At 67.0% G+C, this 114,153-nt stretch carries 106 protein-coding genes (1 of these 106 only partly in view); 43 read left to right on the top strand and 63 right to left on the bottom strand.

Annotated features, from left to right (window positions below):
• The 4 genes from KCI33_RS07535 to KCI33_RS07520 form a co-directional block, all read right to left on the bottom strand.
• On the bottom strand, positions 1-850 hold the 5' portion of the coding sequence (locus KCI33_RS07535) for a F0F1 ATP synthase subunit gamma (RefSeq protein WP_212524157.1). It extends 20 nt beyond the left edge of the window; the window shows 850 of its 870 coding nt (coding positions 1-850); its start codon is at positions 848-850; its stop codon lies off the left edge, out of view.
• A gap of 21 nt (positions 851-871) precedes the next feature.
• Entirely contained in the window at positions 872-2,410 is a 1,539-nt protein-coding gene (gene atpA, locus KCI33_RS07530) for a F0F1 ATP synthase subunit alpha (RefSeq protein ID WP_212524156.1), read from the bottom strand.
• The gene (locus tag KCI33_RS07525; RefSeq protein ID WP_212524235.1) at positions 2,411-2,977 is read right to left on the bottom strand and encodes a F0F1 ATP synthase subunit delta; all 567 of its coding nucleotides are present in this window, start codon (positions 2,975-2,977) and stop codon (positions 2,411-2,413) included. It abuts the gene before it with no gap.
• A 285-nt stretch (positions 2,978-3,262) separates the two neighbouring features.
• Positions 3,263-4,009, bottom strand: coding sequence for a methyltransferase domain-containing protein (locus tag KCI33_RS07520; protein ID WP_212524155.1), 747 nt, complete (start codon positions 4,007-4,009; stop codon positions 3,263-3,265).
• Positions 4,010-4,072: 63 nt separating this feature from the next.
• Here KCI33_RS07520 and gloB point away from each other — a divergent pair, with 63 nt between their 5' ends.
• The 3 genes from gloB (at position 4,073) to KCI33_RS07505 (ending at position 8,301) form a co-directional block, all read left to right on the top strand.
• Positions 4,073-4,840 carry a hydroxyacylglutathione hydrolase gene (gene gloB, locus KCI33_RS07515; RefSeq protein WP_212524154.1) on the top strand — a complete coding sequence of 256 codons (768 nt, stop codon included), beginning with the start codon at positions 4,073-4,075 and terminating at the stop codon, positions 4,838-4,840.
• Between the two features lie 168 nt (positions 4,841-5,008).
• Positions 5,009-7,342, top strand: coding sequence for an ATP-dependent Clp protease ATP-binding subunit ClpA (clpA, locus tag KCI33_RS07510; protein WP_212524153.1), 2,334 nt, complete (start codon positions 5,009-5,011; stop codon positions 7,340-7,342).
• A 59-nt stretch (positions 7,343-7,401) separates the two neighbouring features.
• Complete coding sequence (locus KCI33_RS07505; RefSeq protein ID WP_249138963.1) at positions 7,402-8,301, top strand: M23 family metallopeptidase; 900 nt, start codon at positions 7,402-7,404, stop codon at positions 8,299-8,301.
• Here KCI33_RS07505 and KCI33_RS07500 read toward each other — a convergent pair whose 3' ends face one another.
• The 3 genes from KCI33_RS07500 to KCI33_RS07490 form a co-directional block, all read right to left on the bottom strand.
• Positions 8,302-10,248 carry a peptidoglycan -binding protein gene (locus KCI33_RS07500; protein ID WP_212524152.1) on the bottom strand — a complete coding sequence of 649 codons (1,947 nt, stop codon included), beginning with the start codon at positions 10,246-10,248 and terminating at the stop codon, positions 8,302-8,304. It lies immediately after the preceding gene.
• A 4-nt stretch (positions 10,249-10,252) separates the two neighbouring features.
• Positions 10,253-11,440 carry a biopolymer transporter ExbB gene (locus KCI33_RS07495; protein ID WP_212524151.1) on the bottom strand — a complete coding sequence of 396 codons (1,188 nt, stop codon included), beginning with the start codon at positions 11,438-11,440 and terminating at the stop codon, positions 10,253-10,255.
• A gap of 96 nt (positions 11,441-11,536) precedes the next feature.
• Entirely contained in the window at positions 11,537-12,076 is a 540-nt protein-coding gene (locus KCI33_RS07490) for a gamma-glutamylcyclotransferase (protein ID WP_212524150.1), read from the bottom strand.
• 64 nt (positions 12,077-12,140) lie between these two features.
• On the opposite strand from KCI33_RS07490, the gene KCI33_RS07485 reads away from it, so the two are divergent.
• Positions 12,141-13,139 (top strand): DUF2125 domain-containing protein, encoded by a 999-nt coding sequence (locus tag KCI33_RS07485; protein WP_212524149.1) that lies wholly within the window; start codon positions 12,141-12,143, stop codon positions 13,137-13,139.
• On the opposite strand, the gene KCI33_RS07480 is transcribed toward KCI33_RS07485, so the two are convergent.
• The 8 genes from KCI33_RS07480 to KCI33_RS07445 form a co-directional block, all read right to left on the bottom strand.
• Entirely contained in the window at positions 13,136-14,134 is a 999-nt protein-coding gene (locus KCI33_RS07480) for an extensin family protein (protein ID WP_349252189.1), read from the bottom strand. The genes KCI33_RS07485 and KCI33_RS07480 overlap by 4 nt on opposite strands.
• Positions 14,131-15,051 (bottom strand): prephenate/arogenate dehydrogenase family protein, encoded by a 921-nt coding sequence (locus tag KCI33_RS07475; RefSeq protein ID WP_212524148.1) that lies wholly within the window; start codon positions 15,049-15,051, stop codon positions 14,131-14,133. The genes KCI33_RS07480 and KCI33_RS07475 overlap by 4 nt, the downstream gene beginning before the upstream one ends.
• A complete protein-coding gene (gene hisC, locus KCI33_RS07470; protein WP_212524147.1) occupies positions 15,048-16,133 on the bottom strand; it encodes a histidinol-phosphate transaminase in 1,086 nt (361 codons plus the stop codon). The genes KCI33_RS07475 and hisC overlap by 4 nt, the downstream gene beginning before the upstream one ends.
• A gap of 145 nt (positions 16,134-16,278) precedes the next feature.
• Positions 16,279-16,815 carry a TIGR00645 family protein gene (locus KCI33_RS07465; RefSeq protein ID WP_212524146.1) on the bottom strand — a complete coding sequence of 179 codons (537 nt, stop codon included), beginning with the start codon at positions 16,813-16,815 and terminating at the stop codon, positions 16,279-16,281.
• A gap of 71 nt (positions 16,816-16,886) precedes the next feature.
• A complete protein-coding gene (locus KCI33_RS07460) occupies positions 16,887-17,507 on the bottom strand; it encodes a DUF6064 family protein (protein WP_212524145.1) in 621 nt (206 codons plus the stop codon).
• Between the two features lie 87 nt (positions 17,508-17,594).
• Positions 17,595-18,215 carry a 30S ribosomal protein S4 gene (gene rpsD / locus KCI33_RS07455; RefSeq protein ID WP_212524144.1) on the bottom strand — a complete coding sequence of 207 codons (621 nt, stop codon included), beginning with the start codon at positions 18,213-18,215 and terminating at the stop codon, positions 17,595-17,597.
• A gap of 165 nt (positions 18,216-18,380) precedes the next feature.
• Positions 18,381-19,466, bottom strand: a complete 1,086-nt coding sequence (locus KCI33_RS07450; protein ID WP_212524143.1) for a Hint domain-containing protein — start codon at positions 19,464-19,466, stop codon at positions 18,381-18,383.
• 108 nt (positions 19,467-19,574) lie between these two features.
• Positions 19,575-20,483 (bottom strand): lipid A-modifier LpxR family protein, encoded by a 909-nt coding sequence (locus KCI33_RS07445; RefSeq protein ID WP_212524142.1) that lies wholly within the window; start codon positions 20,481-20,483, stop codon positions 19,575-19,577.
• 539 nt (positions 20,484-21,022) lie between these two features.
• Between KCI33_RS07445 and KCI33_RS07440 the strand changes: the two genes are divergently transcribed.
• Positions 21,023-21,988 (top strand): aminotransferase, encoded by a 966-nt coding sequence (locus KCI33_RS07440; protein WP_249138962.1) that lies wholly within the window; start codon positions 21,023-21,025, stop codon positions 21,986-21,988.
• Positions 21,985-22,899 carry a carbohydrate kinase family protein gene (locus KCI33_RS07435; protein ID WP_212524140.1) on the top strand — a complete coding sequence of 305 codons (915 nt, stop codon included), beginning with the start codon at positions 21,985-21,987 and terminating at the stop codon, positions 22,897-22,899. Before KCI33_RS07440 ends, KCI33_RS07435 begins: the two co-directional genes overlap by 4 nt.
• A 28-nt stretch (positions 22,900-22,927) precedes the next feature.
• Here the strand turns inward: KCI33_RS07435 and KCI33_RS07430 are convergent, their stop codons facing one another.
• The 12 genes from KCI33_RS07430 to KCI33_RS07375 form a co-directional block, all read right to left on the bottom strand.
• Complete coding sequence (locus KCI33_RS07430; RefSeq protein WP_212524139.1) at positions 22,928-24,094, bottom strand: aminotransferase class V-fold PLP-dependent enzyme; 1,167 nt, start codon at positions 24,092-24,094, stop codon at positions 22,928-22,930.
• Between the two features lie 20 nt (positions 24,095-24,114).
• Positions 24,115-24,261, bottom strand: coding sequence for a hypothetical protein (locus tag KCI33_RS07425; protein ID WP_212524138.1), 147 nt, complete (start codon positions 24,259-24,261; stop codon positions 24,115-24,117).
• Entirely contained in the window at positions 24,258-25,028 is a 771-nt protein-coding gene (locus tag KCI33_RS07420; protein WP_212524137.1) for an SDR family oxidoreductase, read from the bottom strand. The genes KCI33_RS07425 and KCI33_RS07420 overlap by 4 nt, the downstream gene beginning before the upstream one ends.
• Positions 25,025-26,026, bottom strand: a complete 1,002-nt coding sequence (locus KCI33_RS07415) for an ABC transporter permease (RefSeq protein WP_212524136.1) — start codon at positions 26,024-26,026, stop codon at positions 25,025-25,027. Before KCI33_RS07415 ends, KCI33_RS07420 begins: the two co-directional genes overlap by 4 nt.
• Before the next feature lie 63 nt (positions 26,027-26,089).
• Positions 26,090-27,130: a sugar ABC transporter substrate-binding protein gene (locus KCI33_RS07410; protein ID WP_212524135.1), complete on the bottom strand. Its 1,041-nt coding sequence runs from the start codon at positions 27,128-27,130 to the stop codon at positions 26,090-26,092.
• Between the two features lie 30 nt (positions 27,131-27,160).
• Positions 27,161-27,943 (bottom strand): ATP-binding cassette domain-containing protein, encoded by a 783-nt coding sequence (locus KCI33_RS07405; protein WP_212524134.1) that lies wholly within the window; start codon positions 27,941-27,943, stop codon positions 27,161-27,163.
• A gap of 15 nt (positions 27,944-27,958) precedes the next feature.
• Complete coding sequence (locus tag KCI33_RS07400) at positions 27,959-29,122, bottom strand: ROK family transcriptional regulator (protein WP_212524133.1); 1,164 nt, start codon at positions 29,120-29,122, stop codon at positions 27,959-27,961.
• A gap of 308 nt (positions 29,123-29,430) precedes the next feature.
• The gene (locus tag KCI33_RS07395; protein ID WP_212524132.1) at positions 29,431-30,291 is read right to left on the bottom strand and encodes an SMP-30/gluconolactonase/LRE family protein; all 861 of its coding nucleotides are present in this window, start codon (positions 30,289-30,291) and stop codon (positions 29,431-29,433) included.
• 86 nt (positions 30,292-30,377) lie between these two features.
• On the bottom strand, positions 30,378-31,313 hold the full coding sequence (locus KCI33_RS07390) for a Gfo/Idh/MocA family oxidoreductase (protein WP_212524131.1): 936 nt from the start codon (positions 31,311-31,313) through the stop codon (positions 30,378-30,380).
• Entirely contained in the window at positions 31,310-31,669 is a 360-nt protein-coding gene (locus KCI33_RS07385; protein ID WP_212524130.1) for a hypothetical protein, read from the bottom strand. Before KCI33_RS07385 ends, KCI33_RS07390 begins: the two co-directional genes overlap by 4 nt.
• 67 nt (positions 31,670-31,736) lie before the next feature.
• The gene (locus tag KCI33_RS07380) at positions 31,737-33,452 is read right to left on the bottom strand and encodes a thiamine pyrophosphate-binding protein (protein ID WP_212524129.1); all 1,716 of its coding nucleotides are present in this window, start codon (positions 33,450-33,452) and stop codon (positions 31,737-31,739) included.
• Positions 33,449-34,120: a cupin domain-containing protein gene (locus tag KCI33_RS07375; RefSeq protein ID WP_212524128.1), complete on the bottom strand. Its 672-nt coding sequence runs from the start codon at positions 34,118-34,120 to the stop codon at positions 33,449-33,451. Before KCI33_RS07375 ends, KCI33_RS07380 begins: the two co-directional genes overlap by 4 nt.
• A 262-nt stretch (positions 34,121-34,382) precedes the next feature.
• Here KCI33_RS07375 and KCI33_RS07370 point away from each other — a divergent pair, with 262 nt between their 5' ends.
• Entirely contained in the window at positions 34,383-35,102 is a 720-nt protein-coding gene (locus KCI33_RS07370; RefSeq protein WP_212524127.1) for an FCD domain-containing protein, read from the top strand.
• A gap of 41 nt (positions 35,103-35,143) precedes the next feature.
• Here KCI33_RS07370 and KCI33_RS07365 read toward each other — a convergent pair whose 3' ends face one another.
• From KCI33_RS07365 to KCI33_RS07280, 18 genes are all read right to left on the bottom strand, one after another.
• Entirely contained in the window at positions 35,144-36,034 is an 891-nt protein-coding gene (locus tag KCI33_RS07365) for an ABC transporter permease (protein WP_249138961.1), read from the bottom strand.
• Positions 36,031-36,984, bottom strand: a complete 954-nt coding sequence (locus tag KCI33_RS07360) for an ABC transporter permease (protein WP_212524126.1) — start codon at positions 36,982-36,984, stop codon at positions 36,031-36,033. The genes KCI33_RS07365 and KCI33_RS07360 overlap by 4 nt, the downstream gene beginning before the upstream one ends.
• 122 nt (positions 36,985-37,106) lie before the next feature.
• Complete coding sequence (locus tag KCI33_RS07355; protein WP_212524125.1) at positions 37,107-38,702, bottom strand: ABC transporter substrate-binding protein; 1,596 nt, start codon at positions 38,700-38,702, stop codon at positions 37,107-37,109.
• A 141-nt stretch (positions 38,703-38,843) separates the two neighbouring features.
• On the bottom strand, positions 38,844-39,602 hold the full coding sequence (locus KCI33_RS07350) for a creatininase family protein (protein ID WP_212524124.1): 759 nt from the start codon (positions 39,600-39,602) through the stop codon (positions 38,844-38,846).
• 25 nt (positions 39,603-39,627) lie between these two features.
• Complete coding sequence (locus KCI33_RS07345) at positions 39,628-40,086, bottom strand: RidA family protein (protein ID WP_212524123.1); 459 nt, start codon at positions 40,084-40,086, stop codon at positions 39,628-39,630.
• The gene (locus KCI33_RS07340; RefSeq protein WP_212524122.1) at positions 40,079-41,032 is read right to left on the bottom strand and encodes an NAD(P)-dependent oxidoreductase; all 954 of its coding nucleotides are present in this window, start codon (positions 41,030-41,032) and stop codon (positions 40,079-40,081) included. The genes KCI33_RS07345 and KCI33_RS07340 overlap by 8 nt, the downstream gene beginning before the upstream one ends.
• Positions 41,029-42,072: an oligopeptide/dipeptide ABC transporter ATP-binding protein gene (locus KCI33_RS07335; protein WP_282960717.1), complete on the bottom strand. Its 1,044-nt coding sequence runs from the start codon at positions 42,070-42,072 to the stop codon at positions 41,029-41,031. Before KCI33_RS07335 ends, KCI33_RS07340 begins: the two co-directional genes overlap by 4 nt.
• Positions 42,069-43,118 carry an ABC transporter ATP-binding protein gene (locus KCI33_RS07330; RefSeq protein ID WP_212524121.1) on the bottom strand — a complete coding sequence of 350 codons (1,050 nt, stop codon included), beginning with the start codon at positions 43,116-43,118 and terminating at the stop codon, positions 42,069-42,071. Before KCI33_RS07330 ends, KCI33_RS07335 begins: the two co-directional genes overlap by 4 nt.
• Positions 43,115-44,173 carry a mandelate racemase/muconate lactonizing enzyme family protein gene (locus tag KCI33_RS07325; protein ID WP_212524120.1) on the bottom strand — a complete coding sequence of 353 codons (1,059 nt, stop codon included), beginning with the start codon at positions 44,171-44,173 and terminating at the stop codon, positions 43,115-43,117. The genes KCI33_RS07330 and KCI33_RS07325 overlap by 4 nt, the downstream gene beginning before the upstream one ends.
• A gap of 197 nt (positions 44,174-44,370) precedes the next feature.
• Positions 44,371-45,570 (bottom strand): CoA transferase, encoded by a 1,200-nt coding sequence (locus KCI33_RS07320; RefSeq protein WP_212524119.1) that lies wholly within the window; start codon positions 45,568-45,570, stop codon positions 44,371-44,373.
• Positions 45,571-45,940: 370 nt separating this feature from the next.
• On the bottom strand, positions 45,941-47,269 hold the full coding sequence (locus KCI33_RS07315; RefSeq protein WP_212524118.1) for an amidohydrolase: 1,329 nt from the start codon (positions 47,267-47,269) through the stop codon (positions 45,941-45,943).
• Positions 47,236-48,750 carry an aldehyde dehydrogenase family protein gene (locus tag KCI33_RS07310; RefSeq protein ID WP_212524117.1) on the bottom strand — a complete coding sequence of 505 codons (1,515 nt, stop codon included), beginning with the start codon at positions 48,748-48,750 and terminating at the stop codon, positions 47,236-47,238. Before KCI33_RS07310 ends, KCI33_RS07315 begins: the two co-directional genes overlap by 34 nt.
• Before the next feature lie 46 nt (positions 48,751-48,796).
• The gene (locus KCI33_RS07305; protein WP_212524116.1) at positions 48,797-49,981 is read right to left on the bottom strand and encodes an iron-containing alcohol dehydrogenase family protein; all 1,185 of its coding nucleotides are present in this window, start codon (positions 49,979-49,981) and stop codon (positions 48,797-48,799) included.
• 59 nt (positions 49,982-50,040) lie between these two features.
• Positions 50,041-51,015, bottom strand: a complete 975-nt coding sequence (locus KCI33_RS07300; protein WP_212524115.1) for a sugar ABC transporter substrate-binding protein — start codon at positions 51,013-51,015, stop codon at positions 50,041-50,043.
• 64 nt (positions 51,016-51,079) lie between these two features.
• On the bottom strand, positions 51,080-52,075 hold the full coding sequence (locus tag KCI33_RS07295) for an ABC transporter permease (RefSeq protein WP_212524114.1): 996 nt from the start codon (positions 52,073-52,075) through the stop codon (positions 51,080-51,082).
• 4 nt (positions 52,076-52,079) lie between these two features.
• A complete protein-coding gene (locus tag KCI33_RS07290; RefSeq protein WP_212524113.1) occupies positions 52,080-53,603 on the bottom strand; it encodes a sugar ABC transporter ATP-binding protein in 1,524 nt (507 codons plus the stop codon).
• An 11-nt stretch (positions 53,604-53,614) separates the two neighbouring features.
• Entirely contained in the window at positions 53,615-54,403 is a 789-nt protein-coding gene (locus KCI33_RS07285; protein WP_212524112.1) for an FCD domain-containing protein, read from the bottom strand.
• A gap of 766 nt (positions 54,404-55,169) precedes the next feature.
• Entirely contained in the window at positions 55,170-57,470 is a 2,301-nt protein-coding gene (locus KCI33_RS07280; RefSeq protein ID WP_212524111.1) for an adenosylcobalamin-dependent ribonucleoside-diphosphate reductase, read from the bottom strand.
• Positions 57,471-57,580: 110 nt separating this feature from the next.
• Here KCI33_RS07280 and KCI33_RS07275 point away from each other — a divergent pair, with 110 nt between their 5' ends.
• A complete protein-coding gene (locus KCI33_RS07275; RefSeq protein WP_212524110.1) occupies positions 57,581-58,015 on the top strand; it encodes a DUF1489 domain-containing protein in 435 nt (144 codons plus the stop codon).
• Between the two features lie 166 nt (positions 58,016-58,181).
• On the opposite strand, the gene KCI33_RS07270 is transcribed toward KCI33_RS07275, so the two are convergent.
• The 5 genes from KCI33_RS07270 to KCI33_RS07250 form a co-directional block, all read right to left on the bottom strand.
• Positions 58,182-59,141, bottom strand: a complete 960-nt coding sequence (locus tag KCI33_RS07270; protein ID WP_212524109.1) for a D-glycerate dehydrogenase — start codon at positions 59,139-59,141, stop codon at positions 58,182-58,184.
• Entirely contained in the window at positions 59,141-59,479 is a 339-nt protein-coding gene (locus tag KCI33_RS07265; protein WP_212524108.1) for a tRNA-binding protein, read from the bottom strand. The genes KCI33_RS07270 and KCI33_RS07265 overlap by 1 nt, the downstream gene beginning before the upstream one ends.
• The gene (gene proC, locus KCI33_RS07260) at positions 59,476-60,288 is read right to left on the bottom strand and encodes a pyrroline-5-carboxylate reductase (protein WP_212524107.1); all 813 of its coding nucleotides are present in this window, start codon (positions 60,286-60,288) and stop codon (positions 59,476-59,478) included. The genes KCI33_RS07265 and proC overlap by 4 nt, the downstream gene beginning before the upstream one ends.
• Positions 60,289-60,318: 30 nt before the next feature.
• On the bottom strand, positions 60,319-60,822 hold the full coding sequence (locus KCI33_RS07255) for a YbjN domain-containing protein (RefSeq protein WP_212524106.1): 504 nt from the start codon (positions 60,820-60,822) through the stop codon (positions 60,319-60,321).
• A gap of 283 nt (positions 60,823-61,105) precedes the next feature.
• On the bottom strand, positions 61,106-61,354 hold the full coding sequence (locus KCI33_RS07250; RefSeq protein ID WP_212524105.1) for an accessory factor UbiK family protein: 249 nt from the start codon (positions 61,352-61,354) through the stop codon (positions 61,106-61,108).
• Positions 61,355-61,450: 96 nt separating this feature from the next.
• On the opposite strand from KCI33_RS07250, the gene lgt reads away from it, so the two are divergent.
• The 4 genes from lgt (at position 61,451) to KCI33_RS07230 (ending at position 65,498) form a co-directional block, all read left to right on the top strand.
• Positions 61,451-62,338 carry a prolipoprotein diacylglyceryl transferase gene (gene lgt / locus KCI33_RS07245; protein ID WP_212524104.1) on the top strand — a complete coding sequence of 296 codons (888 nt, stop codon included), beginning with the start codon at positions 61,451-61,453 and terminating at the stop codon, positions 62,336-62,338.
• Entirely contained in the window at positions 62,335-63,399 is a 1,065-nt protein-coding gene (locus tag KCI33_RS07240) for an SAM-dependent methyltransferase (protein WP_212524103.1), read from the top strand. The genes lgt and KCI33_RS07240 overlap by 4 nt, the downstream gene beginning before the upstream one ends.
• Entirely contained in the window at positions 63,396-64,145 is a 750-nt protein-coding gene (pgeF, locus tag KCI33_RS07235; RefSeq protein ID WP_212524102.1) for a peptidoglycan editing factor PgeF, read from the top strand. The genes KCI33_RS07240 and pgeF overlap by 4 nt, the downstream gene beginning before the upstream one ends.
• A 663-nt stretch (positions 64,146-64,808) precedes the next feature.
• Positions 64,809-65,498 carry a Hint domain-containing protein gene (locus tag KCI33_RS07230; protein ID WP_212524101.1) on the top strand — a complete coding sequence of 230 codons (690 nt, stop codon included), beginning with the start codon at positions 64,809-64,811 and terminating at the stop codon, positions 65,496-65,498.
• Here KCI33_RS07230 and KCI33_RS07225 read toward each other — a convergent pair whose 3' ends face one another.
• Entirely contained in the window at positions 65,499-65,999 is a 501-nt protein-coding gene (locus KCI33_RS07225) for an Lrp/AsnC family transcriptional regulator (protein ID WP_212524100.1), read from the bottom strand.
• A 189-nt stretch (positions 66,000-66,188) separates the two neighbouring features.
• Between KCI33_RS07225 and trxB the strand changes: the two genes are divergently transcribed.
• Together trxB and KCI33_RS07215 are read left to right on the top strand one after the other, a co-directional pair.
• Entirely contained in the window at positions 66,189-67,133 is a 945-nt protein-coding gene (trxB, locus tag KCI33_RS07220) for a thioredoxin-disulfide reductase (protein WP_212524099.1), read from the top strand.
• Between the two features lie 150 nt (positions 67,134-67,283).
• On the top strand, positions 67,284-68,990 hold the full coding sequence (locus KCI33_RS07215) for a bifunctional sulfate adenylyltransferase/adenylylsulfate kinase (RefSeq protein ID WP_212524098.1): 1,707 nt from the start codon (positions 67,284-67,286) through the stop codon (positions 68,988-68,990).
• A 175-nt stretch (positions 68,991-69,165) separates the two neighbouring features.
• Here the strand turns inward: KCI33_RS07215 and KCI33_RS07210 are convergent, their stop codons facing one another.
• From KCI33_RS07210 to KCI33_RS07185, 6 genes are all read right to left on the bottom strand, one after another.
• A complete protein-coding gene (locus KCI33_RS07210) occupies positions 69,166-72,279 on the bottom strand; it encodes an efflux RND transporter permease subunit (RefSeq protein ID WP_212524097.1) in 3,114 nt (1,037 codons plus the stop codon).
• The gene (locus KCI33_RS07205; protein WP_212524096.1) at positions 72,276-73,583 is read right to left on the bottom strand and encodes a hypothetical protein; all 1,308 of its coding nucleotides are present in this window, start codon (positions 73,581-73,583) and stop codon (positions 72,276-72,278) included. Before KCI33_RS07205 ends, KCI33_RS07210 begins: the two co-directional genes overlap by 4 nt.
• The gene (locus KCI33_RS07200) at positions 73,580-74,197 is read right to left on the bottom strand and encodes a TetR/AcrR family transcriptional regulator (protein ID WP_212524095.1); all 618 of its coding nucleotides are present in this window, start codon (positions 74,195-74,197) and stop codon (positions 73,580-73,582) included. The genes KCI33_RS07205 and KCI33_RS07200 overlap by 4 nt, the downstream gene beginning before the upstream one ends.
• A gap of 277 nt (positions 74,198-74,474) precedes the next feature.
• Positions 74,475-75,374 carry a U32 family peptidase gene (locus KCI33_RS07195; RefSeq protein WP_212524094.1) on the bottom strand — a complete coding sequence of 300 codons (900 nt, stop codon included), beginning with the start codon at positions 75,372-75,374 and terminating at the stop codon, positions 74,475-74,477.
• Positions 75,375-75,378: 4 nt separating this feature from the next.
• On the bottom strand, positions 75,379-76,356 hold the full coding sequence (locus KCI33_RS07190) for a peptidase U32 family protein (protein ID WP_212524230.1): 978 nt from the start codon (positions 76,354-76,356) through the stop codon (positions 75,379-75,381).
• Complete coding sequence (locus tag KCI33_RS07185) at positions 76,356-76,850, bottom strand: SCP2 sterol-binding domain-containing protein (protein WP_212524093.1); 495 nt, start codon at positions 76,848-76,850, stop codon at positions 76,356-76,358. Before KCI33_RS07185 ends, KCI33_RS07190 begins: the two co-directional genes overlap by 1 nt.
• 154 nt (positions 76,851-77,004) lie before the next feature.
• Here KCI33_RS07185 and KCI33_RS07180 point away from each other — a divergent pair, with 154 nt between their 5' ends.
• The 3 genes from KCI33_RS07180 (at position 77,005) to KCI33_RS07170 (ending at position 79,961) form a co-directional block, all read left to right on the top strand.
• Positions 77,005-78,534, top strand: a complete 1,530-nt coding sequence (locus tag KCI33_RS07180) for a UbiD family decarboxylase (protein ID WP_212524092.1) — start codon at positions 77,005-77,007, stop codon at positions 78,532-78,534.
• Positions 78,531-79,106 (top strand): UbiX family flavin prenyltransferase, encoded by a 576-nt coding sequence (locus tag KCI33_RS07175; protein WP_212524091.1) that lies wholly within the window; start codon positions 78,531-78,533, stop codon positions 79,104-79,106. Before KCI33_RS07180 ends, KCI33_RS07175 begins: the two co-directional genes overlap by 4 nt.
• 147 nt (positions 79,107-79,253) lie before the next feature.
• Entirely contained in the window at positions 79,254-79,961 is a 708-nt protein-coding gene (locus KCI33_RS07170; RefSeq protein WP_212524090.1) for a Crp/Fnr family transcriptional regulator, read from the top strand.
• A gap of 138 nt (positions 79,962-80,099) precedes the next feature.
• Here KCI33_RS07170 and KCI33_RS07165 read toward each other — a convergent pair whose 3' ends face one another.
• From KCI33_RS07165 to KCI33_RS07155, 3 genes are all read right to left on the bottom strand, one after another.
• Complete coding sequence (locus tag KCI33_RS07165) at positions 80,100-82,016, bottom strand: TRAP transporter permease (protein ID WP_212524089.1); 1,917 nt, start codon at positions 82,014-82,016, stop codon at positions 80,100-80,102.
• Positions 82,017-82,090: 74 nt separating this feature from the next.
• Complete coding sequence (locus KCI33_RS07160) at positions 82,091-83,044, bottom strand: TAXI family TRAP transporter solute-binding subunit (RefSeq protein WP_212524088.1); 954 nt, start codon at positions 83,042-83,044, stop codon at positions 82,091-82,093.
• 102 nt (positions 83,045-83,146) lie between these two features.
• On the bottom strand, positions 83,147-84,019 hold the full coding sequence (locus KCI33_RS07155; RefSeq protein WP_249138960.1) for a fumarylacetoacetate hydrolase family protein: 873 nt from the start codon (positions 84,017-84,019) through the stop codon (positions 83,147-83,149).
• Positions 84,020-84,174: 155 nt separating this feature from the next.
• Between KCI33_RS07155 and KCI33_RS07150 the strand changes: the two genes are divergently transcribed.
• The 18 genes from KCI33_RS07150 to KCI33_RS07065 all read left to right on the top strand — a co-directional run bounded on the left by KCI33_RS07150 (position 84,175) and on the right by KCI33_RS07065 (position 102,222).
• Positions 84,175-84,849, top strand: coding sequence for an FCD domain-containing protein (locus KCI33_RS07150; protein WP_212524086.1), 675 nt, complete (start codon positions 84,175-84,177; stop codon positions 84,847-84,849).
• Positions 84,850-85,085: 236 nt separating this feature from the next.
• Positions 85,086-86,027: a LysR family transcriptional regulator gene (locus tag KCI33_RS07145; RefSeq protein ID WP_212524085.1), complete on the top strand. Its 942-nt coding sequence runs from the start codon at positions 85,086-85,088 to the stop codon at positions 86,025-86,027.
• A gap of 117 nt (positions 86,028-86,144) precedes the next feature.
• Complete coding sequence (locus tag KCI33_RS07140) at positions 86,145-87,176, top strand: C4-dicarboxylate TRAP transporter substrate-binding protein (RefSeq protein WP_212524084.1); 1,032 nt, start codon at positions 86,145-86,147, stop codon at positions 87,174-87,176.
• A gap of 70 nt (positions 87,177-87,246) precedes the next feature.
• Complete coding sequence (locus KCI33_RS07135; RefSeq protein WP_212524083.1) at positions 87,247-87,768, top strand: TRAP transporter small permease; 522 nt, start codon at positions 87,247-87,249, stop codon at positions 87,766-87,768.
• Positions 87,765-89,075 carry a TRAP transporter large permease gene (locus tag KCI33_RS07130; protein WP_212524082.1) on the top strand — a complete coding sequence of 437 codons (1,311 nt, stop codon included), beginning with the start codon at positions 87,765-87,767 and terminating at the stop codon, positions 89,073-89,075. The genes KCI33_RS07135 and KCI33_RS07130 overlap by 4 nt, the downstream gene beginning before the upstream one ends.
• On the top strand, positions 89,072-89,743 hold the full coding sequence (locus tag KCI33_RS07125; RefSeq protein WP_212524081.1) for a glutathione S-transferase N-terminal domain-containing protein: 672 nt from the start codon (positions 89,072-89,074) through the stop codon (positions 89,741-89,743). Before KCI33_RS07130 ends, KCI33_RS07125 begins: the two co-directional genes overlap by 4 nt.
• Positions 89,736-90,299, top strand: a complete 564-nt coding sequence (locus tag KCI33_RS07120; protein WP_212524080.1) for a carboxymuconolactone decarboxylase family protein — start codon at positions 89,736-89,738, stop codon at positions 90,297-90,299. The genes KCI33_RS07125 and KCI33_RS07120 overlap by 8 nt, the downstream gene beginning before the upstream one ends.
• Positions 90,296-91,174: an amidohydrolase family protein gene (locus tag KCI33_RS07115; protein WP_212524079.1), complete on the top strand. Its 879-nt coding sequence runs from the start codon at positions 90,296-90,298 to the stop codon at positions 91,172-91,174. Before KCI33_RS07120 ends, KCI33_RS07115 begins: the two co-directional genes overlap by 4 nt.
• The gene (locus tag KCI33_RS07110) at positions 91,174-91,974 is read left to right on the top strand and encodes an SDR family NAD(P)-dependent oxidoreductase (protein WP_212524078.1); all 801 of its coding nucleotides are present in this window, start codon (positions 91,174-91,176) and stop codon (positions 91,972-91,974) included. Before KCI33_RS07115 ends, KCI33_RS07110 begins: the two co-directional genes overlap by 1 nt.
• A gap of 10 nt (positions 91,975-91,984) precedes the next feature.
• Positions 91,985-93,148, top strand: a complete 1,164-nt coding sequence (locus tag KCI33_RS07105; protein ID WP_212524077.1) for a CoA transferase — start codon at positions 91,985-91,987, stop codon at positions 93,146-93,148.
• A 159-nt stretch (positions 93,149-93,307) separates the two neighbouring features.
• Entirely contained in the window at positions 93,308-95,509 is a 2,202-nt protein-coding gene (locus KCI33_RS07100) for a NosR/NirI family protein (protein ID WP_249138959.1), read from the top strand.
• Positions 95,510-95,513: 4 nt separating this feature from the next.
• A complete protein-coding gene (gene nosZ, locus KCI33_RS07095) occupies positions 95,514-97,415 on the top strand; it encodes a TAT-dependent nitrous-oxide reductase (RefSeq protein ID WP_212524076.1) in 1,902 nt (633 codons plus the stop codon).
• A gap of 16 nt (positions 97,416-97,431) precedes the next feature.
• Positions 97,432-98,688: a nitrous oxide reductase family maturation protein NosD gene (locus KCI33_RS07090; RefSeq protein WP_212524075.1), complete on the top strand. Its 1,257-nt coding sequence runs from the start codon at positions 97,432-97,434 to the stop codon at positions 98,686-98,688.
• Complete coding sequence (locus KCI33_RS07085) at positions 98,685-99,596, top strand: ABC transporter ATP-binding protein (protein ID WP_212524074.1); 912 nt, start codon at positions 98,685-98,687, stop codon at positions 99,594-99,596. Before KCI33_RS07090 ends, KCI33_RS07085 begins: the two co-directional genes overlap by 4 nt.
• Positions 99,596-100,420: an ABC transporter permease subunit gene (locus KCI33_RS07080; protein ID WP_212524073.1), complete on the top strand. Its 825-nt coding sequence runs from the start codon at positions 99,596-99,598 to the stop codon at positions 100,418-100,420. Before KCI33_RS07085 ends, KCI33_RS07080 begins: the two co-directional genes overlap by 1 nt.
• Positions 100,417-100,947 carry a nitrous oxide reductase accessory protein NosL gene (locus KCI33_RS07075; RefSeq protein WP_212524072.1) on the top strand — a complete coding sequence of 177 codons (531 nt, stop codon included), beginning with the start codon at positions 100,417-100,419 and terminating at the stop codon, positions 100,945-100,947. Before KCI33_RS07080 ends, KCI33_RS07075 begins: the two co-directional genes overlap by 4 nt.
• A complete protein-coding gene (locus tag KCI33_RS07070; RefSeq protein ID WP_212524071.1) occupies positions 100,947-101,858 on the top strand; it encodes an FAD:protein FMN transferase in 912 nt (303 codons plus the stop codon). The genes KCI33_RS07075 and KCI33_RS07070 overlap by 1 nt, the downstream gene beginning before the upstream one ends.
• Positions 101,859-101,997: 139 nt before the next feature.
• Positions 101,998-102,222 carry a DUF1858 domain-containing protein gene (locus KCI33_RS07065; RefSeq protein WP_212524070.1) on the top strand — a complete coding sequence of 75 codons (225 nt, stop codon included), beginning with the start codon at positions 101,998-102,000 and terminating at the stop codon, positions 102,220-102,222.
• Here KCI33_RS07065 and KCI33_RS07060 read toward each other — a convergent pair.
• Complete coding sequence (locus KCI33_RS07060) at positions 102,219-102,914, bottom strand: Crp/Fnr family transcriptional regulator (protein WP_212524069.1); 696 nt, start codon at positions 102,912-102,914, stop codon at positions 102,219-102,221. The genes KCI33_RS07065 and KCI33_RS07060 overlap by 4 nt on opposite strands.
• Positions 102,915-103,016: 102 nt before the next feature.
• Here KCI33_RS07060 and KCI33_RS07055 point away from each other — a divergent pair, with 102 nt between their 5' ends.
• Both KCI33_RS07055 and KCI33_RS07050 read left to right on the top strand, forming a co-directional pair.
• Positions 103,017-103,448 carry a pseudoazurin gene (locus tag KCI33_RS07055; protein WP_212524068.1) on the top strand — a complete coding sequence of 144 codons (432 nt, stop codon included), beginning with the start codon at positions 103,017-103,019 and terminating at the stop codon, positions 103,446-103,448.
• A gap of 88 nt (positions 103,449-103,536) precedes the next feature.
• Complete coding sequence (locus KCI33_RS07050; RefSeq protein ID WP_212524067.1) at positions 103,537-104,739, top strand: NnrS family protein; 1,203 nt, start codon at positions 103,537-103,539, stop codon at positions 104,737-104,739.
• Positions 104,740-104,835: 96 nt separating this feature from the next.
• Here KCI33_RS07050 and KCI33_RS07045 read toward each other — a convergent pair whose 3' ends face one another.
• Positions 104,836-105,492 (bottom strand): GntR family transcriptional regulator, encoded by a 657-nt coding sequence (locus KCI33_RS07045; RefSeq protein ID WP_212524066.1) that lies wholly within the window; start codon positions 105,490-105,492, stop codon positions 104,836-104,838.
• Positions 105,493-105,660: 168 nt separating this feature from the next.
• Here KCI33_RS07045 and dctP point away from each other — a divergent pair, with 168 nt between their 5' ends.
• The 5 genes from dctP (at position 105,661) to KCI33_RS07020 (ending at position 111,334) form a co-directional block, all read left to right on the top strand.
• Positions 105,661-106,614, top strand: a complete 954-nt coding sequence (gene dctP, locus KCI33_RS07040; protein ID WP_249138968.1) for a TRAP transporter substrate-binding protein DctP — start codon at positions 105,661-105,663, stop codon at positions 106,612-106,614.
• 73 nt (positions 106,615-106,687) lie between these two features.
• Entirely contained in the window at positions 106,688-107,239 is a 552-nt protein-coding gene (locus KCI33_RS07035) for a TRAP transporter small permease (protein ID WP_212524064.1), read from the top strand.
• Complete coding sequence (locus KCI33_RS07030) at positions 107,239-108,555, top strand: TRAP transporter large permease (RefSeq protein ID WP_212524063.1); 1,317 nt, start codon at positions 107,239-107,241, stop codon at positions 108,553-108,555. The genes KCI33_RS07035 and KCI33_RS07030 overlap by 1 nt, the downstream gene beginning before the upstream one ends.
• A complete protein-coding gene (locus tag KCI33_RS07025; protein ID WP_212524062.1) occupies positions 108,552-109,799 on the top strand; it encodes a malonyl-CoA decarboxylase in 1,248 nt (415 codons plus the stop codon). The genes KCI33_RS07030 and KCI33_RS07025 overlap by 4 nt, the downstream gene beginning before the upstream one ends.
• An 11-nt stretch (positions 109,800-109,810) precedes the next feature.
• Positions 109,811-111,334: a malonyl-CoA synthase gene (locus KCI33_RS07020; RefSeq protein ID WP_212524061.1), complete on the top strand. Its 1,524-nt coding sequence runs from the start codon at positions 109,811-109,813 to the stop codon at positions 111,332-111,334.
• 129 nt (positions 111,335-111,463) lie between these two features.
• Here the strand turns inward: KCI33_RS07020 and KCI33_RS07015 are convergent, their stop codons facing one another.
• The gene (locus tag KCI33_RS07015) at positions 111,464-112,576 is read right to left on the bottom strand and encodes a mandelate racemase/muconate lactonizing enzyme family protein (protein ID WP_212524060.1); all 1,113 of its coding nucleotides are present in this window, start codon (positions 112,574-112,576) and stop codon (positions 111,464-111,466) included.
• A gap of 312 nt (positions 112,577-112,888) precedes the next feature.
• Between KCI33_RS07015 and gap the strand changes: the two genes are divergently transcribed.
• Entirely contained in the window at positions 112,889-113,920 is a 1,032-nt protein-coding gene (gene gap, locus KCI33_RS07010) for a type I glyceraldehyde-3-phosphate dehydrogenase (RefSeq protein WP_212524059.1), read from the top strand.
• Positions 113,921-114,153 lie beyond the last annotated feature (233 nt).

Genomic DNA, 114,153 nt, shown 5'->3' with positions numbered 1-114,153 from the left:
AAATGATTTCGATAAGCTCGTTGGTGATGACAGCCTGACGCGAGCGGTTGAACTCGATGGTCAGCTTGTCGATCATGTCGCCGGCGTTGCGCGTGGCGTTGTCCATCGCGCTCATCCGGGCACCTTGTTCCGAGGCTCCGTTTTCCAGCAGGGCGGTGAAGATCTGCGTGGCCAGGCCGCGCGGCAGCAGGTCTTCCAGGATGCCTTCCTCCGACGGTTCGTAGTCGTAGAGGGTGCTCTCCGTCTCGGTCTCCTCGAAGGTGGCCGGGATGATCTGCCGTGCGGTCGGGACCTGGCTGATCACCGACTGGAACGTGTTGTAGAAGATCGTCGCCACGTCGAACTCGCCGGCGTCGAACCGGGTGAGAACGTCCTTGGCGATGTCCTGCGCGTTGGCGTAGCCGACGCGCTTGACGTCGCTGAGGTCGACGTGACCCACGAACAGGTCGGCGTGATCGCGCTTCAGCTGCTCGCGCCCCTTCTTGCCGACGGTCAGGATCTTGACCGTCTTGCCGGCCGCCTGCAGCTCGGCAATCCTGACCCGCGCGAGCTTGGCGATCGACGAGTTGAAGCCGCCGCAGAGGCCACGCTCGGCGGTCATGACGACCAGCAGGTGGGTCTGGTCGGCACCAGTGCCGGCCAGCAGTTTCGGTGCGCTGTCGGACCCTTTGACCGAGGCAGCAAGACCGCTCATCACGGCGTTCATGCGCTCGGCATAGGGGCGACCCGCCTCGGCAGCGTCCTGGGCGCGGCGGAGCTTAGCCGCCGCGACCATCTGCATGGCTTTCGTGATCTTGCGAGTGCTCTTGACACTCTCGATCCGATTTTTGAGGTCCTTAAGGCTTGGCATCTATCCAGTCCTTACCCGCCCTCAGGCGAAGTCTTTCGCGTAATCGTCGAGCGCCGCTTTGATCTTGTCTTCCAGCTCGCCCTTCACCTTACGGTCGTTGTTGGTGATGTCGTCCAGCAGGTCCGCGTTCTTCTGGCGAAGATGCGCGATCAGGCCCTGCTCGAAGCGGCCGACTTCCCTGACCGGAACGTTGTCGAGGTAGCCGTGGGTGCCGGCGTAGATCACGCAGACGATCTCGGCGTTGGTCAGCGGCGAGTATTGCGGCTGCTTCATCAGCTCGGTCAGGCGCGCGCCGCGGTTCAGCAGCTTCTGGGTCGCGGCATCGAGGTCCGAACCGAACTGGGCGAAGGCCGCCATCTCGCGGTACTGCGCCAGTTCCAGTTTCACCGGGCCGGCGACCGACTTCATCGCGTTGGTCTGGGCCGACGAACCCACGCGCGACACCGACAGACCGGTGTTCACGGCCGGGCGGATGCCCTGGTAGAACAGCTCGGTTTCCAGGAAGATCTGGCCGTCGGTGATCGAGATCACGTTGGTCGGGATGAAGGCCGACACGTCGCCGCCCTGGGTTTCGATGATCGGCAGAGCGGTCAGCGAGCCTGCGCCGTGCTCCTCGTTCAGCTTCGCCGAACGCTCCAGCAGGCGGGAGTGCAGGTAGAAAACGTCGCCCGGATAGGCTTCACGCCCCGGCGGGCGGCGCAGCAGCAGCGACATCTGGCGATAGGCCACGGCCTGCTTGGACAGGTCATCGTAGATGATCAGCGCGTGGCGGCCGTTGTCGCGGAAATATTCGGCCATCGCGGTCGCGGCGTAGGGCGCCAGGAACTGCATCGGCGCGGGGTCCGAAGCGGTGGCAGCCACGATGATCGAGTAGTCGATCGCGCCCGACTCTTCCAGCTTCTTCACCAGCTGCGCCACGGTCGAGCGCTTCTGGCCGACGGCGACGTAGATGCAGTAGAGCTTCTTGCTCTCGTCATCGCCGGCAGCGTCGTTGTAGGATTTCTGGTTCAGGATGGCGTCCAGCGCCACGGCGGTCTTGCCGGTCTGGCGGTCGCCGATGATCAGCTCGCGCTGGCCGCGGCCGATCGGGATCATGGCATCGACCGATTTCAGGCCGGTGGCCATCGGCTCGTGCACCGATTTGCGCGGGATGATGCCCGGCGCCTTGACGTCGGCGATGCGGCGCTCGGTGGTTTCGATCGGGCCCTTGCCGTCGATCGGGTTGCCCAGACCGTCGACCACGCGACCCAGCAGGGCGTCGCCGGCGGGCACGTCCACGATCGCTTTGGTGCGCTTGACGGTGTCGCCTTCCTTGATGTCCCGGTCCGAACCGAAGATCACGACACCCACGTTGTCGGTTTCCAGGTTCAGCGCCATCCCGCGGATGCCGCCGGGGAATTCGACCATTTCGCCGGCCTGGATGTTGTCGAGGCCGTGCACACGGGCGATACCGTCACCGACGGACAGCACGCGGCCCACCTCTGCAACTTCGGCCTCCTGACCGAAATTCTTGATCTGCTCCTTGAGGATCGCAGAGATCTCAGCTGCTTGGATACCCATTTATCCGACCTCTTTCATGGTGTTCTGGAGTGCGGCGAGCTTGGAGCGGATCGAACTGTCGATCATCTTCGAGCCCACTTTGACGATAAGACCGCCGATGAGGGATTCATCGACGGCCGCATTGATCTTGACGTCTTTGCCGATCGACGCCTTGAGGGCGACGGCCAGTTTGGTCTGCTGCGCCTGGGTCAGGGCCTTGGCGGCGGTCACCTCGGCGGTCACCTCGCCCTTCTCCTCGGCGATCAGGGCGCGCAGGGTCGCCACCAGCTGCGGCAGCACGAACAGGCGGCGCTTGCCGGCCATCAGGCCCAGCGCGCTGGCCACGATGCCCGACAGGCCCATCTTGGGCGCCAGCGCGGCAATCGCCTGCGCCTGGTCCTCGCGGCGGTAGACCGGCGACGAGATCAGGTCGCGGAACGCATCGCTATCGGCCAGCGCAGCCGCAAGCGTGTCGAGGTCGGCCTCGAGCGCGGGGAGTTGTTTACCTTCCTTGGCCAGTTCGAAGACGGCCGTGGCATAGCGCGCAGCAATGCCTGTTGAGATCGAAGCTGGTTCGGACACGTCCACCCTTCCGATGTCTGTAGCCCCCCAATGCCGCGGCTGCGGCGGGGGCAGTTCAAGCCACGCGCCCGAAACGGGCACGCCTCTGAAATCGGCGTGGGTGTAGCAGAGCAATCCCCACCTCGCAACAGCCAACGACACGAATGCGTGACCCTGCCGGCGCAAAGGTGGCACCGGCACGGCGCGGATGGCGCTAACAGCCGCGCCTGCGGCCTTTTGAAGCGCCCGCCGCGCCCGCCTCTTCGTCCGGGCGCGGCGGCGCGGGCGGGATTCGCCGCCCCTTCGGGGCGCTCAGACCGGCTCGACGGTGGATCCGGGCACGCCCTCCAGAACCCGCAGCGGACGGCGCACCACCTCTTCCAGCCCGGGGCCGGCCGGGCGGTAGACCCGCTTGGACGCCTCCACCATGATCACGCCCCCCGCGTAATAGGAGCTGACCCGGCGCCCGGCCCTCTCCAGCACGGTCGCGGTCTTCAGCCAGAACCGCTTGTGGCTGGGCGGCGCGAACAGCGCGGCGCGGTGATGTTCGGGCTGGAATCCGTGGCGCTTGAGCTGCGCCTCGAGCTGGCCCAGCGAATAGGGTCGGCCGAATCCGAAGGGCGTCGCATCGCGCCGCGCCCACAGCCCCGCGCGGTTGGGCACGATGAACAGGGCCCGCCCGCCCGGCCCCAGCACCCGCGACGCCTCCTCCAGAACGGCGGAGGGGTGTTCGCTGGTCTCCAGCCCGTGCATCAGCACCAGCTTGTCGATCAGCCCGGTGGGCAGCGGCCAGCGGGTCTCTTCGCTCAGCACCGAGACGTTATCCATGCCGGCGGGCCAGGGCATCACCCCCTGCTGGCCCGGCATCAGGGCGATCACCCGGCGCGCATCGGCCAGGAAGGGCCGCAGCAACGGCACCGCGAATCCGAATCCCGCCACGCTCTGCCCCTTGGCCTCGGGCCAGAATTCCAGCACCTGGTCGCGGATCGCGCGCTGCGCCACCCGGCCCAGATTGGTCCGGTAGTAGAAGTTTCTCAGGTCCAGCACGTCCAGGTGCATTGCGGCGCGCTCCGCGATCAGCAAGAGTCGCGGCTCAGGATAGCCGCTCGGAGACAAAACACCATGCCCCTCGAAATCGTCACCCTGCCCTGCCTCAGTGACAATTACGCCTATCTGCTGCACGACGCCGTCAGCGGCGCGACCGCCGTGGTCGATGTGCCCGAGGCCGCCCCGATCCAGGCCGCGCTGAGCGGCCGCGGCTGGCGGCTGACCGACATCCTGATCACGCACCATCACTGGGACCATGTGGACGGAGTGGAGGATCTGCGCGCGGCCACCGGCGCCCGCGTCGTGGGGGCCGCCGCCGACGCCCACCGCCTGCCGCCCCTGGACCTTGCGGTCGCGGACGGGGACGCGGTGCGGGTGGGCGGCGAATCCGGGACCGTGATCGACGTCTCGGGCCATTCGGTCGGCCATGTTGCCTATCACTTCCCCGACAGCCGCGCCGTCTTCACCGCGGACAGCCTGATGGCGCTGGGCTGCGGCCGGCTGTTCGAGGGCACGCCCGAGATGATGTGGCGAAGCCTGTCGAGGCTCGCCGCCCTGCCCGCCGATACGCTGGTCTATTCGGGCCATGAATACACCGCCTCCAACGCGAAATTCGCGCGCACCATTGAACCGGACAACGCGGCGCTTATCTCTCGTTGCGACGCGATCGCCGCGGCCCGGGAAAAAGGGGCCCCGACCGTTCCGGCGCTGCTGTCCGAGGAACTGGCCACCAACCCCTTCCTGCGCGCCAACCTGCCCGAGGTGAAAGCCGCATTGGGCATGGCCCACGCATCCGATGCCGAGGTCTTTGCCGAAATCCGCAAGCGCAAGGACCATTTCTGACCCGGGGCTGCGCCCGGGAGATCCGCCCGGCCCAGGCCGCGAAGACGGGTTTGAACAAAAAAAACTTGAAGCCGGGCGCAGAACACCGAACTCTTGTATTATGAGGCCACGGTTGAGGACGGGCCCGCGAACACCCCCCTCGGCCCCTGAAGGAAAGGAGCACGCAACGTGCCTTCGTTTTCGAACACTCTCGAGCAAGCCATCCACGCCGCCCTCGCGCTGGCCAATGCCCGCCGCCATGAACTGGCGACGCTGGAGCATCTGCTGCTGGCGCTGATCGACGAGCCCGACGCCGCCAAGGTGATGCAGGCCTGCTCCGTCGATCTCGAGGATCTGCGCCGGACGCTGGTCGAGTTCATCGATGACGAACTCTCCACCCTCGTCACCGATGTCGAGGGCTCCGAGGCGGTGCCGACCGCGGCCTTCCAGCGCGTGATCCAGCGCGCCGCGATCCATGTCCAGAGCTCGGGCCGGACCGAGGTGACCGGGGCCAACGTGCTGGTCGCCATCTTCGCCGAGCGGGAATCGAACGCGGCCTATTTCCTGCAGGAGCAGGACATGACCCGCTACGACGCGGTGAATTTCATCGCCCATGGCGTGGCCAAGAACCCCTCCTTCGGCGAATCGCGCCCGATCACCGGCGCCTCCGACTACGAGGAGGAGCACCAGTCGACCGAGGCCGCCCCCGAAGAGGGCGGGAACAAGGAATCGGCGCTGGCGAAATATTGCGTCGACCTCAACGCCAAGGCCCGCAGCGGCGATGTCGACCCGCTGATCGGCCGCGAGCACGAGGTCGAGCGCTGCATCCAGGTGCTGTGCCGCCGGCGCAAGAACAACCCGCTTCTGGTGGGCGATCCCGGCGTCGGCAAGACCGCCATCGCCGAGGGGCTGGCGCGCAAGATCGTGCAGGGCGAGACGCCCGAGGTCTTGGCGCATTCTACCATCTATTCGCTGGACATGGGGGCGCTGCTGGCCGGCACCCGCTACCGCGGCGATTTCGAGGAGCGGCTGAAGGCCGTGGTCTCGGAACTGGAGGAGCATCCCGACGCCATCCTCTTCATCGACGAGATCCACACCGTGATCGGCGCCGGTGCGACGAGCGGAGGGGCGATGGATGCCTCCAACCTGCTCAAGCCCGCGCTGCAGGGCGGCAAGCTGCGCTGCATGGGCTCCACCACCTACAAGGAGTTCCGCCAGCATTTCGAGAAGGACCGCGCGCTCAGCCGCCGGTTCCAGAAGATCGATGTGAGCGAGCCGTCGGTGGATGACTCGGTGAAGATCCTCAAGGGCCTGAAGCCCTATTTCGAGAAGCATCACGACGTCAAATACACCTCCGACGCCATCAGGACTGCGGTGGAACTGTCGGCGCGCTACATCCACGACCGCAAGCTGCCCGACAAGGCGATCGACGTGATCGACGAGGCCGGGGCCGCGCAGCATCTCGTGGCCGAATCCAAGCGCCGCAAGACCATCGGCGCCAAGGAGATCGAGGCCGTGGTGGCCAAGATCGCCCGCATCCCGCCGAAAAGCGTCTCCAAGGACGACGCCGCGGTGCTGAAGGATCTGGAGGCGTCGCTGAAGCGCGTGGTCTTCGGCCAGGACAAGGCGATCGAGGCGCTGGCCTCGGCGATCAAGCTGGCGCGCGCCGGCCTGCGCGAGCCGGAAAAGCCGATCGGCAACTACCTCTTCGCCGGCCCCACCGGCGTCGGCAAGACCGAGGTGGCCAAACAGCTGGCCTCGACGCTGGGGGTGGAACTGCTGCGCTTCGACATGTCGGAATACATGGAGAAGCACGCGGTCAGCCGCCTGATCGGCGCCCCCCCGGGCTATGTCGGCTTCGACCAGGGCGGGCTGCTGACCGATGGCGTGGATCAGCATCCGCATTGCGTGCTGCTGCTCGACGAGATCGAAAAGGCGCACCCGGACGTGTTCAACATCCTGTTGCAGGTGATGGACCATGGCAAGCTGACCGACCACAACGGCCGGCAGGTCGATTTCCGCAACGTGGTGGTGATCATGACCTCGAATGCGGGCGCGGCCGAACAGGCCAAGGCCGCCATCGGCTTCGGCCGCGACCGGCGCGAGGGCGAGGACACGGCGGCGATCGAGCGCACCTTCACGCCCGAGTTCCGCAACCGCCTGGATGCCGTCATCAGCTTCCAGCCGCTGCCCAAGGAGGTGATCCTGCAGGTGGTCGAGAAATTCGTCCTGCAGCTCGAGGCGCAGCTGATGGACCGCGGCGTGACCATCGAACTGACGAAGCCCGCCGCCGAATGGCTGGCCGACAAGGGCTACGACGACAAGATGGGCGCGCGCCCGCTGGGCCGCGTGATCCAGGAGCACATCAAGAAGCCCTTGGCCGAGGAACTGCTGTTCGGCAAGCTCGCCAAGGGCGGCGTGGTGAAGGTCGGCGTCAAGGATGGCGAGATCGACCTGCGCATCGAGGAACCGGGCAAGCGGCAGATCGCGTCGAAGAAGCCGCCGCTGCTGACCGCGGATTGATCCGGGCGCTGACAGCGCTCCTGCTCCTCGCGGCCCCGGCGGCCGCGGGGAGTTTCGTTTTGAATCCGCCCGCCGACTGCACGCTGGGCGAGAGCTGCTTCATCCAGAACCATGTCGACCGCGACCCCGGACCTGGGGCGGCGGATTTCACCTGCGGCGCGCTGACCTATGACGGGCACAAGGGCACCGATTTCGCCCTGCCCTCGCTGGCGGCGATGCGCGACGGCGTGAACGTTCTGGCCGCCGCGCCCGGCACGGTAAGCACCCTGCGCGACGGCATGCCCGACACCGGCCTGCAGACGCCCGGCCTCGACGGCCGCGAGTGCGGCAACGGCGTGGTGATCGACCACGGCGGCGGCTGGCAGACCCAGTATTGCCACATGAAACAGGGCTCGATCCGGGTCGAGACCGGGCAGCGCGTGGCCAAGGGCGCGGTGCTGGGCCAGATCGGGCTGAGCGGACAAACGGAATTTCCCCATGTCCATCTCGCGGTGCGCCGCGACGGCGCGGTGGTGGACCCCTTCGCGCCCGAACCCGGCCCCGTCACCTGCACCGAATCGACCCGGCCCGGCCTGTGGCAGCAGCCGGTTCCCTACCGGCCCGGCGCCATCCTGTCGCTGGGCTTCGCCGCCCGGCCGCCGGCCTTCGAGCTGGCCAAGGCCGGCCTGTCCTCGCCCGAGCGCCTTCCCGGCACCGCCCCCGCGCTGATCCTCTGGGCCCATGCCTTCGGCGGGCGAGCGGGCGATGTGCTGGCGCTGGAGATCGACGGGCCCGACGGTCGCACCGTCCTGGCCCATGACGCGGTGCTGGAGCGCGACCAGGCGCGCGTCTTCCGCTTCGCGGGCAGGCCGCTGCGCGCATCGGCCTGGCCCGAAGGCACCTATCGCGGCAAGGTCAGCCTGCGGCGCGGCGGCGAGACGCTCAGCCGCCGCGCCGTCACGCTGCGCGTGACGCGCTGATCAGCGCTCCGTCAGTTTCAGCTCGATCCGCCGGTTCAGGGCGCGGGCCTCGGGCGTGTCGGCGCTGTTCACGGGCCGGAATTCGCCGAAACCCGTGGCCGCCAGACGCCAGGGCGGGAAGCCAAGCTGATCGACCATGTAGCGCACCACCGACAGCGCCCGCGCCTGGCTCAGCTCCCAGTTGTCGGCATATTGCGCGCCCTCGATCAGCGGCACGTTGTCGGTATGGCCGTCCACCCGGATGATCCAGTCGATCCCGGCCGGGATCTCGCCGGCCACCTCCTGCAGGATGCCGGCGACCCGCGCGATCTGGGCGCGCCCACCCGGCGACAGGTCGGCCGAGCCCGGCTCGAACAGCACCTCCGAGGAGAACACGAAGCGGTCGCCGACCACCCGCACCCCCTCGCGTCCGGCCAGAACCTCGCGCATCCGGCCGAAGAATTCCGAGCGGTAGCTTTCCAGCCGCTTCGCCTCCGCGGTCAAACGCCTGGCCTCCTCCTCCAGCCGCTTGCGCTCGGCCTCCTCCAGATCGGCGCGGGCGCGCTGTTCGGCGGCGACCTGTGCCAGCGCCGCGTTCAGCCGGCCGCCCAGCGCCTCGATCTGAACCTGCGCGGCGGCGTCGCGCTCGGCCGCATCGTCGAGCAGCGCCTGCAGGCTGCCCAGCTGTGCGCGCAATGCCGCGATCTGCTGGTTGAGCAGCGTCACCTTGCGCGCGCTCTCGTTGGATTTCGCCTGTTCCTGCGCCAGTTTCTCCCGAGCCGTGGCCAGCAGCGCGGCGCGCTGCTCGGCCTCGGTCAGGCGCGCGGCGGCGGTGTCCTCGGCGGCCAGCTTCGCGGCCAGCGCCGCGGCGAGCCGGCGCTCGACCTCGGCCTTGTCGCCGGCCGCCGCGCGCAGCGCCTGCAGCTCGGCCTCGGCGCGGGCCAACGCCGCGCGGGCCTCCTCCAGCGTGTTCAGATCGGCGCGGGCGGCCGCGAGATCGGCCGACAGATCGGCACGCTCCGCCTGCGCCTGCGCGACGGTCTGTTCGAAATCGGCGCGCATCTTCTCCTGCGCCAACAGGGCGGCGGCAAGCTTGACGTCAAGATCCTCGCGCGCGGTCTCGGCCGCGGCCAGCAGGGTCAGGGTCTCCTCGGCGCGCTTGCGCTGTTCCTCCAGCGCCAGCGTCATCGCCGTCAGTTCGTCCTCGGCACCCTTGAGTTTCTCGCGCAACGCCTGCGCAGCCGCGGCCTCGGCCAGCCGTGCGGCCTCTTCCTCGGACAGCGCGGCCTCCAGCCCGGCGACCTGTTCGCCCAGTGCGGCGCGGGCCTCTCCGGCCGCGGCGTTGCGGGCGCGCAGATCGGCGATCAGCGCCTGCAGCGCCTCGCGCCGGGCGGCGGCCAGCCGCGCGGCCTCGGCCTGCGCGTCGACCTCGTCGCGAGTGGCGGCCAGCGCCAGTTCCAGCCGCTCCTGTTCCGACAGGAGCCGGGTGCGCTCGCCCTGCAACGCCTCCAGATCGGCAGCCAGCGCCGCGCGCTGTTCCCGCGCCGCGTCCCGCTGGGACAGCAGCGCGGCGACCTGCGCCTCGAAATCGGTGATTCGGGCGCGGGCGGAGGCCAGCTCATCCTCGCGCGCGGCCACCTGGCCGGTCAGCGTCGCGATCAGCGCGGCCTGCGCCTCGCTCTCCGCCGCCACGCGGGCCAGTTCGGAATCCAGCGCTCCCAGCTCGCCTTCGAGCCGCGCGCTCTTGCGCTGCGCCATGCCCAGCGCATCGGCCAGCGCCGACAGCTCGGCGTTCAGCTCATTGAGTTCGGTCTCCTGCCCGCTGATCGTCTCGCGCAGCATGAACTGCACGATCATGAAGATCGACAGAACGAACATCAGCACCAGCAGAAGCGCGGTCATCGCGTCGACGAAGCCAGGCCAGATCGAGGCCTGGAAGCGTTGCCCCGTGCGCCGCGTCAGGGCCATGGGCTCAGCTCCCCTGCCCGGTGTTGCGCTGGCGGATGGCGCGCGTCAGCGCCGCGAGGTCGCCGCGCAGGTCGGTCAGCGTCTCCTGCCGCCCGGCCGAGAGTTCTTCGAGGATGCGCAGAAGCTGCACGTCGATCGAGCGCAGGCGCATCCGGCTTTCGGCGTCCATATGCGCCCCGCCCTCCTCGGCGCGGCCTTCGAGTGCGGCGATCATACGCTCCTGCCCGTCGGCGATCTGGGCCAGCGCGCGGGCGGTGCCGCCGGCGGTCCGCGCGTCCTCCTCCAGCCGCTGCGACAGCCGGTCCATCGCCTGCGCCAGCCCCGCCAGCTGCGCGTCGGCCTCGGCGCGCCCGGTCTCGGAGCGGGCGACCATGCCCTGCAACGTGTCCATCTGTTGCGCCATCTGCTCCAGCACGCCGGCAAGCGCGCCGGTCTCGCCGCCCTCGCCCGCCTCCGCCGTGGCGAAGCCAAGCCGGGTGATGGTGGACAGCCATTCCTCCAACTCGCGGTAGAAACGGTTCTGCCCGTGGCCCGCGAACAGCTCCAGCAGCCCCACCACCAGCGAGCCGGCGAGCCCCAGCAGCGACGAGGAAAACGCCGTGCCCATCCCGCCGAGCTGCGCCTCGAGCCCGGTCATCAGGCGCGAGAACACCTCGACCCCGCCCTCGCCATCCTGCGGGGCGAGCGAGCGGATGGTCTCCACCACCGCGGGCACCGTGGTGGCAAGCCCGTAGAAGGTTCCCAGCAGGCCGAGGAAGATCAGCAGGTTGACGATGTAGCGCGTGATGTCGCGCGCCTCTTCGATCCGGGTCGCCACCGACTCGAGGATCGAGCGCGCCGAGGAGGTGGAAATCTTCATCCGTTTGCCGCGCGCGCGCAGCAGGGCGGCAAGCGGCGCCAGCAGGCGCGGGGCGCGGGTGATCTCGTGGCCGGGGCGGCCCTCGATGAACCCCTCGATCCAGCCGACCGAGGTCACAAGTTGGATCACCTGCAGGAAACAGGCCAGCACCCCGATCAGGAACACCAGCGCGATCACGCCGTTGAGATAGGGATTGGCCAGAAAGACCGGCGCCACGCGCGGAAAGGCCACATAGGCGCCGAAGGAAAACAGCCCCACCGCCACCAGCATCGTGAAGATCTGGCGCACCGGCTGGGAGAAATGCGGCTCGGCCTCGCGCTCGCTCATGTCCATGTGACGCGTCCTGCCCCTTTGGTTCTTGCCGGCAATCTAGGCCAAGGGCGGCACCCCCACAACACGCAATGCGGTGTCGCGGGCACGGCCATGCCGCTATGTGTTGATTTCCCGCACCCGCGTGGTGAGCCAGTTGAGCTCTGCATCCGCGATCCCCAGTTCGGCCAGATGTTGGGCGGTGTTGAAGAGATACTCTGTGTTCGGGCCGCGCCCGCCCACGGCGCGGGCGATGATCGCGGCCTGATCCTCAAGCGGCAGGCCGCCGCAATACTGGTCGTGCTCGGTGTCGATGACGAAGGTCAGCGCCCGCACCTCGGCCCCGCCCTGCAGCACGATCGCCTGCTCGGTCTCCAGATAGGCCGAGGAGATCAGCTCGCGTTCGCGCAGATAGGCGATGGTCGCCTGCTCCGCGCCGCTTTCGACGCGGAAGGCCAGCCCGTGACAGCAGGCCCCCTCGGCCGCGTCCAGCGCCAGCACCAGGCCCGGGTCCTCCGCCGTGCCGCGATGGTGGATCGAGCGCATGCAGAACGAGCGGTGCCAGCCGTCAAGCCGCGCGACGCGACGCTCGGCCACCGGGAAACCCGGGTTCCACATCAGCGATCCGTATCCGAAGACCCACAGCGGCTGGTCCGGCATGGTCTGGCCCTCCTGTCCGAGGCTCTATAAACACCGATCAGGGCCAAGGAAAAGGGGCGGAGCGATGCGCAGGCTTTTGGTGCTGGTTTTGACGGCGGCGGCGCTGTGGGCGGGGTGGTGGGTGATCGCCTCGCGCGGGTTGGAAACCACGCTGAGCGGCTGGTTCGAGGCGCGCCGCGCCGAGGGCTGGCAGGCCGATTACAGCGCGCTCGACGTGCGCGGCTTTCCCAACCGGCTGGACACCACCATCACCGATCTGGCGCTGGCCGACCCGGAGACCGGGCTGGCCTGGCACGCGCCGTTCTTCCAGATCCTGTCGCTCAGCTACAAGCCGAACCATGTGATCGCAGTCTGGCCCGACGAACAGCTCATTTCCACGCCGAAGGAAAAAATCACCGTCACCGCCGACAAGATGCAGGCCAGCGTGGTGTTCAAACCCGATACCGCGCTGGAGCTTGACCGCACCTCCTTCGTGCTGGAGGGATTCCGGCTGGCCTCGGACCGCGGCTGGTGGGCCGAGTTTCCCTCCGCGCGGCTGGCCAGCCGCGCCGTGCCCGCCCGGACGGACGTGCAGGAGATCGCCTTCGACGCCACCGAGATGCGCCCTTCGGCCGACCTGATCGCGCTTCTGGGCGATACCGGCCTGCCGGAGGTGTTCGAGGCACTGCGCATGGACGCGGAGTTCGGCTTCGACGCGCCCTGGGACCGGCGCGCGATCGAGCAGCGCCGGCCGCAGGTCACCACCGTCAAGCTGCGCATGTTCGAGGCCCATTGGGGCGAGCTGGAGTTGCAGGCCGCCGGCGATCTGACGGTCGATGCGCAGGGCCTCCCAGAGGGCAAGATCGGGCTGCGCGCCACCAACTGGCGCGAGATGCTGGAGATCGGCGTCGCCACCGGCGCCCTGCCGCGCGGCATGGCCGACACGCTGGCCAGCGCCTTCGAGGTGCTGGCCGGGCTGAAGGGGAACCGCAACACGCTGGATGTGGAACTGCGCTTTCACCGTGGCCGGGTCAGCCTCGGCCCGGTGCCGCTGGGCCCGGCGCCGCGCCTGAAGATCCGCTAGCGGCAATAGGGCCCGTTGCCGTAGCGGGCCGTGTCCAGGTGCAGGTGATCCTTGTGATACTGGTCCGAGTTGGGCCCCAGCACCGTGCCGAAGGGACCGCAGGCCGCGCGATGCATCTTTTTCAGCAACTGCTTCTGCACCGGGTCGCGCCAGCCCTTGAGCACCGTGACCGACACGCCGTTCTTCAGGTTCACCGCGGCGACATCCACCGCGCGCCCGCGCCCGTGTTCCGAAATCTTGGCGCCGGGCTGGCTGTTGCGGGTGCGGCACGAATAGCTGGCCACGACGCGCAGCGAGCCGACCCCGCCACCGAGCCGCCCGATGGCAGGCTTCACGCCGTCCCGCACCCAGGTCTTGAGCGCCTTCGCGGTCTCGCAATCCATCGTCGCGGGGCGGGTCAGCACCACGCCATCGACCGAGGACACGCGCACCGGCCGGTCGAGGCCGCAGCCCGCGACCTTGGCCGGGATCGGCGGCAGAACCTCGCCGCGGATCGCACCGTCACCGCAGATCTGCCCGGCCTTGCCCGTGCCGGTGATGGCCGAGGGCTGTGTGCGCACCCCCGCCGCGATGCGGATGAGACGCGCCTCCCCCCACTCCTCGGGGCGGGATTCGGGCCGGATCGAGCGGCCGACGGCGCTGGCCGAGGAAACCTCGATCACCTGTCCGGGCCGCACCGCGCGCAGCGGGCGCGGTCGCGGGCGGATCTGGGCGGCGTAATAGACAGGCACGGCGGCCGGACGCAGCGCGGGGGCCGGAACCGGCTCCGGCGCCGCGGGCGCGAGGGCGACGGGCGCCGCGACGGCGACGCCGCCGGGACGCGGCCGCGGCCGGACCGCGGCGCGGTAGAAGACCGGCACCGCGACCGGGCGCGGCACGAAGGCCGTCCCCGTCTCGGGGCGCGGCGAAGGGCGGGGCGAGCTGTCGGGCGCGGCCATGGCGACGCCCCCGGCCAGCGCCAGGGTCAGGACATATGCCAGGCCGCGGGCCCTCACCTGCGCTCCTTCACGCGGCCGAAATCGGGGGCCTCGGTGTCCTGCCCCGCCTCGATGATGCCGCGGCGGATGGCGCGGGTGCGGGTGAAATAGTCGTGCAGCATCTCGCCGTCGCCGGTGCGGATGGCGCGTTGCAGCGCGAAGAGCTCCTCGGTGAAGCGGCCCAGGATCTCCAGCGTGGCCTCCTTGTTGTTCAGGAATACATCGCGCCACATGGTCGGATCGCTCGCCGCGATCCGGGTGAAGTCGCGGAAACCGGCGGCGGAATACTTGATCACCTCGCTGTCGGTCACCCGGCCCAGGTCGTCGGCCACGCCCACCATCGTATAGGCGATCAGGTGCGGCGCGTGGCTGGTCACGGCCAGCACCAGGTCGTGGTGATCGGCGTCCATCTCCTCGACATTGGCGCCCATGCCCTCCCACAGCGCGCGCAGCCGGGCGGTGGCGGCGGGGTCCGTCCCCTCGACCGGGACCAGAAGGCACCAGCGGTTGTCGAACAGCTCGGCGAAACCGGCGCGGGGGCCGGAATGCTCGGTGCCGGCCAGCGGGTGCGCTGGAATGAAGTGCACGCCCTCGGGGATATGCGGCGCAACGGCGTCGATCACCGCGCGCTTGACCGAGCCCACGTCGGTCAGGGTCGCGCCCGGCTTGAGATGCGGGCTGATCTCCTCGGCCACGGCGCCCATCGCGCCCACCGGCACGGCCAGCACGACCAGATCGGCGCCCGCGACCGCCTCGGCGGCGGTCTCCACCACCCGGTCGCACAGCCCGATCTCGGCGGCGATCTTGCGGGTCTCGGCGCTGCGCGCGGTGCCCACGATCTCGCCGGCCAGCCCGGCACGGCGCATGGCATGGGCCATCGAGCCCGCGATCAGCCCCAGCCCGATCAGCGCCACCCGGTGGTAGATCACGCTCATGTCCGCTGCCCCTTGAACTCGCGCACCGCATGGGCGACGCGCCGGCAGGACGCCTCGTCGCCCACGGTGATCCGCAGGCAGTTGGGAAGCCCGTAGCCCGCCACCCGGCGCACGATGATGCCCTTGGATTTCAGCCAGTCGTCGCAGGACTCGGCCTCGGCCTGGCTGGCGAAGCGGGCGAGGATGAAATTCGCGCAGGACACGTCCGAGGGCACGCCGGCCTCGGCCAGCGCCTCGGACAGCCAGGCGCGCAGGCGGGTGTTTTCGGCGCGGCATTTCTCGGCATAGGCGGTATCGCGCACCGCGGCTTCGGCGGTTTCGAGCTGGGTCTGGCTGAGGTTGAACGGCCCGCGCACGCGGTTCAGCACGTCGATGACCTGCTGCGGGCCGTAGCCCCAGCCGATCCGCAACCCGCCCAGCCCGTAGAGCTTGGAAAAGGTCCGGGTCATCACGACATTCTCGCGCGCCTCGACCAGCGCGGCGCCGCCGTCGTAGCCCTCGACAAACTCGGCATAGGCGCCGTCGAGCACCAGGATCGCCTGCGGCGGAAGACCGTCGGCCAGCCGCGCCACTTCGTTGCCGCCGATCATGGTGCCGGTGGGGTTGGCAGGGTTGGCGATGAACACCAGCCTCGTGCGCTCGGTGCAGGCGGCGAGGATGGCGTCGACATCGACCACGCGCTCGCGCTCGGGCACCTCGACGGGCGTGGCGCCGGCGGCCAGCGCCGAGATGCGATACATGGAAAACCCGTGCTCGGTGTGGATCACCTCGTCGCCCGTGCCGGCGTAGGCCTGGCACAGGAAGGTGATGATCTCGTCCGAGCCGACGCCGCAGATTACCCGCGCCGGGTCCACACCGTGCACCTCACCGATCGCCGCGCGCAGGGCGGCGTGGTCGGTGGGCGGGTAGCGGTGCAGGCTGTGCACGGAGCGCGCGAAGGCTTCCTTCGCCTTGTCGGAGGGTCCGAAGGGGTTCTCGTTCGACGACAGCTTGACCACGTCGGACACGCCTTCGACATGGCTCTGCCCGCCCTGGTAGAGCTTGATCTCCATGATACCGGGCTGGGGCTGAATCTGAGACATGGGAAACCTCCTACTTGCCCGGATTTCTAGCGCCGGCGCGCGCGCAAGACCAGCGTGAAACCGCCGATGCCGGATCGAGCCGCCGCAGTGTTGCCGGGCCGCCCGGCCGGGGCGGTTCAGGGTGCGGCGGGCCCGCCGCCCGGACTCAGGACTTGCCCTTCTTGGCGCTCGCCACCAGCCAGTCCATGGCCGCCATCAGCACGCCCGAGCCGACGAAGGTCAGGTGGATCACCACCAGCCAGAACAGCGCGTCGCGGTTCACGGCGGCCTCGGACTTTCCGATCTCCATGAACTGCTTGAGCAGGTGGATGGCCGAGATCGCCACGATCGAGGCGATCAGCTTCATCTTCAGCCCCGAGAAATCCACCGTGCCCATCCACGAGGGTCGGTCGCCGCCATCGTCGATGTCCAGCTTGGAGACGAAATTCTCGTAGCCCGAGAACAGCACGATCAACAGCAGGTTGGCCGCCAGCGTCAGGTCGATCAGCGTCAGGATCACCAGGATCGCCTTGTCGCTGGTCATGGTCAGGACCTGGGGCACATAATAGGCCAGCTCGCGGCAGAACACGACGGTGAGCATGCCCAGCGACACCACCAGTCCAAGATACATCGGCGCCATAAGCCAGCGCGCGGCAAACAGCCCCTGTTCGAATTTCGTCTCGATCGCCGGTTTCCGGGCCATGGCTCAACTCTCCTTGCCTGTCGCCGGGGTGACATAGAAAACGCGGCGGCCCCGCGCAAGGCGGCAAAAGGTCAGGCGCGCCGCAGGCGAACCGCCGCCGCCAGGACCAGCGCCGCGATCAGGCCGAAATCCTGCGGCACCCCCAGCAGCACCGCCGCGGAGCCGCCGATGACGGCCCAGAGCATCGGGACCGCCGACAGCCAGGCCGCGCGCCGCCCCCGCGCCAGCATCAGCGCGCCCAGGGTGAAGATCACCGTCGGGCAGGGCGCCACGCCGAAAGCAGGCACCGCCGGATAGCGATGCCCCGCCAGGTAGCCCCAGAGTGGATAGACGACCATCGCAAAGACGATCAGGCCAAGGGCAACGCCGGTGCGCAGATCCCGCCCGACCCGCAGCGTCAGGTCCGGGAACAGCGCGGGCGCGGCGGCCAGCAGCGCCGCCTCGACCAGAAAGAGCACGGCGAAGCCATAGGCCACCGGGTTGATCTGCGAGAAGAAAAGCGCGTGATAGCCGATCCCGTTCACCGCCCAGAGCGCCGCGAGCAGCGCGAAGACAGGCCAGATCCGCCCGCGGCCGAAGAACAGCAGCCCCACGACCGCCACCCCGGCGGCGAAGGCCGCGATCTGAAGCGGCCAGATGGCGAGGTTGTAGCGGGCGAACAGGTCGAAGAATTCAGTCTCGGAAAATGGCATGGACGGCCCCTCCGAGACGGATCGGAACACGAAAAAACCCGCCGCGCAAGAGGCGGCGGGTTTCGGAATTCCGTGGTTCGGCGCAGATCAGTTCTGCGCGTAGAATTCGATGACCAGGTGCGGCTCCATGATCACCGGGTAGGGAACGTCGGCCAGGCTCGGGGTGCGCACGAAGGTGGCGGTCATCTTCGAGTGGTCGGCCTCGATGTAGTCCGGCACGTCGCGCTCGGCCAGTTGAACGGCCTCCAGCAGGACGGCCATCTGCTTGGACTTCTCGCGGACCTCGATCACGTCGCCCTCTTTCACGCGGTAGGAGGGGATGTTCACGCGCTGGCCGTTGACCAGCACATGGCCGTGGTTCACGAACTGGCGCGCGGCGAAAACGGTCGGCACGAACTTGGCGCGGTAGACAACGGCGTCCAGGCGGCGCTCCAGCAGGCCGATCAGGTTCTCACCGGTGTCGCCCTTCACACGCTCGGCTTCGGCGTAGATGCGGCGGAACTGCTTTTCGGTCAGGTCGCCGTAGTAGCCCTTCAGCTTCTGCTTGGCGCGCAGCTGGGTGCCGAAGTCCGACAGCTTGCCCTTGCGGCGCTGGCCGTGCTGGCCGGGGCCGTATTCGCGGCGGTTGACGGGGGATTTCGGACGGCCCCAGATGTTCTCGCCCATCCGGCGGTCGATTTTGTACTTGGCAGACGTGCGTTTGGTCACGGCTGATCTCCTTCAAAAAGTGCGACGCCCCGTCGGGCGCCAATGAAGGGCGTTGTCCTTTCCCTTGCGGGAGACAGGCATCCCCTTGCGGGGGCCACCAACACCAATGAAAACCCGGCCCTCTCGGACCGGGATTGCGGGCTTATACAGCCGGGGCGGGCAGAGTCAATGCCGCAGCCCCAATTCGTGCTGCAAAATCTCGGCCTCGGGCGCCGACAGGTTGCGGCGGGCGAAATCGCCATAGGCATGAGGGTCGTCCGCCAGCGCCGGCAGGCGGTTCAGCAGCCGCTCGCGCTGCGCCGGGCTGATGGTGTCCAGCGCGGTGTTGGCGGGGTGGAAGCTCTCGGCCTCCACGCCGTTGGCCCAGACCACCTGGTGACGCTCCAGCATGAGGTGGACATAGGTGACCTCGCGCAGGCCGTGATCGACCGCGATGGAGCGGCCGTTGACCAGGTCCTCGGCCGCGACCAGCACCTCGGGGGTCTGGAACAGCGCCTCGGCGGCGCGGCCGCGGATCAGCAGGCGGTGTTGCGGCGACACGATCAGGTCGCCGTCCGGAATGCCGAGCCCGAGCGCGTCGCCGCCCAGCGCGCCCGCGCGGATGCGGATCGGGCGCAGATGCGGCATCGCGTAAAGCCGCGCGCCGGTGATGCGCTTGCGGCCGGTCCACAGGATTTCCTGCACCCCGTCGTCCCTGGTCTGGATCAGGTCGCCCTCGCCCAGGTCCTCGACGGGGCGCGGCCCCTCGGGGGTGGCGATCCGCGTTCCGGCGGCGAAGCAGATCACCCCCGGCGCCAGGTCGGTGCTCAGGTTGACCGGCGGCGCCTCGGCGATCCGGCGCACCACCCACAGGTCGGTCCCGGCCGGGGGCACCGAATTGACGAACATCAGCAGCGGCGCATGGCCCGGACCCGTGCCGATCTCGGTGACGGTGTAGCTGTTCAGCCCGTCGGTGACGACGAAGCCGCGGTCGAGCAGCGGATCGTCCAGAGACGCCTCCGGCGTCTGCGCCGAATAGAGCGCGGCGCCCACCATCCGGCGCACCGATCTGGCCGCGCGCTTGCGCAGGTTTGCCACGCCCTCGGCACCGTCCAGAAGCAGCAGGTCCGGCGGGCCATCGACCCGCACCGCCTCGCCCGACCAGCGCCAGGTCGAACCGACGACCAGCGTCTCGACGGGTGCCCCGACGAGACCGTCCACTTCCGTATGTGCCCAAGGGATGACGAACGCGCCTCGAAAGCCCGTTTTCATGCCTCTAAGCCTGCCTCATTCGATTATGTTATTGGAAATACGTTACCACGCGCCCCGGAGCCGCGCAATTCGCCATCTCCGGCGGCCGGGATCGCGTCCTTGCGCGGATCAGAAGCTCAGGCGCAGCCGCAGCGTGCCGCTGACCTGGCCCTCGCGCTGTCCCCTGAACTCTTCGCCGTGCCAGGTCAGCCCGTAGAAGAGGCCGCCCCTCTCTCCCTCCCAATGAACGCCGGCGCGCAGCCGCGTGCGGCTGTCGCTCAGCGCATAGCCGTCCGAAGAGGGCAGGTAGAAACTGTCGGCCACCAGCGCCATGTCGCCGCCAAGCACCAGCGACGCCCCCGCCCCGTCCGAGCGCGTGGCGTGGTAGAGATGCCCGGTCGCGACATCGCGCAGCTTGAGGTTGGTCTGGCCGATCCGCCCGACGATCAGATCGCCCCCCACGCGCAGCAGGGTCTCGACCCCGGCCTGCGCCTCGACGAAGGGGCGTGCCTGCACCTGCGCGGACAGTTGCAGCGGATGCGCCGCCTGCGCCAGAAGCGTGGGGTAGACATGGTTGCCGATCTGCCCCTTCGCGGCGGCGGGCGCGGCGGCGTTCGCCCAATCGTGCACCGCGCGCTGAAAGGCGCTCAGGCCGGTCTGCGGGCCGGTGAGCACGATATCCCCGCCGAGCGAGAAATCGGTCCCGCCCCGGCGGAAATGGCTGTGCATCCCGAAGGACAGCGCGCCGACATAGCGCCGGTCGCCGGGCACCGGGGCGGTCAGGCTTTCGGGCGCGAGCAACTCGCTGCGCAGGCGGTATTCGCGGATCACGCCGGGGACGGCGGGCAGCGCCCCCTGCCAGCCCGGCCCCGTCACCACGCTGAGCGCGTAGGAGCCGCTGCGCCAGCGATCCTCGCCGTCGCCCAGGGCGTCGTTACTGAAGACCCGGCCATAGCCCAGTGTCCTGCGGTTTTCGGCCGCGGCCGGCGGCGCGATCATGAGCGCCGCCACGAGCGCCGCGCAGAGCGTCCTGATCATCCCTGCCCCCCCACTCAGTGCCACATGTGAAAACGACCTTTGGTCTGCAATCAAGCAGTTTCCGCCTGAGCAAGAGCCAACACTCAGGATGCATCACCGTCGCAGGCCGTTGCCCGTACTGCCATTTTGATCCGCGAAAGCCTGCAGCTCAAGCACCTGACAAACAGAGAAAAAGCCGCTCAGTGTGCGACTTTCGATCATGAGGGCACCCGCCCTGCTCATCGGGCGCCAGAACAGACGCAGAAGAAACGTAAACCTTCGCCGCGCCATCAGTTATCGCCACGACCCTTTGTGAAGCGGCCGATCCCACCTATCAAGAAAGCCCTTGAGAAGGGCTGTTTGGCAGGAAAATCACCGCAACAGCCAATGGATATTGCCGCCTCTCTGTGTCAAGGATTGTCGGGGAAAGGGGCTATTCGCCCAGCAACGCACCCCCCCCCCGGCGAGGTCGCCGTGACCCGGGGGCATCGGCAACAGGGACATCCATGGAAGATTCAAGTGTTTCGCCTCCTCCCGGGCTGGTTGCAATCAGGGCGGAAATGGCACGCCAGAATGCCGATGCGCTGGCGACAATGAGTGCGGGGTCGCAGGCGGCCGAACGGCTGGCCGCCTCCGTGCGGCGCAACGGCAAGGTCATTCTTCTCGGCATGGGAGCCTCGCACGCGGTGGGCCGCGCGGTGGAGCCGCTGTATCGCGACCTCGGCATCGAGGCGATTGCCATCCCCCTGTCTGAACAGCTTGGCCAGCCGCTGCCGCTCAAGGGGGCCACGGTCATTGTCACCTCGCAGTCGGGCGAAAGCGCAGAGGTGCTGCGCTGGGGACAGGAACACGCCCCCAAGCAGGACGTGTTCGGCCTGACGCTGGAGGCCGGCTCGCAGCTGGCGCAGATGATGCCCAGCCTGATCGGGGCCGGCGGCAGGGAACATGCCTTTGCCGCGACACGCAGCCTGACGATCACATTGGCGCAGCACACCTCCGTTCTTGCCCAGCTTGGCGCGGATATCGGGCCGGCGCGGGCGATGCTGGAAAGCCCGGCGCAGGTCGGGCTGAAGGCTGCCCTCGCCGCCATGGAACAGGTGCGCACCATCGTCACCTCCGGCCGGCGCCTTCAGGGCGTGGCAGAGGCCATCGCGCTGGGGCTGGTGGAGCTGTCTCGCCTGCCCTGTTTCTCGCTCGAAGGTGGGCAGTTGCGGCACGGCCCGATGGAAATGTTGGGCCCCGATGTCGGCGTGGCGATGTTCCGCGGCAATGACCCCACCGCGGAGCTGGTGGGCCGACTGGCGGCAGCCACCGCCGAGGCGGGCTCTCCGACCGTGGTCTTCGACGCCTCGGGCGCCGCGCCCGTTGCCGGGGCGGTCACCGTGGCGTTGCCGAAGGCGTCCGGGCTGGCCGCGCTGTTCGCCATGCTGCCCGTGGCACAGCGGTTCATGGTCGAATTCTCCGCCACGCGCGTCGAGAACGTCGGCACGCCGGTCCGCTCCCAGAAAGTCACCCGAATAGAATGAGCAGCCAGAAACCATTGGCCGTTGTGGGCAATGTCAACGTCGATCTGATCATGGGACCCGTCGCCCCCTGGCCCGATCCCGGGACCGAGGTGATCGTCGAACATGACGAGTTGCGCATCGGCGGATCCGCGGCCAATTCCGCCCTGGCCTGGCGGGCGATGAACGCGAATTTCCAGCTGGCGGCGAACACGGGGGCGGATCTTTACGGCAGCTGGATGCGCGAGGGCCTGATGCCGCATGCGGCCGGCTGGCCCGTGGCGCCGGTCAATTCAACGATCTCGGTCGGGATCACCCACCCCGACGGAGAGCGCAGCTTTTTCACGAACAGGGGGCATCTTGAGACTTTGAGCTGGCCGCAGGTGCGCGACATGCTGGACTGGCCGGGACTGGCGGGGGGCTGGCTGCTGCTGTGCGGCGCGTTTCTGACCGAATGCCTTGCGGCGGATTACGATGAGCTGTTCGCGCAGGCCCGCCGATATGACATCCGCGTGGCGCTTGACACCGGCTGGCCGCCTGCCGGCTGGAACGACGACAACATGACCCGGGCAAGACATTGGGCGGCGCAATCGGATTGCCTGCTAGCCAATGAACTGGAGGCCACGGAGTTGACCGGTCGCGCATGCTGCGACCAGGCGCTTGGCGCGCTGTTGAAACTGGTTCGGCCGGGCGGCATGGCGGTCGTCAAATGCGGCCCCGACGGCGCGCGGGCCATGCAGCAGGCGGGAAAAGCCCTGCATGTCGCGGCGCCACGGGTTGCGGTTGTCGATACGATCGGCGCCGGCGACATCTTCAACGCCGGGTTTCTTTTCGCATTGGCCTCCGGAAAGACCGTCGAGACAGCCTTGGCGATGGGCACGCAAAGCGCCTCCCGCGCGATTTCGAGCAGTCCCCGCACCTACGATTTCGGTTGAACCGGACCTGCGCTGTGCCGGCGCCGGATCACCCCTGCAGCGCCTCGATCAGGGTGGCGATCTCGGATTCGCGCAGACAGGTCGGGTTCACATACAACCGCTCCGGGGTCAGACCCTTGCGCGCCAGGTGGACCGGAACCGCGCGCGTCAGCAGGCGCTGGTTGAACCGCCGCGCGCTTTCGGGATCGGGAAAGCGGATTTCCACCATGGGCACCCGCCCGGTATCCTGCGCCCCTGTCACCGAAACCGCCCCGCCCTCGGGAGCGTCGATCGCTGCGCCGATCCTTTCGCAGACAGAAAGCCAGCGCGCGTGGCGCGCGGCATCCCCCTCGGCCAGGAAATGATCGAGAGCCACCAGCAGCCCGAGCACATCATGCTTGCCCACCTTGCAGCAGCGGCCAATGCCCTGCCGCGGCAACCCCCTGACCCGCGTGCGGTCGATGAAATCCGCAGGCGGCGCCCAGTCGGCAAAGTGCATGTCCATGTCCAGGCTTTGCAGGGCCGCCGACATGATCAGATCCGCGCGGCCAAACAGCAGGCCCGTGCCTGCCGGCCCCCCCAGCAGCTTGCCGCCGGAAAACACGACCAGATCCGCACCCGCCGCGGCAAACCGGCGGAGATTTTCCGCCGGCGGCAGTTCGGCCGCGGCATCGACAATCACCGGAATGCCGCGCGGGCGGGCGATGGCGACGACCTCCTGCAGGTGCGGCAGGGACTGCGGGCTGGCGACGTAGACGATTGCCGCGGTCTGCGGACCGATCGCCACCTCATATTCCCAAGGCTCGGCATCACGGATGCCCGACCCGGCCAGCGGCTCCGGCAGCCCGACCTCGACCAGCTTCGCCCCGGCTGCCCGCAGCGCGTGATCGTAGCCGTTGCGGTGGCCGCGCGACATGATGAACTCATCGGGACCGTCGGTTTGCGGCAGGCTGTTCATCCGGCCGACGTTCAGCCCCGCCATCACCGCCGCCGCCGACAGCAGCAGGCCCGCCGCTGCGCCCGAGGTGACCATCCCCGCCTCTGCCCCGGTGGCGGCGGCAATGGCCCGGCTGGCCACCGCCTGCACTCCGCACATGTCCAGCGACACCCGATCGGCCGCCGCCATCGCCTCCAGCACGCCCGGGGCCAGCGGGCCGGCGGACAGCCGGGTCAGCGTGCCGGCGGCATTGATCACTGTCGGAAGGTCAGAATACACGGGCGCGCTCCCACTTCGGTTCAGGTATTGCGGTGTGACGCTTCCCCCTGCCGGCGGCGCGGGTTGGCATCGACAATATCCGGATCTGCCGCGGGGATCGGCGTCTCCAGCCGGTCCTCGCCGACCGGCTTGATGCCGAAATATTCCGCAACGTCTTTCCGCGTCATTCGGGCATGATCCTGAAATCGCCACCCTCGGGCAAAAGCTGCCCCCCGTCCACGACAATCGTCGTGCCGGTGATATAGGCGGCCTCGTCGGACGCAAGGAAAAGGAAGGCGTTGGCCACATCCTCGGGCGTGCCGAGCCGGCCCAGCGGCACCGCCTCGGCCATGTCGCGGATGAAATCGGGGCTGCGGTGGGCCTTCATGCCTTCGGTCAGGATATTGCCCGGCTCGACGCCGTTCACCGTGATCCCGTAGCCGGCGAATTCCAGCGCCGCGGCGCGGATGAAACCGTTGATCCCGGCCTTGGACGCGGAATAGTGGCCATGGCCGGGGCTTGTGACATGCGGGCCGGTGATCGACGAGGTGAACAGCATGCGCCCCGAGCGCTGCTTCTTCATCTGCGGCAGGGCGGCGCGGGCGGCAAGGAAGCAGCCGCCGAGGTTGACCTTCATCACCCGGTCCCATTCTTCGGGCGAGGTCTGTTCGATCAGCGTCCAGGGATAAATGCCGGCGTTCTGAACCAGAATATCGAGCCGCCCGAAGCGTTCGATCGTCTCGGCGACGGCGCGTTCGGCATCCTCGGCGCGCGAAATGTCGGCGTGCAGATAAAGCCCGCCGATGTCCTCGGCCAGTTCCGCCCCGGCCGTCTCCTGCAGATCGGCGAGGGCAACGCTCGCCCCGGCCTGGGCGAAGCGCCGTGCAATGCCCCCGCCGATACCGCGGGCGCCCCCGATGATCAGGGCGACCTTATCCTTGAGGCGGTTCGTCATAGCAGTTTCTCTCTCAATCGAAGTTTCAATGTGTCCAGCAGAACGGCGGCCAGAACCAGACCGCCGAGGATCACCTGGGTGAAATGGGCAGGCAGGCCCATCAGGTTGATCGCCGTGTGGATGGAATAGAGCAGCAGCACCCCCGCGTAGACACCAGGCAGCTTGCCGATGCCACCCTTCAGGCTGACACCACCGATAACCACCGCCGCGAATGCATTGAACAGCATCCCGGTTCCGAGATTGGCTGTGGCGCCGGACGTGCGGATCGCCAGCAGCCACCCGGCGACACCCGCCAGCGCCCCGGCCAGAATGAAGCTCAGCCACAGGATGCGATCGCTGTTAATTCCGGCGCGGAACGTCGCCTCGCGGTTGCCGCCGACCAGCGTCACATAGCGGCCGAAGGGGGTCTTGGCCATCAGGACCGCGAAGATGATGAAACAGGCGACCGAGATCCATGCCAGCAACGGGACCCCGAGGATGCGCTCTATGCCGATCACCCGGATCGACGGCGCCAGGCTCTGCGCGGACCGGCCCCCGGAGATGGCGACCACCAGGCCGCGCGCCCAGATGAAGGTGGCCAGCGTGACGATAAAGGCGGTCATGCCGAGACGAACAACGAAAAAACCGTTGATGACCCCAATCACGGCCCCCACCAGGATCGCTAGCAGCAGGGATGCCGGCAGCATCAGCCATTCCGGGCTCATCGTCAGACCCATGCCGATACCGCTCTTGGCGAACAGCAGCCCGGTGACCATGGCGCTGAGGGCGGCGGTGGATTCGACCGACAGGTCCAGATGGCCGGCGATGATCACGATCGCCAGCCCGATCGCCATCACGCCGACGAATGTCGATTGTTCAAGAATATTGGCGAAGATCCCGAACTGGAAATACCCCGGGATTGTCACTGAGAAGACTGCCAGAACGACAATGAGCATCAACCAGACAAGGTTATCGAGAAGGAATTCGACGGTGCGCCTTGTGCCATCCGACATTTTCATCTTGTGTCCATTCCGTTTGGAACGCCGAACCGCAGAAGCGGTCCGGCGGGTTTTCATACTTGATTACTTGACGCTTTCGACGGTGGCGCTGGGGGCTTGAAGGTTGCCCCAGAAGGTCGTGTCGTCCACGTTATCGGCCGTGATCGCGGCACCGGGGATCTTGATGTTCGGCCCCCAATCCTCGATCGTCACTTCGGACTTGAGGCCCAGCACGTCATAGGTGGCCGGCTTGATTTCCTCGCCGTTCACGACCTTGTCGGCGAACATTGCCAGCGCGGCGGCCTGAGCATAGAGCGGCTGCTCGACCTCGACCTGCTCCCAGCCCTGGCGGATCAGATCCAGACCGACCGGCGCACCGTTCGAGGACACCAGCATGACGTCACCCGGCTTCTTGCCCGCGGCTTCCAGCGAGGCCACCGCGGCAACGGCAAGATGCGCCGCGTGCACGAAGATCAGGTCGATGTCGGGGTTGACCAGCATCTGGTCAGCCACGATGGAACCCGCGTTGGAGGCCTCCCACTGCATCGCCGGCTTGGTGATGATCTCGACATCGGGATAGGCGGCCATCAGCTCTTCGAAGCCCTTCTGGATGTCCAGCGTGTAGGGGTCGCCTGGGTCGCCGAGGACCTGCAACACCTTGCCGGAAACCGTGCCGTTCTTTTCCTTGAGCAAGCGCTGGATTTCGCCCGCGGCCACATGGCCGATCTCGACGGTTCCTGCGACCGAGGTGAAGTCGATCATCGTCGAGGTGATCTGACGGTCAAAGATCATGACCGGAACGCCGGCCTCGCGCGCCCGCTCGATCGAGGGGGTCAGGGCGTTGAAATCGACCGGCGCGATGACGATCGCATCGGGCTTGAGCAGGATCGTGTCGTTCATCTGGCCCTGCTGCACGTCGGTCTTGTTGTCGGCGTTCAGCGTCACGGTCTTGTAACCGACCTGGCCCATGAACATTTCGATCGCATTGACCGACTCCGTCTGGAATTCGTCCAGCAGGGTCGGCACCATGTAATAGATCGTGCCCTTTTCCTGGGCGAATGCCGCCGAGGCCAGCATCACGCTGGTCGCCGTGGCGGTCCGTATCAGCTTAAGCATTCTCTTCATCGGTTTTTCCTCTCCAGTTGGTGCCGGCTTCTAGTTGGATCCGCCCCTGTCTTTTCCGGCTCGTGACAAGGTTGCGCCGGTGATCAGGTCGATCACCTGGTCGGGATTTGTTTCGCTGGTCTTCAGGTCCCCCGCTACGGTGCCTTGCCGGATCACGACGATCCGGTCTGCGACCTGAAAGGCCTGCGCCATAATGTGCGTGATCACGACCACGCCGATGCCCCGGTCGGCCACCCTGCGGATCATCTCGAGGCCGCGGCGGGTCTGTTCGACGCCAAGGGCGGCGAAGGGTTCGTCCAGCAGCACCAGCTTGCCGCCCCAGTGGACAAAGCGGTTCAGCTCGATCGCCTGGCGCTGCCCGCCGGACAGATGTTCGACATTGGTCCTCAGCGAGGGGATCCGGGTTCCCGCGTCCGCCATCGCCTTGGCGACGACTTCCTCCATCTCGCGTTCCTGAAGGATCGGAACGCCGAGAACCCGGCGGGTGATCTCCCGGCCCATGAAGAAATTCGCGACCACATCGGCATTGGTGCAAAGCGACAGGTCCTGGTAGACCGTCTCGATCCCCGCGGCCTTGGCCTCGCTGGGGCTGGCAAAGTGGCGCTCCTGCCCCTCAAAGCTCATCTTGCCCGAGCTGGGCTGAAGGCCGCCGGAAATGATCTTTACCAGGGTAGATTTGCCCGCCCCGTTGTCCCCCAGAAGCGCCACCACCTCGCCACGCGAGATGTGCATGTCTATTCCGCGAAGCGCCTGAATGGCCCCGAAGTTTTTCGTCACGCCCTCCAGTTTCAACAGCGGCTGTTCTTCGCTCACGTCAGTGTCTCCCTGTTATTGTAGCCGGGCCAGAAGATCGGAGCCTTCGGCCCGCGCCTCTGCCTCGAGGCTGTTACCGCCGCCGGGCGAGAAAACCCGCGACACCGCGAGCGACGCGGCCCCGCGAAGCACAGCGTCCGGGGCGCACCGGGACAGAACGACCCTTGGCGTGCGCCTGTCGTTGCGCGTGGCCACCGAATTCGGCAGCTCCTTGCTGAGTTCCAGAATCTTTTCGCACAATTCCACCGGCGCCAGCCCGCCAAGCACGATCACTTCGGGGTCGAACAGGTTCTCGATCATCACGATGGCCGAGCGGAAGATCGGGGCCACCTCGCGCAGCCAGCCCTCCTCGCCGACCTCTTCGCGGCGCCGCTCATAGGCCTCGAGCGATAGGTATCTTTCCAGGCAGCCGCGGTTCCCGCAGGGGCACGGGTCGCCATCCGGCACCAGGGGAATATGGCCGATCTCGCCGGCATTGCCCCACGCCCCGCGCATGGGCTGGCCCTGGCAGACGGCGCATCCGCCAAGACCGACCCCCATGTAGAGGTAATAGAAGTTCTGGATCTCTTCGCCGATGCCGTAGAGGATCTCGCCCCGCGCGGCGGCGGCACTGTCCCATTCCACGAAGGCCGGATAATCCACCGCCGCGCTCAGGCTTTCGGAAACGTCGATACCCGACCAGCCCTCCAGGGTGGTCGGGCCGACAAAGCTCATCGAGTCGATGTCGAACGGTCCCGGCAATGCCAGACCGACGCCGATCATCCGGCTGGCGTCGATCTCGCTGGAAAGTTCGCCGACCATGCTGGCGATCCTGTCGAACGCGTCCTGCGGCGAGATCTGGTGCGCCGCGTAGGATTTCCGCGTCAGCACGTCACCGGACAGGTTCATGATACCAGCCTCGATGCCGCGCGGGGTGACATAGACGCCGCAGGCGAAGCCGCCATCGGGATTGATCTCCAGCAGGGGCGCCGGAAAGCCCCGCCCTTTCGGCACGCCGGGCAGGAGTTTGACAAACCCGCGGTCGCGCAGCTCGGAGGTGATCGTCGAAACGGTCTGGGCGGTCAGCCCCACACGACGCGCCACCTCGGCGCGGGAAATGGGGCCGTGGCGGCGGATCGTTTCAAGCACGATGCGCCGGTTGAATGGCCGAGCAAGCTCCTGGTTTGTCCCTTTGAGCATTGGCTTTTCCCTGTTGGAATCACGATAAGGTGCGGAATATTTTTTTGTCAAATGATTTGAATTATTAATCCGGGCGGCGCAAAACCCCCAGGAACCAACGCTTCGGGTTGATTTTCCTTGCGAAAAGGGTTGTTGCGCGGGTCAGATGCCACCCGCCTCGGAGCCTTCCCAGATCGGCCCCGGCGCGGATCTCCCGCTTCAAAAGCACCCGAAATCATCCGCCGCCCTGAACAGGGCATGGCCTGTCATCCCGCTTGCACGCGCCGGTTGCCGAAAGTCATCGGGAGGCGCGGTGCCGGTTTCGACGGCTAAAGGATCACGCGGTGTTCGGGCCTGCCGGTGGCAACGCCATGGAGGCAGAGTGTCTTGCCCGCGTCGGGATGCGCCTCCAGGGTGCCGGGCTTCATGTCCTCGGTCGCCGAAGTCAGATACAGGGTCGCCATGTCATCACCGCCGAAGGCGGGGCAGGTCAGGTTTGGCGCATTGGTCTGGAACTGCGCCCGCAGGCTGCCATCGGGCGCGTAGGCGCAGACCTTGCCGCTGCCCCAATGCGCGTTCCAGAACAGGCCGGCGCCGTCGATGACCGCACCGTCGGGGATCAATCCGCTGGCCAGCAGGTCCAGGTAAACCTCGGGGTCGCCCAGCGGCCAGCCATCACGTCCCAGCCGCTGGCGCATGACGCGGCGCGTGACGCTGTCGGCGAAAAAGGCGGTCTCTCCGTCGGGGGCGAAACAGATGGCGTTGGGAATGCTGATCCCGTCGAACAGCTTGCGCAGTTCGCCACGCCAATACCGATAGATCGCACCGGCCTTCCGCTCGGCCCGCTTGCTCATCGTGCCGATCCAGAACCCGCCCAGCGGATCGGCGCGCCCGTCGTTCGACCGGGTCAGGGGGTTGTCGGCCTCCAGCGCGACGAGCGGCTGGGACAGCCCCGTTCCGATATCGAATACCGACAAACTGCTTTCGGACGCGATCAATAGGCGGTCGTCATCCACCCAGCCGGCGGCGGACACATTTTCAGGAAAATCCCAATGCAGCTGCCGCTCTCCCTCGCGCGACAGCAGCCTTTTGCCCGTGATGTCGAACCAGAAGAGCTGCCCCCGCGCGGGGTGCCATAGCGGCCCCTCGCCCAAAGTGCAGCGACGATCGTCGAATACGGTTGCGTTCATTCGTTCCCACTCCGTTGGGCAGGCCCTGCGGCCTTCGGCGGAAAGTCCTCGGGCCGGGCCGTCCGCGGGCGACCGGCGCGCCACGTTCAATCTGAAAACGGCGCAGTCACCACCCGGCGCCCCAGCAGAAAGGCGTCAGCCACATGCATCAGCGGCCGGTCATCCATGTCCTGCCCGCCGGTGGCGAGCAACTCGGCAAACCGCGCGTAGACGCCGGCGTATTCGGCATCCGGCCCCTCGGAACGAACCGCGCCATCGATGGCCAGCCGCGCCCCGCCGTCCGACAGAACCAACGTGCCGGCATCGGTTTCGACCCGCACGTCCCAGACCGGGGTGCCCGCGTGACGCCAATCCAGTTCAACGCCGATCGCCGCCCCGCCGACCGATCGCATCTGCACCCGCGCCGCGATCGGGGTTTCGCAGCTTTCGGGGAAATGCAGCTCTGACGCGGCGACGAAAGCCGGCTCGGGCAGGATTTCCGTAAGCACCGACAAGGCGTTGATGCCCGGGTCAAAAACGCCAAGCCCCCCGGCCCGCCAAATCCATTTCTGGCCGGGGTGCCAATAGCGCACATCTTCCTTCCAGATGATCTCGGCCCCTGTGATCTTCCGATCCTTCAGCCAGTGCCGCGCCTCGGCGACCGCATGGGCAAAGCGCGAGTGCCACGTGGCGAAAATGACAAGCCCCCTATCCCGCGCCAGATCCGCGAGGGCCCGCACCTCTGCCACGCTCGCACCGGGGGATTTCTCCAGCAACACTTGCCGCCCCGCCTCCAGCGCCCTGCGCGCGAGGTCAAAGCGGCCCTGCGGCGGCGTGCAAAACGACAGGGCGCGGATGTCGGGCCGCGCGTCAAGCATCTCGTCCAGGGCCGCGAAATGTTCCACGCCGGCAATGCCCGCCGCGTTTGGATCCACCGTCGCCGCGAGTCGGAAATCGGCGCTGTCGGACAGCACCGGAACATGCTGATCCAAGGCAATCTTGCCAAGACCGACAATCGCGACCGGTCGTCTTTCCCCCGTCATGTCACACCGCCTTTCTGCCGCATCCGCTCGACGCCTTCCGCCCGGCCAATGCCGATGCATCCGCGCGCCGATGTTTCGGGCATTCCTGCACGCGGCGATCGCCTTTTCAACCGCAAGAGCGCAAAGCCGCCCTGGACTGCCCCCATCTTGACGCAGATCGCCACGGGGAACGATCCGCGCTTCTTGCGCGTGGTATTGCCGAAGCCGACGCAAGCGGAGGGCATGGCCGCGCATGTCCGCTCCACGTTCTTCGGGCGGCCCTCTGCCGGATCGCCGGGCAAGGACTGCATCGCGGCAATCCATTTGCCGTCGATGAGAGGGCACCCGTGCGGTTTGGCGATTGGCTCGTCGGGCACGATCCTGTCTCCGCTTTCAGATTTCGGAAAGTCGCTTCGCGCTCGACCAAGGATTGCCGCCCTTCGATCACAACGCCACGTTTTCCGCTTTGCGGCGCAAGGCGTTAGCGCGGATAGTGCTGAGCGTCGTTCGCGGAGAGATGCTTTCGGCCTCGATACGGCACTCGATGAGCGCCGGCCCCTCGGATCGCAGTGCGCGGTCAAGCGCGCCGGGAATGTCCTCGGTCCGTTCCAGAACCTCGGAGTGAAAGCCGTAGGCGCGCGCCAGCACCGCGAAATCGGGATTCACCAGATCGGTCGCATAGACATGTTCCGGATATTCGCGCTCCTGGTGCATGCGGATCGTGCCCAAGGTGCCATTGTTCACCACGATGATAAGGGGATCCAGCCGGTTCTGCATGATCGTGCCCAGCTCTTGCCCGTTCATCTGGAAACAGCCGTCCCCGGCAAAGCAAATGACCTGTCGCTCCGGTGCGGCGAGCTTGGCGGCGACGGCGGCGGGCACGCCATAGCCCATCGCCCCGCTGGTTGGGGCAAGCTGCGTGCGATAACGGCGGAACTGGCGATGCTTGTGAATCCACGCGGAATAGTTCCCGGCTCCGTTCGTGATGATCGCGTCTTCATCCAGCCGCTCTTGGAGCGCGGTCATCAGCACGCCCATGTCCAGCGCACCGGGCTGCTCTCGCGGTGGCAGAAGCGCCTCGTAGCTGGCGCGGGCCTGCGCGGTCCAGGCGGAGCGCGCGGCGCTATCGGGCAACCTGCGCTCCGCGAGAGCCTGCGCGAAAGCCGAGCTGTCGGCGACCACGGGAATATCGGGATAGTAGACGCGCCCAAGCTCCCCGCCGTCGGGATAGACATGCGCCAGCACTTGCGCGCTGCGGGGGGGCTTCGGTGCGGTGTAGCCCTGCGTGGTCATGTCGCCCAGCCGGGCGCCGATCACCAGCAGCATATCCGCCTCGCGCACCAGCGATACCACCTCGGGATTCGCCGCGATCCCAAGATCGCCCGCATAGGCGGGATTGGCATTGTCGAAATAATCCTGGCAACGCAGCGAAGTGACGACGGGCAGACCGGAGCGCTCAGCGAATTCTTCGAAGGCTTCCTTCGCCGCGTTGCTCCAGCCTGGCCCCCCGAGGATACAGAGCGGCCGTTCCGCGCGCGCCAGCGCCGCCTGCACGGCATCCACGTCCGCAGGCCCCGCCGCCGCCACGACCTTGCGCGCCGGCGGCAGATCCTCGACTTGGGCCAATTCCGTCAAGACGTCTTCCGGGAGCGCCAGCACCACGGGTCCGGGCCGGCCCGACTGCGCCAGGTGAAAGGCATGGCTCAGGTGCTCTGGGATGCGTTCGGCGCAATCCACTTCGGCCACCCATTTGGCGAAAGGCGCGAACATGTGCCGGAACTCGACCTCCTGGAAGGCCTCGCGTTCCCGGTGCCCCCGGGCGACCTGACCGATCAGCACGATCATCGGCGTTGAATCCTGAAAAGCGGTGTGAACGCCGATGCTGGCATTGCAGGCACCGGGGCCGCGTGTCACCACGCAGACACCCGGCCTGCCGGTCAGCTTGGCATATGCATCGGCCATGTAGGCGGCACCGCCCTCTTGCCTGCAGGAGATGAAGCGCAGCGCCTCCTTCCTGTTGTGAATGGCATCAAGCAGCGCGAGGAAGCTCTCGCCGGGCACGCCGAAGAGGGTCGTTGCGCCGTTGGCAATCAGCCCGTCAGCGAGAATTTCTCCACCCCGGCGAGGTTTTTTTGCGGCTGTCGTAACTTGTTGCGTCAAAGGACAATCCTCTCTTCATGGAAACGTTCGTAGGCGGCGGGCCGCGGGCGGCGGACCTCTCCGTCGTCCAGGAAGACGAAGGAGTCCTCCCCCAAGGCGTCTGCCGGCAAGACCAACAGGCGGACAAAGGCCGTGAGGCAGCCCTGGGCAGAGCGGCCGATCACCGCCTCTCCGGGCCCCTTCTCAAGCCAGGAATCCCCGGGGCGGAGTTCGCGAAGGTGATCGTCGATCTGTGCTTCCAGATGGCCCTCGATCAGCACCCGCAAACCGCTGCCGAGGTGCGTATGGCGCGGAGTCTCGACACCCGGTTTAAGGTCGACCCGTTCGAAGCGCAGCACGGCCTCATGCCCGGTTGCCGCACGCTCCCCGGGAAGAAGCGGCATGTCGTAGCGCATGAGTTCGGAAAGCCCGCTCGGCACGTCTGCACCGGCCGCGCCGGAAGCATCGACCTCCCACAGAAAATAGCGCCCGGCGGGATCGAGCGTGTCGATCCGGCAGGCGGCACGCCCCAGCGCCCGGCCCTCGCCCGCCTGTAACGTTTCAGCTGTGCCGTCGGCACAGGTCAATCTCACTGCGCCCCGCCAAGGATAGAGCGCCCGCCAAGAACCGGCGGTCAGGTCGACACGGCTCGAGTCTCCCTTGAAAAGTCGTGCGGTGCCTACCGGCATGGTCGTTCTCCCTTACAAGGACGCCGGGCGCGCCGAAGCGCGGGTCCGGCGGAAATGACTGCATCACGCTCCGCTATTGCAACCATTTGTAAACCAATGTAATTTTGGTCTTGATTGTATCTGAATATTGGAGCGACGTTGGTGCAACGCGATGCAGGGTTCCGAATGGTCGTTACGCTGTCTTGCTTGCGCAGGATGCAGCAGACGCTATGTTCCGCGGCATCCACGGTGCGGTCAGCGTCCCAACCTTCCGGAAGAGCGAATGCTTGCAGATAGTTCAAAACCATTAGGTCGCACCAATATTCGGCAGAAGGCGGCTGCGGACCGCGAGGCGATCTACACATCCATCGTGCAGGCAATTCGCAACGGCGATTTCGCGAAGGGCAGCAAGCTGCCAACCGAGCGCGAATTGTCCGAACAGTTTGGCGCGGCGCGCAATTCGGTGCGGCAGGCGCTTGACACGCTGGTGCGCGAGGGCACGGTGTCGCGGCAAGTGGGGCGCGGCACATTCGTGACCGGCGGCGCCGCGACCGACCGCCCCCCCACCTCGCTTGGCATGAACCTGTCGCTTCAGGAGATCCTCGAGGTGCGGGCGCTGCTGGAGCCGCAGATCGCGAATCTGGTGGTGGAACGCGCCGATGACAGCGATTTCGCAGCGATGGAACGTTGTCTCGATGGCATTCGCGACGCGCGCGACTGGTCCGAATACAAGGAATGGAAATACGAACTGCACCTGACCATGATGCGTGCAACGGGAAACCGCTTCCTGGTGCAGATTTTCGAGGCCATCATTCGTTCGCGGCGCGAAGACCAGTGGGGCCGCGCCGGCGACAACGGCATCATCCCCGATGATGTCCGTGCCGCCACCCTGCGCGCCAACGAACATATCGTCGAGGCGCTTCGCGCCGGGCGCACGGACGAAGCCAGCCAAGGCATCCGGCGGTATCTGAACGAGATCCTCGCCTCCGTTCACGGCATCTGAGGGCGGCGCGGGCGTCACCCTTGCCGCCGGCCAACCCATTTTCATCGGTTCATCCGTTTCTGAAGGCCGCGTCCGATCAGCGTGACGGACAGAGCCGACACCATGATGAACAGCCCCGGAAACAGCGATATCCATGGCGCGAAGAGGATGTAATCCTTGCCTTCCTCCAGGATCGCCCCCCAGTCGGGTGTGGGCGGCTGCACCCCGAGGCCGAGGAAACCCAATGCCGCCTGGATCTGAAGCACCAGCGGGAACAGGATCATGTATTGCAGCATGATCAGAGGCATCACGTTGCGCAGGATGTGCCGGAACAGAATGGCCCGCCCGGTCAAGCCCACGGACCGCGCCGCCTCCACATAGGTCCGCGACGTTTCGGTGATCGCGCCGGACCGCGCGATACGGAAGAACACGGGGATGTACACAATGGACAACGCCAGCACCAGGTTCGTGATGCTGGGGCCCAGCACCCCGCTGATGACGACGCCCAGAATGATCGGCGGGAAGGACAGCACCACATCGATGCCCCGCCCGCACACCATGTCAGTCAGCCGGCCCACAAAACCGGCGACCACACCCAGCAACCCGCCGAAAAAGGCGGAAATCAGCATCGCCCCCGCAACGATCGACAGCGTCACCCGCGTGCCATGGATCGAGCGCGAATAGATGTCGCGGCCCAGTTCGTCGGTGCCGAACCAATGTGCCGCGCTGGGAGGCTGCAGAGCGGCGGTGGTATCGATATCGGTCGGCGAAACGCTGGAATAAAGCCCCGGAAACAGTGCAATGGACAGAATTAGCACTGTCAGCGAGAGTCCCAGCGCAAAGGACGGCTCGCGCCGCATGAAGTTCAGGGTTCGCTTCAGGGCGCCGCGCGAGCGGCCCGCACCGGAGAGCTTCGGATCGGATTGCATCAGTTGAGGTGCCTCGGTGCTCATGCGTCCACCCTCACCCGGGGATCGATCACATGATAGAGCATGTCGACCAATAGATTCACGAGCAGCGCGCTGAACACGACCATCAGCAGCGCGCCTTGGACCACTGGGTAGTCGCGGGTCTCGATCGCGGTGATGAGCAGCCGTCCCAGCCCCGGCAGCGCGAAGAGCGACTCGATCACCACGACGCCGCCCAGGATCTGAATCAGGATCAGCCCCATAAAGGTGACCAGCGAAATCATGATGTTGCGAAGGATGTGCTTTGCGAAAACCACGCGCATCGGCAGGCCCTTCGCCAGCGCGGTGCGCACATAGTCCTCGGAGAAGGCGCCGACAACGCATTGTCGGGTAAACTGGCTGTAGGCCGCGGCCTGCAGCAGCCCCAGCGACAGCATCGGCAGAAGCAGCGTGGACAGGTTGTCCGACAAGTTCTGAAAGGGCGTGCGGTAGATGAGTGGCGGCGACCACGCGAAAAGGCTCGAGACCGCGATCAGAAGGATCAGGCCCAGCCAGAACACCGGCGCCGACAGCCCCAGGATGTTGAACGCCTGGATCGCGGTGTCGATGCGGCGCCCCTCGAAAAGCCCCGAAACAAGGCCCAGCGGCACCCCTATGATCGTGGCGAAGGCCAGCGTCATCAGCCCCAGTTGCAGGGTGACAGTGAATGCCTTGAACACGATCTCCATCACCGGCTGCCCGCGCACCCAGCTTTGGCCCAGATCGCCCCGCAGGACGCCGCCCAGCCAGTCCAGATACTGGACATACAGCGGTTCATTCAGGCCGAAGAACCGGCGCAACGCCTCCTCGGCCTGCGAGCCGCTGCCGCCCGACTGCCCCAGCATCTGCGCCACCACGTCGCCGGGCACGGCCCGCACGATCAGGAACACGGCGATGCTGGAAAGGATCGCGGTCAACAACGAGGCCGCAAGACGTTTTACGAGGTAGGATCCCATGCTTCACTTCCTGTTTCGGGTGCGTGGTCATGGTGCCGCGCCGCCCGGTGATCGGCCCCCACCGGCGCGGCGCGCCGGGAGGAGCCCTGTTCGTGCCGGGCCGCGGGTGCGGCCGGGCGGGGTCACTGTGCGAGTTGGGTCTTGGCCAGGCCGAAGTACCAGCCCGTCGGGTGCTGATACAGGTTCCGAACCCGCTCGTTTGCCACGGTCACGATGTCGGCGCTGAACAGCATGATCGTGGGCACCGTGCGGTCGAGGACCTTCTGGAACTCGGCATAGATCTTCTTGCGCTCCGCGGGGTCGCTGGTCTTGCGGCCCGCATCCAGCAGCGCCGAGGCCTCGTCGTTGTTCCAGTTCCGGAAGTCCGCGCCCTCGGGGCGCTTGTGGAAATGGCGGAAGAACAGCATGTTCGGATCCGGCAGAGTGGGCCAGTCGTTGAATGTCAGGCCCATGTTCTTGTTGCGGAAATTGTCGATCCAGACACCCAGGTCCACGCGCTTGATGTTCAACGTGATCCCGATTTCCGAAAGCTGCTCGCGCAGGGTCACGGCCGCCGGGTCCATCCAGTCGTACCCGGTGATCGTGGTGAGATCCATCTCGACGCCGTCGGCGTAGCCGGCCTCAGCCATCAGCGCCTTGGCGCGTTCGATATCACGGGTCTGGAATTCCAGCTCCTCCACCGGGACGCCCCAGCTTTCCTCCATGCCCGCCGGCACGGTGTGGATCACCTTGCCGTAGCCGCCCAAGGCCGCCTGCAAGATCTCTTCCTTGTCCACAGCCAGTGCGATAGCCTGGCGCACCCGGACGTCCTTGAGCGGCCCGTAGTTGGAATCCAGATCGAGCGGCTTCTGACCGAGCGAGGCCCAACGCTGAACGTTCAGGTGGTCGATGCCGGCGAGCTGCTCGGAGTCCTGCGGCCGGCCCAGCCTCGCGAAGTCGATCCGCTTGTTCTTGAGCGCGACCAGCAGCGCCGCGCTGTTGGGCATGTAGAGGAAGGTGATCCCGTCGAGATAGGGCAGGCCTTCCTGCCAGTAGTCTTCGAAAGCCGTCAGCTCTAGGAAACTGTTGGTTTCATAGGTCGCGATCTTGAACGGCCCGGTGCCGACGCTCTTCCGGTTCAGGGCCGCGCGCGCGCCTTCGTCGTCGAAGGTTCCAACCGGAACCACGGCGCCGTATTTGTTGCCCAGCGTCACCGGAAGCGAGGCGTTCGGCTGTTCCAGGTTGAAGACGACGGTATGGTCGTCGACGACATCGATGCTGGCCACGGTGTTCAGATCCCCGGCGCCGGGCGAACCGTTATCCGGGTTGCGCAGATAGTCATAGGAATACTTGACGTCCGCGGCGGTCATGTCCTGCCCGGTGTGGAACTTGACCCCTTCGCGCAGCGAGAAGGTGTAGCTCAGCCCGTCGTCCGAAACCTCGTAGCTTTTCGCCAGAAGCGGCACGGGGCCCGACAGCCCTTCGTAGAACAGGCCCTGGTAGATCAGGGTGGTGACCCGGATCCGGGCATCTGCGCCCTGGTGGAAGGGGTCCAGCGCGGGCGGTTCGACCAGCGAGCCAACGGTCAGCACGCCGCCGCGGATCTCCTGTTCGGGATCCGGCCCGTAGGGCTTTTCTTCCTGGGCAAAGGCGGCGGGTGTCATGGCCAGAGCAGTAACAGCTACCGCGGCGGCCCCCCCCAGCTTGCGCATGGTTGACAGTAGTCTATTGTTATACATGTTGAATTTCCCTGTTGCTCCCGAAATTTCTTGCGTTCACTCCACGATCGGGCCGAATGTTCGGGTGCTTTCGGCGCCTGCCGCTTTGGCTTGTCATCCCATGATCGCGAAGCGGTTCATTCCCTTTCCGATGTTTTCTCCTCAGCTTTCGATGAAGGTTTCGATGAATTCGATCGTGCGTTCGACGGCCGCCGCGACCAGGCGTTCGCCCATCTCCCTGCTGGCCAGCCGGGCATCGCCGAAGACGCCATTACCCGTCTGCTCATGAAACGGGACGGGGACGGTATGGAAGAACGGCTGGTTGTTGAACGCGTATTTCAGCGTGACCGGCTTCATGTCGCCCGGCTCGAGCGCGTGCTCCCGCACCATGTCGCCTTGAAGTGCCATCAGCACCGAGGTTTCCACCTCACAGGCATGGCCGAACCGTTCGGTCTGACCTGCCTCGCGCACCAGGTCGCTGGCCTGCTGGAACCAGAAGGCCACCGCCGCCTGCATGTCGAGATCGTAGCGGATCTTGGTCACCGCCACGTTGAGCACCGCGCTGTTGCCGTTGTGACCATTGACGAAGAGCACATGGTCAATGCCCTGGTGCTTGAGCGACTTGGCGATGTCGAAACACACCGCCGTGAAGGTCTCGGGCGAGAAGGACAGCGTGCCGGGAAAGCCCATGTGATGATAAGAGAGCCCCAGAGGCACCGGAGGCACGACCACCGCCTGCGGATGAATGCCGGCGGCGATCCGTTGGCAGAAGCGGTGCGCGATCACATAATCCGTGCCCATGGCCAGGTTGGGGCCGTGCTGTTCGGTTGCGCCGACGGGCACCAGCGCGATACGGATGTCCTCGCGCGCCTTTGCGAATTCCACCGAGGTCATCTCGGACAGTTCGTACCACTTGCTCATCTTTGCGTCCTTTCTGGGCAAAGGGTCAGGCCCGCACGGCCACGGTCATTTCGATTTCCACCGGGGCGTTGCGCGGCAGTTCGGCCACGCCGACCGCGGCGCGCGCGTGCCGGCCTGCGTCGCCCAGCGCCTCCACCAGCAGGTAGGAAGCCGCGTCCAGCACCTTCGGCTGCTGGTTGAAGCCGGGGGCGGAGGCCACATAGCCATTGACCTTGAGGATCTTCTCGATCCGGTCCGAGCCGCCGATCGCATCGACGAGGCAGGCCAGCCCCTGCAGGATGCAGACACGCGCGGCGTCCTGCGCTTCCTCCAGCGAGACCTCGGCGCCCACCTTGCCGAAGACGCGGACCTCGCCGTCCACCTTGGGCATCTGCCCGCTCACATAGGCGACGCCGTTGTGGACGGTCACCGGCACATACTGAAATGACGGCTTTGCCGGCTCCGGCAGTTCGAAGCCCATGGTCTTCAGCGTCTCTTCAAGCATCAGCTGCCCCTTCTCGTTCGATGAAATCCCGCACTGCGTCCTCAAGGCCGAAGCGCGGGTGAAAGCCGATCTCGGCCTCCAACAGGCCGGTGCTGATAAGCGGGTAGACGACGGGCGCAGGCCGGGCATGGAACGCCACCTCGAAACCCGGCACCGCCGCCTCTGCCGCGCGGGCGAGATCGGGATAACTGGTGGTGAAACCATTGATGTTCAGCCGTTCGGGCACCGCCCCGGGATGCGCGGCAATGACCACCAGCGCCTCGGCGCAATCAGGCACATACATCAGATCCACCGGGGTATCGGGCCCCGTCAGAACGTGCCGCCCACCGGACCGCGCGCCCCTAAGCATATCCATCAGCGCCACGGCCGCGCCGCGATACCAGAGCCCGGGTCCGAAAACGAGCGGCAGGCGAACCGCCACCGTCTCTAGCCCGTGCCGGTCGCGGTAATAGAGCGACAGCTGCTCGCCCATGGCCTTGGTGAGCCCGTAGACGCCCTGCGGGCGCGGCTCGGCGGTTTCCGTGATCGGCTGGTCCGGATAGTGCGCCGAGGGGCCATAAAGCGTGGTGGAAGAGGACCAAAGCACCCGCCCCACTCCGGCCTCAAGTGCCGCATCGAAGCTTCGGCGCAATCCATTGACGTTGATTTCAAAGGCTCGGTCCGCATCCAGTTCCCCGGACTTTGCAAGCCCGCCATCGCCGGCCGAGAAGGCCGCGAAATTGAGCGCCACCTCCGCGCCGCTGTCGGCCATGGCCGCCGCCATGGCCTCGACGTCCTCGACCGAACCGATGGTTTCCTCGATCTGGCCCCGGATGTCGGCCAGCATGTCATGCTCTGCCGCTGGCCCGAAGCAATGCACCTTCCACCCTGCCGCGAGGAAGGCGCGGACCGTATTCGAGCCGACGAAGCCCCGCGCGCCGATCACGATGGCCGTCTTGCCGCTCATGCCACGCGCCCCCGATCCAGGTCGTCGCGGATACAGGCGGAGAAATGGTCAGTTCCCACTTGGCGCAGTTCTGGCCGATCCTGTGCGCAATCTGGCAGCGCATGGGGGCAGCGCGTTCGGAAAACACACCCGGAAGGCGGGCAGGATGGGCTGGGGATTTCGCCCGTTAGAACTGTGCGCGCGGGTTTGGGCCTCCGACTGGGCACCGCCGAAAGCAGTGCGCGGGTGTAGGGATGGCTGGGGCGAGCGAAAAGTTCGGAGGCGGGCGCCGCCTCCATCACGCGGCCAAGATACATCACCAGCACCCGGTCGGCCACGACTTCGACGACCGAGAGATCGTGACTGATAAAAAGCGTGGCAAGCGACAATTCACGCCGCAATTCCTGCAGCAGCTGGATCACCTCGGCCTGGATTGAAACATCCAGCGCAGAGACCGGCTCGTCCGCCACAATGAATTTCGGTCCAGCCGCCAGCGCGCGGGCGATGGCGATCCGCTGGCGCTGCCCACCGGAGAAGGCCGCCGGGTAACGCTCGGCGTGATCGGGACTCATTCCAACGCGCGACAGAACGTAGGCGACACGGTCTTCGATCTCGGATTCCGGGCACACCTTGTGCAGGCGGATCACCTCGCGCAGACAGGCGCCGATCTTCATGCGTGGATTCAGGCTGGCATAAGGATCCTGGAAGATCATCTGCATCCGCGCGCGAAAGACACGCAGCTCCTCGGGGGACAGCGCGGCCACATCCGTGCCCTCGAACCGGATTTCACCTGCTGTAGGTTCAATCAAGCGCAGCAGAACCCGGCCCAGTGTCGATTTCCCCGAACCTGACTCCCCGACGACGCCCAGGCATTCGCCCGCGGCCAGAGACAGGTCGATCCCGTCGACTGCGCGCACATGCCCCGTGGTTCGCCCCAGAAGGCCGCGCCGGACGGGAAAATGCTTGACGATGCCGCGCGCCTCAAGCAGCGGGACGGGCGCGCCTTTCGGCGGTGTATTGGCTTCTGTTTCTGCGCTCATCCCAGTTGTTTCTGCGCTCATCCCAGTTCTCCCCAGCGGATGCAGCGCGTCATATGGCCCTGCCCGGTGTCTCGGAGCGAGATCTCCTGCGCGCGACAGGCCTCGGTCACATATCCGCAACGCGGATGGAACTTGCACCCGTCAGGCGGCGAAAGTGGATTGGCAATGCGGCCTGGAATGGGCTGGACGAAAACTTTCTGCGTGTCGGGATCGACCTGGGGCATGCAGGCCATCAGCGCGCGCGTATAAGGGTGGCGCGGGCGCTCCAGAACCTCGGCCACCTCGCCTTCCTCCACCACCTGGCCACAATACATCACGGCAACGCGGTCAGCGATCTCAGAAACGAGATTCAGGTCATGGGTGACGAAGATCATCGCCATATCCGTCTGGGCCTTGAGCGATTTCAACAGATCCATGATCTGTGCCTGAATCGTCACATCCAGAGCCGTGGTGGGCTCGTCCGCAATCAGCAGTCGCGGCGCGCAGGCCAGCGCCATGGCGATCATTACGCGCTGCCGCATCCCGCCGGAAAGCTGATGGGGAAACGCGGCCACCCGGGCCTCGGGCTCTGCGATTCCGACAAGTTCCAGCAATTCTATGGCACGACTTCGCGCGGCGCGGCGCGACAGGCGCTGATGCAGGCGCAGCCCCTCGGCAATCTGCTCGCCGACGGAAAACACGGGGTTGAGCGACGACATCGGATCCTGAAAGATCATCGAGATTTCGCTGCCGCGCAGGGCGCTCATTTCCTTCTCGGACAGGGTCAACAGATCCACCTGCCGGCCGTCCTTGCGGGTATAGAGTACCTTACCGCCCACGATACGCGCAGGCGCGCGCATCAGGATCCGCATGACGGTCAAACCCGTCACCGATTTTCCCGAGCCCGACTCCCCCACCACGGCCAGTGTCTCGCCGGGCGCGACACGCAGGCTGACACCGTTGACCGCCTTGGCGACCTGGTCCTCGCCCGCATCAAAATGCACTTTCAAGTCGCTGATCTCGAGAATGCTCTTTCCGAGACCGGCGGTCGCATCTTCGCGTTGATCCAGCAGCCCGACCTCCTTCATTGGGCGAAACGCGCGAGCGCGGCCTCATCCAGTTCGATCCCAAGACCCGGCCCTTCGGGCACCAGCACCTTGTTGCCCTTGCGAACGATCGGCGTTTTCAGCAGCTCGTCCCGCAACGGGTTCTCGCCCACGTCGTATTCCAGTAGCGAGGGTTTCGGGCAGTGGCCGGCATGGGGGTAGCCGCTGAGCGAGGCAACGAAATGGCACGCAGCCGCCAGCCCCACGGCCGAACCCCAGACATGCGGCGACAGACGCATATGCGACAGACGGGCGATATCGGCGATCCGCCGCCCCTGCCCCAGCCCGCCGCAGAGCGACAGGTCCGGCTGCAATATGTGCGCCCCGCGGATGTCGGCCAGCCGCTTGAAATCATGCGCCGTATAGAGAGCCTCTCCGGTGGCCACGGGGATCGGGGCGCGCCGGCACAGTTCGGCGTAGCCCTCGAAATCCAGCGGCGACAGCGGCTCCTCATACCAGCCGATGCGGTATTTCTCGATCCGGCGCATGCTCTCCAGCGCCACGTCGACGGTGTAGTTGGAATTGGTGTCCACCAGGAGCTCGACATCGTCGCCGAGCACCTCGCGCGCCTTCGTCACACGCCACTCGTCCGAGGCGGGCGACATACCGATCTTGATCTTGACCGAGGAAAAACCGCCCCCTGCGATCTGCGCCATTTGCGCTTCGAAATCCGCTTCGGGCGCCGCGGTAATGTAGCCGCCCGAGGCATAGATGGGCACCTCAAGTTCACGCGCGCCGCCGATCAGGTCGTATAACGGCACGCCCAACCGCTTCGCGGCCGCGTCCCGCGCGGCCACGTCGATCCCGGAGATCACCGACATCATCTGGTTCTGGATGCCGAAATGGTAGTGGCGCGAAAGCACCAGATCGACCGCGTGCTCAAAGGCGAAAACGCTGCAACCAATGAAATATGGGCGGATCAGATCAAGATACGCAGCACTGACGCCAGGCGGCCCCCACGCCTCGCCGAGCCCGACCGTCCCGTCGGCCAGTTCAACGAAGATGAGGCCTGTCTGCCGCGATGTCGCCAGACCCATGGACGCGCCGTAAGCGCGCCCCTCTGGCAGGTCGTGCTTCAAGCCGACGAGCCGGATTTCCCTTATTTCGCCCACTGTTCCTCCCAGCCCCAATGTCAGATCAAATCAGAACCATTACTAAACATTATATGGATAAATGTTTTGTATTTCCCATTCAAAGTCAACAATTAATAGCTGGCATTTCGCACTTTTCCCGTTCAGGCGCGGTCCTGTCCGCAAGCACTGAGCACTGCGGGAATCTCTGCTTCATCGTAGCCTAATTCGCGCAGAATTTCCTCCGAATGCTGACCGACCCGCGGCGGCACACGCTCCAGCCGTCCACCTCCATGAGCCAACTTGAACGCGTTCAGAGGCACCGTCAGCGAGCCGGTCTCAGGGTCATCGATCTCGGCAAAGACGTTGCGCGTTCGGAACTGCGGATCCTGAAAGGCCTCGGGCATCCGCCTCACCCGGGCGGCAGGCACATGATGGGACTGGAGATAGTCTTCCCACTCCTGCGCCGAGCGGGTCAGCATGATATCCGTCAGAAGCGCGACCTCATCATCGAAAGCCTCGTGGCGCGCCGCGTAGCTTTCGCGGATCATATCGGGCCGCTCCAGCGCCCGCCAAAGTCGCCGATATTGCTTCATGTTGCTCGCGCCCAGCATCACCAGCCCATCCTTTGTCTGGTAGGCATTGCAGGTCGCCTGGACAGTCAGGTTGCCCGAGGGCTCCGGCTCCACCCCGGCGCGGGTCAGTGCCGTCAGATCGAGGCTCATCAGAACCATCGCAACGTCCAGCATTGCGAGATCCACGCGCTGCCCTTTGCCGGTACGGTGACGCTGAAGAAGCGCCGCCGAGATCGCGAAAGCCCCCGTCGTGCCGGTGGCATAGTCGACAGCCGCGGGGCCGAACTTGATCGGGTGCACTTCCTTGGTGCCTGTCATCGCCATGAGCCCCGACGTCGCCTGGATCACATAATCATAGGCCGTCATTTCACCGCGCGGACCGTGCTGTCCAAAAGCCGACATGGAGACATGAATGAGCTGCGGGTTCGCCCGCGCCAGGGTCTCATCGTCAAGTCCCAGTGCGGCAAGAGCGCCGGGACGGTAGTTCTCAACCAGCACGTCGGCGCCTTCCACAAGCTTCAACAGAACCTCGCGCCCCTGGGCGGTGGCCAAGTCCAGCGCGATTGCGCGCTTATTGCCGCCTTGGGTCAGGAAGGCCGTGCCCATCCGCCTGCCATTGAGCGAAGGCTCCGGCCCCCATTCGCGGGCCATATCGGGATCGGATGGATTTTCGACCTTGATGACGTCCGCCCCCAGAACCGCAAGCTGATAGGTGGCAAAGGGGCCGGCGAGCACATGTGTCAGGTCAAGAACTCTGATACCGTCAAAAGGCTGAATGTTCTGCTGCAATACGGTCTCCTTCAGGATCTGGTGCCAGCCAGGGTCATTCCGAACCTCGACAGGACAACGTGAGACAATTTCCACACCAATTCGGAATTGGCGCGGAAATTGTCTTGCATGTCAACCCGAGCGCACCCTTGGACGCCGATCCTGGCCGCCGGTGGCCGGCAATGGAGCGCGCGCGCCGCTCTGTCTGTCTTTCCGGTCGCGCCAGCGCCCGGCGCAGCCGAGTGCGGACGATCATCACCGTCGTTGGCACCTCCGGAAATGTTCCTCCAACCGGGTGGCACGGTTTGATTGCTGGCCCATGAACGGCCTCGTTTCGATCGTGATAATGGTTTCTGGACATTGGACCGTGGAATGGGCGGGTGGGCGGTTGTTATTTCCTGGCTTCTCCGGACGTGATCGCGAGGGCCGAGGCAATAAGTGCTCCCAGCAGATGCACGCCCGGCGCAAGCGCGTCTTCGTCGAAATCGAAATGTGGGGTGTGGTGGCCGTCGGCAAGATCCGCTCCGAGCACGAAAATGGCGGCTCGCCCCCCGTCCGCCGTGACCGCATTGGCGAGAACGGTCGCGTCTTCGCTGGCGCCGAAGGGGTGGTCCTGCAGCGTATGCTCGTAGACCGAGGTGGCGCGGTTTATGCCCTCCGCCCAAGTCACCATCTCACCCGGGTTGCGCCAGGCTTCGGCGCTGCCCCGCAATTCCATCACGCTTCGCACCTCGTGCGCCTGCGCCGTGGCCTCGACCAGTCGCCTGCATCGGAGATCCAGATCCTCCAGCGCTTCGTTCGTCCCGGCGCGGATCTCGAATTCGAAACGCGCGAACTGCGGAACGATATTGAGTGCGGTCCCAGCCTCAAGCCGCCCGACATTGACCCGCACGCCGGCGATGCTGGACTGCGCCAGAGCGTGCAGCGCCGGAACCATCTGGCAGGCCGCGAGCAAGGCGTTGCGCCCAGCCTCGGGCTCTTTCCCGGCATGGGCAGGGCGGCCTTCCAGCGCGACTGCGTATTTCCTGGTCGCGAGGAACTCGTTGACGTCCAGCGCGACCGTGCCGGACGGAACGCCCAGCCCCAGGTGGACGGCAAGGAAAAGATCGACATCTTCCATCCACCCCGCATCGACAACAGCGCGCGCTCCCCTCCCGCCCTCTTCGGCAGGCTGGAAAAGCAGCTTCAACTTTCCTCGCCCGCTTTCGAGCAAAGGCCTGACAAGGCGGGCAGTGCCGAGGCCGAGCGCGATGTGCCCGTCATGGCCGCAGGCATGCATCACGCCTTCCGCCTCGGATGCCCAGCCTTCGGCTGCCGGTTTGTGATTTTCGTTCGCTTCCCTGATCGGCAATGCATCGATATCGACCCGCAGGCACACGGTCGGGCCCGGACGTCCGGTATCGAAGATCGCCAGGCAGCCGGTGTCGCCTTCGCCCGGGATCGCTGCGCTGCTCATGCCCAACCGCGCTGTGTCGCCCAGAAGGTCGCGCCCCGATATCGTCTCGTACCCCAGATCTGTCAGCTCGGCGACGATCCGGCGCGTGGTTTCCACTTCGCGCCAGCCAAGCTCCGGGTGGCGGTGGAAATGGCGGCGCAGATCGACCAGCCAGGGCCGCAGCGCTGCGGCCCCATCAGCGAGCTGCCGCCGAAGGCCGGCATCCATCTGTTCAAGGGGCGAGGGCGCGGTCATGCGGGGGCCGACGCCCAGGGACTCTGCCATGGTCCATCCTCGCTCCAGACGGTCTTGATGCGCATGTGCTGGCGGATCGCCTCCTCGCCCATTTCGAGGCCTAGGCCGCTCTGCTTGTACCCGCCATAGGGGGAACCGGGGTGAAGGCTGTGGGCGGTGTTCAGCCAGACGATACCGGTCTGCGCCCGGCGCGAAATCCTGCGGGCCCTGAAGATGTCGGAGGTCCAGGCCGTCGTCGCCAACCCGTATGGCGTGCCGTTGGCGATTGCGATCGCCTCATCCTCGTCCCGGAAGGTGCTGACGGTGACCAGCGGGCCGAAGATTTCCTCTTGTGCGACAGCGAGTTTCGGATCGACGTCGACATAGACGGTCGGCGCCAGGAAGAAACCGTGCCCCGGCAATTGCGGGCATGAGGTTGCCAGCGGCACCAGCCCGGCTTTTTCCGCTTCGGCCATGCGCGCCAGAACCTGCTCCCTGTGCCGCGACGAGATGGCGGGGCCCAGTTGCGTTTCCGGGTCGAGCGGGTCGCCAATCCGGATACGTTCGATCCGCGCGGAGACCAGTTTCAGGAAGTCGCCGGCGACACGTTCCTCGACCAGAAGCCGGGACCCCGCCGTGCAGGTCTGGCCCGCATTGTTGAACGCGGAAAAGACCAGCGCATCGGCGGCGCGTTCCAGGTCCGCATCGGCAAAGACCATGAAGCCGGTCTTGCCGCCAAGCTCCAGGGTCACGGATTTCAGCTCGGCGCCCGCCAATGCCCCGATGGTCCGGCCGACGGATGTCGAGCCGGTAAAGGTGATCTTGCCAATGTCGGGATGGCGGACCATGGCATCGCCCACCCGCGGGCCGGGCCCGTTCAGGACGTTCAGCAGACCCGCAGGCAACCCGGCCCGATGCGCGACCCAGGCCAGCATCAGAGCCGAGAGCGGGGAATCCTCCGCCGGTTTCAGGATCACCGCGTTGCCCGTGGCCAGAGCCGGCGCGATTTTTCCCGCGGCGTTGGTGAGCGGGTAGTTCCACGGCGTGATTGCCCCCACGATCCCGATCGGTTCGTACTCGATGGTGTTGCTGCGGCCCGGCTGCACCGGGATGAACGCACCGCGCAGCCGGTCCGTGGTCCCGGCAAAGAACTCGAACAGACGGGCGGCGCGCTCCGTGTCGCGCGCCACCGTATCCCTTATCGGCCGCCCCGCATCGAGCGTGTCGAGCGTGCCCAATGCCTTTGCATTCGCGCGGATGCCGTCTGCGATGCCCCGCAACACGCGCGCCCGGTCTTGCCCGTCGAGATCCCACCAGGCCCGCTGAGCGCGCTTTGCGGCCTCGACCGCGGCACCGATATCATCGGACGTGCTCGAGGCGACCGGAACGAGAGTTTCGCCGAGAGTCGGATCTACGCAGGCAAACTCTTCGCCCGGGGTGCCTTTTCTCCACTCTCCATTCACCCAGAGCGGAACCGTGCCGCTCACGTCCGCCGGAAAGGCGTCGCGCAGGAGGGCGAGGCGGTCAGTCAAGGGAAGAGGCATCTGTTGTCCTTCATCGTTATTGCGGTCCGCCGCGTTACCAAGCCGCGTCCAGCCAGCTGATGATCTCATCGGCTGTCGCCGGGCGCGGGTTCCAATAGGTCTGCGGGTCGCCCAGAACGTCTTCGGCGATCCTTGCGGACTGCCCGGGGGGCAGACCGATCTCCGACAGGCGCTTGGGGGTGCCGATCGCATCCGACACCGCCTCGACCGCAGCGACCAGGGCCTCGGCCGCAGCCTTGTCGTCCGGAGAGACCGATACGCCTGCGGCGCGGGCGGCTTCGGCCAGTTTGGGCCGGGCGGCCTCGAAGTTGAAACGGAGGCTTTGCAGGACCATCACCGAATTGGCCTCGCTGTGGGACAGGTTGTAGCGCCCGCCGAGGCTGTGACAGACCGAGTGGCCGATGCCGAGCCAGGAATTCGCATAGGTCAGGCCCGACATCGACGCCGCGTCGATGGCGGTCTGGACCCTGTCCAGCGCGGGCGGGCTGCCCGCGTCGGAAAATTCGGGCAGCACGGCCAGTAAGCTGCGTAGCGCTGCAAAGGCGAACGCATCGGTGATGGGCTGCGCGCCCTTCGAATAGCTGGCCTCAAGGCAATGGTGGATCGCGTTCATGCCGCTTGCCGCCAGGATGCGGGTCGGCGTGGAGGCGACCACCTCGGCGTCCAGGAACACGGCGGCCGGCGTGAGTTTGGGATGCACGAAGATCAGCTTTTCGCCGCGCTCGGTATCCGTGACCGCGCCGCCGGCAACGACGTCGGCGGCCGAAAACGTGCTGGGCATGGTCAGCACCGGCAGCGGCTCGATGTCGATCTCGATGCCGTGAAACGTGTCCGGCGGCTCGAACCGGCTGACAAATTCGACGATGTCGCGGCCGCTGGGCAGCATGACGGCAATCGCCTTGGCCATGTCGTGCACGATGCCGCCGCCGATGGCGATGATCGCCTCGGGCTTTTCGCGTTTCATGGTCTCGACCGCCATGCGAACCGATTGAACCGGCAGGTTGGATTCCACGCGGTCGATCACCGCCACGACGCGGCTTCCAAGCGTTTCCGTGAGTTCGCGCAGGAAGGGCGTCCTGGCGGCCAGGCTCGTGCTGCTGACGATCGCCACACGATTCACCTTCATCCTGTCGAGTTCGGCCGAAATCTCGGAACGGCAGCCCGGTCCGCTGACGATCGTCTTGGGAATGGCGGTGCCGTCGAAACGCCGCGTGGTCATCTTGCTCTCTCCTGCTGCGGAAGGGGCGGCGGCCGGCCCGGCCGCCGCCTGTATCGGTGTTATTTCCAGTCGGCCGGGACGCTCTGGCCGGACAGGTCGACAGCCTCGACCGTGGTCTTGGAAATCAGGCTGGCCTGGGTCAGGGTCTCCTTCGGAATCGACTGGCCCTCGCTGGCCTCAATGGCGCGCTGCACGGCAAGACGCGCCATCGTCACCGGCTGGCTGACGACGGTGGCCTCGATCCAGCCCTCCTCGATCAGGCGCTTGGTTTCCGGCTCCATATCCGTGGTCAGGACCATCACGTCGCCGGGTTTCTTGCCGGCCGCGCGCAGGGCCTGCACGGCGCCGATCGCGATCGGCCCGTTGAAGGCATAGACGACCTTGACGGTGGGCCGGGACTGCAGGAAGTCCTGCATCGTCGTCAGCGCCTCGGCAGACGAGGTCGAGGTGTATTTCTCGGCGACGACCTGCATCCCGGGGTATTTCGAGATGTAATCCTTGAAGCCGTCAACGCGGAACCGCGTCAGGTCCAGGCCGCTGGGGCCCGACAGCAGGACGACATCGCCCTTGCCGCCCAGCTTGTCCACGGCATAGGCGGCCAGCAGCTCGGTCATCACATAGGACGGCTCGCCGACAAAGCCCGTGATCTTGTCGGATTTGGTGGCGATGCCATCATTGATGACCGGAATCCCGGCGGCGATCGCCTTCTCCACCACCGGAACGGTGCCGTCCGAGCTGGAGGGGACCAGAACGATGCCAGACACCTTGCGCTGGATCACGTCCTCGATCTGGGACACCTGCTTTTGCAGGTTGCCGTAGCCGCCGGCGTCGTAGATCACCACGTCGTAGCCGCGCTTCTTGCCTTCGTCGATATAGCCGAAGGACTTCATCTTGAAATACGGGTCGCCGGCAGCGGGCAGCATGACAGCGATCTGCTTTTCCTGCGCGGCCGCGGTGGTCGCCGCTCCGGCTGTCGCAAGGGTTGCTGTCAGCGCCAGGCCAACCCCGCGCAATACGGTTCCAAGTCTCGCCATAGTTCTTCTCCTCTGTTGTATCCCGCCGTGGTTTTTCGTTGCGGGGCGGAATTCTTCTGTTCTGTCAGCTGCGGCGGCGGAACGAATTCACCCAAGCCGACAAGATAATGATTGCGCCGACGATCACCTGCTGGGTGAAGGTCGAAATGGTGAGCAGGTTGAGGCCGTTCACCATGAAGGCGATGACAAGGACGCCCAGCAGCGTGCGCAGCACGCCGCCGCGCCCCCCGAAGATGCTTGTGCCGCCGATGATGACGGCGCCGATCGACTGCAGCAGAAGTTCGCCCGATCCCAGCAGGGGCTGCCCGGAGATGACACGTCCACTGAGCATGAACCCCGCCACGGCCGCATAGGCGCCGCTGAACGCGAAAATGAAGATCTTGACCCGTCCCACGTCGATGCCGGACATGACGGCCACCTGCTCATTCCCGCCAATGGCGTAGATGTGGCGCCCGATCGGCGTGCGTGCGAGCACGAAATAGGCAAGACCCAGAAGAACGGCCGCGATCAGAATAGGCACGGGCACCGGGCCCACGAAACCGCCCCCGAACCAGAAGAAGATGTCCACATCCGGACGCGGCAGCCCGAAGATTGTCGAACCGTCGGACACCACCAATGCGAGGCCGGCGATGATGTAGAGCATCCCCAGGGTGACGATGAACGGCTGGATACGCGCCCGGCCGACCAGAAAGCCGTTCACCAGGCCCACCGCAATTCCGGAGCCGATCCCGAGCAGCGCCCCCGGCACGATGCCGTAATTCATCATGACCGTGGCCGTCACGACGCTCACCAGGCTGATGATCGACCCTTGAGACAGGTCAAGCCCGCCCATGAGCAGGGCAAAGGTCTGCCCGGCCGCCAGGATCAGCAGCGGTGCGCTCTGCACCAGGACGTTGGTGATATTCTGCGTTGTCAGGAAATACGGGCTCGCAATCGAATAGACGATGAACATCACGAGCAGCGCCAGACCCGGCCCCAGGACGGCGGCGTCTATGGTCGGGGTGCGCGGCGCCTTCCGCCCGGCTTCGGAGGGAGTCTTGGTGGAAACAGTGACGCTCATCGTTCTATCCGTGTGTTATCGCGTCCACGATCCGGCTTGCCGGAAGGTCCGCGTTTTCGAATTCAGCGACGATCCGGCCGGACCGCATGGCCAGGGTGCGATCCGCGACGGCAAGGACCTCTTCCAGATCGGAAGAAACCATCAGGACCCCCCGCCCCTCGGCGGCAAGCGCATCGATCAGTGCATAGATTTCGGCCTTGGCCCCGACATCGACGCCCTGCGTGGGCTCGTCGAAAAGGAACACGCGCGCATCGGTGGACAGCCATTTCGCCAATACGACCTTTTGCTGGTTACCCCCCGAAAGCGCGCCGGCATGGGTGCCGGCCGAAGGGGTCCGAATGGCGAGCCGGTCAATCAGCGCATCCGCATGGTCCGCAATCCGGCGCCGGTTCAGGCTGAGCCGTCCCATGAAGCGCCTCAGGATTGGAAGCGCGATGTTTTCGCCGATCGACATGATGACGGAGACGCCCTGGCCGCGCCGGTCCTCCGGGATCAGGGCGATGCCCGAGGAAATCGCGTCCTGCGGCTTCGAGATGGCGGCCGTCTTGCCGCCAATCCGGACCTCTCCGCGATGCGCCGGCCGCACTCCGAAAAGCGTTTCCAGAAGCTCCGTGCGCCCGGCGCCGACCAGCCCCGTCAACACCACCACTTCGCCGGGCCTCACGCAGAAGGAGAGTTCCTCGAATTCGCCGACGCGCGTGAGGCCCCGGACCTCGAGCAGAGGGGCGTCATCCCCGGCCTGCTGGCGGCCCTGGCGCTTCTGGTGGGTGGCCTGCCCGGCCTTGCCCGTGATGAGGGAGACGATCTTGCCGCGGTCGATGGCATCGGCCGGATAGGTTCCGGCAGAAACGCCGTCGCGCAGGACGGTTACGCGATCCACCAGCGGGGCGATCTCTTCAAGGCGATGGCTCACATAGACAATGCCCACGCCTTCGTCCGCCAGGCGCCGGACAACCTCGAACAGGCGCTCCGCCTCGGCATGGCTGAGCGAGGCAGTGGGTTCATCCAGGATCAGCACCTTGGCCTGGCCCCTCAACGCCTTGGCGATCTCGAGCTGTTGTCGCTTGCCGGTGCCCAGCTCAGAAACCAGCGCCGTCGGGGGGAAGGTTGCGCCGACCAACTCAAGCAGCCGTTCCGCCTCCCGGTGCTGGGCTGCCCGGTCTATGGTGTTGAATTTCCCAAGTTTCTCGTTTCCGAGAAAGATGTTCTCGGCGGCACTCAGGTCGGGGACGAGCGCGAAGTCCTGATAGATCACGCTGATCCCGGCCCGGATGGCCTCGGCCGTCGATGCAAAGGAAACTTTCTTCCCTTCGAGATAGATCTCCCCGCCATCCGGTTGATACAGGCTGGAAACGATCTTGATCAGCGTGGACTTGCCGGCCCCGTTCGCCCCAAGCAGGGCATGGACCTCGCCGCGCCGCACATCGAAATCGACGCCGTCGAGCGCAATCACGCCCGGGAATTCCTTTCGCAGCCCCCTGACGGACAGCACCGCGTCGCCGGGCCCGTCTCCGCAAGCGTGCGTCATCCCCCCGTCCGTCATCGCTTCAGGCTTCCCATCTGATCACCCGCCGTAGCGTTGAAGAACCGCTTTTCCACAACGGCTTCGAGATCGGTGAGGTGGCAGGAACACTGGCTCATGTGACGCGTCATCGCCTTGCGCACCCGCTCCGCGTCGCGCGCGCGGTAGGCGGCAAGAAGCTCGACATGAGCCTCCCGGTTTTCCCGGTCGATCTCCTGCTGGCGGACGAGATACATCTTCTTGACGGTGACCTGCTGCGCCAGGATCATGTTTATGAAGCGGCAGTTGAAGGAATAGAGCGAGTTCGACGACCGCCGCGCGATCACGTTGTGGAACTCAAGCTCGTTCAGACGCTGCATGCGCCTGGCCTCGGGGGTGTCCTCGACATTGTCACAGGCGTCGATCAGCTCCTGCATCCTGGCGAAATCTTCTTCCGTAAGATGCTCCACCGCGGTGACCGCCATTTCCGGCTCAACCTGCCGCCGCATGGCATAGATCTCGTCCGCCCCAAGGTCTTTGAAGTAGAAATAGTTGCCCAGCAGGTTGGCGGCGGTTTCATACGGGACCTCGACGACAACAGCCCCGCCCGCGCGGCCGGCCGAGACCCTGATGATCCCCTGCACTTCCAGCGCCTTCAGCGCCTCGCGGATGGTGCCCCGACTGACCCCGAAGAGGTCCACGAGGTCCTTCTCCTGCGGCAGCCGGTCGCCGGGACGCATCGATTCCGACATCAACCACCACTTCACGCGGTCAACGATTTGGTCCGAGAGTTTCTGGCGGGCGAGCCGCGGTGTGTTTGCCGGCATTAGAACCATCATTATTATTAATATTATCATGATAATTAACCGCTCGATTCCGTCAAGCATCTAAATTGCTGCGCCAACGGAAGGTGGCGCGACACGAAACGCGGCAATGTGACCTTCATGAATCCTCTTCCGCGGGGTCCCAGAATTGACGACGAGTTCAAGCCGAACGCCGGAATTGCAAGTACGCGCTGTTTTCGCCAACGCGACGGACGGCAGGTACGGCGAGCTACGCCGCATCCCTTCACCCCCGACGGCCCGAGAGGCGCTATAGTCCGGCAACTCGAGCCGCCGTGTCGCCATGCGCCTTCCTCTCAGTAAACAGAAGCGACGGGCCGCGGTAATTCGGCGCCCGTCATGAGACGCCGCTTCCAGGGCGCCGCACGGCAGCGGGCCGCGATCAGGAAAACGTCAGCCTGGGACCTGGGGTTACTGCTGTCACGCCCGGCGGAAGATCGTTTCACGAAACGCTCAAGGGCCGCGGGCGCCACGGTGTGGCAAGATGGCGAACCGGCCGCTGGCTGCGGCCCGGGTCCGGCCTGGAATATCTCTGTCCCGGCCGAAAGCAGTTGCGCCATCATCGCCAATGCAGCGTCTTCGCGCGCGGTCCGCCAGTGGCGGCGACACCGATCGACAGATCGGAGCAAGAAAAAAAATGCCACCGCGACCCGTGTCGCGATGGCACTCTTGTGCCGGTCACAGTTGCGGTCTGAACCGGTCAAACCGCAGGTTGATGCTGGCTTTCACGGCGTCGCGGGCCGCGCCGCGGTCAGCCGCATTTGGAATGGCCGCAGCTCATGCAGGTCATGCAGCCCTCGACCATCCGCATCTCATAGGCGCCGCAGGCCGGGCAGGCCGGGCCGCGCGGGCGCTCACCCACGGCCATCGCCTCGTATTGCGGGTCGGTCTTCAGGCCCATCCCCTCTCCGGGGATGAAGCCGATAGCGACCAGGTGGCGTTCGATCACGCCGCCGATCGCGGCCAGGATCGAGGGGATGTACTTGCCCTGCATCCACGCCCCGCCGCGCGGGTCGAACACGGCCTTCAGTTCCTCAACCACGAAGGACACGTCGCCGCCGCGCCGGAACACCGCGCTGATCATCCGGGTCAGCGCCACGGTCCAGGCGTAATGCTCCATGTTCTTGGAGTTGATGAACACCTCGAAGGGCCGGCGGTGGCCGTTCACCACCACATCGTTGATGGTGATGTAGATCGCGTGCTCGCTGTCGGGCCACCTGAGCTTGTAGGTGTTGCCCTCCAGCGCCTGCGGCCGGTCCAGCGGCTCCGAGATATAGACGACATCGGCGGGCGGCACCTGGCTGCCCTCGCCATGCGAGGTGGCGATATGCTGGGCCGAGGCATCGGCCTTCTTCTCCTCGCTGACGCTGAGCACCGAGCCCGTCACCTCGTTCGGGCGGTAGGTGGTGCAGCCCTTGCAGCCGGTCTCATAGGCCTGCAGGTAGACATCCTTGAAATCGTCGAAGCTGATGTCCTCGGGGCAGTTGATGGTCTTGGAGATCGAGGAATCCACCCATTTCTGCGCCGCCGCCTGCATGCGCACATGATCGAGCGGCGCCAGCGTCTGGGCATTGACGAAATAGTCCGGCAGCGGCGCGTCGCCGAATTTCTCGCGCCACAGGCGCACGGCGTAATCCACCACCTCCTCCTCGGTGCGCGAGCCGTCCTTCTGCAGCACCTTGCGGGTATAGCTGTAGGCGAAGACCGGCTCGATGCCGCTCGACACGTTGCCGGCGTAAAGCGAGATCGTGCCCGTCGGCGCGATCGAGGTCAGCAGCGCGTTGCGGATGCCGTGTTCGGCGATCGCCGCGCGCACGTCCTCGTCCATGGCCTGGAGCGCCCCGCTGGCCAGGTATTTCTCCTTGTCGAACAGCGGGAAGGCGCCCTTCTCCCGGGCCAGCTCCACCGAGGCCAGGTAAGCGGCGCGGGCGATCCGGTGCAGCCAGCGCTCGGTCTGGCGCGCCGCCTCGTCCGAGCCGTAGCGCAGCCCCACCATCAGCAGCGCGTCGGCCAGCCCGGTCACGCCCAGCCCGATCCGGCGCTTGTTCCGCGCCTCCTCCGCCTGCTGCGGCAGCGGGAATTTCGACGCGTCCACCACGTTGTCCATCATCCGCACTGCGGTGGCGACCAGATCGTCGAGCTCCGCCTCGTCGAGCTCGGCGATGCTCTCGAACGGGTTCTTCACCAGCCGCGCCATGTTGATCGAGCCCAGCAGGCAGGCGCCATAGGGCGGAAGCGGCTGCTCGCCGCAGGGGTTGGTGGCCGCGATGGTCTCGCAATAGGCGAGGTTGTTCATCTGGTTGATGCGGTCGATGAAGATCACGCCGGGCTCGGCGTAATCATAGGTGGCGCGCATGATCTTGTTCCACAGATCGCGGGCCTCGACCGTGTGGTAGACCTTGCCGTCAAAGACCAGATCCCAGCTCTTGCCGGCCTTGACCGCCTCCATGAAGGCGTCGGTCACCAGAACCGAGACGTTGAAATTGCGCAGCCGCGCCGGGTCGGACTTGGCCGAGATGAAGGATTCGATGTCGGGGTGATCGCAGCGCATGGTCGCCATCATCGCGCCCCGCCGGCTGCCCGCCGACATGATGGTGCGGCACATCGCGTCCCACACATCCATGAAGGAAAGCGGCCCCGAGGCATCCGCGGCCACGCCCTTCACATCCGCGCCCTTGGGGCGGATGGTGCTGAAATCATAGCCGATCCCGCCGCCCTTCTGCATGGTCAGCGCGGCCTCCTTCAGCATGTCGAAGATCCCGGCCAGGCTGTCAGGGATAGTGCCCATGACGAAACAGTTGAACAGCGTCACGTCGCGCTTGGTTCCCGCGCCGGCGGTGATGCGGCCCGCCGGCAGGAAGCGGAAATCCTCCAGCGCCGAGAAGAACTTGCCCTCCCAGGCCGCGGGGTCCTTCTCCACCGTGGCCAGTGCGCGGGCGATGCGCCGCCAGCTATCCTCGACCGTGACGTCCACAGGCGCGCCGTCAGCCTCCTTGAAGCGATACTTCATATCCCAGATTTGCTCGGCGATCGGGGCAGAGAAACGGCTCATGGCAGGGTCCTTGATGGTCTTGAGGAGGGTGGAGCAGGATAAGCGTTCGGCTTGAACTCGGCAAGAACTAGCATAGTCTTTCAAACCATCAACTATATAGGGTGGCTTCGGTGACAAAAGCGCAGATCAACCTGGTAAAGCTTTGTGTCGGCGCGGAAAAGGTCGAGGACCTGATCGAATGGCAGGACCACAGCCGCGCCACCTGGCCCGGCGGCCAGCCGCGCCATGTCACCCGGATGTGGCCCAAGCGCGGCGCGGAGCTGCTCAATGGCGGCTCGCTCTACTGGGTGTTCAAGGGCGCGATTCTGGCCCGCCAGAGGATCCTCGCGCTGGAGGAGGTCACCGGCGCCGACGGCATCGTCCGCTGCGGCATCGTGCTGGATCCCGAGGTCGTCCGCACCGAGGCGGTGCCGCGCCGCCCGTTCCAGGGCTGGCGCTATCTCAGACCCGAGGACAGCCCGCGCGACCTGCCCGCGACCCGGCAGTCCGAGGACGCGCTGCCCGCCGCGCTGTCCGCCGCGCTCGCAGAGATCGGCGTGCGCTAAGCGCCGGACAGGTCACCGCCATGAGTATTTTTCCCAAGAAGAAGCTGAGGGCGACACGGCCGCGAGACGCGCGTCTCGCTTTGCCGCAACCACTTGCGATAGGTCGCGGGCGGCCGCCCCTGCCGCTTTCTTCTCGGCAAAAATACTCAACGCGCGACGCCGGCGGTCAGTTGACCCCGTTGGGCAGGGGCGCGCCGCTCAGACAGGCCCGGATATTCTCCACCGCCATCAGCCCCATCGCCTCGCGCACCTCCAGCGCGGCGGTGCCCAGGTGCGGCAGGAGCGTGACGTTCTCCATCCCGCGCAGCGCCTGCGGCACCTGCGGCTCATGCTCGTAGACATCGAGCCCGGCGCCCGCGATCCGGCCCTCCCGCAGCGCAGCGATCAGAGCGGTCTCGTCGACCACGTCGCCGCGGGCGATGTTGACCAGATGCGCGTGTGGTCGCATCGCGGCGAGAACCTCGGCCCCGATCAGGTGGCGCGTGGCCGGCCCGCCGGGCACCGCCACGACCAGCACATCGGCCCAGGCCGCCAGATCGCCCAGCGCCGGAAGCTGGCGCGCGGGCACCCCGGCGTCGGCCACCGCCGAGCGGTTGCAGAACGCGACCTCCATGCCGAAGCCGAAATGCGCGCGCCGCGCGATAGCCTTGCCGATGCGCCCCATGCCCACCAGGCCCAGCCGCTTGCCGCTCATGTGCAGGCCCAGCATCTCGGTGGGGTACCAGCCCTGCCAGCGCCCCGCGCGCACCAGACGCTCGCCCTCGCCCGCGCGGCGGCAGGTCATCAGCATCAGCGTCAGCGCGATATCGGCGGTGGCATCGGTGACCGCGCCGGGGGTGTTGGTCACGGCGATTCCGGCGGCCCGGGCGGCCTCAGCATCGATATGGTTGTAGCCCGCCCCGAAATTGGCCAGCAGCCGGGCGCGCGGCTGCGGCACGGCGGCGAAGATCTCGGCGCGGAACATATCCCCCAGCGTGGGCAGGATCACATCGAAATCGCGCAGCGCCTGCACCATCTCCGCCTCGCTCATCGGGGCGGTGCTTTCGCGGGCGGTGACATCGGCCAGCGCGCGGGCTTCGGCCAGCACGCGCCCGGGCATGGGCCGGGTGATCAGCAGCCGCGCCATCAGAACATCCTCCCACCGACGGGCACGTCCTTGTCCGGGGTCAGCAGGACCACCTCGCCGTTCTCGTCCGGCAGGCCCAGCACCAGCACCTCGGATATGAACTTGCCGATCTGGCGGGGCGGGAAATTCACCACCGCCAGCACCTTCTTGCCCGGCAGCGCAGCCGGCGCGTAATGCGCGGTGATCTGGGCGGAGCTCTTCTTTTCCCCAATCTCCGGACCGAAATCGACCCAGAGCTTGATCGCGGGCTTGCGCGCCTCGGGATAGGGCTCGGCCTTCACGATCCGGCCCACGCGGATGTCCACCTTCAGGAACTCGTCAAAGCTGATCTCGCTCATGCGCCGAGCTCCCGGCTGCGCTCGGCGGCGGCCTTGACCGCGCGCCGCAGCAGCGCGGGGAAGCCGGTCTCCTCGTCCATCAGCACGTTCAGCGCGGCCGCCGTGGTGCCGCCCGGCGAGGTGACGTTGACGCGCAGTTGCGCGGGATCCTCGGCAGCGGTCTCGGCCAGCTGGCCCGCGCCGCCCACCGTGGCCTTGGCCAGTTTCATGGCCAGATCGGCGGGTAGCCCCTCGGCCTCACCCGCGGCGGCCAGCGTCTCGATCAGGTGGAAGACATAGGCCGGCCCGGAGCCGGAGACGGCGGTGACCGCGTCCATCTGGCCCTCGTCCTCCAGCCGCACGGTCTGGCCCACGGCCGACAGCAGGGCCTCGGCCAGCGCCATCTGGTCTTCGCCGACGCGGGAGTTGCCGATCAGCGCGGTGATGCCGCGGTTGACGGCCGCGGGCGTGTTGGGCATGGCGCGGATGATCGGGGTGGCGCCCCCCAGAACCTGCTCATAGGCACGGATCGGGGTGCCTGCGGCCACCGACAGGAAGAGGGTGGCGCCATTGCCCAGCGCGGCGAACTGCGGCAGCGCCTCGCCCATCATCTGCGGCTTGACCGCGACCAGGACGATCGCCGGCGCCTCGGGCAGCGTTTCGTTCAGGTGCACACCCTGCCCCTGCAGCCAGTCGGACGGCTTCGGATCCAGGACCCAGACCGAGGCAGGCGGCAGGCCCTGGCCCAGCCAGCCCGCCAGCATGGCCGACCCCATCTTGCCGCAGCCCAGCAGAACCAGCCCGCGGCGGGCGACATCGTTCATATCCATCGTGATCCCCCTGTTTGTCGGAGAGGGAGATTAGGCGCGCCCGTAAGCCTCTGCAATGGCGACCTGCATCGCCTGTTCGGGGCTCTGGTCGGCCCAGGTAACCAGCTGGAAGGCGGGGTAGAACCGCTCGGACGCGGCCACCGCCGAGGAGATCAGCCGGCTGACCTGCTCGGGCCCGGCCATCTGCCCGCCCGACAGCACCAGCCCGTAGCGCCAGACCATCAGCCGCTGCTCGTGCCAATAGGTGAAGGCCCCGGTCCAGCACATGTCGTTGGCGCGGTTCAGGGTCTCGTAGAGCTGCGGCAGCTTGTCCGCGGGCGGCTCCATCTCGAAGGTGCAGACCAGGCGCAGGGTCTCGTCATGGTCCGACCAGGCCAGGGTGATCGAATAGGTGCGCCACTGCCCCTCGACCGCCATCGCGATCTGGTCCTCGGCGACCCGGTCGAAATCCCATTCGTGATGCTCGGCGATATGCTCGACGAGATCGATGGGGTGCAGCTCTTCGCCCGGAAGAAAATCTTCGGAAAGTGACATGCCCGGCCTCTCTGGTTATAGCCCCAGCGGATTTGGCAGCAACTAGGGCTTGGTGCCTGCTCAAGGTCCGGCAGAGGTATCCGCCGCCCTCACGAAATATGGTGGGGGCAAAGGGACAGGCTGTAAAGCGGAATTTTGTGATAAAACGAGCGTCTGCCGCAATATCTTGTGGATAAACGCAAGCATTGGCGTGGGCGGCGCGGGGCGGCCCGCCCGGCCCGCGGACATGAAAAAACCGGCCCTGCCGGGCCGGTTCTTCGCGGCGCAGCGCCAGGCGCGGGGCCTATCTGCCGGCCGCTTCCTCCAGCGCCGCGATGCGCGCCTTCAGCGCCTCGTTCTCCTCGCGGGCCTTCTGCGCCATGGCGCGCACGGCGTCGAATTCCTCGCGGGTGACGAAGTCGCGATCGGCCAGCCAGCGGTCCATGAAGCCCTTCATCGCGGTCTCGGCCTCGTCCTTGGCGCCCTGCGCCACGCCCATGGCATTGGTCATGAGCTGCGACATGTCTTCGAAAAACTTGTTCCGGGTCTGCATTGGCCCCTCCGGCGTTTGCGTTTGCCCCTATATGGTCTGCAGGCGGGCGAAGCTCAATGGTTGACTTCGCCCGGGCGCAACCGGCAAGAGGCAGACATGCAGGCGGTCCTTCCCTTTCCCGACATCTCACCCGAGCTGTTCTCGGTCTCCCTCTTCGGCGCCGAGTTCGCGCTGCGCTGGTACGCGCTGGCCTATATCGCGGGGCTGCTGCTGGGCTGGCGGCTGGTGGTGCGGCTGGTGAAGACCGGGCGGCTGTGGCCCGAAGGCCGCGCTCCCATGCGCCCGGAGCAGGTCGAGGAGCTGCTGACCTGGGTGATCCTCGGCGTGATCCTGGGCGGGCGGCTTGGCTTCGTGCTGTTCTACAAGCCTCTCCATTACCTGCAGAACCCGCTGGAGATCCCGATGCTGTGGCAGGGCGGCATGTCGTTTCACGGCGGGCTGATCGGCGTGATGGTGGCGGCGATCCTGTTCTGCCGCAGGCACGGCATCGCGCTGTTGTCGGCCGCCGATGCGCTGGCGCTGGCCGCGCCGCCGGGGCTGTTCTTCGGCCGGATCGCGAATTTCATCAACGCCGAGCTCTGGGGTCGGCCGTCGGACGCGCCCTGGGCGGTGATCTTCCCCGGGGAGCTGGCGCAATACTGCCCGGGCTGGGATCAGGCGCCCTGCGCCCGCCACCCCTCTCAGCTCTACGAGGCGGGGCTTGAGGGGCTGGTTCTCGGCGCGGCGATCCTGTTCCTCGTCTACCGGCGCGGCTGGCTGACGCGGCCGGGGCGGACGGCGGGCGCGTTCTTCACCGGCTACGGGCTGGCGCGCTTCGCGGTGGAGTTCTTCCGCCAGCCCGACCTGCAGTTCGTCACCCTCGACAACCCGATGGGCTATGCCCTGCACTGGGGTGGCGCCGGCGTGAGCATGGGGCAAGTGCTGTCGCTGCCGATGATCGCGCTCGGGATCGCGTTCTTCCTGATCGCACGGCGGCGCGCATGACGCCGCTGGCCGAGATCCTCACCCAGCGCATCGCCAAGGCTGGCCCGATCTCGGTGGCCGAATACATGGCCGAATGCCTGCTGCACCCCGAGCACGGCTATTACGCCACGCGCGACCCGTTCGGGGCGGGCGGCGATTTCACCACCGCGCCCGAGATCAGCCAGATGTTCGGTGAGATCGCGGGCCTGTGGCTGGCGCAGGTGTGGCTGGATCAGGGGGCGCCGGCGCCCTTCACCCTGGCCGAGCCGGGGCCGGGGCGCGGCACGCTGATGGCCGACATCCTGCGCGCCACCCGCGCCGTGCCGGGATTTCGCGACGCCGCGCGGGTGCATCTGGTCGAGGCCAGCCCGACCCTGCGCGGCATCCAGCGCGAGACTCTGGCGGGCTGCGAGGCGACATGGTGCGGCTCCGTGGCCGAGCTGCCCGACCAGCCGCTGTTCCTGATCGCCAACGAATTCTTCGACGCCCTGCCCATCCGCCAGTTCCAGCGCGACGCCGGGGGCTGGCGCGAGCGGCAGGTGGCGGTGATCGGCGGCAGGCTCGCCTTCGGCCTGTCGGACCCCGCGCCGATCGCCGCGCTCGACGCCCGGCTGGCCGACACGAGGCCCGGCGATATCGTCGAGACCTGCCCGCAGGCCGCCCCGATCATCGCCGAGATCGCGGCGCGGATCGAGGCCCACGGCGGCGCCGCCCTGATCTTCGACTACGGCGGCTGGCATTCGCTGGGCGACACGTTTCAGGCGCTGCGCGGGCATGAGCCCGACGACCCGCTGGCCCATCCCGGCGCGGCCGACCTGACCGCGCATGTGGATTTCGAGGCGCTGGCCGCCGCCGCCCCCGGCCTGACCGCGCTGCCGCTGACCGGGCAGGGCATGTTCCTCGAACGGCTGGGAATCACCGCACGCGCGCAGGCGCTGGCCGCGAAACTGCGCGGGCCCGCGCTGGAGTCGCATATCGCCGCACATCGGCGCTTGACCCACCCCCAGGAAATGGGAACGCTCTTCAAGACCCTCGCACTGATGCCAATCAACGCCCCAACCCCGCCGGGATTCGCGCCATGACGCTTGAGATTCTGACCGCCGACATCCTGACCCCGTTGCGCCACGGGTTCTTCACCCGCAAGGGCGGTGCGTCCTCGGGGGTGTTCGCGGGGCTGAATTGCGGCCAGGGCTCGTCGGACCTGTCCGAGGTGGTGGCGATCAACCGCTCCCGCGTGGCGGGCGCCATGGGGGTGGAGCCGGAGGCGCTGGTCTCGGTCCGCCAGACCCATTCGGCGGATGTGGCGGTGGCGCCCTTCGACGACCGGCCCGAGGCCGACGCCATCGTCACCGCGACGCCGGGACTGGTGCTGACCATCCTGACCGCCGACTGCCAGCCGGTCCTCTTCGCCGACGTCGAGGCCGGCGTGATCGGCGCCGCCCATGCCGGCTGGCGCGGGGCGCTGGACGGGGTGCTGGAGGCCACGCTTGAGGCGATGGAGAGCCTCGGCGCGCAGCGCGAGAACACCGCCGCCGTGATCGGCCCCACCATCAGCCAGCGCGCCTATGAGGTCGGCCCGGAATTCCTCGACGCCTTCTTGGCCGAGGATCCCGCCTACAGCCGGTTCTTCGCCGGCGGCGAGGGCGACCGGATGCTGTTCGACCTGCCTGCCTTCGGCCTGCACCGGCTGCGCGAGGCCGGGATCGGGCAGGCGCAATGGACCCGCCACTGCACCTATTCCGACCCCGACAGGTTCTATTCCTACCGCCGCACCACCCATGCCGGCGAGGCGGATTACGGGCGGCTGATCTCGACCATCCGGCTGTGAGCGCCGCCACAATTTGACCCCGACAAGGCCGCAACAAGTCTCATTCACCGTCATTCCCCCGCCCTAATGCCGGGCCAGGCTGCGGGCAGCGGCCGGGCAAGGGCCGTGGGACCGGCAACATGCGATACGCCCCGCGCAGGCGCGCGCGCAGATCTGAGGAGCGACAAGAATGAAAACCAAACGCCGCTGGATGACCTGGATCGTGAAGGACAGCGCCGGGGCGACCGCGCGCCTGCCCTGGGCCCGCAAGACCCGCCGGCCCCGCAACGCCTGAGACGCCCTGCGGCGTCCGCCGCAGCGAACGAGACACCCCGCCCCCGGTGCCCTTCGGCGCCGGGGGTTTTGATTCGTGGCCCTGCCCCGAGGCCGCCCGCAATAGCGGGAGTGTCGGGAAACAATCCCGGGACACCTTCGGAATTGCGCCTTGTTTGAGGATCAATTGCGAAGTTTTTTTGACAAGCGGGCCGCGGTTGGGGCAATAGATGACCCTAGAAATGTCCCTCTGCACGTTTCGGTGGGGGCCGACGCAGATGTGACAGCCCCGAAAGGACTGTTTGCATGGTCATCCCCCATTCTTCCGCCGCTGGCCTCGCGGCGGATCCCCGGGCCAACTCGGCCCGCCATAAGACGACTGCTCGTTCAGAACGGCGGCCTCGGCAGGTGATGCCTCTCACCCGCAGATACGAGGTCGCCGGTTTGACACCCTCCGGCCAGATCGACAGCTTCACCCGCGTGGCGCCCGCCACGCCCGCCTTCGAGGATGCCTTCGCGGGCTTTGCCCGCGGCACCCTGATCCAGACCCCCCGGGGCCCGGTCGCGGTGGAGGATCTGGTGCCGGGGATACCGATCTCGGTCGATGGCGAGGACCTGCCGCTGCTGTGGGTCGGCTCGATGACGGTGTTTCCGAACCTGCCCGAGCAGCCGGAGGAAAACGGCCACCTGACCCGCATCACCGCCGATGCCTTCGGGCTGGGCCGCCCGATGCCCGACCTGCTGCTGGGCGCGCGGGCCCGGCTGATGTTCCGCCATTCCCGCTGCGAGGCCCTGCTGGGGCGGCGCTCGGCCTTTGCGCCGGCGCGCGCCTTCATCGACGGGATGAGCGCGATCCAGATCACGCCCGCCGCGCCCGTGGCCGTCTTTCACCTGGCGCTGGAACGCCAGGCGGTGCTGCGCGCCAACGGCGTCGAGGTGGAAAGCTTCCACCCCGGAACCTCGGCCGATCAGATGATGGGGCGCGAGGCGCTGGACCTGCTGCTCAGCCTGTTCCCGCACGCGCGCGGCCTGAGCGATTTCGGGCCCATGCCCTATCCGCGCCTGACCGCGTTCGAACTGGAAGGGATGCGCGCCGCCTGATCAGGCGCTGCGGCTGAGGCGCTCTTCCAGCACCTCGAAGGGCACGCCGGGCTGGTCCTTGGCGCAGCGGATCACCAGCGAGGTCTTGACGCTGGCCACGTTCTCGGCCGCGGTCAGTTGCTCGGTCAGAAATGACTGGAAGCTCGACAGGTCGGGGGCCACGCATTTCAGGATGAAATCGACCTCGCCGTTCAGCATGTGGCATTCGCGCACCAGCGGCCAGGCCCGGCAGCGCGCCTCGAAGGCCGACAGGTCGGCCTCGGCCTGGCTTTGCAGCCCGACCATGGCGAAGACCTGCACCTCGAAGCCCAGCGCGCGCGTATCGACATCGGCGTGATAGCCGCGGATATAGCCGGCCTCCTCCAGCGTCCGCACCCGGCGCAGGCAGGGCGGCGCGGAGATGCCCACGCGCTTGGCCAGTTCGACATTGGTCATGCGGCCGTCCGCCTGCAGTTCGGCCAGGATTTTGCGGTCGATGGGATCGAGTTTTGCCCCGGACATCACGGTTCTCCGATTTTTTTCGGATAATATGCAGCCCAGGCTCTGAGCGCAATTATATTTCACGCTTGCGCAATTTCGTTAAACGACATACGCGAAGCGCTTTGCCTGCCCGCCTGCGGCTCCGGGGCTCTTTCCCGGCGGCGGGGCTGCGGTTATATCAGGGACGACACAAATCTCCGAGGGACAGACATGGCTGAGACACGGCACACCAAACTGTTGATCATCGGCTCGGGCCCGGCGGGTTACACCGCCGCCGTCTACGGCGCGCGCGCGATGCTGGAGCCGGTGCTGATCCAGGGCATCCAGCCCGGCGGCCAGCTGACCATCACCACCGAGGTCGAGAACTGGCCAGGCGAGGTCGAGATCCAGGGGCCCGACCTGATGGTCAAGATGGAGGAACATGCCCGCGCCGTCGGCACCGAGATCATCGCCGACCAGATCACCTCGGTCGATCTGTCCAGGCGGCCCTTCGTGGCCCGGGGCGACAGCGGAACCACCTACACGGCGGATGCGCTGATCCTGGCCACCGGCGCGCAGGCGAAATGGCTGGGCCTGCCCTCGGAGGAGAAATTCAAGGGCTTCGGCGTATCGGCCTGCGCCACCTGCGACGGCTTCTTCTACCGCGGCCAGGAGGTCGTGGTGATCGGTGGCGGCAACACCGCCGTGGAAGAGGCGCTGTTCCTGACCAACTTCGCCTCCAAGGTCACGCTGATCCACCGCCGCGACTCGCTGCGCTCGGAGAAGATCCTGCAGGACCGGCTGTTCAAGAACCCCAAGGTCGAGGTGCTGTGGAACCACACCGTCGAGGAGGTCGTCGGCGACGAGGAGCCGCTGGGCGTGACCGGCGTGCGCGCGCGTCATGTGGAGACCGGCGAGATCACCGAGGTGCCCTGCACCGGCTTCTTCGTGGCGATCGGCCACGCGCCGGCGTCGGAACTGGTCAAGGACCAGCTGGAGACTCACATGGGCGGCTACGTCGTGACCCAGCCCGACAGCACGGCGACCTCGATCCCCGGCGTCTTCGCCGCGGGCGACCTTACCGACCACAAGTACCGCCAGGCGGTGACCTCGGCCGGAATGGGCTGCATGGCCGCGCTGGAAGCTGAACGCTTTTTGGCCGAAGAAGACGGATGATTTCCCATCGGGGGCCAAATCTGCGTCCTTTTCGCCGCATTTTCCCAAAGAAACTCAGGGGCGCTTGCCATTCTCCCCCTTTCGGCGTTAGGCCGCGCGCGAAACCGGGTTTGCCCGGCGACCTTGAACCAGAAAGCAGAGATTAAGCCGATGTCGATGCCGAACCACGCTCCGATCCCGGAGCTTTATGTTTCCCATGAAAGCGCTCTTAAGCTGAAAGTCGAGGCCGGCGACCTGCCGAGCTGGGACCTGACTCCGCGCCAGATTTGCGACCTTGAATTGCTGATGAACGGCGGTTTCAACCCGCTCAAGGGCTTCCTGACCGAAGAGGATTACAACGGCGTCGTCGAGAACATGCGCCTGGCCGACGGCTCGCTCTGGCCGATGCCGATCACGCTGGACGTGTCCGAGGACTTCGCCGAAAGCCTGACTCTGGGTCAGGACATCGCCCTGCGCGACCAGGAAGGCGTGATCCTCGCCATCCTCAGCGTGTCCGACCGCTGGACCCCGGACAAGTCGCGCGAGGCCGAAAGGGTGTTCGGCGCCGACGACATCGCGCATCCGGCGGTGAACTACCTGCACCACACCGCGGGCAAGGTCTATCTGGGCGGCCCGGTGACCGGCATCCAGCAGCCCGTGCATTACGATTTCCGCGGCCGCCGCGACACCCCGAACGAGCTGCGCGCGCTGTTCCGCAAGCTGGGCTGGCGCCGCGTCGTGGCCTTCCAGACGCGCAACCCGCTGCACCGTGCCCACCAGGAGCTGACCTTCCGCGCCGCCAAGGAGGCGCAGGCCAACCTGCTGATCCATCCGGTCGTGGGCATGACCAAGCCGGGCGATGTCGATCACTTCACCCGCGTGCGCTGCTACGAGGCGGTGCTGGACAAATACCCGGCCGCGACCACCTCGCTGAGCCTGCTCAACCTGGCCATGCGCATGGCTGGCCCGCGCGAGGCGGTCTGGCACGGCCTGATCCGCCGCAACCACGGCTGCACCCATTTCATCGTCGGCCGCGACCATGCCGGCCCCGGCAAGAACAGTGCGGGCGAGGATTTCTACGGCCCCTATGACGCGCAGGATCTGTTCCGCCAGCACCAGGACGAGATCGGCATCGAAATGGTCGACTTCAAGCACATGGTCTATGTGCAGGAGCGCGCCCAATACGAGCCCGCCGACGAGATCGAGGAAGGCGTGACCGTCCTGAACATCTCGGGCACCGAACTGCGCCGACGCCTGTCTGAGGGGCTGGAGATCCCCGAGTGGTTCTCCTTCCCCGAGGTGGTGAAGGAACTGCGCCGGACCAAGCCGCCGCGCGCCCAGCAGGGCTTCACCGTGTTCTTCACGGGCCTCTCCGGCTCGGGCAAATCGACCATCGCCAACGCGCTGATGGTCAAGCTGATGGAGATGGGCGGGCGCCCGGTGACGCTGCTCGACGGCGACGTGGTGCGCAAGCACCTGTCCAGCGAGCTTGGCTTCTCCAAGGAGCACCGCGACATCAACATCCGCCGCATCGGCTATGTCGCCTCCGAGATCACCAAGAACGGCGGCATCGCCATCTGCGCCCCGATCGCGCCCTACACCTCGACCCGGCGCGCCGTGCGCGAGATGGTCGAAGCCTACGGCGCCTTCTGCGAAGTGCATGTCGCCACCTCGCTGGAGGAATGCGAGCGCCGCGACCGCAAGGGGCTCTACAAGCTGGCCCGCGAAGGCAAGATCAAGGAATTCACCGGCATCTCCGACCCCTACGAGGCGCCGACCAATGCCGAGCTGGTCGTCGATACCGAGAACGTGGACGTGGACAACTGCGCCCACCAGGTGATCCTGAAGCTGGAGCAGATGGGCCTGATCGCAGGCTGATCGACCGTCCCGCGAAATCTCGACGCCCCGCCACACACGGCGGGGCGTTTCCTTTTCGGAAAGCATCCGGGGCGCCCGCGCGCCGAAGCCCGGCGTTCCGTCCCGCATTCCCGCGGCGCGGGGCAGGCGCGGCGCCTGAAACTGCGTCCGCCGGGGCACCGCGATCCGCCTGTGCTCAGGCCTGCCGCTCCGGCTCCGCGGCGCGCCCGGCCTGCGCCAGGCCGAGGTCGCCGAGGATCGCGTAGAAGGCAGGCAGGACCAGCAGGACCAGCACCGTCGCCGAGAACAGGCCGAACACCACCGAAATCACCAGCGGCTTCAGAGTTTGCGCCTGCGTGCTGGTTTCCAGCAGCAGGGGGACGAGGCCCATCATCGTCGTCGCGACCGAAACGAAGATCGGCCGGAAACGCTCGCGGCTGGCGCGGCCGGCCGCGCGCGCCAGATCCACGCCGTCTTCGGCGTGCTGCTTGATCACTCCGATCAGCAGGATCGCGTTGTTGACGACGATCCCGGCCAGCGAGGCCGCGCCCACCAGCGACGGCATCGAGATGTTGTAGCCCATGATCATGTGGCCCGACACCACGCCGATGAAGGCCAGAGGGATCGTGAGCATGACGATCACCGGCTCGACATAGCTGCGGAACTGGAAGGACAACACGACGTAGATCCCCACCAGGCCGATGAGAAAACCGCGCAGGATCGAGCCGACGGTCTCGGCCGAGTTGGCGTTCTGCCCGCCGATCTCGTAGCTCAGCCCGGGAATTTCGCGGGCGAGTTGCGGCAGGAACCCGGCCGCGATCTCCGAGACGATGGCGTCGGCGTTGCCAACGCGCCCATCGACATCGGCCTGCACCGTGAGGGTGCGCCGCCCGTCGACATGGGTGATGCGGCTCCAGCCCCGGGTCTCCTCGATTCGGGCCACCGTGGACAGCGGCACCCGGGCGCCATCGGGAAGGACGACGGTGAAATCCCGAAGATCGTCACGGGCGTCGCGGTCGGCTACGGGGTGTTCCAGTTCGATTTCGTGGGCGATGTCCCCTGTCTGAACCGTGGCCATCACGCTTCCCAGGAAGGCGGCGCCGAGTTGATCCGCGACATCCTGCGCCGTCAGCCCCAGACCTACAGCCCCTTCGGCGAGGCTGAGCCGCAATTCGGGGCCGCCAGGGCGCAGATCATGCGTGGTGTTGAAAATGCCGGCATAGGTTTCCAGTTCGGCGAGCAGCCGGTCGCCGGCCTGCCGCAACCTGTCCAGATCGGGCGCCGCCAGCCTGATTTCCACCGCAAGACCCTGCGGCCCGATCCCCGGTTCCGTCAGGGTGACGGCAATGGCCCCCGGCACGGCGCCGATCCCCTCGCGCCAGCGCGAAACGATCTCGTCCAGCGTGACCGTCCGCGTTTCGGCGCTCAACAGATCGGCGCTGACCGTGGCCACATGCGGCCCGGATTCGCCGGCCGTGGCGTTTGTGTTGAAACGGGTCTGCACGGTTCGGACCAACGCGCTGCCCGCTGGCTGCGCGGGCGTCAGATCCGCATTCACCCTCTGCAATGCGGCGGTCACGCGCTCGACCACATCGGCGGTCCGTTCAAGCGGCGTGCCCTGCGGCATCAGGATGCGCGCCTCCAGCACATCGCCGTCGATCTCGGGCATGGCCTCTCGCTTCAGATGGCCGGCGCGCACCAGGCCCACGGTCACAACAAGCGCCGCGAGCGTCAGTCCGGTCACGAGATAGCGCCAGCCAATCGCGAAATCTACCAGACTGCCCAGCCCCCTTTCCCGCAGCCAGTCGAAGCCCCGCTCGAACGCCGCGCGCATCCGCGACGGGGGCCGGGCAGCGGATTTCAGACCGTGGCCAAGGTGATGGGGCAACACCCAGAACGCCTCCATCAGGCTCGCGGCCAGCGCGGCGATCAACACCAGCGGGAGCACTTCGAGAACCGCGCCGAGCTCACCCGACAGGAACGACAGCGGACCGAAGACCGCGACCGTGGTGGCAAAGGAGGAGAGCACCCCGGGCAGGACGCGTTTGGTGCCTTCGATGGCCGCTTCCGTCCGCGAGGCGCCCTCATCGGCCGCCTGCGCGATCGCGTCGGAGATCACGATGGAGTCGTCCATCACGATCCCGATCGCCATCAGCAGCGCGACCAGTGTGATCATGTTGACCGACAGCCCCAGAACGGCCATGGCGACGAACGCGCCGAGAAAGGCTACGGGCAGCCCCATCGCCGCCCATATGGCGTAGCCCGGGCGAAAGAACAGGCTCATCACGGCGATCACGAGGACGAGGCCCATCAGCCCGTTCCGCACCAGCATCGCCAGCCGGTCGCGCACGATGCTGGTCATGTCCTGGACGATGTCCAGCCTCAGCGTGTCCGGCACCGCGGCGCGCTCCTGCTCAACGATCTCCGAAACCCTGTCGAAGACGGTCAGCGCGTCGGCGTCCAGCTGCTTGTCCACCCGCAGGAACACCGCCCGCTGACCGTCGAGAGAGGCGCGCTCCTCTTCGGGCGCATAGTGCTCCTCGATCTGCGCGATTTGTCCCAGGGTCAACTCCGCGCCATTGGGCTTCGACAGGATCGTGATCCCGGCGAGCCCGGCGATGGTGCGGCGTTCGTCGGCGAAGCGCAGGCTCAGGTCCTGGCCGCCGGTTTCCAGGCTACCCAGCGGACGGTCCACGCTCTGCGCGCGGATCAACCTGGAGAGCCCGGACGCGCTGAGCCCGTGCTGGGCAAGGGCCGCACGCGGCACGGTGATGCGGAACTGCCGTTCACCGAAGCCCGACAGCGTGACCCGCGCAACGCCGGGCAGGGCCGACAGGCGGTCCTGAAGTCCGGCGGCGTAGCGTTCCAGATGCGCGGGCGGCAGATCTCCGGCCACCGCGACCGAAGCCACCATATCCGTGCGGTGAAGCTCACGCACGATCGCCGGCTCGGCCGCGTCCGGGAAATCGTCGACCGCGGCGATCTCGGTTCGCAGGTCGTTGACGAACCGTTGGGGTGACCCCGCCGGCGCCATCGTCGCCACGGCACGCGCCACGTTGGCCTGGGCCGTGCAGGTCAGTTCCTCCAGCCCCTCGACCGCTTCCACCGCGTCCCAGATCCGCCGGCAGATGGCGTCCTCGACATCCTCCGCCGTGGCGCCGCGATACACCACCGCGATCTCGGCCTCGACCGGGCGGAAATCCGGAAAGGTCTCGCGCTTGAGCGTGGGCGCGGCCATCACGCCCGCAGCCAGCATCAGCACCAGCAGAAGATTCGCCGCCGTGGGATGCCGCGCGAACCAGGCGATCATCGACCCGTCTCCGCGGCGACGACGGGCATGCCCGGGATCGCCGGGACCAGGTCGTCCAGGATCACCTCCTCGCCCGGCGCGATGCCGTCCGACAGGATGGCGCGCCCGCCCTGGCGCCACGCGACCGAGACCTTGCGCAGTTCCAGCCGTCCGTCGCCGCCGCGCAGATAGACGGTGTCGCCCTGGTGCACGGCGCTGTCGGGCAGGCTGACCCGGGGGACGCCGCCAAGCGATCCCGTCAGGACAACCTCCACATACATGTTGGGCACCAGAGGCAGGCGGTCCGGCGGGGCGATCCCGGCATAGGGGGCGTCCACCGCCACGACCACCGGCACCGATCGCGCCTGCGGGTCAAGCGCGTTCTCCACCCTCAGCACCCGGCCCTGCCATCGTTGCGAGGGGTCCGAGACAAGGCGCAGTTCGGCGGAAATCCGGTCCAGCGCCTGGTGCAGCTCCGCCATGCCGGCAAGCCCCCCGGGCTTGGCCGCGCCGATCAGGAGCGGAAAGGAATCGATCGGCATTTGCGCGGTGATCTCGGCGCGGTCGATGCCATCGGCCGACACCAGCGGCTGACCGGTCGCGGCGAATTGATGGCGTTCGACATGCACCGTGCCGACCCGCAGGTCGAAAGGCGTCACGATCCGGGTCTTCTCGAGATCCCGGCGCGCGCGCGCAAGCGTGGCTTCCGTGCGGGCGATCTGGGCCTCGATGCGCTTTTCCCGGCTGGGCATCAGGGACAGCGTGTTCGACAATTCCTGAACCCCGCGGCGGACCTGCAGCGCGGCGCGTTCCTGTTCGTCCAGACGGGCTTGCGGGGCGGCGCCCTGTCCGACCAGGTCGCGGGTCCTCTCCAGATCACGCTCGGCCAGGGCAAGGCGATGGCCTTCGAGTTCGAGAATCCGGCCGGTGTTCGCCGCTTCCACCTCGATCTGTTCGGCCTCGGCGCGGAGGGCGGCGAGGTCGGCCTCGCCCTGTGCGATCGCCAGCGCGTAGGCCGTGGGGTCGAGCCTCAGGACCTCGGTGCCCTTGGCAAGCACGTTGCCGGTTTCGAGATCGGGGTGACGCCAGACGATCTCGCCGGCGACCTCCGCCACGGCCTCCCAGCGGTTCGCCGCGCGAACATCGCCATAGCCGCGCACCTCGGGCCGCACGGGCGCGAGGGCGGCGACGACGGTGCGGGCGACAAGCTGGCGTTCGTTCCGCTCCAGCCGGCCGGGCGGTTTCGCCGTCGAGATCAACCAGGCCGCCACGCCGATACCGACGGCAAGAGGCGGCAGGAGCCGCAGAACGCGCCAGCCACTCATGTGTCTTCTCCGTGATCGCGCCAGCCCAGAAGATGCAGTTGCAGCCGCACCAGGCGGTTGCCCTCTTCGACGAGGTCGAAGCCGCGGCCCGACAATGCCCAGCGCAGGACCGTTCCCTGCAGGAGCGGCATCAGGAGAAACACGCAATCCGCCGCGGCGGGGGCATTCGGAAGCTCTCCGCACCGCCGCGCGGCCTCGGTTTCCTCCAGCAGCCGCCCCCTGATCTCCGCCATGATGCGCATGTGAATCGGACGTATCGCGTCCTCGGCGGCAAACTTCCCGGTGGAGAAGATCAGAACCGGGATTGCCGGCGTTTCGGCGATCAGTTGCAGTTGCGCTTCGAGTATGCGTCGAATCCGGTCCGAGGGCGTGCTGCCGGTTTCCTGCGCCCTATCCCATACCTCGCGCGCGCGGCGCTCAATCTCCGACAGGACGGCTTCCCAGAGCTCGTTTTTCGTGGGGAAATATCTGAACAAGGCCGCTTGCGTGACACCCACGCGCTCGGCGACGAGGGCCGTGGACAGCCGCTCCACACCGACCTGGGACAAAAGATCGAGGGTCACCTCGATGATCTGAGCGCGGCGTTCCTCGGCTGACTTTCGGATGCGGGCCATGTGTTCGATTCTCTTGTTAGTAACTACTTACTAACATAATAATCCATTTTCACAATAGGACCCGCCCCGGGCCGCGCACAGGTGTTTCGAGGATGTCGTGAATGTGATTTCTTGCGGAGGCCTGCGACGGCGGGCAGCCTTGCGGGCATCGGACGCCGACCGCCTTCTGCCCGCCCATGACAACGAACAGCGCCGCGAACCGCAGGACGGCGTCGGCCCCAATCGCCGGCCGCGCCCCCTCACGGACCAAATATCCCCTTGGCCGCCGGGCAGGATCCTAGGCCCGGCCGCCACTCCAGTCCGCGCCGCAAGGACCGTTGAGAAAACCGTCGCTCAGGGCGCCGCCGGCGACCTCGGGCAGCAGCGCCGCAGAGAGGGCCTCCCCGTCCATCCCGCCCGCCACCCTGTCGCGGTAGAGCCTGCAAAGCCGCACGAAATCGCCGCTCTGCGGCGACAGGCGCAGGGCCGAGACCCCCGCCTCTGCCAGGGCTTCGACATGATGGGCCATGCTGGCGGTGCTGGCCGACAGGGTCTGCACGCCGTTGACGGCCAGGAAGGGCTGGCCGTCAAGGGTATCGACCGCCCGGCCGTCCGGGTCATCGCCGCAGGCGAACTGGCAATTGTCCTTGGTCCGGCCGTGCAGCCGCGCGTGATAGCACCGCCCCGAGATCGCCAGCGGCAACCGCCCATGCCCCCAGACCTCGATCGAGACGCCCAGATCGGCCGCCGCGCGGGCGAGAACGCGCACCGAGTCGAGCGGCAGTTCGGGCGGCAGGCAGATGCGCCGCGCGCCGCGCGCCGCCAGCCAGGCCAGCGTGCCCTCGTTGTAGACATTGACCAGCGGACCCACGGAGAATTCCACCCCCTCGGGCAGATGGGCCAGCGCGGTCAGGTCGTTGACCTCGACCTCCAGGCCCATCGCCAGAAGATCGGCGGTCATCCTGCGCTCGCGCTTCAGCGTAACCAGCGCGAGGCTGGTCAGCACGACCTCCTTGCCGGCGTCCGCCAGCACCTCGATCGCCTCGGGGAGGCGATCCTGGTAGAAAGGTAGCCGTTTCGAGCAGACCAGCTCGCCCAGCACCACCCTATCGACCGGCGCGCGCGCGAGACCGGCATAGAATTTGGCCCAGCGCGGGGCCTCCCAGAAGAATTGGTTGGGGCCGACGGTCAGTTCCATGCGCTCATCTCCAGGTCTTGCGATAGGCGCCGGTGGTGCCGGCCTGCCCCTCGGACAGGCGCGCCAGCATCCCTTCCGGCATCGGGCGGCCGGCGGCCAGCGCATCGACCGCGGCGCGGAAATTGCGCACCACCTGCGCCACATAGGCGCGCGAGCGTTGCCGCCCCTCGATCTTCAGCGCGGTCACGCCGGCCTTGGCCAGCTGCGGGATCAGCTGCTCGGCGTTCAGGCTCACCGGGTCCTCGAACACATGGCCGGTCGCGCCCTGCGAGGTGAAGCAGCCCTTGCACAGCGTCGGGTATGGGGCTGGCTCCCCCTTGCCCACCCGGTGGATGGTGTAGCCGCCCAGACGGGCGGCCAGTTCGCCGCCCTCCTCGGCGTAGTCCACATGGCTTGCCGGCGAACAGACCCCGTGCATGTTCGGCGAGAGCCCGGTGGCATAGGAGGACAGCGAACAGCGCCCCTCGGCCATGACGCAGAGCCCGCCGAAGACGAAGACCTCAGTCTCGACGTCAGTCTCGGCGTTGATCGCGGCGATCTCGGGAACACTCAGCACCCGCGGCAGGACCACGCGCTTCACGCCAAAGCTGTCGGCGTAGAAATTGATGACATCCGCGTTGGCGGCGGCGGCCTGCACCGACAGGTGGCGGCGCAGGCCCGGGTGATGCTCTGCGGCATGGGCCAGAAGGCCGGGATCGGCCAGGATCACCGCGTCGGCGCCGCTGGCTTCGGCATCGGCCACGGCGCGGTGCCACAGCGGCGCCGCGCCGGCGCGCGGATAGGTATTGATCGCGACCAGCACCTTCGCCCCCCGGGCATGGGCAAAGGCCACGCCCGCGGCCATCTCCTCGCGGCTGAAATTCAGCCCCGGAAAGTTGCGGGCGTTGGTTTCGTCGGCGAAGCCGCAATAGATGCTGTGCGCCCCGGCCTCGACCGCGGCGCGCAGGGCGGCGGGGGTGCCGGCCGGGCAGACGGTCTCCATCACCATGCCGGACCCTCCGCCACGCGGGTCAGGGCCACGCCGGTCCGCCGCTCAGCCAGCGCGATGGCCCGCCGCAGCGCCCCGGCCAGAACGGGGGGAAGCGCGGTCAGTTCCTCGGCCAGGTCCAGTTCGGCGTCGTCGATCGCGTTGCGCAGGGCCAGGGCGGCGGCGGTGTCGCCCTCGATGACCAGGTCGCGGGAAAAGAACAGCGCGTCGCCGTCATAGGCGCCATGAACGAGGCCCAGCAAGGCCGCCAGCGGGCCGGCGATGCGCACGTCGGCCCGCGGCGCCTGGCGGTGGGCGGTGACGCGCACCTGCCCGCCCCGCGGCTCCAGGCACAGAACCAGCGGCAGATCGGTCGGGTCGATCAGGAACCGCGCCCGGTCATGCGCGCCCAGACGGCGAAGCAGGCCCGGGTGCCGCGTCACCACCCGCCGCGCCAGCATCGAAAGCGCGGCGGAAAGCGGGGCCAGCGGCAACGGCCTGAGCATCATGCCGGCGGGCCTTGGAAAGATTGGGATGGTCTGCGACGCGGATGGCATGGCCTCTCCTGGGCGGCTGGGATCGACGCAGCTATAGCCCGGATGATTTTCGGGATACTTGACAATTGTCAATTTTCATCCGCGACAGCCTGCTATTCTTCGCGCCATGATCGCCGCGCAGACCACCACTCCCACCCAGCCCCGGTTTCCCGACCTGCGCGCATTCCTGACCTGGGCCGAGACATGCGGCGATCTGCGCGCCATCGCGGAACCTGTGGACATCCGCCACAGGATGACCGCGGTGCATGAAAGGGTCTTGCAGGCGGCGGGGCCGGTACTGCGCTTCGACCACCCCTTGGGGGCGGATGGCAAGCGCACCTCCATGCCGGTGCTGTGCAACCTCTTTGGCACGACCCGACGGGTGGCGGCCGGTCTTGGCCGCCACCCCGACCAATTGGACGAACTGGGCGCCTTTCTGGCTGCGCTGCGCAGCCCGCCGCCCCCCGAAGGGCTGCGCGATGCCTTGAGCCGCTGGCCGATGCTCAGGGCGGCGCTCATGACGCGCCCCAGGATCGGCGGCGCGGCGCCGGCGCAGCAGGAGGTGCTCGAGGGCGACGCGGTGGACCTGGGCATGCTGCCCGTGCAGACCCACTGGCCGGGCGATGCCGGACCGCTGATCACCTGGCCGGTGGTCCTGACCCGCCCGCATGGCAGCGCGCCGGAGGCGCTGGCGCTCTATAATGCCGGCATCTACCGCGCGCAGGTTCTGGACCGGACCCGGCTGATCCTGCGCTGGCTGGCGCATCGCGGCGGCGCCGCCCATCACCGCGGCTGGCAGAGGCACGGCGAGGCGATGCCTGTGGCCATCGCCCTGGGCGCCGACCCGGCCACGCTGCTCTCCGCCGCCCTGCCGTTGCCCGAAACCGTGTCGGAGTTGAGCTTCTCTGGCGTGTTGCGGGGCAGCCGGCCGCATCTGGTGCCCGCCCGCAGCGTGCCCATGCTGGTGCCCGCAAATGCCGAGATCGTGCTGGAGGGCTGGGTGTCTGCGCGCGAGACCGCCCCCGAGGGGCCGTTCGGCGATCACACCGGCTATTACAACGCCGCCGAGCCCTTTCCGGTGATGCAGGTCACCGCGATCACCCACCGGCGCGAGCCGCTCTACCTGTCCACCTACACCGGCCGCCCGCCGGACGAGCCGGCGATCATAGGCGAGGTGTTCAACCGCCTCGCCCTGCCGGTGATCCGCGCCCAGATCCCCGAGATCCGCGACCTGTGGCTGCCGCCGGCGGCCTGCTCCTACCGCATGGCGGTGGTCAGCATCGACAAGCGCTATCCCGGCCAGGCGCGACGGGTGATGATGGCGCTTTGGGGGATGCTGCCGCAGTTCAGCTACACCAAGCTGATCGTGGTCGTGGACGATGACATCGACCCGCACAGCTGGGACGATATCGCCTGGGCGCTGGCGACGCGCATGGACCCGGGCCGAGACGTCATGCTGCTGGAGCGCACGCCGATGGACTACCTCGACTTCGCCTCGCCCGAGCCCGGCCTCGCCGGCAAGATGGGGATCGACGCCACCACCAAGATCGGCGCCGAAACCAGCCGCGACTGGGGCGCGGTCATGCGCACCGATCCCAAGGACGCCGCCTTTGCCGCCGACCTCGTGGCGCGGCACCTGCCCGGGCTGTCGCGATGAGTGCGCCACGGGTGGTCCTGGGCGTCTCCGGCGCCTCGGGCGCGGCGCTGGCGCTGGCCGTGGCCGGGCAACTCGCCGCCATCGGCGCCGAGACCGATCTCGTCGTCAGCCCCGCCGCCGAGCGCACCCTGCCCGAGGAATGCGGCGCCGGCGCGCTGGCCCGGCTGACCGAGGCGGTTTCCCGCAGCCATCCCATCCGCGACATGGGCGCGCCCATTGCCTCGGGCTCCACCCCGGTGGCGGGCATGATCGTCGCGCCCTGCTCGATGCGCAGCCTCGCGGCGATCGCCCTCGGCCTCGACGACAACCTGCTGATCCGCGCGGCCGGGGTGCAGTTGAAGGAACGCCGCCCGCTGGTGCTGCTGACGCGCGAGGCGCCGCTGACGCTGGCGCATCTGCGCAACATGACGGCGGCGACCGAGATGGGCGCGATCGTGCTGCCGCCGGTGCCGGCCTTCTATCTTCGCCCCGACAGCCTGGATGCCGCGGTGGCGCAGATCGCGGCCCGCGCGGTGGACCTGCTGCGCCTTGCGCCCCCGGTCGCCCGGAGCTGGCAGCCGCGGGGGAACTGACCCCGGCCTTCGCGCCGGCTGAGGCGGCACGAGGCCGCCGCCGGACCAGTCCTTCCCCCTTGCACCCGCCACATATCTGCAACTACATGCAGGCTGAAAAGGCTGACCCCACGCCGCGGAAACAGCGAGGCGCTTCGGCGAGACGGCATGAAGAAGCATGAGCAACGGGAGGTCGCCAGAACCTCCCTCCTGCTGCGGAGCCTGCCGGACGATATTTCCGACGGCATGCTGGACGCGGCGCATCGGATGGAGGCCGGCCGCGGCGATACCCTGTTTCTTCAGGGCGAGCCCGCAAGCGCGATCCACATCGTTCTGGAGGGATGGGTCAAGCTGTACCGCATTTCGCCGAACGGCAGCGAGGCGGTGGTGAGCGTGTTCACCCGGGGCGAAAGTTTCGGCGAGGCCGCGGCCCTGCGCGCCCTTCCCTATCCGGTGTCGGCCGAGGCGGTGACGGATTGCCAACTGCTCCGGATCCCCGCCGGCGCGCTGGTTTCGGTCATGAAGGAACGCCCCGAGATCTGCCTGTCGATCCTCGGCTCGACCTTTCAGCACCTGCATTCGCTGGTCAATCAGCTCGAACAGATCAAGGGCCAGACCGGCGCGCAGCGGGTGGCGGAGTTCCTACTGGAGCTTTCCGATCGCAAGGCCGGCGGCTGCACCGTGACGCTGCCCTATGACAAGATGCTGATCGCGGGCCGCCTCGGCATGAAACCGGAAAGCCTGTCGCGCACCTTTTCCAAGCTCCGCGCCCTGGGCGTGAGGATCGCCGGGAACTGCGCCGTGATCGAGGATGTGGCGCGCCTGCGGGACTATACCGAAGAAGACCCCGCCGCGGCGTGGAACAAGGGGCCCTGACGCCCGCCGCGGCGCGGAAAGCGGACACCGGGCTTTTCTCAGGCGGTCTGTGGCCCGGCCGCCCGATGGCTCCGGGCGGACCGGGCGCGTTTCCGCGCCACTCCGCGCGACGCGCGGTCGACCCTGCGCCTCGCGCGTCTACCCCGCAAGATCCCGCCGCGCATTCCGCGTCATTGACACAAGTGCGACCGCGGCCACGCCGACGCCGATGCCCAGCAGATCCACCAGGAACGCGCTGGGGAACAGCAGCATCACGGCGGACACGCCGAACAGCGCGCGCACGAGTGCCGTCACGCGCCCACCCACCGGCGCGCTGCCCTGCAGGGCAATGGCCAGCAGGACGCTGCCGCAAGCGTAGAGGGTGCTCGCGTAGAGGATCTCGGTCCAGTGCCCCTGCAACAGGATCTCCGGAACATAGACGAAGGTGAACGGCATCAGGACGAGCGTGGCGCCGAATTTCAGCGCGGCGAACCCGGTCTTCATCGGTGGCGCGCCGGCGATCGCGGCGCCGGCGAAGGCCGACACGCAGACCGGCGGCGTGATGTTCGACAGGCAGGCGGCGTAGAACACCGCCAGGTGGGCGGCGACCGTCGGCACGCCCAGCTGGATCAGCGCCGGCGCCGCCACCACCGAAAGGATGATGTAGGAGCCGGTGGTCGACGAGCCCATGCCGATGACGATCGAGACCAGCGTGACCAGCACCAGCGCCAGGAAGAGATTTCCGCCGGAGAAGTCGATCAGCACCGCCGAGAACTTCAGGCCCAGTCCGGCCAGCACGATGCCGCCGATGATCACCCCGAGCGTGCCGATTGCGGCGCCGGCCGAGGTGTTGCTTTGGGCCCCTCCCACCAGGGCCTGGGCCACGTCGGACGGGCGCATGCGGGTGGCCTTTTGCCGCCAGGACAGCACAGCGGCGCTGACAGTGCCCCAGAAGGCGCAGAACTCGGCGGAATAGCCCCAGAACAGCAGGCCGATGACCACCACCAGCGGCATGAAGAAATGCCACCCCTGCGCGAGAACCTTGCGGAGGCTTGGAATCTCCTTCTCCGGCAGGCCCTTCAGGCCCAGACCGACCGCTTCGAGATCGACCATCGTCAGAAGGAACAGGAAGAAGATGAGCGCCGGGATCACGTTGATCAGGGCAATCGTGAGGTAGCTGGTCTCGGTCAGGGTGGCCAGGATGAACACGCCGGCGCCCATGACGGGGGGCATGAACTGGCCGCCGGTCGACGCGATCGCCTCGATCGCGCCGGCGTGGTGCGGGCGGAAGCCCGTGCGTTTCATCAGCGGGATGGTGAAAGATCCGGTGGTCACGACATTCGCCACCGACGAGCCGGAGATCGAGCCGAACAGCGCGGAGGTCAGCACCGCCACTTTCGCCGGGCCGCCCCGCCACTTGCCCGCGACCGCGGTACCCAGATCCATGAAGAAGGCGCCAGCGCCCGAGCGTTCGAGGAAGGCGCCGAAGATCATAAAGGGGAAGACGAAGGTCGCGAAGGTCGCGGTCACGACGCCGAACAGCGCCTCCTGCGTCGAATAGGTGAACTCGATGATGCGCTCGACGCTCATGCCGGGATGCGCCAGCTTCCCCGGAAGATGCTGGCCGAAATAGAGCTGGCACAGGAAGACGACGGCAAGGATCGAGATGATCGGCCCGAGCACGCGCCGGCTGGTCTCAAGCATCATGGCGATCGCGATGGCGCCCATCACCAGGTCGGCCTGGTTCGGCGAAGACACCCTGAAAATTGCATAGCTGACGTATTGATCGATCCAGTAGCCCATCGAAACCACGGTGAGGGCCACGAGCCCGAGGTCCACGATGCTGGGCCGGTCCTTGGGCGAGGCGCGGTGGGCCGGATAGAGCAGAAAGACCAGCACAGAGGTGAGCATCAGGTAGACGCCCCGGTTGCTCTGCGTGGAGACCAGTCCGAAGCCGGAGGTGTAGAGGTAGAACAGCGAAAACCCCATTGCGGTGAGGTTGAACGCAAGCGCCCAGATCCCCGAGAGGCTGCGCTTGGAGCTCTCAACGCGGAACAGCCACGCAAAATCGGCCATGCAATCTTCCTGTTGGTATGAGAGAGGGTGCCCCGGCCAGGCGGCCGGGGCGGAGGTCCGTCAGCGCGCCGGGTTTATTGCGGCCACTGCCCTTTTTCGCGGTAGTAGGCTTCCGCCCCCGGGTGCATGGGTGCGCCGAGCTTGAGGAAGTTCTCGATGTCGGGCTTCATCTGCGCCCAGGCCTTGTGCCCGGCCGCCAGCGCGTCCTGCTTGTCATAGGCGGCGGCGACCATCTTCTTCACGACGTCCTCGGCCACGCGCTCATGCGCGACCCAGTAGACGGTGGTGTAGGGCATATCCGTCGCCGGCACGCCCTTGTAGGTCGTCTCGGGCATCGTGCCGGTATGGTAGAACGGATAGGTCTCGGAGATCGCGCCGAGCTGCTCCGCCGAATAGGGCAGAACGCGGATGTCGCGCGTCTCCGCCAGTTCCGTGACCGCCGCGGCGGGCGAGGAGGACTGGCAGAAGGCGTCGATCTGCCCGTTGGCAAGCGCACGGCCCGCATCGGCGAAGGTCATCATCTGCGGCTCGATCTTGTCGATCAGGCCGACCGCCTTGAGGATGTTGGAGCAGTTGAACACGGTGCCCGATCCCGGCGGGCCCAGTGCCACCTTCTTGTCGGCGAGGTCGGACAGTTCCTCGATGCCGCTGTCGCCGAGGGTGACGAAATAGGTCGGCCCCTCATAGGCCATCGCCACGCCGCGCAGCATGGTGCCCTTGTCGCCGCCCGCGAACGGCCCCTCCGGCGTCTGCGACATGTAGACATGGCTGCCATAGACGATGCCCATGTCCAGCTCGCCCTTGATCAGGCGCTTGGCGTTCTCAGTGGAGCCGCCGGTGGTCACCTGCGTGATGTTGATGTCGGGCAGGTCCTTGCCCAGTTCGGTGCCGGCGACGCCGACCATGTAATACATCACGCCGCCGGGGTTCGAACCGCCCCAGGCGACCTCCGTCGTTCCTTCGGAAATGGCCGGCCCGGCGATCGCGGACGCAACCGCCGCCGACATGGCGAATATCGCGTGTTTCATGTTTCTCTCCTCCACTGTTTTGGGCGTTTTGCCCGGCCGGCAGCAAGCCGGCCTTCGTTGATCGACCCCATTCTTCCGGGGGGCGTGACACGGGTTTCCCGTTCAGGAATTCCGGCGCTTGCAGCTGTTTTTCAGAACGCCGATGCCGCCGATCTCCACCTCGACCGCATCCCCAGGCCGCAGGTATTTCGGCGGCTCGAAGCCGATGCCGACGCCCGCAGGCGTGCCGGTGGCGATCACGTCGCCCGGCTTCAGCGTCACCCCAGCCGAGATCGTGGCGATGATCGTGGGGATGTCGAAGATCAGCAGGCCGGTGTTCGAATCCTGGCGCAGATCGCCGTTGACCCAGCACCGAATGGGCGTGTCGGAAATGTCGATTTCATCCCGCGTCACCACATAGGGCCCCATTGGGCAGAACGTGTCCTGCGACTTGCCCACGAGCCACTGGCTGTAGCGGCCCTGCAGATCCCGGGCGGTGACGTCGTTGATGATCGTGTAGCCCCAGACATGATCCATCGCCGCCTCGGGCGAGATCCCGCGGCCGCCCTTGCCGATGATCACGGCAAGCTCGGCCTCGTAGTCGATCGCCTCGGACACGTCCGGGTCGATCACGATGTCGGCGCCGGGGCCGACCACGCAGTCGGGCACCTTCGAGAAGATGATCGGATCCTGCGGCACGGCGCCTTTCGCGGCGCTCGAATCGAAACCGCTCTTGGAGAATTCATGCGCGTGCTCGAAGTAGTTCTTGCCGACGCAGAAGATGTTGCGGGCAGGGCGCGGCAGCGGCGCCTCGAGGCTCACCTCCGACAGCGGAACGGGCAGGCCGGTGGCCGGCAGGGCATCCAGCCCGACAAGGCTGGCCACCCCAAGCTGCGCCTGATCCTCGCGCAGGTCGAAGGGCGCGACGGTGCCACCCGCCTCATCCACCACGCCCACGTTTCTTTTTCCCTTGTGCTGGTATGTCGCGAGCTTCAACTGCCCCTCCAATCTTGCCCTTTGGATCACTTTGGTCTCACAAAGGTACACAGGTATCGCGCACCTCGCAAGTGATTCAGGCGACTTCGGATGCAAACTTGCAGTTTGCGCGCCTCTCGCTATACTTGGATCATAATTGGCTCAAGGATGTGAGAATGCGCGGGAACGCGGACGGAATTGCTGAGGATCTCCGGCAACGCGTGGAGGCGGGAGAATGGTCGGGGGGCGCAAGGCTGCCGACGGAGCGAGACCTCGCCGCCGAATACGGCGTGGCGCGAAACACGGTGCGGCGGGCGTTTGACCGGCTTGAGCAGGACGGGATGCTGTCCCGCAAGGTGGGCCGGGGCACCTATCTCGTGCAACAGCCGACGGAGGGCATTGCCGCGATCATCCGGAGGATGGAGGGCACCTCGCCCGCCGACATGATGGAGGTCCGGCTGCTGCTGGAACCTGCGGCCGCCGCCTTCGCCGCAACGAACGCCAGCGCTTCGGCCCTTGGCGCCATCGCGCAGGCGCATCAGCGCGCCATCGCCGCCACCGACATGCCTGACTTCGAGGCATGGGACGCGGAGTTTCACCACCAGATCTTCTCATGCACGCGCAACGATCTGCTGCGCGAGTTCCATGAGGTCCTGCGCTTCCTTCGCGACCAGCCGAGGTGGTTCGAAATGAAGCAGAGGACCTTCTCCGAAGAACGGCGCAGGCTCTATTGCGTGGAACACGGCAAGATCCTCGAGGCGCTGAATGCCCGCCACCCGGAACAGGCGGCCGCGGCGATGCGCGCCCATCTGGTCAGCGTCCAGCGGAACCTGTTGGGGCGACCGGAGTGACGCGGCCATTGGGGCGCCGGATTTTCGGTCATGGCGCACACCCCGCCATTGCTGGCGAACACGGGCTCATCCGTTCCCCGGACCGGCCCGCAGCCCGCCGGGATCACGCCGGGCGCGCGGGGTGAACCCGCCGCCGGGCCATCCCGTCGGTCAGGGGGCCCTTTTGCAGACTTCTAAGCACGATCCGTTTCCTTGATACTGGATGACCGGGCGGGGCAGACCGAGGGAAACACGCCATGAACAGAATCAACGCGCCGTCGCAGGACTGGCAGCCTGAACTGCGGGCGCTGCGATATTTCCTGTGCGTCGCCGAAGAAAAGAACATGACCCGCGCGTCCAAGCGCCTGCGCATCGCGCAGCCCGCGTTGAGCCGCCAGATCGCCCGGCTTGAGGCGGAACTCGGCGTGCCGGTCTTTCATCGGACCGCGCGCGGAATGGAAGTGACCGAGGCCGGGGAGATTCTGCAACGCCGCGCCTATGCCATCATGGCGCAGGTCGCCCAGGCCCATCACGACGTCACCGCCCATGCCGACAGGCCGCGTGGCGTGGTCGTCGTCGGCATGCCGCCCACCCCGGGCGAGTTCATCGCGCCGCCGCTGCTGGCGAGGATGAAGTCGCAATACCCCGAGATCGAGCTGCGCTTCATCGAGGGCTTCAGCCGGGAGCTGGAAACCCGGCTGGCGCGCGGCGAGATCGGCCTGGCCGTCATGCACGACGCGCCGGTGCAGGATGACATCGTGATTTCCGAACTTCTGGTCGAGCACCTGTATGTCATCGGACCCTGCGGGTCGCTGGACAGGCCGGAATACTCGCTGCGCGAGGCGGTGGCGCTGCCGCTGGTGATGCCCAGCCGGCCCAACTACCTGCGGATTCTCGTGGACAAACACGCCGACGCCATTGGCGCCGAGCTGAACATCGTCCAACGCGTCGACGGCGTGTGGCACCTGAAATCGCTCGTCCGACACGGTCACGGCTTCACCATCCTGACCTACGGGGGCGTATTGTCCGAGGTGCAGAGCGGCACGCTGGAAGCCCGGCCCATCACCGACCCGCGCATCGACTGGACGCTCTGCGTGGCCACCAAGGCCGACCAGCGCCGCAAGAAGGCGATCCAGGTGGTCGAGGCCGTCACCAAGGACATCGTGAACGACCTCGTGCGGCGCAAGATCTGGCGCTGACCAATGCCGAAAAGGCATCGAAGGAATGACATTATAGTATTTGAAATATAGCGGGGCAGGCGCGATGGTTTGCCGCATGGGCGCGGGAGGAACGGCCCGAAACAGATGGGAGGAACCATGAATTACGCGAACATTCTGCGGTCGACGGGCCTGGCATTCGCCGCGGCCGCCGGCCTTGCGTGCGCAGCGAATGCCGAGACCTACAAGTGGATCACGTTCAAGCCTCAGGGCGCCGGCGACGCGCAGGCGATTACCACCCAGTGGCTGGTGGACGAATTCGAGGCGCGCACCGGCGGCAAGCACAAGATCGAGGTCTTCTGGGGCGGTTCGGTCGCCAAGACCCGCGAAATCCCCGAAGCCCTCGGCGCGGGCGTGGGCGATTTCGGCGACATCATCACGCCCTATTTCCCCGACATGCTGCCGCTCAACAACGCGGTGGGCTTCTTCATTCCGCAACCCATGAACACGCTCCAGGTCGGCCAGTTCATGGAAGAGCTGCACGCCACCTACCCCGAGTTCAAGCAGGAACTGGCGAACAACAACCTTCATGCGTTCGGCTTCCGCCCGCTGGAGGATTACGGCATGCTCTGCACCAAGCCGGTGCGCACCGTGGCCGACATGAAGGGGCTTCGCATCCGCTCCTACGGCTTCGCCTATCCCAAGCTGATCGAGGCGCTGGGCGCGACGCCGGTGTCGATCGCCACCTCGGAAGCCTACGAGGCGCTTCAGCGCTCGATCATCGACTGCACGCCGATCGGCCCGGCGCTGGCGCGGGGCTGGAAATACGACGAGGTCGCGAAATACTACATCGAGATCCCGCTTGGGGCCTCCTTTGGCCATCTTCTGGCGATGAACCTCGACAGCTACAACGGCATGGATGACGAAACGAAGGCGGTCGTCGACCAGCTGGGCAAGGACTACCTCGTCGAATACGCCCGCGTACTCGACGAAGACGCCGCCCGCGTCCGCGAGCTGTGGAAGGGCGATCTGAACGTCGAAGTCATCGACTTCCCCGAAGATCAGCTGCTGGGCGTGATCGGGGACGCGGGGATCCAGTCGGTCCGTCAGGAATGGATCGACCGGGCCAATGCCGCCGGTGTTCCCGCGGACGAGATCGTTCAGCGCCTGACGTTCGGCAACCCGTCCTGATCCGCTGCAAGACCCAGGGGTCCGGCGCCAGCCGCCCGGACCCCTGAACGCACCCGCGAATGGAATTTCCATGCAAAGCCTCGAATCCCTGCGCCGTGGCTATGGCGCCCTTCTGACCCTGTGCGGCCTGATCGCCGGCGCGCTGACCTTTGCCGTCATGTGCCTGGTCGTCGCGAATGCGCTGCTGCGCTACGGCTTCAACACGCCCGTGGCGGGCACGCTGGAGCTGACCGAAAGCGCGCTGCCGCTGATGATCTTCCTGTCGCTGGCGCTGACCCAGTTCCGCGGCGGGCATATCAAGGTGGTGCTGGCGACCCAGCACATGCCGCCCGCCCTCGCCCGCGCGGCCGAGGTGCTGGCCATGACGCTGGGGGCGGCGCTGTTTGCCTGGGCCGCCTATGCGGGCTGGCTGATGGCGATGAAGAGCCTCGCCATGGGAGAGCTTGAGCGCGGTTCGATCCGCTTCCCGCTGTGGCCGGTGAAATTCGCGGTGTTCCTCGGACTTGCCCTGCTGGCGTTCCAGTTCCTGCTCGACGCAGTCTATTGCGCGCTCGGCGGCGCGCTGTCCGACCCCGAGGAGGTGCTGGAATGACCTCGCTCGTCATCGGCGGCATCGGGGTCGCGGCGCTGTTCGGCGCGATCCTTCTGGGCGTGAACGTGATGGTCGCGCTGGGGCTCGTCGGCGCGCTAGGGCTCGCCTCCATCGTCGGCTTCACCGCGGCGACGGCGATCCTGGGCACCGTGTTCTTCGACACCACCCACAGCTTCCATTTCTCGGTGATCCCGCTGTTCCTGCTGATGGGCTTCTTCGCAATGCGCGCGGGCCTGGGCGAGGACCTCTTCGAGGCGACCACCAAATGGCTGGGCAACCTGCGAGGCGGGCTGGCCATCTCCACCACGCTGGGGGCGGCGGCCTTCGGCGCCGCTTCGGGCTCGTCGGTCGGCACCGCCACCGTCTTCACCAAGCTGGCGCTGCCGCAGATGCTGGATCGCGGCTACGACAAGAGCCTCGCCTCGGCCTCGATCGCCATCGCCGGCACGCTGGCGGTGATGATCCCGCCCTCGGCACTGGTCGTGGTTTACGGCATCCTCACCGACAGCTCGATCGGCTCGCTGCTGATCGCGGGCTTCATTCCCGGCATCGTCTTCGCGATCGTCCTGTGCGTGGCGATCTGGCTGACGGTGCTGCGCCGGCCCGAGCTTGCGCCGATGGAGGCGCAGCACTTCACCCTGCGCGAGAAGCTGGCCTCGCTCCGGCTCGCCGGGCCCCTGGTGCTGATCATCATCCTGATCGTGGCGGGGCTTTACCTGGGCGTCTTCACCCCGACCGAGGCCGGGGGCATCGGCGCCTTCGCCACCTTCCTCCTGGCGATCCTCCGGCACCGCGGGATCCGGGGCGTCGAGCTGCGCAAGACCCTGCTGGAGACGATTCAAACCTCGGCCATGATTTTCGCCATCCTGATCTGCGCGCTGGTGTTCTCCAAGTTCCTGGCGCTGTCGGGCGTGGCCAATGCCGTCGGCGGATACCTGACGGGACTCGAGGTGAACCGCTGGGTCATCGTGATGCTCGTCTCGCTGATCTACCTCGCGCTCGGCATGATGATGGATGCGCCGGCGCTGCTGGCCATCACCCTGCCGATCACCCACCCGGTGATGATGCGCCTCGGCTTCGATCCGATCTGGTTCGGCATCTTCGTCGTGCTTCTGGTCGAGATCGGCGCGGTCACACCGCCGGTCGGGATCAACTGTTTCGTGGTGCAGGCGGCCTCGGAGGGGCGGGTGAGGCTGGAGCAGGTGTTCAGGGGGCTTGTCCCCTTCGTTCTGGCCGGCTTCGCGATGCTGGTGCTGCTGTGCCTGTTCCCGCAGATCGCCCTGTTCCTGCCGGAGACGATGAAATGACCGCGCGCGATGTCACCAACGCCGGGCCGACGCTTGAGTTGCGCGGCGCCGGCAGGGGCGGGCGGGCGATACTGCGCTCGACGCTGACCTCGCCCTATGGCCGCAAGGTGCGCATGGCGGCGCAAGTGCTGGGGCTGGCCGACCGGATCGAGGTGATCCCGGGCGACACCCGCGACCCCGAGGACGACCTGCGCGCGCAGAACCCGCTGGGCAAGATCCCCTGCCTTCTGACCGACGGCGAGACGCTGTTCGACAGCCGCGTGATCCTTGAGTATTTCGACACGCTCGCCGGCGGCGGGCGCATCATCCCGGCCTCGGGAAAGGCCCGGTTTCGATGCCTGACGGCCGCGTGCCTGGCCGATGGCGTAACCGATGCCGCGCTGCTGATGGTCTACGAGGGCCGTTTCCGCGCGCCCGAGCAGGTCTCCGAGGTCTGGCTGGAGCACCAGCGGGGCAAGGTGCTGCGCGGGCTCTCCGCGCTCAGCGACGCGCCGCCCGATCCAACCCATACCGACGCGGCCTCCATCTCGCTGGCCTGTGCGCTCGGCTATCTCGACTGGCGCCGGCCGGTGGACTGGCGCCCGCGCTGGCCGGCTCTGGCCGGTTGGCTCGATGCCTTCGCCGCCGCCGAACCTGCCTTTGACCTGACGGAGCGACCGCATGACTGACTGGCCCGCGCAGCGCCTTGCCGCGCCCGACCCCGCAACCTATGACGCGCGCCAGCGCAAGATCCACGAGGCCATCGCCAGCGGCCCCCGCGGCGGCGTGCGCGGCCCGCTCGCGGTCTGGCTGCACCGCCCCGAACTGGCCGCGCGGGCGCAGGAGCTGGGGCGTTATTGCCGCTACGACTCCGCGCTGGAGCCGCGCCTGTCCGAGCTTGCGATCCTCACCATGGCGCGCCACTGGGGCGCGGAATACGAGTGGTTCGCCCACAAGCCGCCGGCGCTGAAGGCGGGGCTGTCGCCCGCGGTGATCGAGGCCCTCCGCGCCGGCTCCGCCCCTCCCTTCTCCGATGACGAAGAGCGCATCGTCCACCAGTTCGCGCGCGCCGTGCTGGAGACCCGGCAGGTTCCGGACGCCCTGTTCGCCGAGGCCGAGGCGGCTCTGGGCACCGCGCGGCTCGTCGATCTGGTCGGCGTGCTGGGCTACTACACGCTGATTTCGATGACGCTCAACGTCTTCCGCATCTCCCCCCCTGACGACGCCGAACGGGAACTCTCATGAACGACGCTGCAATCACCTGGAACCCCAACCCGTCGAAACCGCGGCTGAAGCTGCCCGAGGGCGCGACCGACACCCATGTGCATGTCTTTGGGCCGGTCTCGCGCTTTCCCTACGACCCCAAGAGCGGTTTCAAGCCGGGAGACGCCCCCAAGGAGCAGCTGTTCGCCCTGCACGACATGCTCGGGATCGACCGTTGCGTGATCGTGCAGTCGGGGTGCCACGGCTATGACAACTCGGCCGTGGCCGATGCCATCGCCGCCCGCCCCGGCACCTATCTGGGCATTGCGCTGGCGCCGCCCGATGTTGCCGACGAAGATATCCAACGGCTCAAGCGCCAGGGCTTCCGCGGCATCCGGTTCAACTACATGGCGCATCTCGCGCCGGGCGCCACGGCCGAGCAGCTGCGCGCCCTCGCGCCGCGCCTGGCCGACGCGGATTGGCAGCTGCTGGTCCACATGGAGGCCGGCCTGATCGCGGACATGGCCCCGGTGCTGGCCGATCTGCCCTGCCCGGTGGTGATCGACCACATGGGGCGCGTGGACGCCTCGCTGGGCATGGACCAGGCCCCCTTCCAGCATCTCATGCGTCTGGGCGAGAAGGCGCATGTCTGGATCAAGGTCTCCGGATCGGAGCGATGCTCGACGCAGGAGCCGCCCTATGCCGACGCGACGCCCTTCGCGCGCAAGCTGGTCGAAACCTTCCCGGACCGGACGATCTGGGGCACGGACTGGCCACACCCGAACTATCGCGCCGCGCCACCGGATGACGGCATCCTCGTGGATTTGCTGCAGGACATCTGCCCGGACGAGACGGCGCTGCGGCGGCTGCTGGTGGACAACCCGGCGCGGCTCTATCGTTTCGGGGAGGAAATGTGATGGCAGGGCGGTTGCAGGGCAAGGTCGCCATCGTCACCGGCGCAGGCTGCGTCGGGCCGGGCTGGGGCAACGGCCGCGCGACCTGCGTGCGCTTCGCCGAGGAAGGCGCCCGAATCTTCGCGGTGGACCTGCGCGAGGAGACGATGACCGAGACGATCGCGCGCACCCGCGAGGTCGGCGGCGAGATCGAGCCGCATCTGTGCGACGTGACCGACGGCGCCTCGGTCGAGGCGATGGTCGCCGCCTGCATCACGCGGTTCGGGCGGGTGGATATCCTCGTCAACAACGTAGGCGGCTCGGCCAAGGGCGGGCCGGTTGAACTGGACGAGGAGACCTGGAACCGGCAGGTGGATTTCAACCTCAAATCCGTCTACCTAACCTGCCGCAATGTGCTGCCGCACATGGCCGAACAGGGGGCGGGCAGCATCGTCAACACGTCGTCCACCTCCGGGCTGCGCTGGACCGGCGCCGCGCAATGCGCCTATGCCGCGACCAAGGCGGGCGTGATCCAGTTCAGCCGCGTCGTCGCGGTGGAATACGCGCCCAGGGGCGTTCGGGTGAACACCGTCGTGCCCGGACAGTTGCACACGCCGATGGTCGAGGCGCGGCTGGCGGGCCAGCGGGCCGGCGGCGACGTGGACGCGCTGCTCGCCTCGCGGCTCGGGCGCATCCCGCTGGGCTGGATGGGCGACGGGCGCGACACGGCCAACGCGGCACTGTTCCTCGCCTCGGACGAGGCCCGCTTCATCACCGGCACCGAGATCGTCGTCGATGGCGGCATGAGCGTGCGCTGCGACTGAGGGGGAGAACATGGCGCGGGCATTCGACGGGCTGCGGGTGATCGACACGACCCATGTCCTCGCGGGCCCCTTCGCGGCCTACCAGATGGCGGTCCTGGGCGCCGAGGTCATCAAGATCGAAGACCCCAACGACCCCGATCAGGCGCGGATGCAGGGCACGGACCGGGTGCTGACCGACGCCAAGATGGGCACCGCCTTCCTCGCGCAGGGGTCGAACAAGAAGGCGGTCGCGCTCGATCTCAAGACAGAGGCGGGCCGCGCTGCCCTGCTGCGGCTCGTCGATGAGGCGGATGTCTTCGTCGAGAACTATCGCCCCGGCGCTTTCGAAGCGCTCGGCCTCGGCCACGAGGTGCTCAGGGCGCGCAACCCCGGCCTTGTCTATTGCTCGATCTCCGCGTTCGGCGCCACCGGGCCGCGCCGCGCGCAGACCGGCTACGACAACGTGATCCAGGCGTTCTGCGGCATGATGGCGATGACCGGCACGCCGGGCGGCCCCGCGCTCAGGTGCGGGGCGCCGGTGATCGACTATGCCACCGGCACCACGGCGGCCTTCGCCATCACGGCGGCGCTGTTTCACCGGACCCGGACCGGGCAGGGCCAGCATGTGGACGTCTCGATGCTCGATGTCGCGCTGATGCTGATGAGCGCGCCCGCGGCCGGATTTCTGTGGAACGGTGTCCACCCCGAGGCCGCCGGCAACGATTTCTTCTTCGCCACGCTCGGCTGCTACGACACGCTCGACGAGCCGATCATGATCGCCGCCTCCAACCTGGCCCAGCAGGAGCGTCTGTGGCGCGCGCTCGGGCGGGACGATCTGATACGGCAGGACAACAACGCCCGCCTCGATGCCCATGCCGAGGAGAAATCCGCGCTGAGCACGATCCTTGCCACGCGCGGGGCCGCCGACTGGGAGGAATTCTTCATCGCGCGACGGATTCCCGCCGCCCGGGTGCGCCGCCTGGAGGAAGCGCTGGCCGATCCCCAACTGCGCGCGCGCGGCGTCTTCCAGCGGCACCGGGTGCCAGGCCATTCGCTGGACGGGCTCACCGTGCCGGTGGCCGGTTTCACGATGTCGGCCTGCCCGCCGCGACTGGAGTTCCCGCCACAGCCAGTTGGGGCGCAGACCGCCGATATCCTTTCGGCCGACGGACAGACCGAGGCTGACGGCGACTAAGCCCTTAACCACCCTCAGAAAAAACGGACTTGGACCGCGGGGCACTGACGCCTCGACATTCCGCGCGGCGGAATTCGCCCACTTCGTTGTGCCAGCGCAAACTCCGCCGCCCACGCGCGGGTTATCCATCCATCGTCAAGCTCTTCCGGAGCCTTGCCAATGGAATGGAATATGGCCCACGCGTTCAAGACCCTCGTCCGGAGCATTCTTCTTGTCTGGCTCTTCGTCCTGCCCGCCCATGCAGGCAACCTGATCGTCGATTACCTCCGGGACGTCACGCCGTCCGAGATCGTCCCGGGGGCCACGCGCTTCGGCGCGGCCGACGAGAACGGGCTGGTGCCGGCACTGGACGGGGAAAAGACGCTGGGCTGGGCCTTCCTCACCTCGGATTTCGTTCCCACCACGGGCTATTCCGGCAAGCCCATCCACATCGTCGCGGGGATCTCGCCCGAGGCCGTGCTGACCGGCGCCAAGCTGGTCAAGCATTCCGAGCCGATCGTGCTGGTCGGCATCCCCGAAGACGACATCCGCCGGGTCATCGCGCATTACTCGGGCTTTGACCTGCGCAAGGACGCCGCCCGGCGCGACCCCGAGGATCTGGAGATCGTCTCCGGCGCCACGGTCACGATCATGGTGATCGACGACTCCATCCTGCGCGCCGGGATCAAGGCGGCGCAGGCGCTGGGCCTCGACGGTTTCTCAGCGCCCAAGGAAACTGGACCGCGGCGCGAAATCGACCGCGCGGCCGGCGCCATCGGCGACTGGCCGACGCTGGCCGGGGACGGAACGCTGCGCCGTCTCACCCTTGATGTGGCCACGGTCAACGCCGATTTCGCGGCGCTGGGCGATGCGCGCACCGCGAAACATGCCGAGCCCGCCCCCGACGACGACGCCTTCGCCGACATCTGGACCGCGCTGGTCAGCCAGCCGGCGATCGGCCGCAGCCTGCTGGGCGAGGCTGCCTATGGCAATCTCACCAAACGCCTCAAGCCCGGCGACGAGGCGATCGCCGTATTCAACGCGGGGCGCTGGTCCTTCAAGGGATCGGGCTATGTGCGCGGCGGCATCTTCGACCGTTTCCAGCTGATCCAGGGCGAGATTTCGCACCGTTTCCGCGACCGCCAGCATGCCCGCATCGTCCACATCGCAGCCGGGGACGCGCCGGAATTCCCGGAGATGGACCTGTTCATCGTGCCCGCCGAGGCCGGGTTCGACCCCGCCGCTCCCTTCCGCCTGCAATTCCTCGTCAGCCGCGCGGTGGGGCCGATCGAAAAGGTCTTTCTGACCTACGACCTGGGCTACGAACTGCCCGAGCCCTACACCCGGACCGTCGCGGCCGCCCCCGTCGCCGAGCCCGCCGCCACGCGGGCCGAACCGGGCGCGCGCGACGCGCTCTGGATACGGATCTGGGAGGCGAAGCGGGGCCAGGTCCTGATCCTCAGCGCGGCGCTGGCCCTGCTGAGCGGCATCTTCTTCTTCCAGAACTTCGCCACGCTCAACGCGCGCCGCTTTGCCCTGCTGCGCAACGGCTATCTGATCTTCACGTTGGTTTTCGTCGGCTGGATCGCCAACGCCCAGCTTTCCGTCGTCAACGTGCTGGCGGTGGCGAACGCGCTGTTCAGCGAATTCAAGTGGGACACCTTCCTGATGGACCCGCTGATCTTCATCCTGTGGTTCGCTGTGGCCGCGGCGCTGCTGTTCTGGGCGCGCGGGGCCTATTGCGGGTGGCTGTGCCCCTTCGGCGCGCTTCAGGAACTGTCGAACAAGCTGGCCCGGCGCCTTGGCGTGCCGCAGATCACCCTGCCCTGGGGGCTGCACGAGCGGCTCTGGGCGGTGAAATACATCCTCTTTCTGGGGCTGTTCGGCCTCTCGCTCTACTCGTTCGAATTGGCGGAGAAATTCGCCGAGGTGGAGCCCTTCAAGACCGCCATCATCCTGAAATTCGCGCGCCCCCTGCCCTTCGTGCTGATCGCGCTCGGCTTCCTGCTGCCCGGACTTTTCATCGAGCGCTTCTATTGTCGCTATGTCTGCCCCTTGGGCGGCGGGCTCGCCATTCCAGCGCGGCTGCACATGTTCCGCTGGCTCAGACGCTACAAGGAGTGCGGCAACCCCTGCCAGCTCTGCGCCACCGATTGCCCGGTCAAGGCGATCCATCCGACAGGCGAGATCAACCCGAACGAATGCATCTCCTGCCTGAACTGCCAGGTCCTCTACCAGGATCACGCGCGCTGCCCCGTCGTCATCAAGCGCGACAAGCGCCGCGCCAAGGATGCGGTCTCGGCGGCGGCGCTCGCCGCCGCGCCCGAGCGGCCGGACTTCGGCCATCCCAACCAGGTTTCCAAACGCAACAAAGGAGAATAGTCCCATGAGTGAAGAAAACAAAGGCGTCAGCCGACGCGGCCTTCTTGGCGGAACAGCGGGGGCCGCGGCCCTGGCCGGCGTGGCCGGCGGCAGCGGCGGGCTCGGGCTTCTGGCCTCGACCCGCGCGGCCCACGCGGCAACCGCAAAGACCGAAGTCGCCCCGGGCGAACTGGACAGCTACTATGGCTTCTGGTCCTCGGGTCAGTCCGGCGAGGTGCGGATCATCGGCGTGCCCTCGATGCGTGAGCTGATGCGGATCCCGGTCTTCAACCGCTGCTCCGCCACCGGCTGGGGCCTCACCAACGAAAGCCTGAAGATCCTGACCGAGGGCCTGCTGCCCGAGACCAGGGAGTTCCTGGCCAAACGCGGGATGAAGACCTACGACAACGGCGATTTGCACCACCCTCACATGTCCTTCACCGAAGGCACCTATGACGGGCGCTACCTGTTCGCCAACGACAAGGCCAACACCCGTGTCGCGCGCATCCGCTGCGACATCATGAAGACCGACAAGGTCATCGAGATCCCCAACACCTCGGACATCCACGGTCTGCGCCCGCAGAAATACCCGCGCACGGGCTATGTCTTTGCCAATGGCGAACACCGCATCCCGCTGCCCAACGACGGCGCGGTGCTGGACGAGCCGGGAAAATACGTCTCGATCTTCACCGCCATCGACGGCGACACGATGGAGATCGCCTGGCAGGTGATCGTGGACGGCAACCTCGACAACTGCGACGCCGACTATGAGGGCAAGTGGGCCTTTTCCACCTGCTACAACTCCGAAAATGGCGTGACGCTGGCCGAAATGACGGCCAACGAGCAGGACTGGGTCGTGGTCTTCAACATCGAGGCGATCGAGGCGGGCGTCGCTGCCGGGGACTTCAAGGAATACAACGGCGTGAAGGTGCTCGACGGCCGCCACGGGGCGAAATACACCGCCTATATCCCCGTCTCCAACTCGCCGCATGGCTGCAACATGGCGCCGGACAAGCGGCACCTGTGCATCAACGGCAAGCTGTCGCCCACCGTCACCGTGATCGACGTGACCAAGCTGCCCGAGGTCTTCGGCGGGGCCGAGCCGCGCTCGGCCGTGGTGGCGGAGCCGCAGCTCGGCCTCGGCCCGCTCCACACCGCCTTCGACGGCAAGGGCAACGCATTCACCACGCTGTTCCTCGACAGCCAGATGTGCAAGTGGAACATCGAGAAGGCGGTCGAGGCCTATGCCGGCAAGGACGTGGACCCGATCATCGAAAAGATCGACGTGCACTACCAGCCCGGGCACAACCACACCACCATGGGCGAGACGCTGGAGGCGGACGGGCAGTTCCTGATCTCGCTCAACAAGTTCTCGAAGGACCGCTTCCTCAACGTCGGTCCGCTCAAACCCGAGAACGACCAGGTGATCGACATCTCGGGCGCCAAGATGGAACTGATCCACGACGGTCCGACCTTCGCCGAACCGCATGACTGCATCCTGGTGCGCGCCGACAAGGTGAACCCGATCTCGGTCTACGACCGCGGCGATCCGCTGTGGGAAGAGGCGCGCGTCCAGGCCGAGAAGGACGGCGTCGATCTCGACTGGGGGGCCGACGTGATCCGCGACGGCAACAAGGTGCGGGTCTACATGCACTCGGTCGCGCCGGCGTTCAGCCTCGACAAGATCGAGGTCAACCAGGGCGACGAGGTGACGATCTACGTCTCGAACATGGACGAGGTCGACGACCTGACCCACGGCTTCACCCTGGGCAACCACGGCATCGCCTTCGAGGTCGGACCGCAGGCCACTGCCTCGGTCACCTTCACCGCCGACCGTCCGGGCGTGCACTGGTACTACTGCCAGTGGTTCTGCCACGCGCTCCATATGGAGATGCGCGGCCGCCTGCTGGTCAAGCCGGTCGCGTAAGGCGGAGGACCCGAAGATGCGTTTCCCGGTTCTTGCCACGCTCATCGCCCTCCTGCCGCTGGCCGCGCAGGCGGAGCGGATCGACGTGCGGCCCGGACCGGGGGCGCTGGCCGGGGCCATCGCGGCGGCCCGGCCCGGCGACACGCTGATGCTGTCGCAGGGCCGCTATGCCGGGCCTGTCGTCATCGACAAGCCGCTGGAACTCAAAGGCGCCTCCGCCCGGATCGAAGGTCCGGGCGAAGGCAGCGTCGTCACGGTGACGGCCCCCGATGTGGCGATCCGCGACATCACGATCACCGGCGCCGGCGCCCGGCTGAGCGAACTCGACAGCGGCATCCGGCTGATGCAGGGCGCCGACCGCGCGCGGATCGAGGGGGTGACGCTGACGGGCAATCTGATCGGCATCGACGTGCACGGCGCGCGCGACGCAACCATCCGCGGCACCGTGATCGAGGGCCGCAACGACCTGCGCGTGGCCGAGCGCGGCCCCGGCATCTATGTCTGGAACGCGCCCGGGCTGACGGTCGAGGACAACCGCATCTCCAAGGGGCGCGACGGCGTCTTCGTCACCACCTCGAACGATGCCGCCTACCGGCGCAACAGCTTCTCCGAGCTGCGCTTCGCCTTCCACTCCATGTATGCCAACCGGATCGTGGTGGCGGACAATGTCAGCCGCGGCAACGACATGGGCTTTGCCTTCATGTATTCGACCCAGCTGACGGTGGAGCGGAACCTGTCCGAGGGCGACGCCAACCACGGCTTCTTCATGAACTTCGCCAACAAGGCCAGCCTGCGCCACAACGAGGTGCGCGCGGGCGGCGAGAAATGCCTGTTCATCTACAATTCCAACCACAACAGCTTTACCGCGAACCGTCTCGAGGGCTGCGGGATCGGCGTGCACTTCACCGCCGGCAGCCAGGACAATGTGCTGACCGGAAACGCCTTTCTCGGCAACCGGACGCAGGTCAAATATGTCGGCACGCGCTGGCTCGAATGGTCCGACGGCGGGCGCGGCAACTATTGGTCCGATCACGTCGCCTTCGACGTGAACGGCGACGGGCGCGCCGACAGCCCCTACCGGCCCAACGACACGATCGACCGGCTGGTCTGGTCGCAACCGGCGGCCAAGCTGCTGATGGGCGCCCCCGCGATGCAGCTCATCCGCTGGTCGCAATCGCGCTTTCCCGGCCTGCTGCCGGGCGGCGTGATCGACAGCCATCCGCTCGTCTCGGCCGAGGGCGCCGGGCTGCCCGCAACGGAGGACCACCCATGACCGATACCGTGCTCGACATCAGCGCGCTGACCCTGTCCTTCGGCAGCCTGCGCGCGCTCGACGATGTCACCCTGAGGATCGCGGCGGGCGAACGCCTGGCGCTGCTGGGCCATAACGGCGCCGGAAAATCGACGCTGTTCAAGGCGGTTCTGGGCTTTCTGCACCCCGACGCTGGCCGGATTTCGGTCGCGGGTCACGCCCCGGGATCGGACGCGGCGCGCGTGGCGATCAATTACCTGCCCGAGACCGTCTCCTTCCCGCGCAGCCTGACCGGACGCGAGGTGCTGGGCTATTTCTCGGGGCTGCGCGGGGCGCCGCGCGCCGCAATCGCGGATCTGCTGGAGCGGGTCGGGCTGGCCCAGGCCGCCGACCGCGCCGTCGGCACCTACTCCAAGGGGATGCGCCAGCGGCTGGGCCTCGCCCAGGCGCTGATCGGGGCGCCGCGGCTGCTGCTGCTGGACGAGCCGACCAGCGGGCTCGACCCGATCTCGCGGCACGATCTCTATTCCGTCATCGCCGAGGCCGCCGGACGCGGCTCGGCGGTGCTGCTCTCGGCGCACGGGCTGGAAGAGGTGGAGAACCGCACCGACCGGGTGGCGATCATGTTCCGCGGCCGCCTGCGCGCCGAAGGCACGCTGGAGGAGCTCGCCCGCCGCGCCGCGCTTCCCGCCACGATCCGCGTGACCGCGGCCGAGGGCGCCGCCGACCGGCTGCACGCGGAACTGGGTGGCCAGAGGATCAACGGCGCTCGGCTGGAGATCGACTGCACGCCCGAGACCAAGCTTGCCCTGCTGGCCCGGCTGACCGCACATGCCGATCTGCTGCGCGACATCGACCTGGCCAACCCCGGCCTGGCCGAGATCTACCGCCATTTCTCGAAGCACATGGATCAGGAGGACCGGACGTGATGACGCGCATGATCACCATCTTCGTGCAGGAATTCCGCCTCGCGCGGCGCAACCTCTGGGTGCTTCTCGCGACCGGGGTGCTGACCCTTTTCGCACTGGCCCTAGCCTTTCTCGGGGCCGGACAGGGCGCGGCGCTGAAGGCCGATGTGCTCAGCCTTACCGCGGCCAGCCTCGCCACGCTGTCGGTTTACCTCATCCCGCTGATCGCGCTGCTGATGTCCTATGACGCGTTCTCCGGCGAGGTGGAGCGCGGCACCCTGGCGCTGACGCTGGCCACCCCGGTGCGCCGCTGGGAGCTGTTCGGGGCCAAGTTCCTGGCCCAGACCGTGGCCGCGGGCACTGCGATCGCGATCTCCTTCCTGCTGGCCGGGGCGGCCGTGGTCCTGGTCTACGGGGCCGCACCCGCCGGCCTTGCCGCCTGGGCGAGTCTCACCGCGTCCTCCATCGCGCTCGGCGCGGTCTTTGTCGCGGTCGGCCTCACGCTGTCGGCGGCTGCGGGGCGCACCGCGCTGGCCGCCGCGATGGCGATCGGCATCTGGCTGGTGCTGGTCGTCCTCTACGATCTTGCGCTGCTGGGCGGGATCATGGCCGCGGGCGAGGGTGTCTTCGCCAGCCATGTCTTCCCCTGGCTAGTGCTCGCCAATCCGGCGGATGCCTTCCGCCTCTACAACCTTGCCGCGCTCGACGCCGCACCGGTGGCGGGCATCGACGGGCTGGCGCGGACGCTGCCCTTCCCGCCCTATGCCGCCCTCGGCGCGCTCGCGTTGTGGCTCGCGGGGGCGCTGGCGCTCGGCATTCATCGCACGAAAAGGATTGTCCTATGAAAAAGCTGGTTCTGGCCCTGACGCTGGGCCTGTCTCTCGCCGCCTGCAAGGAAGACACCGCCGGCATCCCGGCGCCGGTCGCGATGACCTCCGAGGCGCTCGGCCATTACTGCCAGATGTTCGTCGCCGACCATCCCGGCCCGAAGGCGCAGATCCACCTGAAGGGCTACGCGGCGCCGCTGTGGTTCAGCCAGGTGACGGACGCCGTGGCCTATGTCAGCGACCCCGAGCGCCCGGCCGAGATCACCGCGATCTATGTGTCGGACATGGGCGCGGCGGAAAGCTGGACCATACCGGGCGAGAACAACTGGCTGGCCGCCGGCGACGCCCATTTCGTGATCGAAAGCGGCCAGCCCGGCGGCATGGGCCTGCCCGAGGCCATTCCCTTCGCCGAGGCCGCCGCCGCGCAGGCCTTCACCGACCGGAACGGCGGGCGCGTCGTCCGCTTCGACGAGGTGCCCGAGGCCTACGCCCGGCCCGACATGGAGGTGATGGCCGGTCAACCCACGCATGGGGGGACGCATTGATGAAAACGGGTTTCACACGACGCCGGTTCCTGACCATTTCGGCCGCGGCCTGCGCGGCGCCCAGGCTGTCGGCCGCGGCGCCAATCACCCGCTGGCGCGGACAGGCATTGGGGGCGCGGGCAGAGCTGCGCCTGGCCGGCCTGGATGCCGATGAGGCCGCGCCGATCCTGCGCGCGGTCACGGCCGAGCTTGCGCGGATCGACGCGCTGTTCAGCCTGATGCGCGCGGATAGCGCGCTGATGCGCCTCAACCGCGCGGGTCATCTTGAAAACCCGCCGCCCGAGCTTCTGTCGCTGCTGTCGCTGTCGCGGGCCGCTCATGAGCTCACCGGGGGACTGTTCGACCCGACGGTGCAGCCGCTTTTCGCGCTGCACGCCACGCATGCCGCCGCGGGCACCGCGCCGACCCCCGACGAGGTGGCGGAAACGCGGACCTCGGTCGGGTTGCGGCATGTCGCTTTCGACACGGGGCGCGTGCGTTTCGAACGCCCCGGCATGGGGCTGACGCTGAACGGCATCGCGCAAGGCTACGCCACCGACAGGATCGCGGCGCTGCTGGCCGGCGCCGGCCTGCGCGACGTGCTGGTCGACGCCGGCGAGATCCGCGCCCTGGGCGATGCCCCGGGGCAGACCGGCTGGCCCGTGCGTCTGGCCGGGGGCGAGCGGCACGCGCTGCGTGCGGCCGCCGTGGCGACCTCGCGCGTCACCGGGACGATGGTGAACCCGGCGCATGGCATCGGGCATATCTTCGACCCGACCGGCCGGGCGGGGGCGCCCCGCGCCGGCGCGATCAGCGTCCTGCACGAAAGCGCCGCCTTTGCGGATGCCATCTCCACGGCGGCGGTTTTCCTTGATCGAAGGCGGCTTGGAGAACTCGCGCGCCACGGCGTCGCATTTTCGACCGAGGGATAGCCGTGGGCCTTAGGCCCTCATCGGTCGGCGAGGACGGAGAGAGGCGAGAGGCGATACCGGCCCCGCGCACCGACGTGTCGTCGAACCGCAGGGAGCAGAACAACAGACGCAAACAGAATTCAGGAGAAAGGAGAGACCGATGCGCCGTCCCGATATCGACGATTCCGATCTGCCGCTCTCCGAGCTGTTTGCATGCTGGCCGGAGGCCGCCACCGTGTTCCTGGAGCGCAGGATGATCTGCCCGGGCTGCCCGATCGCACCGTTCCACACCGTGACCGACGCCTGCGCGGAATACGATCTGGACGAGGGGGCGTTTCGCGCCGAGTTGCGGCAGATCGCCCGTCGCGGGCGCCGGCCCGCCTAACCCTGGGCGCCGCTCAGCAGCACCAGACGGTGCGGCGCCGTCACCACGATATGCTTGCGGGTGGAGTGCACGATGCCGTCCCTCTCCCAGGCCGAAAGCAGACGGCTGACCGTATGCAGCGTGGAGCCGGTCATGTCCGAGAGGTTCTGCCGGGTGATGGGAAAGGCGATCTCGATGCCGGTCTCGACCCTGCGCCCGGACTGGTTGACCAGCCGCAGAAGCGCGGCTGCCACGCGCTGCTCGACGGCCTGGGTCGCCAGTTCCACGATCCGGGTCTGCATCTCGCCCAGCCGCTCCCCAACGGTCCGGTAGCATTCGGTGGCGAAGCCCTCGTATTTCGCGGAGAACCCGTCCCAGAGCCGCACCGGCCAGGACAGCGCAAGCGACTCCGATGCCGTCATCGCCGTGGCGGGGTAGGTATCCCGGCGCAGCGCCGGCGCGATACCGAAGAGCTGCCCGGGCGCGATGTGCAGCGCGATGATCTGCTCCCCTTCCGGCGTGGTCTTGATGACCCGGATAAACCCGTCGAGCAGCAGGTAGAACCGCTCGGCGTCGTGGCCCTCGCGGAAGATGGCCGTTCCCGCGTCGTAGCGCTGCGACACCGAAAGATCCAGGATCTCGCGGATCTGCGGACGATCCAGAAGGCTGAAAGGAGGAAGCCCGGTCAGCAGGCTCTCGTCGAGCTTCGGCATGAAACCACCGGAAGTTTGTCTCAGAGCAAAGTTGGCAAGCCGCTCTTAACGCATATCGGGGCCGGACGAAACATTCGGAATGCACGAAAAGGACGATAGCCAATGACTCTGAAATCCATGATCCTGACCGCAGCCCTGGCCCTGGCCGCAGGCACAGCCGGTGCCGAGACCTTCGAAATCCAGCTGCGCAACAAGGGCGAAGCCGGCATGATGGTCTTCCAGCCGTCCTTTGTGACGGCGCAGCCCGGCGATGTGATCCACTTCGTGCCCGTCGACAAGGGCCACAATGTGGAAAGCATCGAAGGGATGCTCCCCGAGGGCGTCGAAGCCTTCAAGACGAATTTCGACGAGGAATTCACCCTGACCGTCGAGGCGGAGGGTCTCTACGGCGTGAAATGCACCCCGCACTACGCACTGGGGATGGTCGCGCTGATCCAGGTCGGTGCGGCGACCAACCTCGAGGCCGCACAGGCGGTCAAACAGAAGGGCAAGGCCCGCGGCCGCTTCCAGGAGCTTCTTGCACAGGTCCAGTAAGGCATCCGCGTCCCGCCTCGCGAGACCTGCGGGGGCGGCGCCGCAGGGTGCCGCCCCCGCCCGTTGTTCCCCGGGATAGGAGCTCCAGATGATACCCCGCCAAGAATATTCCGGCCCGACCATCCTTTCTTTCGGCTTTCGGCCCTTCTTCCTCGGCGCCATCCTGTTCGCGCTGGCGGTCGTGCCGGTCTGGCTGCTGGTCTGGCACGGCACGCTTGAGGCCCCCGGCCCCTTTCTGCCCGCGGATTGGCATGTCCACGAGATGATCTTCGGCTACGCGGCGGCGGTGGTGGCGGGGTTCCTGTTCACGGCGGTGCCCAACTGGACCGGCCGGATGCCCGCGCGCGGGATACCTCTGGCCGCCTTGTTCGCGCTGTGGATTCTCGGGCGGCTGGCGGTATGGGGCGCGTTGGGGCTGCCGCCGCTCGCGGTGCTGGCGATCGACTGCGCGTTCCTGTTCGCGGTGATCGCCATGATCGCGCGCGAGATCATCGCGGGCAGGAACTGGCGCAACCTCAAGGTGCTGGTCCCGCTGACGCTGCTCTGCCTCGCCAACGCCATGTTCCATGCGGAGACAATGATCTCCGGCAGTTCCGCCATCGGGCGGCGGCTGGGGCTCGCGGTTCTGATCTTTCTGATCATGCTGATCGGCGGGCGCATCATTCCCAGTTTCACGCGCAACTGGCTGGCCAAGACCGGCGCCCAGCGCATGCCCGCGCCCTTCAGCCGTTTCGACACGGCAAGCCTGTTTGCCGCCGTGCCCGGCCTGGCGTTGTGGGTTCTGTTGCCCGAGACGCCGGCGGCGGGCGTGCTGCTGGTTCTGGCGGGGGGGATCCACCTCGCGCGCCTGTCGCGCTGGCGTGGGGGGGCGGTCTGTCCGTCGCCGCTTCTGCTCATGCTGCACGTCGCCTATCTTTTCGTGCCGCTGGGCCTGATTTCGGCGGGGCTTGCACCCTTCGGCCTGCTGTCGCCTGCGGCGGGCGCTCACCTGCTGGGCATCGGGGCGGTGGGCGGCATGACGCTGGCAGTGATGGCGCGGGCCACTTTGGGCCATACCGGGCGGGACCTCGTGGCGGGGCCGGTCCTGACCGCCGCCTTTGTTCTGCTGATGGCCGCCGCGGCCGCGCGCGTGGCGGGTTTTCAGGACATCGCCCCCGGCATTGACGGCGTCCTGCTGGCCGGCCTTCTGTGGACCGCCGCCTTTGCGCTGCTGGCATGGCGCGTCATCCCCTGGCTGGCCGCCCCGCGGCTTGCCCGCAAGGCCGCGAGCCGCGCCGCGCCGCGGACCTGAGTGCCGCCGCCCGCGGATCTCCCGAACCGGCCGGAACCTGTGATTTCCCAAGGGGGGACAAGGGCCGCCGGCGCACGGCCGGGACAACGACTGGCGTTACGCCACGGAGGGCTTCAGGCTTGCCAGCAGGTGGTGGAATTTCTCGCCCTGGACAGCCACATGCGACCGGAGCGACGCAGCCGCGCGCTCCGCGTCGCCGGCAGAAAGCGCATCCATGATTTCCTCATGCTCGGTCATGGACTGGTCCATCCGACCACGCAGCCGCAGTTGCGCCCGGCGGAACGGCTTCAGCCGGTTGTGCAGGCTCAGCGTCTCCTGCTCCAGGAAACTGTTCCCTGATTCGCGGTAGATGATCTGGTGGAACCGCTCGTTTTCCCAATAGTAGGCATCCGCGTCATGCGCGGCCACGGTCGCTAGGCATCGGGCATTCGCCTCCCTGAGTTCGGCAAGCGCGGCGTCGGAGATCCTGACCGCGGCCAGCCGGCCGCACACGGCCTCAAGCTCGGCCATTACCTCAAACATCTCGATGAGCTCAACCGGGCCGGGCTGGCGCACGAAGACGCCTCGGCGCGGGATCTGTTCGACCAGACCGGACAGCGCGAGCTTCTGGAATGCCTCTCTCAGGGGTGTCCGCGACACCCCGAAACGTTCCGCCAGACGCACTTCGTCGAGCCTCTCTCCATTGGCGAAAGTGCCGTTAAAGATCTGCTCTTCCAAGGTCTTGGCAATATGATCGGCGCGCCGGATCTCCATGAAATAGCCCTACCAACTTATCGGTATAAATGCAATACGTCACACCTTGTATACAACATACTTGACTAAGAAAACAAAGCCCTCATACTCGGGCCGCGATCTGGACAAATCCAGTGAAGCATTTGGGAGGAGAACATGAACCTGAGAATTTCGACGGCCATCGGCGCGATGGCCCTCTTTGCAGGCGTGGCCGCTGCCGATGCAGCCGAGCTGCGCCTTTCGCACCAGTGGTCGGACAAGGATGTCCGGCACCAGGTAGCCCAGATCGTCGCCGACGAGGTCGCGGCCGCCGGTGTCGACCTCGACATCAAGATCTTTCCCAGCCAGTCGCTGTTCAAGGCGCGCGAGCAGTACAAGCCGCTCAGCCGCGGCCAGCTGGACATGACCGTTCTGCCGCTGTCCTACGCCGGCGGCCAGCAGCCGGCCTATAACCTGACGCTGATGCCCGGCCTGGTGAAGAACCACGACCACGCCGCGCGTCTGGTCGAGAGCCCCTTCATGGACGCCCTCGAAGAGAAAATGGCCGAAGACGACGTGATGGTCCTGGTGCACGGCTATCTCGCGGGCGGTTTCGCCGGCAAGGAGAAGTGCATCACCGCCCCCGAGGACGTGCAGGGTCTGCAGACGCGCGCCGCAGGCAAGGCATTCGAGCAGATGCTGGCCGGCGCCGGCGCGTCGATCGCCTCGATGGCCTCGTCGGAGATCTACAACGCGATGCAGACCGGCGTTCTGGACGCCGCGAACACCTCGTCCTCGTCCTTCGTGAGCTACCGCATCTACGAGCAGGTCGCCTGCTACACGCCCCCGGGCGAATATGCGCTGTGGTTCATGTACCAGCCGCTGCTGATGAACAAGTCCACCTTCGAGGGCCTGTCGAAAGAGCAGCAGGACGCGCTCCTGCGCGGGGCCGAGAAGGCCCAGGCCTACTATCTCGAAGAGGCCAAGAAGGAAGACTCCGAGTCGCGTCGCATCTTCGCGGAGCAGGGCGTCGAGATCGACGACATGACGGCCGAGGAATTCGAAGCCTGGCGCAAGATCGCGGCCGAGACCTCCTACAAGGCCTTCGTCGACGAAGTGGCTGACGGCCAGAAGCTCCTAGACATGGCGCTCGCCGTCGAGTGAGCGCAACGCCCCGGGGCGGCCGACCGGCGCCGCCCCGGGGCCCACGCATACCCAAATTAGCAGGAGAAGCAGCATGGCGGGCCATAACAGCTCGGCAGCGATGGCGCGGACCGGGGAAAACACATTTCTTCGCGCCGTCGCCCTGATTTCGATGGTCGCCGGATGGTGTTCGGCCGCCATGATCATGACGGCCGTCGCCATAACGTGCCAGATGATCTTCATCCGGTTCGTTCTGAACGGCTCGACCGTCTGGCAGACCGAGGCCGTGATCTACCTTGTCATCGCCGCGACACTGATCGGGCTGCCCTATGTCCAGCGGCTGCGCGGCCATGTGAACGTCGATCTCCTGCCGCTCGCCCTGCCCACGCGCTGGCGTTATGTGCTGAGCCTCGTCGTGCTCTGCCTGTCCATCGCGATCGTCTCGGTGATGGCCTTCTACGGGTTCGAATTCTGGCACCTCGCCTGGGAGCGCGGCTGGCGGTCGGACACCGTTTGGGGCGTGAAACTCTGGATCCCCTATCTGGCGATCCCGGTCGGTTTCGGGCTTCTTCTTCTGCAACTCATCGCCGATCTCGTCGCCCTGGCGATCGGTGTCGACAAACCATTCGGACTGGAGGTCAGCTAGTGGATCCGCTTCTTCTGGGGGCCATCGTGGCCGTCTCCACGATCATCGTCCTGTTTTCCGGGGTCTCGGTCGCCGTCGGTCTGCTGATCGTCTCGGCCGGCTTCCTGATCGCCTTCGACGGCATGCGCTCGCTTGAACTGATGCCCGAGATCTTCTTCGGCAAGCTCGACAATTTCGCGCTGCTGTCGATCCCGATGTTCATCATCATGGGCTCGGCCATCGCCTCGACGCGGGCGGGGGGCGACCTCTACGAGGCGCTCGAACGCTGGCTGACCCGCATTCCCGGCGGGCTGGTCATCTCCAACCTCGGGGCCTGCGCGCTGTTCGCGGCGATGTCGGGCTCGTCGCCAGCGACCTGCGCCGCCATCGGCAAGATGGGCATCCCCGAGATGCGCAAGCGCGGCTATCCCGAAGGCGTCGCAGCGGGCTCCATCGCCGCGGGCGGCACGCTGGGCATCCTCATCCCGCCCTCGGTTACGATGATCGTCTACGGCATCGCCACCGAGACCTCGATCGGCCGGCTGTTCCTGGCCGGCGTGGTCCCGGGCCTGATGCTGGTCGGGCTGTTCATGGGCTGGTCGATCTATTCGACCTGGCGCTCGGGCGAGGCCTCGGTGCTGTCGGCGGGCACCTACAGCTGGCGTGAGAAGTTCGAGATCCTGCCCCGCGTCCTGCCGTTTCTGGCCATCATCTTCGGGGTGCTCTACGCCATGTATGGCGGCATCGCGACGCCGTCGGAGACCGCGGCGGTCGGGGCGCTGCTGTGCCTGCTGATCGCCATGATCATCTACAAACTGTGGAGCCCGAAGGCTCTGTGGGTCGTGCTCAGGGACAGCACGCGCGAGTCGGTGATGATCCTCTTCATCATCGCAGCGGCCGGGGTATTCTCCTACATGCTGTCCTCGCTCTTCATCACCCAGTCGATCGCCGAATGGATCGGGACGCTGGAGGTGAACCGCTGGGTGCTGATGGCGACCATCAACGTCTTCCTTCTGATCGCGGGCTTCTTCCTGCCGCCGGTCGCGGTGATCCTGATGGCCGCGCCGATCCTGCTGCCGATCATCACCACCGCCGGATTCGATCCGATCTGGTTCGCCGTGGTGCTGACCATCAACATGGAAATCGGCCTGATCTCGCCGCCGGTCGGCCTGAACCTCTATGTCATCAACGGTATCGCGCCTGACATCTCGCTGAAGACGATCCTGCTGGGGTCGCTGCCCTATGTGGCCTGCATGGTGTTCGCGATCGTGCTGCTGTGCGCCTTTCCGGAGCTGGCGACCTGGCTCCCGGACATGGTGATGGGAGAGGCGAGATGACCCTTCTCGCCGATCTTCTCTCGACGGTATTCGAGCGGCGCAACCGGCTCTCGCCGCTGCTCGGACGGGATGACCGGCCGATCGGGGAACTGACCGGCGAATTGCTGGGCGCCAGCGCCGAGACATCGGGGCTGGTGCTCGCCCGGCAGATCCTGGAACGCTACGAGGGCAAGGACGACGAGGCGAAACTCGCCTTCTTCCGGCATCTCGCCTCGGAGATGAACATCGACCCCGCGCAGTTGCGCGGGGCGCTCGAAGCCTACGAGGCCGACCCCTCGGGCAAGACCTACCGCAGCTTCATGGCGGCGGCCGAGCCGCCCCGGCAAGAGCTGATCCGCCGTCTCAACCAATTGCCGGGCGCGACCGGCGCACTTGTCCGGATGCGCGCCGATCTGCTGCGGCTGGGCCGGGACGAGCCCGCGCTGCAGGCGCTCGACCTCGACTTCAAGCATCTCTTCGCCTCGTGGTTCAACCGCGGCTTTCTCGTGTTGCGGCCGATCAACTGGGGCAGCCCCGCGCATATCCTGGAAAAGGTCATCGCCTACGAGGCGGTGCACGCCATCCACAGCTGGGAGGACCTGCGCCGCCGCCTCGCGCCGCCGGACCGGAGATGTTTCGCCTTCTTCCACCCCGCGATGCCGGACGAGCCGCTGATCTTCGTCGAGGTCGCCCTCACCCAGGGCGTGCCCGGCTCGATCCAGTCGCTGCTGAGCGAGGGGCGCAAGCCCCTCCGCTCGGACGAGGCGGATACCGCGGTCTTCTACTCGATCTCGAACTGCCAGGCGGGGCTGGCGGGCATCTCCTTCGGCAACTCCCTGATCAAGCAGGTCGCCTCCGACCTGGCGACGGAGCTTCCGGGGCTCAAGACCTTCGTCACCCTCTCGCCGATCCCGGGCCTGGTGAAATGGCTCGACGCGCAGGGGATCGAGTACGACCCCGAAGACCAGGAAAAGATGCGCGAAGTCGCCGCCTATTACCTGCTCTCGGCCAAGCGCCCCGACGGGCTGCCCGTCGATCCGGTCGCCCGCTTCCATCTGGGCAATGGCGCGATGATCCATGCGGTCCACGCCGACGCCGATGTCTCGGCCAACGGGCTGCGCCAGTCGGCGGGAACCATGGTCAACTATCTCTACAAGCTGGACCGCGTCGCGCAGCATCACGAACGCTACGCCAGCAAGCACGAAGTCGTCGCCTCGCAATCTGTTCGGTCGCAGGCGAATTCGTGGGAAAAATCATCCGCGTAAGGAACGAACCGATGGCCAATCCACTTTACGACACCCTTTTCGGTCGCCACCTCGGCAGCGCGAAGCCGTTTCTCCGCCTAGCGGACGGCGCGACGCTCAGCTATTCCGATTTCCTCGCCATGGCGTCGCGCATTGCCCATGTGCTGGTTGAATGCGGTCTCGAGCCCGGCGACCGGGTGGCCGTTCAGGTCGAGAAATCCCCCGAGGCGCTGGCGCTTTACGCGGCGGCGGCGCAGGCGGGCATCGTGTTCCTGCCCCTCAACACCGCCTACACAACCGACGAGCTGAGCTATTTCGTCGAGGACAGCGGCGCGAAACTGCTGATCTGCGACAGCGCCAAACAGGGCGCGCTGACGCCGATGATGGACCGCCTGGGCGGCCGGATCGAGACACTCAACGCCGACGGCTCGGGCAGCCTGAGCGATCTTGCGCAGGCCAAGCCGTCTGAGTTCGCCCCGGTCGCGCGCGACGAGGGGGACCTGGCGGCGTTCCTCTACACGTCCGGGACGACCGGCCGTTCGAAAGGCGCGATGCTGACGCAGAAGAACCTGCTGTCGAACGCGCTGACCCTGGCCGAGCACTGGCGCTTCACCGCCGATGACGTGCTGCTGCATGCCCTGCCGATCTTCCACACCCACGGCCTGTTCGTGGCGACCAATGTCACGCTGGCGGCGGGCGGCAGCATGATCTTCCTGCCGAAATTCGACCTCGATCGGATCATCGAACTGCTGCCGCAGGCGACGGCGATGATGGGGGTTCCGACCTTTTACACGCGGCTGCTGGACGATCCGCGCTTCACCAGGGACCTCGCGCAGCACATGCGCCTGTTCATCTCGGGCAGCGCGCCGCTTCTGGCCGATACCCATATCGCCTTCGAGGAACGGACCGGCCATCGCATCCTCGAACGCTACGGCATGACCGAGACCAACATGAACACCTCCAACCCCTACGAGGGCGAGCGACGCGCAGGCACCGTCGGCTTCCCGCTGCCGGGCGTGGAGCTGAAGATCACCGATCCCGGCTCCGGCGAGACGCTGCCGGTGGGCGAGGTCGGCCAGATCGAGGTGCGCGGCCCGAACGTGTTCAAGGGATACTGGCAGATGCCGGAAAAGACCGCCGCAGAGCTGCGCGAGGACGGCTTCTTCATCACCGGCGACCTCGGCCAGATCGACGCGGACGGCTATGTCACCATCGTCGGCCGGAACAAGGACCTGATCATCTCCGGCGGCTACAACATCTATCCCAAGGAGATCGAGCTGGTGCTGGACGAACAGCCCGGCGTGCTGGAAAGCGCCGTGATCGGCGTGCCGCATCCCGATTTCGGCGAGACCGTCCTGGGCGTTCTGGTGGCCGAGAAGGGGCAAACCCCTGACCTCGACGCCATCGACAAGGCGGTGAAGCAGTCGCTCGCGCGATTCAAGCATCCGCGCCAGTTGATCGTCGTTGACGAGTTGCCGCGCAACACCATGGGCAAGGTGCAGAAGAACATCCTGCGCGAGCGCTACAAGGACGCGTTCCAGCCGGCCGAAGGCTGATCCCGTCCCGGCGCGGTCGGGGCGTGACGACCCGGGGCCCATCCGCGAGCCCCCTGAGAGGGGTTCGCCAAGAAAGAACAACGGTGGCGCCCAGCCTGTGCCGGGCGCCACATTGCGTTTTGCGCGGCATCATTCGCCCCGCGCGATCACCCTGTCATAAGTCGCCCGCGCCGCGATCTGATCCCAATCCCAATCGATGCCCAGGCCGGGTTCGCCGGACGGAAAGGCGCGGCCGTCCTCGATACGCATCTTCGCACCGGTGATCAGGTCCAGCTGCGGAATATATTCCAGCCATTTCGCGTTGGGGATGGCGCAGACAAGCGGCAGATGCAGTTCCATCAGGAAATGCGGGCAGACGGTGACGTTATGCGCCTCGGCCAGATGCGCCGTTTTCAGCCAGGGGGTGATGCCGCCGATACGGGCCACGTCCACCTGGACGATGCTCGCGGCGCCGGCCACGAGGTAGTCCTTGAACTGGCTCAGCGAATACATGCTTTCTCCGACCGCGATGGGGACCGAGGTGCTGGCGGCCAGCGCCGCGTGGCCGGCCAGGTCATCGGCCGGCAGCGGCTCTTCGAACCAGGCGATCCCGTTGCTTTCGAGCACGCGGGCACGGCGGATCGCCTCGGAGAGCGAGAACCCCTGGTTGGCGTCGGTCATGATCTCGAACCCGTCCCCGACCGCGGCCCGCACCGCCGAAAGGCGCGCGGCGTCCTCGCTGATGTGTTCGCGCCCGATCTTGATCTTGGCGCCCCTGAAACCGCGCGCCTGCATCTCGACCGCATCCGCCACCAGCTGTTCGGTCTCCAGATGCAGCCAGCCGCCCTCGGTGGTGTAGAGCGGGACGCTTTCGCGACTGCCGCCCGCGGCCTTCCACAGCGGCAGCCCGATCTTGCGGCATCTGAGGTCCCAAAGCGCGGTGTCGATCGCCGCCAAAGCCAGCGAGGTGATGGCGCCGACCGCCGTTGCATGGGTGGTGAACAGAAGGTCGCGCCAGATCCCGTCGATCCGGTCCGCGTCGCGCCCGATCAGGGCCGGGGCCAGGGTGTGTTCCAGCAGCGCCATGATCGACGGCCCGCCGGTGCCGATGGTGTAGGAATAGCCCGTGCCCTGCGCCCCGTCGCTGTCATGCACCGTGACGATCGGGGTCTCCTGGCTGATGAAGGACTGGATCGCGTCGACGCGGCGCACCTTGGGCGCCAGGTCCACCATTTTCAGGTCTACGCGGGTGATGGTTGCCATGGCTTTCTCCCTCGGGTCGCGGCGCCGGATTCGCTGTGCAAGAGATAGCACTTGTTTTCGGCATGTTGGAAACGCGGACTGCGGGCCGGAAAGGGTCAGGCCTCTTCCGGGCCCGGGGGCGCTTTGGCGTGCCACGCCCCATGCGCGGTCGCCGGACAGGGCCTCCGCCCGTATCGCATCCCGCGCGGTCGCCTCGGGCACCGCGCGAACGAGAGCGCCGATTGCGCCGGTGAAATTCCTTGCGTTTTTGGCGGATTTATGTTAGCGCTAACGTATTGACGTATTGAAGACCCCTGGGAGAGGACCCCGGCCATGACGCCGACAAAACTCGCCATCAATGGCTTTGGCCGCATCGGCCGCGGCGTTCTGCGGGCCTGGATCGAGTCCGGCCGCAGCGACGTGGAGATCGTCGCCATCAACGATCTCGGCCCTATTGAGACCAACGCCCACCTTCTGAAATACGACTCGGTGCACGGAAGGTTTGGCGCCGATGTTTCGGTCGAGGGCGACATGCTGATCGTCAACGGTCACCGCATCCGCGTCACCGCGGAGCGCGACCCGCGCAACCTGCCCTGGGGCGACGTGGACATCGCGCTGGAATGCACGGGCATCTTCACCACACGCGACAAGGCGGCCGCCCATCTTGAGAACGGCGCGCGCAAGGTCCTTATCTCGGCCCCGGCCGAGGGCGCGGACAGGACGGTGGTTTTCGGCGTCAACGACCAGGATCTCACGGATTGCGACGTGATCGTCTCCAACGCGTCCTGCACCACGAACTGCCTGGCGCCGGTGGCCAAGGTGCTGGACGACGCCTTTGGGATCGTGACCGGCTACATGACCACCGTGCATTCCTACACAGGCGACCAGCCCACGCTGGATGCGTTGCACAAGGACCTTTACCGCGCGCGCGGGGCGGCGATCTCGATGATCCCGACCTCGACCGGCGCGGCGCGGGCCGTGGGGCTGGTGCTGCCGCATCTGAAGGGCAGGCTGGACGGATCGGCGATCCGGGTGCCGACCCCGAATGTCTCGGTCGTGGACCTGTGCTTCATGCCGTCGCGCCCGGTCACCGCCGAAGAGGTCAACGACGCGATCAGGGCGGCGGCCAACGGCCCCCTCCGGGGGATCCTGGAGATCTCCGACCTGCCGCTGGTGTCGTCGGATTTCAACCACAACCCCAGTTCGTCGATCTTCGCCAGCGCCCAGACCAAGGTCACCGAAGGCGGCATGGTCCGGATTCTGGCCTGGTATGACAACGAATGGGGCTTTTCCAACCGGATGCTGGACACCGCCCAGCGCATGGCGCAGACGAGCGCCCGCGCGCGTTGCGAACAGGCCGCCTGAGGACCGGGGCAAGCGCCCGGACACCCGCGAGGCCCTCCAACGGCGCATCGCGCCGGAACGCAACGTCGGCCGCGCCGCGCCGCGACTGGATGATCGGGGCGGCCCCGACCCTGTCCGGGTCACGGGCCGCCCACGCTCATTCCTGATCCTCCGCGAGCCGTTTTGCGGCCTTTTCAAAGAAGTCCTCGGCGCCGAAGTTGCCCGATTTCAGGGCCAGGACCAAGCCGTCATGC

It is taken from the genome of Actibacterium sp. MT2.3-13A (genome assembly GCF_018139985.1).
In the GTDB taxonomy this organism is placed as follows: domain Bacteria; phylum Pseudomonadota; class Alphaproteobacteria; order Rhodobacterales; family Rhodobacteraceae; genus JAGSOU01.
Note: the sequence above shows the minus strand (reverse complement) of the source record. Positions and strands in the feature narration are given on the sequence as shown.

Bases quoted from the DNA above. Each gene is read 5' to 3' on its own strand.
- KCI33_RS07270 (WP_212524109.1), bottom strand. From the start codon at position 59,141: ATGGCGCGGCTGCTGATCACCCGGCCCATGCCCGGGCGCGTGCTGGCC.
- KCI33_RS07110 (WP_212524078.1), top strand. From the start codon at position 91,174: ATGGCAGGGCGGTTGCAGGGCAAGGTCGCCATCGTCACCGGCGCAGGC.
- KCI33_RS07285 (WP_212524112.1), bottom strand. From the start codon at position 54,403: ATGCCGGCAAACACACCGCGGCTCGCCCGCCAGAAACTCTCGGACCAA.
- KCI33_RS07420 (WP_212524137.1), bottom strand. From the start codon at position 25,028: ATGACGAACCGCCTCAAGGATAAGGTCGCCCTGATCATCGGGGGCGCC.
- KCI33_RS07075 (WP_212524072.1), top strand. From the start codon at position 100,417: ATGAAAAAGCTGGTTCTGGCCCTGACGCTGGGCCTGTCTCTCGCCGCC.
- KCI33_RS07370 (WP_212524127.1), top strand. From the start codon at position 34,383: ATGCTTGCAGATAGTTCAAAACCATTAGGTCGCACCAATATTCGGCAG.
- KCI33_RS07175 (WP_212524091.1), top strand. From the start codon at position 78,531: ATGAGTGCGCCACGGGTGGTCCTGGGCGTCTCCGGCGCCTCGGGCGCG.
- KCI33_RS07025 (WP_212524062.1), top strand. From the start codon at position 108,552: ATGACCCTTCTCGCCGATCTTCTCTCGACGGTATTCGAGCGGCGCAAC.
- KCI33_RS07230 (WP_212524101.1), top strand. From the start codon at position 64,809: ATGCCTCTCACCCGCAGATACGAGGTCGCCGGTTTGACACCCTCCGGC.
- KCI33_RS07305 (WP_212524116.1), bottom strand. From the start codon at position 49,981: ATGACCACGCGGCGTTTCGACGGCACCGCCATTCCCAAGACGATCGTC.
- KCI33_RS07200 (WP_212524095.1), bottom strand. From the start codon at position 74,197: ATGGCCCGCATCCGAAAGTCAGCCGAGGAACGCCGCGCTCAGATCATC.
- KCI33_RS07485 (WP_212524149.1), top strand. From the start codon at position 12,141: ATGCGCAGGCTTTTGGTGCTGGTTTTGACGGCGGCGGCGCTGTGGGCG.
- KCI33_RS07280 (WP_212524111.1), bottom strand. From the start codon at position 57,470: ATGAGCCGTTTCTCTGCCCCGATCGCCGAGCAAATCTGGGATATGAAG.
- KCI33_RS07425 (WP_212524138.1), bottom strand. From the start codon at position 24,261: ATGACGCGGAAAGACGTTGCGGAATATTTCGGCATCAAGCCGGTCGGC.
- KCI33_RS07105 (WP_212524077.1), top strand. From the start codon at position 91,985: ATGGCGCGGGCATTCGACGGGCTGCGGGTGATCGACACGACCCATGTC.
- KCI33_RS07165 (WP_212524089.1), bottom strand. From the start codon at position 82,016: ATGGCCGATTTTGCGTGGCTGTTCCGCGTTGAGAGCTCCAAGCGCAGC.
- KCI33_RS07340 (WP_212524122.1), bottom strand. From the start codon at position 41,032: ATGAGCGGCAAGACGGCCATCGTGATCGGCGCGCGGGGCTTCGTCGGC.
- nosZ (WP_212524076.1), top strand. From the start codon at position 95,514: ATGAGTGAAGAAAACAAAGGCGTCAGCCGACGCGGCCTTCTTGGCGGA.
- KCI33_RS07330 (WP_212524121.1), bottom strand. From the start codon at position 43,118: ATGAAGGAGGTCGGGCTGCTGGATCAACGCGAAGATGCGACCGCCGGT.
- KCI33_RS07335 (WP_282960717.1), bottom strand. From the start codon at position 42,072: ATGAGCGCAGAAACAACTGGGATGAGCGCAGAAACAGAAGCCAATACA.
- KCI33_RS07465 (WP_212524146.1), bottom strand. From the start codon at position 16,815: ATGGCCCGGAAACCGGCGATCGAGACGAAATTCGAACAGGGGCTGTTT.
- KCI33_RS07185 (WP_212524093.1), bottom strand. From the start codon at position 76,850: ATGATGCTCAGGCCGTTGCCGCTGGCCCCGCTTTCCGCCGCGCTTTCG.
- KCI33_RS07345 (WP_212524123.1), bottom strand. From the start codon at position 40,086: ATGCTTGAAGAGACGCTGAAGACCATGGGCTTCGAACTGCCGGAGCCG.
- KCI33_RS07415 (WP_212524136.1), bottom strand. From the start codon at position 26,026: ATGAAAATGTCGGATGGCACAAGGCGCACCGTCGAATTCCTTCTCGAT.
- KCI33_RS07120 (WP_212524080.1), top strand. From the start codon at position 89,736: ATGACTGACTGGCCCGCGCAGCGCCTTGCCGCGCCCGACCCCGCAACC.
- KCI33_RS07495 (WP_212524151.1), bottom strand. From the start codon at position 11,440: ATGGACATGAGCGAGCGCGAGGCCGAGCCGCATTTCTCCCAGCCGGTG.
- KCI33_RS07205 (WP_212524096.1), bottom strand. From the start codon at position 73,583: ATGAGTGGCTGGCGCGTTCTGCGGCTCCTGCCGCCTCTTGCCGTCGGT.
- KCI33_RS07145 (WP_212524085.1), top strand. From the start codon at position 85,086: ATGAACAGAATCAACGCGCCGTCGCAGGACTGGCAGCCTGAACTGCGG.
- hisC (WP_212524147.1), bottom strand. From the start codon at position 16,133: ATGTCTCAGATTCAGCCCCAGCCCGGTATCATGGAGATCAAGCTCTAC.
- KCI33_RS07395 (WP_212524132.1), bottom strand. From the start codon at position 30,291: ATGAACGCAACCGTATTCGACGATCGTCGCTGCACTTTGGGCGAGGGG.
- KCI33_RS07045 (WP_212524066.1), bottom strand. From the start codon at position 105,492: ATGGAGATCCGGCGCGCCGATCATATTGCCAAGACCTTGGAAGAGCAG.
- KCI33_RS07195 (WP_212524094.1), bottom strand. From the start codon at position 75,374: ATGGAACTGACCGTCGGCCCCAACCAATTCTTCTGGGAGGCCCCGCGC.
- KCI33_RS07375 (WP_212524128.1), bottom strand. From the start codon at position 34,120: ATGCCGGTAGGCACCGCACGACTTTTCAAGGGAGACTCGAGCCGTGTC.
- KCI33_RS07180 (WP_212524092.1), top strand. From the start codon at position 77,005: ATGATCGCCGCGCAGACCACCACTCCCACCCAGCCCCGGTTTCCCGAC.
- KCI33_RS07350 (WP_212524124.1), bottom strand. From the start codon at position 39,602: ATGAGCAAGTGGTACGAACTGTCCGAGATGACCTCGGTGGAATTCGCA.
- KCI33_RS07460 (WP_212524145.1), bottom strand. From the start codon at position 17,507: ATGCCATTTTCCGAGACTGAATTCTTCGACCTGTTCGCCCGCTACAAC.
- KCI33_RS07265 (WP_212524108.1), bottom strand. From the start codon at position 59,479: ATGAGCGAGATCAGCTTTGACGAGTTCCTGAAGGTGGACATCCGCGTG.
- KCI33_RS07080 (WP_212524073.1), top strand. From the start codon at position 99,596: ATGACGCGCATGATCACCATCTTCGTGCAGGAATTCCGCCTCGCGCGG.
- KCI33_RS07450 (WP_212524143.1), bottom strand. From the start codon at position 19,466: ATGAAAACGGGCTTTCGAGGCGCGTTCGTCATCCCTTGGGCACATACG.
- KCI33_RS07020 (WP_212524061.1), top strand. From the start codon at position 109,811: ATGGCCAATCCACTTTACGACACCCTTTTCGGTCGCCACCTCGGCAGC.
- KCI33_RS07410 (WP_212524135.1), bottom strand. From the start codon at position 27,130: ATGAAGAGAATGCTTAAGCTGATACGGACCGCCACGGCGACCAGCGTG.
- KCI33_RS07060 (WP_212524069.1), bottom strand. From the start codon at position 102,914: ATGCCGAAGCTCGACGAGAGCCTGCTGACCGGGCTTCCTCCTTTCAGC.
- KCI33_RS07360 (WP_212524126.1), bottom strand. From the start codon at position 36,984: ATGGGATCCTACCTCGTAAAACGTCTTGCGGCCTCGTTGTTGACCGCG.
- KCI33_RS07325 (WP_212524120.1), bottom strand. From the start codon at position 44,173: ATGGGTCTGGCGACATCGCGGCAGACAGGCCTCATCTTCGTTGAACTG.
- KCI33_RS07190 (WP_212524230.1), bottom strand. From the start codon at position 76,356: ATGGAGACCGTCTGCCCGGCCGGCACCCCCGCCGCCCTGCGCGCCGCG.
- KCI33_RS07300 (WP_212524115.1), bottom strand. From the start codon at position 51,015: ATGGCGAGACTTGGAACCGTATTGCGCGGGGTTGGCCTGGCGCTGACA.
- KCI33_RS07255 (WP_212524106.1), bottom strand. From the start codon at position 60,822: ATGTCACTTTCCGAAGATTTTCTTCCGGGCGAAGAGCTGCACCCCATC.
- KCI33_RS07390 (WP_212524131.1), bottom strand. From the start codon at position 31,313: ATGACGGGGGAAAGACGACCGGTCGCGATTGTCGGTCTTGGCAAGATT.
- KCI33_RS07150 (WP_212524086.1), top strand. From the start codon at position 84,175: ATGCGCGGGAACGCGGACGGAATTGCTGAGGATCTCCGGCAACGCGTG.
- trxB (WP_212524099.1), top strand. From the start codon at position 66,189: ATGGCTGAGACACGGCACACCAAACTGTTGATCATCGGCTCGGGCCCG.
- KCI33_RS07240 (WP_212524103.1), top strand. From the start codon at position 62,335: ATGACGCCGCTGGCCGAGATCCTCACCCAGCGCATCGCCAAGGCTGGC.
- KCI33_RS07225 (WP_212524100.1), bottom strand. From the start codon at position 65,999: ATGTCCGGGGCAAAACTCGATCCCATCGACCGCAAAATCCTGGCCGAA.
- KCI33_RS07500 (WP_212524152.1), bottom strand. From the start codon at position 10,248: ATGGCCCTGACGCGGCGCACGGGGCAACGCTTCCAGGCCTCGATCTGG.
- gloB (WP_212524154.1), top strand. From the start codon at position 4,073: ATGCCCCTCGAAATCGTCACCCTGCCCTGCCTCAGTGACAATTACGCC.
- KCI33_RS07100 (WP_249138959.1), top strand. From the start codon at position 93,308: ATGGAATGGAATATGGCCCACGCGTTCAAGACCCTCGTCCGGAGCATT.
- lgt (WP_212524104.1), top strand. From the start codon at position 61,451: ATGCAGGCGGTCCTTCCCTTTCCCGACATCTCACCCGAGCTGTTCTCG.
- KCI33_RS07065 (WP_212524070.1), top strand. From the start codon at position 101,998: ATGCGCCGTCCCGATATCGACGATTCCGATCTGCCGCTCTCCGAGCTG.
- atpA (WP_212524156.1), bottom strand. From the start codon at position 2,410: ATGGGTATCCAAGCAGCTGAGATCTCTGCGATCCTCAAGGAGCAGATC.
- KCI33_RS07490 (WP_212524150.1), bottom strand. From the start codon at position 12,076: ATGCCGGACCAGCCGCTGTGGGTCTTCGGATACGGATCGCTGATGTGG.
- KCI33_RS07140 (WP_212524084.1), top strand. From the start codon at position 86,145: ATGAATTACGCGAACATTCTGCGGTCGACGGGCCTGGCATTCGCCGCG.
- KCI33_RS07035 (WP_212524064.1), top strand. From the start codon at position 106,688: ATGGCGGGCCATAACAGCTCGGCAGCGATGGCGCGGACCGGGGAAAAC.
- KCI33_RS07315 (WP_212524118.1), bottom strand. From the start codon at position 47,269: ATGGCAGAGTCCCTGGGCGTCGGCCCCCGCATGACCGCGCCCTCGCCC.
- KCI33_RS07070 (WP_212524071.1), top strand. From the start codon at position 100,947: ATGAAAACGGGTTTCACACGACGCCGGTTCCTGACCATTTCGGCCGCG.
- KCI33_RS07090 (WP_212524075.1), top strand. From the start codon at position 97,432: ATGCGTTTCCCGGTTCTTGCCACGCTCATCGCCCTCCTGCCGCTGGCC.
- KCI33_RS07085 (WP_212524074.1), top strand. From the start codon at position 98,685: ATGACCGATACCGTGCTCGACATCAGCGCGCTGACCCTGTCCTTCGGC.
- KCI33_RS07445 (WP_212524142.1), bottom strand. From the start codon at position 20,483: ATGATCAGGACGCTCTGCGCGGCGCTCGTGGCGGCGCTCATGATCGCG.
- KCI33_RS07130 (WP_212524082.1), top strand. From the start codon at position 87,765: ATGACCTCGCTCGTCATCGGCGGCATCGGGGTCGCGGCGCTGTTCGGC.
- KCI33_RS07400 (WP_212524133.1), bottom strand. From the start codon at position 29,122: ATGCTCAAAGGGACAAACCAGGAGCTTGCTCGGCCATTCAACCGGCGC.
- KCI33_RS07135 (WP_212524083.1), top strand. From the start codon at position 87,247: ATGCAAAGCCTCGAATCCCTGCGCCGTGGCTATGGCGCCCTTCTGACC.
- KCI33_RS07160 (WP_212524088.1), bottom strand. From the start codon at position 83,044: ATGAAACACGCGATATTCGCCATGTCGGCGGCGGTTGCGTCCGCGATC.
- KCI33_RS07520 (WP_212524155.1), bottom strand. From the start codon at position 4,009: ATGCACCTGGACGTGCTGGACCTGAGAAACTTCTACTACCGGACCAAT.
- KCI33_RS07115 (WP_212524079.1), top strand. From the start codon at position 90,296: ATGAACGACGCTGCAATCACCTGGAACCCCAACCCGTCGAAACCGCGG.
- gap (WP_212524059.1), top strand. From the start codon at position 112,889: ATGACGCCGACAAAACTCGCCATCAATGGCTTTGGCCGCATCGGCCGC.
- pgeF (WP_212524102.1), top strand. From the start codon at position 63,396: ATGACGCTTGAGATTCTGACCGCCGACATCCTGACCCCGTTGCGCCAC.
- KCI33_RS07055 (WP_212524068.1), top strand. From the start codon at position 103,017: ATGACTCTGAAATCCATGATCCTGACCGCAGCCCTGGCCCTGGCCGCA.
- KCI33_RS07295 (WP_212524114.1), bottom strand. From the start codon at position 52,075: ATGAGCGTCACTGTTTCCACCAAGACTCCCTCCGAAGCCGGGCGGAAG.
- KCI33_RS07125 (WP_212524081.1), top strand. From the start codon at position 89,072: ATGACCGCGCGCGATGTCACCAACGCCGGGCCGACGCTTGAGTTGCGC.
- KCI33_RS07475 (WP_212524148.1), bottom strand. From the start codon at position 15,051: ATGAGCGTGATCTACCACCGGGTGGCGCTGATCGGGCTGGGGCTGATC.
- proC (WP_212524107.1), bottom strand. From the start codon at position 60,288: ATGGATATGAACGATGTCGCCCGCCGCGGGCTGGTTCTGCTGGGCTGC.
- KCI33_RS07355 (WP_212524125.1), bottom strand. From the start codon at position 38,702: ATGTATAACAATAGACTACTGTCAACCATGCGCAAGCTGGGGGGGGCC.
- KCI33_RS07250 (WP_212524105.1), bottom strand. From the start codon at position 61,354: ATGCAGACCCGGAACAAGTTTTTCGAAGACATGTCGCAGCTCATGACC.
- KCI33_RS07050 (WP_212524067.1), top strand. From the start codon at position 103,537: ATGATACCCCGCCAAGAATATTCCGGCCCGACCATCCTTTCTTTCGGC.
- KCI33_RS07365 (WP_249138961.1), bottom strand. From the start codon at position 36,034: ATGAGCACCGAGGCACCTCAACTGATGCAATCCGATCCGAAGCTCTCC.
- KCI33_RS07015 (WP_212524060.1), bottom strand. From the start codon at position 112,576: ATGGCAACCATCACCCGCGTAGACCTGAAAATGGTGGACCTGGCGCCC.
- KCI33_RS07215 (WP_212524098.1), top strand. From the start codon at position 67,284: ATGTCGATGCCGAACCACGCTCCGATCCCGGAGCTTTATGTTTCCCAT.
- KCI33_RS07210 (WP_212524097.1), bottom strand. From the start codon at position 72,279: ATGATCGCCTGGTTCGCGCGGCATCCCACGGCGGCGAATCTTCTGCTG.
- KCI33_RS07170 (WP_212524090.1), top strand. From the start codon at position 79,254: ATGAAGAAGCATGAGCAACGGGAGGTCGCCAGAACCTCCCTCCTGCTG.
- KCI33_RS07440 (WP_249138962.1), top strand. From the start codon at position 21,023: ATGGCACGCCAGAATGCCGATGCGCTGGCGACAATGAGTGCGGGGTCG.
- KCI33_RS07435 (WP_212524140.1), top strand. From the start codon at position 21,985: ATGAGCAGCCAGAAACCATTGGCCGTTGTGGGCAATGTCAACGTCGAT.
- dctP (WP_249138968.1), top strand. From the start codon at position 105,661: ATGGCCCTCTTTGCAGGCGTGGCCGCTGCCGATGCAGCCGAGCTGCGC.
- KCI33_RS07290 (WP_212524113.1), bottom strand. From the start codon at position 53,603: ATGACGCACGCTTGCGGAGACGGGCCCGGCGACGCGGTGCTGTCCGTC.